The organism is Caballeronia sp. EK (genome assembly GCF_014384845.1).
GTDB classification, from domain to species: domain Bacteria; phylum Pseudomonadota; class Gammaproteobacteria; order Burkholderiales; family Burkholderiaceae; genus Caballeronia; species Caballeronia jiangsuensis.
Genome location: NZ_JACSUE010000011.1, coordinates 113,098 through 227,512, shown reverse-complemented (window position 1 = coordinate 227,512; position 114,415 = coordinate 113,098). Strand labels below are relative to the sequence as shown.

The 114,415-nt window shown below is 64.1% G+C and carries 104 protein-coding genes and 1 tRNA gene (2 of these 105 running past the window's edge); 52 read left to right on the top strand and 53 right to left on the bottom strand.

Translation table 11 applies throughout. From position 1 onward, the window contains the following. The 7 genes in view from IAG25_RS29890 to IAG25_RS29860 are tightly spaced (at most 45 nt apart) and all read left to right on the top strand, a layout consistent with a single transcriptional unit that may run on beyond the window. Positions 1 to 601: the 3' end of a methyl-accepting chemotaxis protein gene (locus IAG25_RS29890; protein WP_187608046.1), read on the top strand. Its footprint begins 1,025 nt before the window's first position; only the last 601 of its 1,626 coding nucleotides appear in the window; its start codon lies beyond the left edge, outside the window; the stop codon is at positions 599 to 601. 22 nt (positions 602 to 623) lie between these two features. After that, positions 624 to 1,094, top strand: coding sequence for a chemotaxis protein CheW (locus IAG25_RS29885; protein WP_187608045.1), 471 nt, complete (start codon positions 624 to 626; stop codon positions 1,092 to 1,094). After that, entirely contained in the window at positions 1,091 to 2,419 is a 1,329-nt protein-coding gene (locus IAG25_RS29880; protein ID WP_187608044.1) for a CheR family methyltransferase, read from the top strand. The genes IAG25_RS29885 and IAG25_RS29880 overlap by 4 nt, the downstream gene beginning before the upstream one ends. After that, on the top strand, positions 2,416 to 3,150 hold the full coding sequence (locus IAG25_RS29875) for a chemotaxis protein CheW (RefSeq protein WP_187608043.1): 735 nt from the start codon (positions 2,416 to 2,418) through the stop codon (positions 3,148 to 3,150). The genes IAG25_RS29880 and IAG25_RS29875 overlap by 4 nt, the downstream gene beginning before the upstream one ends. Then, entirely contained in the window at positions 3,147 to 5,411 is a 2,265-nt protein-coding gene (locus IAG25_RS29870) for a hybrid sensor histidine kinase/response regulator (RefSeq protein WP_187608042.1), read from the top strand. Before IAG25_RS29875 ends, IAG25_RS29870 begins: the two co-directional genes overlap by 4 nt. Continuing rightward, positions 5,408 to 6,406: a chemotaxis response regulator protein-glutamate methylesterase gene (locus IAG25_RS29865; RefSeq protein WP_187608041.1), complete on the top strand. Its 999-nt coding sequence runs from the start codon at positions 5,408 to 5,410 to the stop codon at positions 6,404 to 6,406. Before IAG25_RS29870 ends, IAG25_RS29865 begins: the two co-directional genes overlap by 4 nt. 45 nt (positions 6,407 to 6,451) lie before the next feature. Next, positions 6,452 to 7,570, top strand: coding sequence for a diguanylate cyclase (locus IAG25_RS29860; RefSeq protein WP_187608040.1), 1,119 nt, complete (start codon positions 6,452 to 6,454; stop codon positions 7,568 to 7,570). 89 nt (positions 7,571 to 7,659) lie between these two features. Here the strand turns inward: IAG25_RS29860 and IAG25_RS29855 are convergent, their stop codons facing one another. From IAG25_RS29855 to clcA, 5 genes are all read right to left on the bottom strand, one after another. Then, positions 7,660 to 7,821 (bottom strand): DUF1328 family protein, encoded by a 162-nt coding sequence (locus tag IAG25_RS29855; protein ID WP_035509367.1) that lies wholly within the window; start codon positions 7,819 to 7,821, stop codon positions 7,660 to 7,662. Positions 7,822 to 8,024: 203 nt separating this feature from the next. Beyond that, complete coding sequence (locus IAG25_RS29850; RefSeq protein ID WP_187608039.1) at positions 8,025 to 8,195, bottom strand: hypothetical protein; 171 nt, start codon at positions 8,193 to 8,195, stop codon at positions 8,025 to 8,027. A 289-nt stretch (positions 8,196 to 8,484) separates the two neighbouring features. Beyond that, complete coding sequence (locus tag IAG25_RS29845) at positions 8,485 to 9,099, bottom strand: LysE family translocator (RefSeq protein WP_035509314.1); 615 nt, start codon at positions 9,097 to 9,099, stop codon at positions 8,485 to 8,487. Between the two features lie 137 nt (positions 9,100 to 9,236). Beyond that, entirely contained in the window at positions 9,237 to 10,265 is a 1,029-nt protein-coding gene (locus IAG25_RS29840) for an aldo/keto reductase (protein WP_187608038.1), read from the bottom strand. Positions 10,266 to 10,380: 115 nt separating this feature from the next. Beyond that, on the bottom strand, positions 10,381 to 11,706 hold the full coding sequence (gene clcA / locus IAG25_RS29835; RefSeq protein WP_187608037.1) for a H(+)/Cl(-) exchange transporter ClcA: 1,326 nt from the start codon (positions 11,704 to 11,706) through the stop codon (positions 10,381 to 10,383). 114 nt (positions 11,707 to 11,820) lie between these two features. Between clcA and IAG25_RS29830 the strand changes: the two genes are divergently transcribed. The 3 genes from IAG25_RS29830 (at position 11,821) to IAG25_RS29820 (ending at position 15,523) form a co-directional block, all read left to right on the top strand. Then, a complete protein-coding gene (locus tag IAG25_RS29830; RefSeq protein WP_187608036.1) occupies positions 11,821 to 14,121 on the top strand; it encodes a VTT domain-containing protein in 2,301 nt (766 codons plus the stop codon). Next, a complete protein-coding gene (locus IAG25_RS29825; RefSeq protein WP_187608035.1) occupies positions 14,118 to 14,843 on the top strand; it encodes an endonuclease/exonuclease/phosphatase family protein in 726 nt (241 codons plus the stop codon). The genes IAG25_RS29830 and IAG25_RS29825 overlap by 4 nt, the downstream gene beginning before the upstream one ends. Before the next feature lie 221 nt (positions 14,844 to 15,064). Continuing rightward, a complete protein-coding gene (locus IAG25_RS29820; protein WP_187608034.1) occupies positions 15,065 to 15,523 on the top strand; it encodes an HU family DNA-binding protein in 459 nt (152 codons plus the stop codon). A 113-nt stretch (positions 15,524 to 15,636) separates the two neighbouring features. Here the strand turns inward: IAG25_RS29820 and IAG25_RS29815 are convergent, their stop codons facing one another. After that, a complete protein-coding gene (locus tag IAG25_RS29815) occupies positions 15,637 to 16,536 on the bottom strand; it encodes a LysR family transcriptional regulator (protein ID WP_187608033.1) in 900 nt (299 codons plus the stop codon). A gap of 115 nt (positions 16,537 to 16,651) precedes the next feature. Between IAG25_RS29815 and IAG25_RS29810 the strand changes: the two genes are divergently transcribed. Further along, complete coding sequence (locus tag IAG25_RS29810; protein ID WP_187608032.1) at positions 16,652 to 17,395, top strand: SDR family oxidoreductase; 744 nt, start codon at positions 16,652 to 16,654, stop codon at positions 17,393 to 17,395. 7 nt (positions 17,396 to 17,402) lie between these two features. Here IAG25_RS29810 and IAG25_RS29805 read toward each other — a convergent pair whose 3' ends face one another. Continuing rightward, a complete protein-coding gene (locus IAG25_RS29805; RefSeq protein ID WP_187608031.1) occupies positions 17,403 to 18,983 on the bottom strand; it encodes a 3'-5' exonuclease family protein in 1,581 nt (526 codons plus the stop codon). Positions 18,984 to 19,122: 139 nt separating this feature from the next. On the opposite strand from IAG25_RS29805, the gene IAG25_RS29800 reads away from it, so the two are divergent. The 4 genes from IAG25_RS29800 to IAG25_RS29785 all read left to right on the top strand — a co-directional run bounded on the left by IAG25_RS29800 (position 19,123) and on the right by IAG25_RS29785 (position 23,240). Then, positions 19,123 to 20,529: a circularly permuted type 2 ATP-grasp protein gene (locus tag IAG25_RS29800; RefSeq protein ID WP_035509358.1), complete on the top strand. Its 1,407-nt coding sequence runs from the start codon at positions 19,123 to 19,125 to the stop codon at positions 20,527 to 20,529. Positions 20,530 to 20,551: 22 nt separating this feature from the next. After that, positions 20,552 to 21,505, top strand: coding sequence for an alpha-E domain-containing protein (locus tag IAG25_RS29795; protein WP_187608030.1), 954 nt, complete (start codon positions 20,552 to 20,554; stop codon positions 21,503 to 21,505). A 3-nt stretch (positions 21,506 to 21,508) separates the two neighbouring features. Continuing rightward, a complete protein-coding gene (locus IAG25_RS29790; RefSeq protein WP_187608029.1) occupies positions 21,509 to 22,306 on the top strand; it encodes a transglutaminase family protein in 798 nt (265 codons plus the stop codon). A gap of 67 nt (positions 22,307 to 22,373) precedes the next feature. Beyond that, complete coding sequence (locus IAG25_RS29785) at positions 22,374 to 23,240, top strand: proteasome-type protease (protein WP_075583951.1); 867 nt, start codon at positions 22,374 to 22,376, stop codon at positions 23,238 to 23,240. 110 nt (positions 23,241 to 23,350) lie between these two features. On the opposite strand, the gene IAG25_RS29780 is transcribed toward IAG25_RS29785, so the two are convergent. Both IAG25_RS29780 and IAG25_RS29775 read right to left on the bottom strand, forming a co-directional pair. Continuing rightward, a complete protein-coding gene (locus IAG25_RS29780) occupies positions 23,351 to 24,505 on the bottom strand; it encodes a porin (RefSeq protein ID WP_187608028.1) in 1,155 nt (384 codons plus the stop codon). A 322-nt stretch (positions 24,506 to 24,827) separates the two neighbouring features. After that, on the bottom strand, positions 24,828 to 26,171 hold the full coding sequence (locus IAG25_RS29775) for a YihY/virulence factor BrkB family protein (protein ID WP_187608027.1): 1,344 nt from the start codon (positions 26,169 to 26,171) through the stop codon (positions 24,828 to 24,830). Between the two features lie 226 nt (positions 26,172 to 26,397). Here IAG25_RS29775 and fdnG point away from each other — a divergent pair, with 226 nt between their 5' ends. From fdnG to IAG25_RS29730, 9 genes are all read left to right on the top strand, one after another. Further along, entirely contained in the window at positions 26,398 to 29,466 is a 3,069-nt protein-coding gene (gene fdnG, locus IAG25_RS29770) for a formate dehydrogenase-N subunit alpha (protein WP_187608026.1), read from the top strand. 11 nt (positions 29,467 to 29,477) lie between these two features. Continuing rightward, the gene (fdxH, locus tag IAG25_RS29765) at positions 29,478 to 30,422 is read left to right on the top strand and encodes a formate dehydrogenase subunit beta (protein WP_035509277.1); all 945 of its coding nucleotides are present in this window, start codon (positions 29,478 to 29,480) and stop codon (positions 30,420 to 30,422) included. Then, positions 30,409 to 31,059, top strand: a complete 651-nt coding sequence (locus IAG25_RS29760) for a formate dehydrogenase subunit gamma (protein ID WP_035509275.1) — start codon at positions 30,409 to 30,411, stop codon at positions 31,057 to 31,059. Before fdxH ends, IAG25_RS29760 begins: the two co-directional genes overlap by 14 nt. A gap of 80 nt (positions 31,060 to 31,139) precedes the next feature. After that, entirely contained in the window at positions 31,140 to 32,114 is a 975-nt protein-coding gene (gene fdhE, locus IAG25_RS29755; protein WP_187608025.1) for a formate dehydrogenase accessory protein FdhE, read from the top strand. Further along, entirely contained in the window at positions 32,111 to 33,547 is a 1,437-nt protein-coding gene (gene selA / locus IAG25_RS29750; RefSeq protein WP_187608024.1) for an L-seryl-tRNA(Sec) selenium transferase, read from the top strand. Before fdhE ends, selA begins: the two co-directional genes overlap by 4 nt. Further along, positions 33,544 to 35,451, top strand: a complete 1,908-nt coding sequence (gene selB, locus IAG25_RS29745) for a selenocysteine-specific translation elongation factor (RefSeq protein WP_187608023.1) — start codon at positions 33,544 to 33,546, stop codon at positions 35,449 to 35,451. Before selA ends, selB begins: the two co-directional genes overlap by 4 nt. Before the next feature lie 35 nt (positions 35,452 to 35,486). Then, positions 35,487 to 37,490, top strand: a complete 2,004-nt coding sequence (locus IAG25_RS29740; protein WP_187608022.1) for a VTT domain-containing protein — start codon at positions 35,487 to 35,489, stop codon at positions 37,488 to 37,490. A gap of 40 nt (positions 37,491 to 37,530) precedes the next feature. Then, the gene (locus IAG25_RS29735) at positions 37,531 to 38,160 is read left to right on the top strand and encodes a DedA family protein (protein ID WP_035507231.1); all 630 of its coding nucleotides are present in this window, start codon (positions 37,531 to 37,533) and stop codon (positions 38,158 to 38,160) included. Between the two features lie 50 nt (positions 38,161 to 38,210). Beyond that, positions 38,211 to 38,306: transfer RNA gene (locus IAG25_RS29730), tRNA-Sec, on the top strand. A 23-nt stretch (positions 38,307 to 38,329) separates the two neighbouring features. Here IAG25_RS29730 and IAG25_RS29725 read toward each other — a convergent pair. From IAG25_RS29725 to IAG25_RS29715, 3 genes are read right to left on the bottom strand one after another with little or no spacing between them, the layout of a single operon-like run. Then, positions 38,330 to 39,073, bottom strand: coding sequence for an SDR family NAD(P)-dependent oxidoreductase (locus IAG25_RS29725; RefSeq protein ID WP_187608021.1), 744 nt, complete (start codon positions 39,071 to 39,073; stop codon positions 38,330 to 38,332). 9 nt (positions 39,074 to 39,082) lie between these two features. Beyond that, positions 39,083 to 39,481 carry a DUF427 domain-containing protein gene (locus IAG25_RS29720; protein ID WP_187608020.1) on the bottom strand — a complete coding sequence of 133 codons (399 nt, stop codon included), beginning with the start codon at positions 39,479 to 39,481 and terminating at the stop codon, positions 39,083 to 39,085. A 38-nt stretch (positions 39,482 to 39,519) separates the two neighbouring features. Then, the gene (locus IAG25_RS29715; protein WP_187608019.1) at positions 39,520 to 40,266 is read right to left on the bottom strand and encodes an SDR family NAD(P)-dependent oxidoreductase; all 747 of its coding nucleotides are present in this window, start codon (positions 40,264 to 40,266) and stop codon (positions 39,520 to 39,522) included. Positions 40,267 to 40,469: 203 nt separating this feature from the next. Between IAG25_RS29715 and IAG25_RS29710 the strand changes: the two genes are divergently transcribed. Continuing rightward, on the top strand, positions 40,470 to 41,354 hold the full coding sequence (locus tag IAG25_RS29710; RefSeq protein ID WP_187608018.1) for a LysR family transcriptional regulator: 885 nt from the start codon (positions 40,470 to 40,472) through the stop codon (positions 41,352 to 41,354). Between the two features lie 260 nt (positions 41,355 to 41,614). Next, on the top strand, positions 41,615 to 41,923 hold the full coding sequence (hfq, locus tag IAG25_RS42285) for an RNA chaperone Hfq (protein ID WP_051627102.1): 309 nt from the start codon (positions 41,615 to 41,617) through the stop codon (positions 41,921 to 41,923). Between the two features lie 9 nt (positions 41,924 to 41,932). Here hfq and IAG25_RS29700 read toward each other — a convergent pair whose 3' ends face one another. From IAG25_RS29700 to IAG25_RS29675, 6 genes are all read right to left on the bottom strand, one after another. Then, complete coding sequence (locus IAG25_RS29700; RefSeq protein WP_051627103.1) at positions 41,933 to 42,373, bottom strand: MarR family winged helix-turn-helix transcriptional regulator; 441 nt, start codon at positions 42,371 to 42,373, stop codon at positions 41,933 to 41,935. 20 nt (positions 42,374 to 42,393) lie between these two features. Next, the gene (locus IAG25_RS29695; protein WP_187608017.1) at positions 42,394 to 44,289 is read right to left on the bottom strand and encodes an FAD-binding monooxygenase; all 1,896 of its coding nucleotides are present in this window, start codon (positions 44,287 to 44,289) and stop codon (positions 42,394 to 42,396) included. A 124-nt stretch (positions 44,290 to 44,413) separates the two neighbouring features. Further along, entirely contained in the window at positions 44,414 to 45,385 is a 972-nt protein-coding gene (locus IAG25_RS29690) for a HEAT repeat domain-containing protein (protein WP_187608016.1), read from the bottom strand. A 13-nt stretch (positions 45,386 to 45,398) separates the two neighbouring features. Beyond that, positions 45,399 to 45,644, bottom strand: a complete 246-nt coding sequence (locus tag IAG25_RS29685; protein ID WP_187608015.1) for a 4Fe-4S dicluster domain-containing protein — start codon at positions 45,642 to 45,644, stop codon at positions 45,399 to 45,401. Between the two features lie 11 nt (positions 45,645 to 45,655). Further along, on the bottom strand, positions 45,656 to 47,392 hold the full coding sequence (locus IAG25_RS29680; RefSeq protein WP_187608014.1) for a fumarate reductase/succinate dehydrogenase flavoprotein subunit: 1,737 nt from the start codon (positions 47,390 to 47,392) through the stop codon (positions 45,656 to 45,658). A 68-nt stretch (positions 47,393 to 47,460) separates the two neighbouring features. Next, positions 47,461 to 48,267 carry a GntR family transcriptional regulator gene (locus IAG25_RS29675; RefSeq protein ID WP_187608013.1) on the bottom strand — a complete coding sequence of 269 codons (807 nt, stop codon included), beginning with the start codon at positions 48,265 to 48,267 and terminating at the stop codon, positions 47,461 to 47,463. Between the two features lie 157 nt (positions 48,268 to 48,424). Here IAG25_RS29675 and IAG25_RS29670 point away from each other — a divergent pair, with 157 nt between their 5' ends. From IAG25_RS29670 to IAG25_RS29660, 3 genes are all read left to right on the top strand, one after another. Further along, on the top strand, positions 48,425 to 49,039 hold the full coding sequence (locus IAG25_RS29670) for an RBBP9/YdeN family alpha/beta hydrolase (RefSeq protein ID WP_187608012.1): 615 nt from the start codon (positions 48,425 to 48,427) through the stop codon (positions 49,037 to 49,039). Positions 49,040 to 49,131: 92 nt separating this feature from the next. Then, on the top strand, positions 49,132 to 50,133 hold the full coding sequence (locus tag IAG25_RS29665) for a sulfate ABC transporter substrate-binding protein (RefSeq protein ID WP_187608011.1): 1,002 nt from the start codon (positions 49,132 to 49,134) through the stop codon (positions 50,131 to 50,133). 131 nt (positions 50,134 to 50,264) lie between these two features. After that, positions 50,265 to 51,560, top strand: a complete 1,296-nt coding sequence (locus IAG25_RS29660) for a chloride channel protein (protein ID WP_187608010.1) — start codon at positions 50,265 to 50,267, stop codon at positions 51,558 to 51,560. A 38-nt stretch (positions 51,561 to 51,598) separates the two neighbouring features. Here the strand turns inward: IAG25_RS29660 and arsH are convergent, their stop codons facing one another. The 6 genes from arsH to IAG25_RS29630 form a co-directional block, all read right to left on the bottom strand. After that, on the bottom strand, positions 51,599 to 52,360 hold the full coding sequence (gene arsH / locus IAG25_RS29655; protein ID WP_187608009.1) for an arsenical resistance protein ArsH: 762 nt from the start codon (positions 52,358 to 52,360) through the stop codon (positions 51,599 to 51,601). A 15-nt stretch (positions 52,361 to 52,375) separates the two neighbouring features. Beyond that, entirely contained in the window at positions 52,376 to 53,437 is a 1,062-nt protein-coding gene (gene arsB / locus IAG25_RS29650) for an ACR3 family arsenite efflux transporter (protein WP_187608008.1), read from the bottom strand. Next, positions 53,434 to 53,754, bottom strand: coding sequence for an ArsR/SmtB family transcription factor (locus IAG25_RS29645; RefSeq protein ID WP_187608007.1), 321 nt, complete (start codon positions 53,752 to 53,754; stop codon positions 53,434 to 53,436). Before IAG25_RS29645 ends, arsB begins: the two co-directional genes overlap by 4 nt. A gap of 76 nt (positions 53,755 to 53,830) precedes the next feature. Then, positions 53,831 to 55,297 (bottom strand): efflux transporter outer membrane subunit, encoded by a 1,467-nt coding sequence (locus IAG25_RS29640; RefSeq protein WP_187608006.1) that lies wholly within the window; start codon positions 55,295 to 55,297, stop codon positions 53,831 to 53,833. After that, on the bottom strand, positions 55,294 to 58,416 hold the full coding sequence (locus IAG25_RS29635) for an efflux RND transporter permease subunit (protein ID WP_187608005.1): 3,123 nt from the start codon (positions 58,414 to 58,416) through the stop codon (positions 55,294 to 55,296). Before IAG25_RS29635 ends, IAG25_RS29640 begins: the two co-directional genes overlap by 4 nt. Next, positions 58,413 to 59,513 carry an efflux RND transporter periplasmic adaptor subunit gene (locus tag IAG25_RS29630; protein ID WP_187608069.1) on the bottom strand — a complete coding sequence of 367 codons (1,101 nt, stop codon included), beginning with the start codon at positions 59,511 to 59,513 and terminating at the stop codon, positions 58,413 to 58,415. The genes IAG25_RS29635 and IAG25_RS29630 overlap by 4 nt, the downstream gene beginning before the upstream one ends. A 283-nt stretch (positions 59,514 to 59,796) precedes the next feature. Between IAG25_RS29630 and IAG25_RS29625 the strand changes: the two genes are divergently transcribed. Continuing rightward, a complete protein-coding gene (locus IAG25_RS29625) occupies positions 59,797 to 60,417 on the top strand; it encodes a TetR/AcrR family transcriptional regulator (protein ID WP_035507271.1) in 621 nt (206 codons plus the stop codon). 153 nt (positions 60,418 to 60,570) lie between these two features. Further along, positions 60,571 to 62,922 (top strand): mechanosensitive ion channel family protein, encoded by a 2,352-nt coding sequence (locus tag IAG25_RS29620; RefSeq protein ID WP_187608004.1) that lies wholly within the window; start codon positions 60,571 to 60,573, stop codon positions 62,920 to 62,922. On the opposite strand, the gene IAG25_RS29615 is transcribed toward IAG25_RS29620, so the two are convergent. Further along, on the bottom strand, positions 62,923 to 65,319 hold the full coding sequence (locus IAG25_RS29615; protein WP_187608003.1) for a phosphoketolase family protein: 2,397 nt from the start codon (positions 65,317 to 65,319) through the stop codon (positions 62,923 to 62,925). Positions 65,320 to 65,645: 326 nt separating this feature from the next. Between IAG25_RS29615 and IAG25_RS29610 the strand changes: the two genes are divergently transcribed. Together IAG25_RS29610 and IAG25_RS29605 are read left to right on the top strand one after the other, a co-directional pair. Beyond that, complete coding sequence (locus IAG25_RS29610; RefSeq protein ID WP_255504029.1) at positions 65,646 to 66,092, top strand: hypothetical protein; 447 nt, start codon at positions 65,646 to 65,648, stop codon at positions 66,090 to 66,092. Between the two features lie 118 nt (positions 66,093 to 66,210). Beyond that, entirely contained in the window at positions 66,211 to 67,389 is a 1,179-nt protein-coding gene (locus IAG25_RS29605; protein WP_187608002.1) for a porin, read from the top strand. A 36-nt stretch (positions 67,390 to 67,425) separates the two neighbouring features. Here the strand turns inward: IAG25_RS29605 and IAG25_RS29600 are convergent, their stop codons facing one another. From IAG25_RS29600 to IAG25_RS29590, 3 genes are all read right to left on the bottom strand, one after another. Next, positions 67,426 to 68,169, bottom strand: a complete 744-nt coding sequence (locus tag IAG25_RS29600; protein ID WP_187608001.1) for a hypothetical protein — start codon at positions 68,167 to 68,169, stop codon at positions 67,426 to 67,428. A gap of 71 nt (positions 68,170 to 68,240) precedes the next feature. After that, on the bottom strand, positions 68,241 to 68,867 hold the full coding sequence (locus IAG25_RS29595; RefSeq protein ID WP_187608000.1) for a superoxide dismutase: 627 nt from the start codon (positions 68,865 to 68,867) through the stop codon (positions 68,241 to 68,243). A 31-nt stretch (positions 68,868 to 68,898) separates the two neighbouring features. Continuing rightward, positions 68,899 to 69,390, bottom strand: a complete 492-nt coding sequence (locus tag IAG25_RS29590; RefSeq protein WP_187607999.1) for a hypothetical protein — start codon at positions 69,388 to 69,390, stop codon at positions 68,899 to 68,901. A 169-nt stretch (positions 69,391 to 69,559) separates the two neighbouring features. On the opposite strand from IAG25_RS29590, the gene IAG25_RS29585 reads away from it, so the two are divergent. Further along, complete coding sequence (locus tag IAG25_RS29585; RefSeq protein ID WP_187607998.1) at positions 69,560 to 71,137, top strand: MFS transporter; 1,578 nt, start codon at positions 69,560 to 69,562, stop codon at positions 71,135 to 71,137. A gap of 64 nt (positions 71,138 to 71,201) precedes the next feature. On the opposite strand, the gene IAG25_RS29580 is transcribed toward IAG25_RS29585, so the two are convergent. Beyond that, positions 71,202 to 72,125: a sterol desaturase family protein gene (locus IAG25_RS29580; protein WP_187607997.1), complete on the bottom strand. Its 924-nt coding sequence runs from the start codon at positions 72,123 to 72,125 to the stop codon at positions 71,202 to 71,204. A 360-nt stretch (positions 72,126 to 72,485) separates the two neighbouring features. Here IAG25_RS29580 and IAG25_RS29575 point away from each other — a divergent pair, with 360 nt between their 5' ends. Continuing rightward, entirely contained in the window at positions 72,486 to 73,709 is a 1,224-nt protein-coding gene (locus tag IAG25_RS29575; protein ID WP_187607996.1) for a PepSY-associated TM helix domain-containing protein, read from the top strand. Between the two features lie 254 nt (positions 73,710 to 73,963). Next, the gene (locus tag IAG25_RS29570; protein WP_187607995.1) at positions 73,964 to 76,174 is read left to right on the top strand and encodes a TonB-dependent receptor; all 2,211 of its coding nucleotides are present in this window, start codon (positions 73,964 to 73,966) and stop codon (positions 76,172 to 76,174) included. A gap of 77 nt (positions 76,175 to 76,251) precedes the next feature. Here the strand turns inward: IAG25_RS29570 and IAG25_RS29565 are convergent, their stop codons facing one another. The 3 genes from IAG25_RS29565 to IAG25_RS29555 form a co-directional block, all read right to left on the bottom strand. Beyond that, complete coding sequence (locus IAG25_RS29565) at positions 76,252 to 77,553, bottom strand: SUMF1/EgtB/PvdO family nonheme iron enzyme (protein ID WP_187607994.1); 1,302 nt, start codon at positions 77,551 to 77,553, stop codon at positions 76,252 to 76,254. Positions 77,554 to 77,721: 168 nt separating this feature from the next. After that, positions 77,722 to 78,441 (bottom strand): helix-turn-helix domain-containing protein, encoded by a 720-nt coding sequence (locus tag IAG25_RS29560; protein WP_187607993.1) that lies wholly within the window; start codon positions 78,439 to 78,441, stop codon positions 77,722 to 77,724. A gap of 106 nt (positions 78,442 to 78,547) precedes the next feature. Then, positions 78,548 to 79,021, bottom strand: a complete 474-nt coding sequence (locus tag IAG25_RS29555) for a universal stress protein (RefSeq protein WP_187607992.1) — start codon at positions 79,019 to 79,021, stop codon at positions 78,548 to 78,550. A gap of 270 nt (positions 79,022 to 79,291) precedes the next feature. Between IAG25_RS29555 and IAG25_RS29550 the strand changes: the two genes are divergently transcribed. The 5 genes from IAG25_RS29550 (at position 79,292) to IAG25_RS29530 (ending at position 85,279) form a co-directional block, all read left to right on the top strand. Next, positions 79,292 to 80,821 carry an MFS transporter gene (locus tag IAG25_RS29550; RefSeq protein ID WP_035507288.1) on the top strand — a complete coding sequence of 510 codons (1,530 nt, stop codon included), beginning with the start codon at positions 79,292 to 79,294 and terminating at the stop codon, positions 80,819 to 80,821. Between the two features lie 169 nt (positions 80,822 to 80,990). After that, positions 80,991 to 82,565: an aldehyde dehydrogenase (NADP(+)) gene (locus IAG25_RS29545; protein WP_187607991.1), complete on the top strand. Its 1,575-nt coding sequence runs from the start codon at positions 80,991 to 80,993 to the stop codon at positions 82,563 to 82,565. 114 nt (positions 82,566 to 82,679) lie between these two features. After that, a complete protein-coding gene (locus IAG25_RS29540; protein WP_187607990.1) occupies positions 82,680 to 82,934 on the top strand; it encodes a helix-turn-helix domain-containing protein in 255 nt (84 codons plus the stop codon). Continuing rightward, positions 82,934 to 84,286 carry a type II toxin-antitoxin system HipA family toxin gene (locus IAG25_RS29535; RefSeq protein WP_187608067.1) on the top strand — a complete coding sequence of 451 codons (1,353 nt, stop codon included), beginning with the start codon at positions 82,934 to 82,936 and terminating at the stop codon, positions 84,284 to 84,286. The genes IAG25_RS29540 and IAG25_RS29535 overlap by 1 nt, the downstream gene beginning before the upstream one ends. Positions 84,287 to 84,340: 54 nt before the next feature. Next, on the top strand, positions 84,341 to 85,279 hold the full coding sequence (locus IAG25_RS29530) for an SMP-30/gluconolactonase/LRE family protein (protein WP_187607989.1): 939 nt from the start codon (positions 84,341 to 84,343) through the stop codon (positions 85,277 to 85,279). Here IAG25_RS29530 and IAG25_RS29525 read toward each other — a convergent pair. The 3 genes from IAG25_RS29525 to IAG25_RS29515 all read right to left on the bottom strand — a co-directional run bounded on the left by IAG25_RS29525 (position 85,276) and on the right by IAG25_RS29515 (position 86,943). Further along, positions 85,276 to 85,701: a GNAT family N-acetyltransferase gene (locus tag IAG25_RS29525; protein ID WP_187607988.1), complete on the bottom strand. Its 426-nt coding sequence runs from the start codon at positions 85,699 to 85,701 to the stop codon at positions 85,276 to 85,278. The two genes, IAG25_RS29530 and IAG25_RS29525, sit on opposite strands and share 4 nt — an antisense overlap. Before the next feature lie 83 nt (positions 85,702 to 85,784). Continuing rightward, positions 85,785 to 86,387, bottom strand: a complete 603-nt coding sequence (locus tag IAG25_RS29520) for a short chain dehydrogenase (RefSeq protein ID WP_187608066.1) — start codon at positions 86,385 to 86,387, stop codon at positions 85,785 to 85,787. A gap of 100 nt (positions 86,388 to 86,487) precedes the next feature. Next, a complete protein-coding gene (locus IAG25_RS29515; RefSeq protein ID WP_187607987.1) occupies positions 86,488 to 86,943 on the bottom strand; it encodes a hypothetical protein in 456 nt (151 codons plus the stop codon). Between the two features lie 169 nt (positions 86,944 to 87,112). Here IAG25_RS29515 and IAG25_RS29510 point away from each other — a divergent pair, with 169 nt between their 5' ends. Then, positions 87,113 to 87,274, top strand: coding sequence for a hypothetical protein (locus tag IAG25_RS29510; protein ID WP_187607986.1), 162 nt, complete (start codon positions 87,113 to 87,115; stop codon positions 87,272 to 87,274). Positions 87,275 to 87,340: 66 nt separating this feature from the next. On the opposite strand, the gene IAG25_RS29505 is transcribed toward IAG25_RS29510, so the two are convergent. Next, positions 87,341 to 87,964 (bottom strand): DUF3005 domain-containing protein, encoded by a 624-nt coding sequence (locus IAG25_RS29505; protein WP_187607985.1) that lies wholly within the window; start codon positions 87,962 to 87,964, stop codon positions 87,341 to 87,343. 283 nt (positions 87,965 to 88,247) lie between these two features. Here IAG25_RS29505 and IAG25_RS29500 point away from each other — a divergent pair, with 283 nt between their 5' ends. After that, entirely contained in the window at positions 88,248 to 88,481 is a 234-nt protein-coding gene (locus tag IAG25_RS29500) for a hypothetical protein (protein ID WP_035507299.1), read from the top strand. A gap of 126 nt (positions 88,482 to 88,607) precedes the next feature. Further along, positions 88,608 to 89,609 carry a serine O-acetyltransferase EpsC gene (gene epsC, locus IAG25_RS29495; protein WP_371881896.1) on the top strand — a complete coding sequence of 334 codons (1,002 nt, stop codon included), beginning with the start codon at positions 88,608 to 88,610 and terminating at the stop codon, positions 89,607 to 89,609. 57 nt (positions 89,610 to 89,666) lie between these two features. Here the strand turns inward: epsC and folE are convergent, their stop codons facing one another. From folE to IAG25_RS29475, 4 genes are all read right to left on the bottom strand, one after another. Next, complete coding sequence (gene folE / locus IAG25_RS29490) at positions 89,667 to 90,317, bottom strand: GTP cyclohydrolase I FolE (RefSeq protein WP_035507302.1); 651 nt, start codon at positions 90,315 to 90,317, stop codon at positions 89,667 to 89,669. A gap of 82 nt (positions 90,318 to 90,399) precedes the next feature. Further along, positions 90,400 to 90,603 carry a hypothetical protein gene (locus IAG25_RS29485; RefSeq protein ID WP_035507304.1) on the bottom strand — a complete coding sequence of 68 codons (204 nt, stop codon included), beginning with the start codon at positions 90,601 to 90,603 and terminating at the stop codon, positions 90,400 to 90,402. A gap of 80 nt (positions 90,604 to 90,683) precedes the next feature. Next, positions 90,684 to 91,127: a VOC family protein gene (locus IAG25_RS29480; RefSeq protein ID WP_035507307.1), complete on the bottom strand. Its 444-nt coding sequence runs from the start codon at positions 91,125 to 91,127 to the stop codon at positions 90,684 to 90,686. A 15-nt stretch (positions 91,128 to 91,142) separates the two neighbouring features. Then, complete coding sequence (locus IAG25_RS29475; protein ID WP_187607984.1) at positions 91,143 to 91,574, bottom strand: YybH family protein; 432 nt, start codon at positions 91,572 to 91,574, stop codon at positions 91,143 to 91,145. 166 nt (positions 91,575 to 91,740) lie between these two features. Between IAG25_RS29475 and IAG25_RS29470 the strand changes: the two genes are divergently transcribed. Continuing rightward, positions 91,741 to 92,376, top strand: a complete 636-nt coding sequence (locus IAG25_RS29470; RefSeq protein ID WP_187607983.1) for a TetR/AcrR family transcriptional regulator — start codon at positions 91,741 to 91,743, stop codon at positions 92,374 to 92,376. A 25-nt stretch (positions 92,377 to 92,401) separates the two neighbouring features. Here IAG25_RS29470 and IAG25_RS29465 read toward each other — a convergent pair whose 3' ends face one another. Continuing rightward, positions 92,402 to 92,824 carry a YybH family protein gene (locus IAG25_RS29465; protein ID WP_187607982.1) on the bottom strand — a complete coding sequence of 141 codons (423 nt, stop codon included), beginning with the start codon at positions 92,822 to 92,824 and terminating at the stop codon, positions 92,402 to 92,404. Between the two features lie 134 nt (positions 92,825 to 92,958). Beyond that, positions 92,959 to 94,347 (bottom strand): MFS transporter, encoded by a 1,389-nt coding sequence (locus tag IAG25_RS29460; RefSeq protein ID WP_187607981.1) that lies wholly within the window; start codon positions 94,345 to 94,347, stop codon positions 92,959 to 92,961. A 307-nt stretch (positions 94,348 to 94,654) separates the two neighbouring features. Between IAG25_RS29460 and IAG25_RS29455 the strand changes: the two genes are divergently transcribed. Continuing rightward, positions 94,655 to 95,608, top strand: coding sequence for a 2-hydroxyacid dehydrogenase (locus IAG25_RS29455; RefSeq protein ID WP_187607980.1), 954 nt, complete (start codon positions 94,655 to 94,657; stop codon positions 95,606 to 95,608). A gap of 67 nt (positions 95,609 to 95,675) precedes the next feature. Next, entirely contained in the window at positions 95,676 to 96,572 is an 897-nt protein-coding gene (locus tag IAG25_RS29450) for a LysR family transcriptional regulator (RefSeq protein ID WP_187607979.1), read from the top strand. On the opposite strand, the gene IAG25_RS29445 is transcribed toward IAG25_RS29450, so the two are convergent. Together IAG25_RS29445 and IAG25_RS29440 are read right to left on the bottom strand one after the other, a co-directional pair. Next, positions 96,556 to 97,932: an aspartate aminotransferase family protein gene (locus tag IAG25_RS29445; protein ID WP_187607978.1), complete on the bottom strand. Its 1,377-nt coding sequence runs from the start codon at positions 97,930 to 97,932 to the stop codon at positions 96,556 to 96,558. The genes IAG25_RS29450 and IAG25_RS29445 overlap by 17 nt on opposite strands. A 14-nt stretch (positions 97,933 to 97,946) precedes the next feature. Further along, entirely contained in the window at positions 97,947 to 99,281 is a 1,335-nt protein-coding gene (locus IAG25_RS29440; RefSeq protein ID WP_035507325.1) for a glutamine synthetase family protein, read from the bottom strand. A gap of 538 nt (positions 99,282 to 99,819) precedes the next feature. On the opposite strand from IAG25_RS29440, the gene IAG25_RS29435 reads away from it, so the two are divergent. The 4 genes from IAG25_RS29435 to IAG25_RS29420 are packed head-to-tail and all read left to right on the top strand — an operon-like array spanning position 99,820 to position 104,399. Continuing rightward, positions 99,820 to 101,700 (top strand): ABC transporter permease, encoded by a 1,881-nt coding sequence (locus IAG25_RS29435; protein WP_187607977.1) that lies wholly within the window; start codon positions 99,820 to 99,822, stop codon positions 101,698 to 101,700. Further along, positions 101,697 to 102,470, top strand: coding sequence for an ABC transporter ATP-binding protein (locus tag IAG25_RS29430; RefSeq protein ID WP_187607976.1), 774 nt, complete (start codon positions 101,697 to 101,699; stop codon positions 102,468 to 102,470). The genes IAG25_RS29435 and IAG25_RS29430 overlap by 4 nt, the downstream gene beginning before the upstream one ends. Beyond that, positions 102,461 to 103,174 carry an ABC transporter ATP-binding protein gene (locus tag IAG25_RS29425; RefSeq protein WP_187608064.1) on the top strand — a complete coding sequence of 238 codons (714 nt, stop codon included), beginning with the start codon at positions 102,461 to 102,463 and terminating at the stop codon, positions 103,172 to 103,174. Before IAG25_RS29430 ends, IAG25_RS29425 begins: the two co-directional genes overlap by 10 nt. 34 nt (positions 103,175 to 103,208) lie before the next feature. Next, positions 103,209 to 104,399, top strand: a complete 1,191-nt coding sequence (locus tag IAG25_RS29420; RefSeq protein ID WP_187607975.1) for an ABC transporter substrate-binding protein — start codon at positions 103,209 to 103,211, stop codon at positions 104,397 to 104,399. Positions 104,400 to 104,403: 4 nt separating this feature from the next. Here the strand turns inward: IAG25_RS29420 and IAG25_RS29415 are convergent, their stop codons facing one another. Continuing rightward, entirely contained in the window at positions 104,404 to 104,976 is a 573-nt protein-coding gene (locus IAG25_RS29415) for a DNA-3-methyladenine glycosylase (protein ID WP_187608063.1), read from the bottom strand. A 662-nt stretch (positions 104,977 to 105,638) separates the two neighbouring features. Between IAG25_RS29415 and IAG25_RS29410 the strand changes: the two genes are divergently transcribed. Next, positions 105,639 to 106,786 (top strand): IS3 family transposase gene (locus IAG25_RS29410; protein ID WP_187607974.1). Its coding sequence is split into 2 segments (ribosomal slippage): positions 105,639 to 105,888 and positions 105,888 to 106,786, totalling 1,149 coding nucleotides; the frame shifts between segments, so codons are not numbered across the junction. 113 nt (positions 106,787 to 106,899) lie between these two features. Here IAG25_RS29410 and IAG25_RS29405 read toward each other — a convergent pair. The 8 genes in view from IAG25_RS29405 to IAG25_RS29370 are tightly spaced (at most 25 nt apart) and all read right to left on the bottom strand, a layout consistent with a single transcriptional unit that may run on beyond the window. Then, entirely contained in the window at positions 106,900 to 108,738 is a 1,839-nt protein-coding gene (locus IAG25_RS29405) for a TadE/TadG family type IV pilus assembly protein (RefSeq protein WP_255504028.1), read from the bottom strand. 25 nt (positions 108,739 to 108,763) lie between these two features. Then, positions 108,764 to 109,423, bottom strand: coding sequence for a TadE/TadG family type IV pilus assembly protein (locus IAG25_RS29400; protein WP_238213300.1), 660 nt, complete (start codon positions 109,421 to 109,423; stop codon positions 108,764 to 108,766). Then, the gene (locus IAG25_RS29395; protein WP_187607973.1) at positions 109,420 to 109,926 is read right to left on the bottom strand and encodes a TadE/TadG family type IV pilus assembly protein; all 507 of its coding nucleotides are present in this window, start codon (positions 109,924 to 109,926) and stop codon (positions 109,420 to 109,422) included. The genes IAG25_RS29400 and IAG25_RS29395 overlap by 4 nt, the downstream gene beginning before the upstream one ends. Then, the gene (locus IAG25_RS29390; RefSeq protein ID WP_187607972.1) at positions 109,923 to 110,822 is read right to left on the bottom strand and encodes a tetratricopeptide repeat protein; all 900 of its coding nucleotides are present in this window, start codon (positions 110,820 to 110,822) and stop codon (positions 109,923 to 109,925) included. Before IAG25_RS29390 ends, IAG25_RS29395 begins: the two co-directional genes overlap by 4 nt. Next, positions 110,819 to 111,778, bottom strand: a complete 960-nt coding sequence (locus IAG25_RS29385; RefSeq protein WP_187607971.1) for a type II secretion system F family protein — start codon at positions 111,776 to 111,778, stop codon at positions 110,819 to 110,821. The genes IAG25_RS29390 and IAG25_RS29385 overlap by 4 nt, the downstream gene beginning before the upstream one ends. After that, complete coding sequence (locus IAG25_RS29380) at positions 111,775 to 112,749, bottom strand: type II secretion system F family protein (RefSeq protein ID WP_187607970.1); 975 nt, start codon at positions 112,747 to 112,749, stop codon at positions 111,775 to 111,777. The genes IAG25_RS29385 and IAG25_RS29380 overlap by 4 nt, the downstream gene beginning before the upstream one ends. Continuing rightward, positions 112,746 to 114,143, bottom strand: a complete 1,398-nt coding sequence (locus tag IAG25_RS29375; protein WP_187607969.1) for a CpaF family protein — start codon at positions 114,141 to 114,143, stop codon at positions 112,746 to 112,748. Before IAG25_RS29375 ends, IAG25_RS29380 begins: the two co-directional genes overlap by 4 nt. Then, a protein-coding gene (locus IAG25_RS29370; RefSeq protein ID WP_187607968.1) for an AAA family ATPase crosses the window boundary here: on the bottom strand, positions 114,143 to 114,415 show its 3' portion. The gene runs 945 nt beyond the window's last position; the window shows 273 of its 1,218 coding nt (coding positions 946-1,218); the start codon falls outside the window, past its right edge — the gene reads right to left on this strand; the stop codon is at positions 114,143 to 114,145. Before IAG25_RS29370 ends, IAG25_RS29375 begins: the two co-directional genes overlap by 1 nt.

Genomic DNA, 114,415 nt, shown 5'->3' with positions numbered 1-114,415 from the left:
GGAAACGATGCGTCTCGTGATGGAAGCGGCGGGTTCGGTGAACGGCAAGCTCGCGATCCTCAACGAGAAGGCGGGCAACATCAACCAGGTCGTCGCGACCATCACGAAGGTGGCGGATCAAACCAATCTGCTCTCGCTGAACGCGGCGATCGAAGCGGAGAAGGCGGGCGAGTACGGGCGCGGCTTCGCGGTCGTCGCGACCGAAATTCGCCGTCTCGCGGATCAGACGGCCGTCGCCACGTTCGATATCGAGCAGATGGTGAAAGAGATCCAGTCCGCCGTCGCGGCGGGCGTGATGGGCATGGACAAGTTCTCCGAGGAAGTGCGCCGCGGCATGCTCGACGTGCAGCAAGTGGGCGGCCAGCTTTCGCAGATCATCCATCAGGTGCAGACGATGGCGCCGCGTTTCTCGATGATCAACGAAGGCATGCAGACGCAGGCGACGGGCGCGGACCAGATTTCGCAGGCGCTGTCGCAACTGTCCGAAGCCGCGCAGCAGACGGCCGAATCGCTGCGCCAGTCGACACAGGCGATCGACGACCTCACGCATGTCGCGAACGGCCTGCGCACGGGCGTGTCGCGGTTCAAGGTGGCCGCTTGACGTTCCATTGAGGCGCGCCGCGATGCTCTTCGTCCAGTTCACGCTCGGTTCCGACCGCTATCTGCTCGACAGCGCGCAGATCGAGCGCATGCTGCCGCTCGCGCCGCTGAAGGCGTTGCCGGGCGCGCCCGAATGGATCGCGGGCGTGCTCGATTACGAAGGCGCGAGCGTGCCCGTCATCGATATCGCGGCACTCGCGCTTTCGCGTGCGTCGCAGGAAAGGTTGTCGACGCGCCTCGCGCTCGTCGCGTATCCGCGTTGCGGCGCGGATGGCGTGATCACGCATCATCGGCTCGGCCTGCTGCTCGAACAGGCGACGCGCACCGTCACGTTCGACGCCGCTTCGTTCGGCGATGCGGGCATCGACACGCCGCACGCACGTTATCTCGGACCGCTCACGCGCGACGATGCCGGACTGCTGCAATGGGTGCGCATCGAGCATCTGTTGCCCGACGACGTGCAGGCGCTGCTCTTCGCGGAGACCGGCGCATGAGCGCGTTACCGACACCTTTCGCCGATGCCGGTCACGGCGAGCCATTCGGCATCGGCCGCTTCATCGAGCTGCTGCATCGCACGATCGGGCTCGATGCCGAATCGATCGGCGCGAACTCCGTGTCGCGCGCGGTGCGTGAGCGTTACAACCTGTGGCGCGACGAACAGAGCGGCACGCTGGACGACTACTATCGCGCGGTCACGCAGGATGCCGCGCGCATGCAGGAGTTGATCGAAGCGGTCGTCGTGCCGGAAACATGGTTCTTTCGCGATCCCGAAGCCTTCGCCGCGCTCGCGCGTCTTGCACGCGTGCGCCTGCACGAGCGGCCCGCGAAGCCGTTGCGCGTGCTGAGCGCGCCGTGCTCGACGGGCGAGGAAGCCTATACCGTCGCGATGGCGCTGATCGAAGCGGGCATTCCCGCCGAGCGCTTCACGATCGATGCCATCGACGTGAGCGAACGCGCGCTCGCCGTCGCGCGCCGTGCGCATTACGGGCGCAACGCGTTTCGCGGACGCGCGCTCGAGTTTCGCGAGCGTCATTTCCGCGCAGCCGATGGCGGCTGGCAACTCGATCCCGCCATTGCGCAAAGCGTGCGCTTCTCGCAAGCCAATCTACTGCAACTCGATACGCACGCGTTCGAGCGCTTCGATTTCATTCTGTGCCGCAACGTGCTGATCTACTTCGACCGCGACACACAATGCGCTGTCTTTCGCGTGCTCGATGGACTGCTCGCGCAAGGCGGCACGTTGTTCGTGGGTCCGGCGGAGACGGGTCTGCTGATGCGCGAGGGCATGAGTTCCGCGAACATCCCGCTCGCGTTCGCGTTCAATCGCGCCGAGCGTCAGAGTATGAGCGTCTTCGATGGCACATGGCCGGCTGTGCCCGCCGTGAAGACGCCGCCGCCGATGAAGACCGTGTTCGTGCTGCCCGCATGGGCCAGCGCGCCGCCCGTGGTGCGTGCAACGCCTGCGCCGGTTATCAAGCCGCGTGAAGAAACGCGCGTTCAGCCCGAGCCCGCTAACAGCCTCAAACATGCACGCGAACTCGCCGATGCCGGGCAGCTCGACGCCGCCGCGAACGCCGCGCATGCGTATCTGGGCGTGCATCCGTCGAACGCGGATGCGTACTACCTGCTCGGCGTGATCGCCGATGCGCGTGGCGAGCATCAGGCGTCGCGCGGTCACTATCGGCGCGCGCTGTATCTCGAACCTTCGCATCGCGAAGCGCTCACGCATCTTGCTGCATGCCTTTCGCTCGACGGCGATGAAAGCGGCGCACGTCGATTGCTCGCGCGCGCCGAGCGCGTCACCGGGAGCGCACGATGAACGCCCGCGACATCAACATCACGATCGATATCGACGATTGCTGGAACCGCATCGGCGTGCGCGGCGATGCATCGTGTCTGAAGCTCGAACGCCACGTGCATTGCCGCAATTGCCCGGTTCACGACGAAGCGGCATCGCGCGTGCTCGATCGCGTCGAAGCACGCACGTCGATCGAACAGACGAGCGCGGCGTCGTCGAACGAAACGCGTAGCGTCGGCCAGAAGGACACGCTTTCGTGCCTCGTGTTTCGTATCGGCGGCGAATGGCTCGGGCTGCCGACGACCGTGTGCGCGCAAGTCGCGCAATTGCGTCCGGTGCATTCGCTGCCGCATCGGCGCAATCGCGCGGTGCTGGGCCTCGTCAACGTGCGTGGGCGGTTGATCGTGTGCGCATCGCTTGCACGGCTCTTCGATATCGAAGAACGCGGCGTGAAAGATGCATCGCACAACCAGGCCCTCGATGCGCGCGAACTCGGCCGTCTGCTCGTGATTCAGCGCGCGCAAGGCCGCGATCATCGCGCGAACGGCGATCATGAAGGTCCGATCGCGTTTCCCGTCGATGCCGTCGACGGCGTGCACCGTTTCACGAGCGCAGAGCTTCAGCCCGTGCCCGCGACGCTCGCGCAGCGCCTGTCGTCGCATGCGCACGCGGTGGCTGCGTTCAAGGACTCGACCGTCGGCCTGCTCGACGCCGATCGTCTTATCGACAGCATGAACCGGAGCCTCACATGACGAGCATCGATCCGGGCCGGTCGTCGTTGCTCGAACTCTTTCAGGAAGAAGCGCGCGGGCAGGCGCAGATTCTTTCCGATGGCCTCATCGCGCTCGAACGCGCACCGCGCGATCCGGTCACGCTCGAAGCGTGCATGCGCGCCGCGCATTCGCTGAAGGGCGCGGCGCGTGTGGTCGGCGTGCCGGTCGGCGTGACGCTCGCGCATGTGATGGAAGATTGCTTCGTCGCCGCGCAGGACGGGCGCGTCGTGCTCGATGCAGGCCATATCGACATGTTGCTGCGTGGCGTCGATCTGATCGTGCAGATCGGCGAGGCGCGCGACATCGATGCGCAAACGGCGCTCGAACGCGACGTGGATGCATTCGTCGATGCGCTCAATGCGCGTCTTGAAGGCGCTGAAGTGGCCGAAGCGCCGCTTTCGAATTACGTCGTTCCGGATCTCTCGGAAGAACTCACGCTCGATGAGACGCCCGAGCCAGTTCTTGCACCCTCGCGCACGAACGAAGCCCGCATGTTGCGCATGCGCGCCGACACGCTCGATCGCCTGTTGAGCCACTCGGGGGAATCGCTCGTCGAATCGCGCTGGCTGAAGCCGTTTTCGCAATCGATGCTGCGCGTGAAGCGCATCCAGCACGATGCGAGCCGCGCGCTCGAACGTCTGAACGAAACCCTCACCGAAACGAACGCGACACAACTCGATGCCCGCGCACACGCCGCGCTCGACGAAGTGCGGCGCTTGACGGCCGAAGCGCATCGTCAGTTGAGCGAGCGTCTCGCGGAACTGGAAAACTTCGATCGCCGTTCGACGCATCTCGCGCAACAGATCTACGACGAAGCGCTCGCATGCCGCATGCGTCCTTTCGTCGACGCGACCGGCGGCTTCGCGCGCATGGTCCGCGATGTCGCGCGCGGGCTCGGCAAGGACGTGCGCCTCGTCATCGCCGGCGAAACGACGCAGGTGGATCGCGACATTCTCGATCTGCTCGACGCGCCGCTCGGTCATCTGTTGCGCAACGCGGTCGATCACGGCATCGAGGAAGCATCGTTGCGGCGCGCGCTCGGCAAGCCCGAAACCGGCACGATCACGCTCGAAGCGCGCCATAGCGCGGGTTCGCTTTTCATCAGCGTGTCGGATGACGGCGCGGGCGTCGATCTCGATGCACTGCGCCGCGCCGTCGTGCGCAAGAATCTGGCGAACGAGGACACCGCGCATCGTCTCACCGAAGCCGAACTGCTCGAATTCCTGTTCCTGCCCGGCTTCTCGATGCGCGATGCCGTCACCGATGTCTCCGGGCGCGGCGTCGGCCTCGATGCGGTGCAGGACGTCGTGCGGCAAGTGCGCGGCAGCGTGCGCGTGACGCAGGAAGCAGCCGCGGGCACGCGCTTCACGTTGCAATTGCCGCTCACGCTCTCGGTGATCCGCAGCCTGATCGTCGAGGTCGCGGGCGAGCCTTATGGACTGCCGCTCGCACATGTCGCGCGCACGCTGGTGCTGCCCGCGAGCGCCATCGACACGCTCGAAGGCCAGCAGCACTTCTCGTTCGATGGCAAGCGCGTCGGACTCGTCACCGCGCATCAGATTCTGCAGACCGCCGCATTCGAAGCGGCGAGCGATGCGCTCAATGTCGTCGTGATCGGGCAGGGCGCGGCGAGCTACGGCATCGTCATCGACCGCTTTCTCGGCGAGCGCATGCTGGTCGTGCAACCGCTCGACAAGCGGCTCGGCAAGGTGCGCAACATCGCGGCGGGCGCGCTGATGGAAAACGGCGACCCGCTGCTCATCGCCGATCTCGACGACTGGCTGCGCTCGGTCGAAAAGCTCGTCGGCAGCGGCGAGCTCGGGCGCGTGGGCGCGGGCGCGGCGCGCGCGGCCGTGATGAGCGCGAAGCGCGTGCTCGTCGTCGACGATTCGCTCACCGTGCGCGAGCTCGAACGCAAGCTGCTCGCGTCGCGCGGCTACGACGTATCCGTCGCGGTCGATGGCATGGACGGCTGGAACGCGGTGCGCGGCGAGCGCTTCGATCTCGTCATCACCGATATCGACATGCCGCGTCTCGACGGCATCGAGCTCGTCACGCTCATCAAGCGCGATGCGCAACTCTCCGGCCTGCCGGTGATGATCGTGTCGTACAAGGATCGCGCGGAAGACCGTCAGCGCGGCCTCGATGCCGGCGCGGACTATTACCTCGCGAAAGGCAGTTTCCACGATCAGGCGCTCATCGACGCCGTGCGCGATCTTATCGGCGAGGCGAAATCATGAAAATCGGCATCGTCAACGACGTTTCGCTCGCTGTGGAAGCGCTGCGGCGCGCGCTCGCGGCGCGGCCCGACTTCGAGATCGCGTGGGTCGCACACGATGGTCAGCAGGCGATCGACTATTGCGCGGCGCACACGCCCGATGTCGTGCTGATGGATCTCGTGATGCCGAACGTCGATGGCGTGCAGGCGTCGCGGACCATCATGGCGCGCTCGCCGTGCGCGATTCTCGTCGTCACCGTGGATGTCGGCGCGAACGCGTGGCGCGTGTATGAAGCGATGGGCGCGGGCGCGCTCGATGCCGTCGATACACCCGCGCTCGCCGGCGCCGATGCGCGTCGCGGCGCGGCGGCGCTGATCGCGAAGATCGACCAGATCGGCGCGCGGCTCGCGTCGTCCAGTGCATCGTCCGCTGGCGCGACGAGCCTGCCGAAAAGCAATGCGCGGCTCGTCGCGATTGGCGCATCGGCGGGCGGCCCGGCCGCGCTCGCGACGCTGCTCGGCGCTTTGCCGAAGGACTTCGCGGCGGCCACCGTCATCGTGCAGCACGTGGATCGCGCGTTCGCGGAAGGCATGGCGCAGTGGCTCGATGCGCAATCCGCGCTGCCCGTGCGTGTCGCGCGCGAAGGCGACAAACCCGTGCCGGGCGAAGTGCTGCTCGCCGCGACCAACGATCATCTCCATTTCGCCGATGCCACGCGTCTCGGCTACACCGCGCATCCCGAGCAACTGCCTTACCGGCCTTCCGTCGACGTGTTCTTTCAGAGCGTGACCGAGCGCTGGACCGGACGTGCGATCGGCGTGCTGCTGACGGGCATGGGACGCGATGGCGCGATCGGCCTGAAGGCGATGCGCGCGAAGGGCTATCACACGATCGCGCAGGACGAGGCGACGAGCGCGGTGTACGGGATGCCTAAGGCCGCGGCCGCGCTCAATGCGGCGGTGTCGATCCTGCCGCTGCCGCGCATCGCCGGCGCAATCGCCACGGCATTCGACTGATTTCGCAACGAACCAACCGATAAGCACTCAATAAAGGACACGTTCATGAAACTTCCTCATCCCGATCCGCTGGCCGAGCGCGCGAGACGGGCCGCGTCGGCAGCGGCGGCGAGCATCGAGCGCGCGGGCTCGCGTGCGATGGCGGACGAGCGCGCCGTGTCCGATCTGCTGGCGGCCGCATTGAACGCGCCGCCCGCGGCCGAGTTGCCGGTGATGGTCCTGCTCGTGGACGATCAGGCGATCATCGCGGAGGCGCTGCGCCGCGCGCTCGCGGAAGAGGCGAACGTCGATCTGCACTACTGTGCGAATCCGGAAGAGGCGCTGCGCACCGCGCAGGAAACGCGGCCGACCGTGATTCTGCAAGACCTCGTGATGCCCGGCGTCGATGGTCTGACGCTCGTGCGTCAGTACCGCGAGCATCCCGCGACGCGCGACATTCCGATCATCGTGCTCTCGACGAAGGAAGAGCCGCGCATCAAGAGCGCGGCGTTCGCGGCGGGCGCGAACGATTACCTCGTGAAGCTGCCCGATACGATCGAGCTCGTTGCGCGCGTGCGCTATCACTCGCGTTCGTATCAGAACCTGTTGCAGCGCGACGAGGCGTATCGTGCGCTGCGTCAGTCGCAGCAGAAGCTGCTCGAAACGAATCTGGAATTGCAGCGGCTGACGCATTCGGACGGACTGACGGGTTTGTCGAATCGCCGCCGTCTCGATGATTATCTGAATGCCGAATGGCGGCGTGCGGCGCGCGAGCATGCAGCCATCGGTTTCCTGATGATCGATGTCGATAACTTCAAGTCGTACAACGATACCTATGGGCACGTTGCAGGCGACGATGTGCTGAAGCTCGTCGCGCATACGATCGAGACGAGCCTCAATAGCCCCACCGATCTCGCCGCGCGTTTCGGCGGCGAAGAGTTCGCGGTGGTGCTGCTGTCGTCGTCGGCGCCGGGATTGCGGCTGCTCGGCGAGAAAATACGCATCGCGGTCGAGGCGCTCGATGTGCCGCATACCGGTTCGTCGAGCGGGCGTGTGACGATCAGCGTCGGCGGTGCGACGCAGATGGCTACATACGACGATGCGTCGAAGCAACTCGTCGAAGCGGCCGATCTCGCGCTCTATCGGGCGAAGCGGGATGGGAAGAACCGGGTGATCATTACTTGATTTGCGGCGGTTTTCAGGCGTGAAAAAAACGCGCGGCCTCGAACAGGGGCCGCGCGTTCTCGTTTGTCGAGCCTGCTACGTGAACAGCCTCATCGCCTGAACACGCCGAGCAGCAAGGTCGCCAGAAAGATCACGATGAAGATGAAGAACAGGATCTTGGCGATTTCCGCCGCGCCCGTGGCGATTCCGCCGAAGCCGAAGAAGGCCGCGATGATCGCGATGATGAAGAAGATGACAGCGTAACGGAGCATGAAGCCCTCCCGTGTTGATCGGTTGACCGGTTGATTCGCAGGCGGGCCGATGCCGCCGCTTTCGCTCATCGGATTTTGCCGCGCATCGTTCAAAGCAACGGGCGTGCCCAGCGCGCGCACGATGCAAAAACGCCGCAATGACCGAAGACATTGCGGCGTTGCGGATCGCGTCTTAATCGGCGCGACGGGCCCGGCTGTCGAGGCTAACGGCCTTGTGTGCGACCGGAGTCGGAATCATCGTCGAGATCGTCTTCGTCGTCGACGCTGTTGAGCGCATCCGGCAGGTTGTTCTCCAGTTCATCGCGTTCGATCTGATCGGCCAGGTCGAGGGATTTGCGCGTGGCGGGACCGGATGGGCGATTGGCTCCAGACATGGCGTACTCCTTGAACAGATTTCAAAGCCGCGCCGACGATTCGGCGCGAACCAACGGACTAGCAAGGCATGTACGCGCCGGGCTGAAAACGCCGCCTTAAAGGATCGCTTAAGGATCGTTCGAGCGGCCAAGTGGACAGACGATGCTGGCGAGAAAGAAACGCAGTCCCAAACTTGCAAGCGGGACGGCAGATTTTGCGTGCCGGCGCGTAAGGTCAGTATGCACCGGACCGGCGTTCGAGGCAAAGAGGGCGCGCGCTTTTGATGCAGCGCGCGTTTCGCCTCACGCATCAATCGAAGAAATGAGCGACGATCGGATACAGCGACAGCACGAGCAACACGGCCATCGTGATGTTGAAGATGCGCAGCCAGCGCGGATTCGCGAGAAAGCGCCGCAGCGACATGCCGAACGCCGCCCACATCGTGATGCACGGCAGCCCGATCACGACCAGCACCAGCGCCATCAGCGCCGCGTTCAGCGAGAGGCTCGCGTGCAAGTGGATGGTCGTCGCGGCGGTGAGCACCATCATCCACGCTTTGGGATTGATCCACTGGAACGCGATCGCTTCGTGAAAGCGCATCGGGCGCGCCTGGCCATCGCGCATCTGCACCGACGACGACGTGCCGATCTTCCACGCCAGATACAGCAGGTACGCGACGCTCGCCGCTTCCAGCACGGTATAGAGGAACGGCAGACGCTCGAACGCCTGCGCCAGCCCGAGCCCGACCGCGATCATGAGAATCGCCATGCCCGCGCTGATGCCGAGCACGTGTGGCACCGTGCGCTTCAGGCCGAAATTGACGCCCGAGGCGAGCAGCATCGTGTTGTTGGGGCCGGGCGTGATCGTCGTCACCAGCGCGAACAGCGCGGCGGCGGGCAGGGCATTCAGGAGTTCGGTGGGCATGGCGCGCTCCGGTAATTGCAGATTCGATGGCGCCAAGTGTACGGGAGCTAACCGGTACAGTACCGATACAGATTCGGAGAAGCCTCCCGGTACGGATGCCGACCGTGGCGGGCCGGCCCGCCACGTGTTCGTCACGCTTAAACCGGGAACGGATTGCGTTCCGCGAATCCTTGCTGATGCCAGTACGGATACGCCGGCTTGACGGTGCTCGCCTCATCGAGCTTCTGCACCTGCTCCGCGGTCAGATTCCACCCGACCGCGCCCAGGTTCTGCCGCAGTTGCTCCTCGTTGCGCGCGCCGATGAGCACCGTCGCCACCGTCGGACGCTGCAGCAGCCAGTTGAGCGCGATCTGCGGCACGGTCTTGCCGGTTTCCTCTGCGATGGCGTCGAGCGCATCGACGACGCGATACAGATACTCGTCCGGCACCGGCGGCCCCATGTCGGCGGTCTTGTGCAGGCGGCTCGTCTCGGGCAGCGGCTGGCCGCGGCGAATCTTGCCGGTGAGACGTCCCCAGCCGAGCGGGCTCCACACCACCGCGCCGACGCCCTGATCGATCCCGAGCGGCATCAGCTCCCATTCGTAATCGCGGCCGATGAGCGAGTAGTACGTCTGATTGGCGACATAGCGCGGATAGCCGTAGCGGTCCGCCACATCGAGCGATTTCTGCAGATGCCAGCCCGAGAAATTCGACACGCCCGTATAGCGGATCTTGCCCGCGCGCACGAGATCGTCGAGTGTGGAAAGCGTCTCTTCGACGGGCGTTTTCGCATCGAAGCCGTGCAACTGGAAGATGTCGATGTAATCCGTTTGCAGGCGCTTAAGCGCCGCGTTCACGGCCTGAATGAGATGAAAGCGCGACGATCCGACGGCGTTCGGGTCGTCCTCGTCGAAGCGGAATGTGGCCTTGGTCGAGATGATGACCTTGTCGCGCCGGCCCTTGAGCGCTTCGCCGAGTATCGATTCCGATGAACCGCGCGAGTAGATGTCGGCGGTGTCGAACATCGTGACGCCTGCATCGAGGCAGATGTCGACGAGCTTGCGCGCCTCGCTTACGTCGGTCTCGCCCCATGCCTGAAAGAATTCGCCCTTGCCGCCGAAAGTGCCGGTGCCGAAGCTCAATACGGGAACCCTGAAGCCCGAAGCACCGAGATGTCGATATTCCATTGCGTGTCCTCGTGGATGAAGCCGGTGGGCGCCGCGCTTCGTGCGTGAAGCGCGGCGCAACGAACGTCCATCGACGAGACTACCGCAACGGCTTCGCGCATGCAGGACGCAGGCGCTAGCGCCGGTTGGCCGCCCGGTCGCCGAGCGAATCGTAAATCGGCGGCACGCGCAGGAGCATCGGCACGACCATCGCGGTGAAGCAGGCGGTGAGCATCGGCAGGAGCAGGGTGAAGCTCGCCGTCATCTCGGTGACGAGCACGATGCCCGTGACCGGCGCACGCACCACCGCGACGAAGAACGCCGCCATGCCGACGACCGCGAACGTGCCCGTGTCGCCGGTTGCGGGCGCCATGCCGGGGAACCAGTCGAGACACACGCGGCCGAACAGGAGGCCCATCTGCGCACCGAGCGCGAGCATCGGCGCGAAGATGCCGCCGGGCGCGCCCGCCGCGTACGACACCGGTCCGAGCAAGAAGCGCAACGCGAACATCGCGGCGACGCCGGCGAGCGTGCCGCTGCCAAGGAGCGCGCGCTCGGTCAGCGCATCGCCGCCACCGGCGAGATCCGGCGCAAACCAGGCGAGCAGGCCGATCGCCGCGCCGACCATCGCTGCGCGCATCGTCGCGTGTTTCACCGATCCGGACGGCCCGAAAGAGTCGGCGATGTGGAGCGTCCAGACGATGAGGCGGCTATACGCCGCGCCGAGCAGACCCAGCAACGCGCCGAGCAACAGATGCGCGCCGGTCATCTCGAAGCCGGGAAACGGTTGCGCCGGGAGATGGAAGTCGGGGAAGTCGCCATGCAGCAGACGCGCCATTGCGATCGCGCTCGCCGATGCGCCGAGCGCCGCGACCGCCGTGCGCGCATCGAAGCGGCGCGTGAGTTCTTCGAGCACGAACACGGCGCCCGCGATCGGCGCATTGAACGCGGTCGCGAGCCCCGCGCCCGCGCCGGCCGCGAGCAGCACGCGGCAATCGACGACGTTGCGCCTGAAGAACGTGCCGATGGCATGCGCGATCGATGCGCCCATCTGCACTGTCGGCCCTTCGCGGCCGAGCGCGAGCCCCGCGCCGATGGCGAGCACGCCACCCACGAACTTGATCGGAATGAGCACGAGCGGCGCGGGCGGCAATCTGCCGTGCAGCACCGCTTCGACATGCGGAATGCCGCTGCCGCTCGCCATCGGCGCGAAGCGCGCGACGAGCCACGCGGCGAGCGCGGCGGCCGCCGTCGCCGCAAGCACGACGAGCACGATCGCCCAGTCGTGTCCTGCATGCGCCCACGCGACGAACGCGTTGCGCCATGCATCGGCGCGTTCGAGCGCGAAGCGAAAGAGCACGCCGATCGCGCCCGTCACCGCGCCCACGACGACCGACGCCGCCGCGAGCGCGACGAGTCCCGCGTGCTCGTCGTCCTGATTGTTGACTTCGTTGTCGTTCATCGGGCAGCTCGCTCCGGAATCGGCAAATGCAACGAAGCGTATCACCGCGCGGCGCGGCGGGCATGGTGCTTGCAAAACGAAAGTTATTTCGACGCGGAGTGCTGTCGAGAGCACATGAGTCAAGCCAATCACGACGAGCCGTTTTTCCAGCCAGGACGCAATTGCGCGAGCGTGCGGCATGCCGAGCGCTTCAGCTTGCTCATCGACGGCGCGGATTATTTCCGCGTGCTGCGCGAGGCGCTCACGCGCGCGGAACGCACCGTGTTCATCCTCGGCTGGGACATCGACAGCCGCATGAAGCTCACGCCCGAAGGCGCGGACGACGGTTATCCCGAAGCGCTCGGCGATTTTCTGCACGCGATCACCGGCGACAAGCGACGCCTGCGCATCTACATCCTCGCGTGGGATTTCGCGATGCTCTATGCATTCGAGCGCGAGTGGCTGCCGGTCTACAAGATGGGCTGGCGCACGAACCGGCGCATCGCGTTCCAGATGGACGGCAGGCATCCGCTCGGCGGCTCGCAGCATCAGAAGATCGTCGTGATCGACGATCGTCTCGCATTCGTCGGCGGTCTCGATCTCACGCGCTCGCGCTGGGATACGACCGCGCACGCGCCCGACGAGCCGTTGCGCCGCGATGCGAACGGCGCGGCCTATCAGCCGTTCCACGATGTCCACACCATGTTCGACGGCGACGCCGCACGCGAAATCGGCCTGCTCGCACGCGAACGATGGGCGCGCGCATGCGACAAACGTCTCGCGATCCGCGCGCATCGCGCGGCCTTTCAGCAAGACCCGTGGCCGCCTTCGCGACGCGTCGATCTCGATGATGTCGATATCGCCATCTCGCTCACCGAGCCCGACTATCTCGGCCGCGAACCAGTGCAGCAGATTCGCACGCAGTATCTCGACGCCATCGCGCGGGCGCGGCGCAGCATCTATATCGAGAACCAGTACTTCACGTCGGGCACGGTCGGCGCTGCGCTCGCCGATTCGCTCGCGCGCGAGGACGGCCCCGATCTCGCCATCGTCGTGCCGCGCAATCAGAGCGGCTGGCTGCAGGAAGTGACGATGGGCGTGCTGCGCGCGCGCCTGCACACGCTGCTCAAGCACGCCGATACGCATGGCCGCTACCGGCTCTTGTGCCCGAGCGTGCCGAATCTCGGCGACGAGATCGTCAACGTGCACAGCAAGCTGATGATCGTCGACGATGAATTGCTGATCGTCGGCTCGGCCAACCTGAACAATCGTTCGATGGTGCTCGACAGCGAGTGCAACGTGTCGATCGATGCGGGCGCCGATGCGCGCATCCGCCGCGCGATCGCATCGATGCGCGACACGCTGCTCGCGGAGCATCTCGGTTGCGAGGTCGCGGATGTCGTGCGCGAGCGCGACGCACGAGGCGGCATGAACGCCGCGATTCAGGCGCTGCTGCGCGATCGCGACGAGCATCGCACGCTGGTGCCGCTCGACCCGCAGGTGTCGACGGAACTCGATCAGCTGATTCCGCCCGAAGCGCTGATCGATCCCGAAACGCCGATCGCCGCCGACGAACTCGTCGATCAGTTCGTGCCCGCGGAGAAGACGCGGCCGCTCATCGGACGCTTCGCGCTGCTCGGCGTGTTCGCGCTGATGATCGTAGGCGTGGCGGCGCTGTGGCACTGGACGCCGCTCGGCGACTACGCGAACCTGAAGTCGCTCACGAGCGCAACGCGCCATATCGACTCGCTGCCGCTCGCGCCGTTGTGGATCGTCGTCTGTTACGTCGTCGCGGCGGTCATGTCGGTGCCGATCACGCTGCTGATCGCGGCGACGGGCCTCGTCTTCGGCGCGTCATGGGGCGGCGCTTACGCGTTCCTCGGTACGACGATCGCGGCGGCCATTTCCTATTCGCTCGGCAACTGGCTCGGCCGCGATGCGGTGCGCAAGCTCGCGGGCGCGCGCGTGAACCGGCTGTCCGAGCGCGTCGCGAAGCGCGGCATCGTCGCGGTGGTCGTGTTGCGGCTGCTGCCGGTCGCGCCGTTTGCGATCGTCAATCTGGTCGCGGGCGCATCGCATATCCGCATGCGCGACTTCATGATCGGCACGATGCTCGGCATGGGTCCGGGCATCTTTCTGACGGTCGCGTTCGCGCATCAGCTCGTCGCTTCGCTGCATCGGCCGACGATCGGCTCGTTCGCGGTGCTGATCGGCATCGGCGCGGTGTTGATTGGCGTGTCGCTGCTGCTGCAGCGCTTTCTCGGCCGCGCGGATCAGAAGGAAGCCCACGAAGGCGCGCCGGGCGATGCCGACAAGCCGCGCGCAAGCGACGAAGCCCGGCGCGCGAGCGAGCTGCGCGAGAACGGCACGATGCCGCGCGATGCGGCGGCGCGCGCATCGACGAGAAACGAGCGGCCCGACGAGGTCAACTCATGACGTTGACGCGTGGAGAGCTGCGTATCGCGACATACAACCTGCATGGCGCGATAGGCATCGACGGGAAGTTCTCGCCGGAGCGCATCGGCGCAGTGCTCGCGGAGATCGATGCCGACATCTTCGCGCTTCAGGAAGTGCCGCTCGGCGGCAGCGGTTCGCCCGATGTGCTCGATGTGCTGCAACGCATGACGAACCTTCACGCGGTCGCGGGCCCGACGCTCGATACGCCCGAGCGCCGTTACGGCAACGCGGTGCTCACGCGCTATCCGGTGCGCGCGGTGCGCACGCTCGATCTGTCGTTCAGGAGCCGCGAGCCGCGCGGCGCACTCGATGCCGACATCGATTGCGGCGGCGAACTGTGGCGCGTCGTCGCGACGCATCTCGGTCTTGCATCGAGCGAGCGGCGTGCACAAGTGGAGCGAGTGTTGCAAAACTTCGATACGCCCGCGCTGCCCGTGATCCTGCTCGGCGATCTCAACGAGTGGTTCGTCTATGGCCGCACGTTGCGGCGGCTCGTCACGCACTTTCATCGCGCGAGCGCGTTGCGCACCTTTCCGACGCGCTATCCGCTCTTCGCGCTCGATCGTATCTGGGTGCATCCCGGCGAGCGTCTCATGCGCGTCGACGTGCATCGCACACGGCTGTCGCGCATCGCTTCCGATCACTATCCGCTCATCGCTCACATCGCGCATCGCGCGTTTGCATCGTCCATGCAGGGTTAAAACGCATGACGTGTTCGATGTAAACGCAGCGAAGAACATCGCCAAGGATGCCTTCATGGCTCGCGTGTCAGCGCGACACCACGAAAAACCCCTATAAAAACGATATAAAAGCGCAAAAGACTCGCACGAACTCGCTTGGCCTATGTAGAATCCGGCGTGATACGAACGCATCGGTGCGAACGTATTCGAATATCACTGACCAAAAAACAGGTAGGAGAAACATGCCGACTTCCGCTAAAACCGCTGCAAAGAAGGCCCCGGCCAAGAAGGCCACGGCGAAGACCGCCGCCGCACCGGCGAAGAAAGCTGCAGCACCGAAGGTTGCCGCGAAGAAAGTAGCCGCGAAGAAGACCACGGGCGCTCCCTCGCCGATCAAGGATACGTTCACGAAGGCATCGCTCGCGACGCATCTCGCAGATCGCGCCGCTGTCGATCTGAAGGCTGTGAAGGCCGTGCTGGTCGCGCTGGAAGACACCATCCTCGGTTCGATCCACAAGAAGGGCGCTGGCGAATTCACGCTGTCGGGCCTGCTGAAGATCTCCGCGCAATCCGTGCCGGCGAAGAAGAAGCGCTTCGGCAAGGACCCGTTCACGGGCGCAGAGCGCTGGTTCCCGGCCAAGCCGGCAAGCGTTCGTATCAAGGCGCGCGCGTTGAAGAAGCTGAAGGACGCAGCGGCTTAAGTTTCTCTAGCCTGCGTTGCGGCTTTGGTTTCGTTGGCGAAATCGAAGCTCGATGAAAAAGAGGCCAGCTTCCCTTTAGTGGGATGCTGGCCTCTTTTGCTTGTGCGTTTCGATCAGCCGCGCACGTTGAATGGCGCGAAGACCTCGCTCAACCAGTCCGCGAAAACCCGTACGCGCGCGGAGAGCTGACGGTTCTGCGGATAGAGCACGGAGACGGGCATGGGCGGAGGCGGAAGGTCCGGAAGCACGACTTGCAGACGGCCATCGGCGAGCGCATCGTCGATGTGATAGCGCGGCACCTGCACGATGCCGAGCCCCGCGATCGCCGCTTGCGTATAGAGTTCGACGCCCGACACCGAAACCGCCGCACGCAGTTCGATGGTCTCGATACGCTCATCGACCGTGAACTCCAGCGGCAGCACGCGGCCCGTCGCGCTCGATACGAAGTTCACCGCGCGATGCGACGCCAGCGCTTCGAGATCATCCGGCACGCCTTCACGCGCGAGATACGCGGGACTCGCGACGGTCACCTGTTCGAGCAGCGCAACGCGCCGGCCGATCATCGACGAATCCTGCAACGTGCCCGCGCGCAGCACGCAATCCACACCTTCGCGCACGAGATCGACGAGCCTGTCGTCCTCGCCGATATGCAGTTCGATCAGCGCATGCCGTTCGAGAAACGCGGGCAGTCCCGGCATGACGAAGTGCCGCGCGAGCGCGCCTTGCAGGTTCACGCGCAACAGACCCTTCGGCGCCGTATGTCTGAACGAGCCTTCCGCTTCCTCAAGATCCGCGATCAGACGCACGCAACGCCGATAGTGTTCCTCGCCGTCATGCGTGAGACGCACGGTGCGCGTCGTGCGTTCGAGCAGGCGCGCGCCGAGCCGCTCTTCCATGCGCTTCATCAGATTGGTGACGGTGGCGCGCGGTATCTGCAGATCGTCGGCGGCCTGCGTGAAGCTGTGCCGCTCCGCGATGCGCACGAAGACCTGCATTTCCTGGAATCGATCCATGAGTTCGGGATTGTTGAAGCAACTGGAACGATGATACTAAGCCACACGCGATGATCGCGGAAACGGAATGATTCATCATGCTCTCCATCGAACAGCTTTCCTTGAGGAGCACATCATGAGTCAGATCAATACGAAGCGCGTGGCCGTCGTCACGGGTGCATCGCGCGGCATCGGCGCACAGATCGCGCGGCGTCTCGCGCGCGACGGCTTCGCGGTCGCGGTGAACTATGCGTCGAGCGCGAAGGAAGCGGATGCGCTCGTCGCCGAATTGCGCGAAGCGGGAAGCGCATCGATCGCGGTGAAGGCGGATGTCGCCAAAGCGGACGACGTGCGCCGCATGTTCGAGACCGTCGAAGCGGAACTCGGCAAGATCGATGCGCTGATCAACAACGCGGGCGTGCTCAAGACCGTGCCGCTCGCCGACACGAGCGACGCGCTCTACGAGCAGACCTTCGATATCAACGTGCGCGGCACCTTCAACACGCTCCGCGAAGCGGCGGCGCGCATGAACGGCGGCGGGCGCATCGTCAATTTCTCGAGCACGACGCTCGCGCTCAACATGCCTGGTTACGCGATCTACAACGCGACGAAGGCCGCGGTCGAATCGTTCACGCATGTATTCGCGAAGGAGTTGCGCGGACGCGGCATCACGGTGAATGCGGTTGCACCGGGGCCGGTAGCGACGTCGCTCTTTCTCGACGGCAAGACCGACGAACAGATCGCCACGTTCTCGAAGATGCCGCCGCTGGAAAGACTCGGTCAGCCGGACGATATCGCGTCGGTGGTCGCGTTTCTCGTCGGGCCGGATGCGGGCTGGGTCAACGGACAGGTGCTGCGCGCGAACGGCGGCATCGCGTGAGCCGCGCCTAGAACATCAGCGCGAACTGATCGATGGCGACGGCGCGGGGCTTCGTCGCGCGTTTCGTCTGCTGTGTGATGGTCGCGGCGACCGCGCGCACAGGCGCGTCCTGCACGACGAGATGAAACGCCGGCCGCGCATCGCAGGCGATCCACGTGAGCTGTCCGGACGCGAGACGTTTCGCGATCAGGCTGTACACGTCGGAATCGAAAGGACGCAGGTCGGGTGCATCGGCGAGCAGCGGCGCGATGTCGGCGCGCGTCGCGCACGTGCCGATATAGCTCCATCGATCGATCACGTGCCATGCCTCGCGGCCGGTTTGTTCGTCGCGCTCGGCGATGGCGATCGGCCCTTCGTGCGGCCATTTCACGAGGCGCGCATGATCGAGCGCGGCGAGCGCGCGCGCCGCGTGATCCGCGAGTGTTTCCGCTCCCGCACACGATCCGAGGCAGCGTTTCACCTGATAGCCGAAGCAGCCGCGCCCGCGCGACAGCGGCGCTTTTTCGAGTCCGAGCGTCGCGTGACAGAGCGTGTTCTCGTCGGCGACATGGCGCATGAACGCAAGCGCCTTCGCGCGCGATGCGAACACGCCGAAGAGATGATCCTCGCGCGACAGATCGCGCCGGTTCGCCTTCACGAGCGCCGGTGCGCTCGCGCCCGGCAGCCACTGCCATGCGCATGTTGCCGACGCACCCTTCAGCAGGCGATTGTGCGTCGGCTTCAATGCCTTCACGAGCTTCGCTTCGAGCAGCAGCGCGCCGAGTTCCCCGACCGTCTCCCGGCATTCGATGCGACGGATGGCCTGCGAGATCGACAAGTCCTTCTGAAGCCTGTGATCGCCCGAAAAATGGGCCGCGACGCGCTGTTTCACGTTGATGCTCTTGCCGACATAGAGCGGCACGTCGTCGTCGCCGTGAAAGAGATAGACGCCGGGCGTCGATGGCAACGCATCGAGCGCGCCTTCGGGCAGCGCGGCGGGCAGGCTCGCGCGCCGCACCAGCGTTTTGATGGCGGCATCGACGAGATCCTGCGAATAGAGCGCGTGAATCTTCTGCCAGAACTGCCATAGGAGATCGGCATCGGCGAGCGCGCGATGGCGTCCTTCGGGCGCGAGATTCAGCCGCGCGATGAGCGCATCGAGACCATGCCGCTCCACCGATGGAAAGAGCGCGCGCGAGAGCCGCACCGTGCACAGCGTATCCGCGCGAAACGCGATGCCCGCGCGCCGGAACTCGTTCTTCAGAAAGCCGTAATCGAAGCGCGCGTTGTGCGCGACGAAGAGCTTGCCATGAAGACGTTCGGCGAGCGCGGGCGCGAGCGATTCGAAGCTCGGCTGGCCGCGCAGCATCGAATCTTCGATGCCGGTCAGGCGCGAGATGAAAGGCGGCACCGGCACACCCGGATCGACGAGCACGCTCCAGCGCTCGATGCCCGCCGTGCTCGCTTCCACCACGCCGATCTCGGTGATGCGATCCTCGGTTGCGTTCGAGCCCGTGGTTTCCAGATCGACGAACACGATCGGGCGCGCGAGTCCCGCGAGCAGGGCATCGGCGAGGGAGTCGGTTTCTTCTTCGAGCGTGTCGGACATGGGTGAAACGGTGAGCATGAACGCCGAGTCTAGCGCAAACGGGCATGCACCATTGCGGCACGTTAAAAAATTCGCACGCGCGAAGTGCTTTCGTTCGATACTGCGAAAAAGCCGCTGAAACAACGCGAAGGACGCAATGATGCAGATCTACGATGAAATGCGTCAGGACGACTCCGTGCGCCGTCACTACGCACGGTTTTCGCGCTGGCTCGCAATGCAGAGCCCCGAGACGATCGCGCGCAAGCGGGCGGAGGCGGACGTGCTGTTCCGGCGCGTCGGCATCACGTTCGCGGTGAACGGCGACCTGTCCGGCACCGAGCGGCTGATTCCCTTCGACATGATTCCGCGCATCATTCCCGGCGACGAATGGCGCGTGCTCGAAGCCGGTCTGCGGCAGCGCGTGCAGGCGCTCAATCTCTTTCTGCACGACGTCTATCACAACGGCGATATCGTGCTCGCCGGGCGCATTCCCGCGGAGCAGGTCTATACGAACGCGCAGTATCGGCCGGAGATGCAGGGCGTGGACGTGCCGCTCGACGTGTACGCGCATATCGCGGGCGTCGATGTCGTGCGCGCGGGTGGCGCGGGCGAGTTCTACGTGCTCGAAGACAATCTGCGCGTGCCCTCGGGCGTCTCGTACATGCTCGAAAACCGCAAGATGATGATGCGGCTCTTCCCCGAACTGTTCGTGCAGAACCGCGTCGCGCCGGTCGCGCATTATCCGGATCTGCTGCTGGAGACGCTGCGTTCGATCGCGCCCGAGGGTGTCGACGACCCGGCCGTCGTCGTGCTGACGCCCGGCATGTACAACTCTGCTTATTTCGAGCACACGTTCCTCGCGCAGCAGATGGGCGTGGAGCTCGTCGAAGGCAAGGATCTCTTCGTCGACGACAACTACGTCTTCATGCGCACGACGCACGGGCCGCGCCGCGTCGACGTGATCTATCGCCGCGTGGACGACGACTTTCTCGATCCGCTCGCGTTCCGCGCGGATTCGGCCCTCGGCATTCCGGGCTTGCTGACGTCGTATCGCGCGGGCCGCGTGACGCTCGCGAACGCGATGGGCACCGGCATCGCCGACGACAAATCGATCTATCCGTTCGTGCCCGACATGATCGAGTTCTACCTCGGCGAGAAACCGATCCTCAACAATGTGCCCACCTATCAGTGCCGCAAGCCGGACGATCTCGCGTACACGCTCGCGCATCTGGCGGAGCTCGTCGTGAAGGAAGTGCACGGCGCGGGCGGCTACGGCATGCTCGTCGGACCGGCATCGACGAAGGACGAGATCGAAGCGTTCCGCGCGCTTCTGCTGGCGCGGCCCGAAGGCTATATCGCCCAGCCGACGCTCGCGCTCTCCGCGTGCCCGACCTTCGTGGATGCGGGCATCGCGCCGCGTCATATCGATTTGCGGCCGTTCGTGCTCTCCGGCCGCGAAGTGTCGATGTGCGCGGGCGGCCTCACGCGCGTCGCGCTGCGGGAAGGCTCGCTCGTCGTCAATTCGTCGCAAGGCGGCGGGACGAAAGATACCTGGATGGTCGATTGATTCACTTACCGCACATGACCTCATGCTGAGCCGCACTGCCGATCACCTGTTCTGGATGGCGCGCTACATGGAACGCGCGGAGAACACCGCGCGCATGCTCGACATCGACATGGAAGGCGCGCTCCTGCCGCAGACGCCCGAACAGGAGGCGCGCGGGCAACGCTCGGTGCTGAAGATATCCGAGCTTGAGGAGATGTTCGACGAGCGTCATCCGGGATCGTCCTCGCGCGACGACATGCTGCATTTCATGGTCGCCGATGCGCGCAATCCGTCGAGCATCCTCTCCTGCCTCCAGGCGACGCGCGAGAACGCGCGCGCGGTGCGCGGCACGCTCACGACGGAAGGCTGGGAGACGATCAACTTCACGTGGCTCGAATTCAATCAGCGGCTCGCGAACAGGGAACTCGAAACGGGCCCGGATGCGCTGTTCGAATGGGTCAAGTACCGCTCCAATCTGTGCCGCGGCGTGATGCAGGGCACCGCGCTGCGCGACGACGCGTTCTTCTTCATGCAGCTCGGCGCCTATCTCGAACGCGCGGACAACACGGCGCGCATTCTCGACGTGCGCTTCGCAGACGCGACGCCCAATTCGCGCGAGGCGGCGCGCCAGCTCGAAGACTTCTATTACTGGACGTCGATCCTCAGTTCGGTGTCGGCGCTGGAGATCTATCGCAAGGTGTATCGCGATGTCGTGACGCCGGCGCGCGTCGTCGAACTGCTGATTCTCAACGAGCAGATGCCGCGCTCGCTGCTCGCCTCGCTCGATGGCGTCTGCGATACGCTCGCGAAGCTGCGCACCGACGCGTCGAAGGATTGCGAGCGCTTCGCGGGCAAGCTGCGCGCGGACGTGCTGTACTCCGACATCCGGCTGATTCTGGAGACGGGCGTGCACGCGTGGCTCACGCAGTTCCTGAAGCGCGTCGATGAACTCGGCCTGCAAGTGATGCACACCTTCCTCATGTTGCAGATTGCGTGAATCATGCTGCTGACCATACGCCACGACATCCGCTATCACTACGCCACGCCGGTCACGTATTCGATCCGGCAGTTTCGCGTGAGTCCGGCAAGCGGGGCGTCGCAGATCGTGCGGCACTGGCATGTCGAAGCGCCGGGCAAGCTCGATGCGGCGCGCGACGCCTATGGCAACGCACTGCACACGCTCGTGCTGACGAAGCCGCACAGCGAGATTCACGTGAGCGTGACGGGCGAAGTCGCGACGGAAGCGCTGCCCGACGGCCGTCTCTTCGACGAAGCCGGGCCGATCCCGCTCGAGCATTTCACCTGCGCGACGCCGCTCACGATGCCCGATGCCGCGATCCGCGCGCTCGCGCACAGCGTGCCGTCGCTCGATACGCCCGCGTCGCTCGTCTCGCTGGCGGAGCGCATCGGCGAGCGCGTGCAGTATCGCAGCGAGCCGGCGTATGCCGCGGGCACGGCCGCGCTGGCGCTCGCGAGCGGCTTCGGCGACGCGCGCGATATCGCGCATCTGCTGCTCGCGTGCTGCCGTGCGCGAGGCGTGCCCGCGCGTTGCGTGAGCGGCTATTTCGACGCTGGCGCGGACGAGGCCGTGACGATGCACGCATGGACCGATGTCTGGGTGGAACACGGCTGGATATCGGTGGATGCGACACAGGGCGCGTTCGCGGGCGAGCGCCACTGCCGGCTCGCGGTGGCGCGGGACTACGAGGCGGCAGCGCCGGTGCGCGGCTCGCGCGTGGGCGGCAAGGAGGAGACGCTCTCGGTGCACGTCGGTATCGACACGCTGTGGGATCAGTAACGGGAGGGATGCGACACGCGTTCGCGCTCAGTACAATGAGGGTTTGCTTGTTTCAGGATCGATTGACATGACTTATTGCGTGGGCATGTGCGTGGACGAGGGACTCGTGTTCCTGTCCGACACGCGCACCAACGCCGGCGTGGACCACGTGAGCGCCGCGCGCAAGATGGTTGTTTTCGAACAACCGGGCGAGCGCGTGATCGTTTTGCTTGCGGCGGGCAATCTCGCGCTGACCCAGGCCGTGACGCATCTGCTCGCGGAACCGACCGACCCCGGCGCACCGACGCTCTACAGCGCGCCGACGATGGCGGAAGCGGCGCGTATCGTCGGCGATGCGGTGCGGGAGGTGCATCGGCGCGACGCGCTGTCGCTCGCGGAGTTCAGCGTCGACTTCAATTGCAGCTTTATCCTCGGCGGACAGATTTGCGGCCAGCCGCCGCGTCTTTTCATGATCTATGCGGCGGGTAATTTCATCGAATCGACGCGCGTGTCGCCGTATTTTCAGATCGGCGAATCGAAGTACGGCAAGCCGATCATCGATCGCGTCATCACGCCGGCATCGCCGCTCGACGAAGCCGCGAAATGCGCGCTCATTTCGATGGATTCGACACTGCGCTCGAATCTTTCGGTCGGTTTGCCGCTCGATCTGCTGGTCTATGAAAAGGACTCGCTGCGCGTCACGCGCTTCGCCACGCTCGACAACAACAGCGCCTATTACCAGATGATCAACAAGACGTGGGGCGAGCGTCTGAGGCAGCTTTTCGGCGAGATTCCGAACCCTTCCTGGACCGAGCTCGACAACGTCCCGCTGCGTCCGCGCGAAACGCGCAGCACGGTTCCGCGGCTCGTCATCGGCGACCTGCCGTGCCCGGGCGCGCCCGCGCAGACGCTCGCGGAAGACGTCGAAAAGAACGGCAACGCGCCGCAGCTCTGACGTAACAATCGCGAGCACGAAAAAAAACAGCCATCGGAAAACCGATGGCTGTTCGAGCGTACTGCGGTCCTCCCGGCGCGGCACTTGCGTGCCGCGCCAGTCGGTTGTTCTTAGAACTTGTGGCGCAGACCGATGAGCACCAGTTCCTGGTGGCTGCGGCCGCTGGCGAAACCGAAGTCGCTGATCGAGGCTTGCGCTTCTTGCGTCGTGCCGTCCGCGTTGCGCTGCGTGCCGCTCGCGTGCTGATAGGCGCCGACAGCGTAGACGTCGGTGCGCTTCGACAGCGAGTAGTCCGCGCCGATCGAGACCTGGTGGTAGTTCGCCGACGTATCGCCGCTTGCGTGCGTGTACGTGTAGCCCAGACCGAGCAGCGTTGCCGGGGTCAGCTGGAAGTTCACGTAACCGTTGGCCACGTTGAACTTCTCTTGTTCCGTGAACGTCGAGTTGCCGTCGTTCTTGTACTGCGCGAAGCTGTACGAAGCGCCGACCGTGAACGGACCGAACACGTACTGGCCTGCACCGCGCGCGATACCGATCGCGTGGGCCGTGTCGTAGCCGGCGTTGATGACCGTGTTGAACAGCGAGTCCGACGACGGGCTGTTCCAGCCGGCCGCGCGGTTCGCCGACGGGTTGTTCACGTACAGGTAGCTGGCCGCGATCGAGAACGGACCGTTGCCGTACGTTGCCGCACCGCCCCAGGTCTGGCCCTGGCCGGTCGTGCCCGCCAGGTTGCTGAAGCCGTAGATGCCTTCGAACTGGAAGCCACCGAACACCGGCGAAACGTACTTGACGGCGTTGTTCACGCGCAGGCTGTTGTCGTAGTTGTCGACGTCGCCCGGCGTAGCGAACGCTGCGCCCCAGTAGTTGTCGCCCGTGAGGCCCTGAACCATGTCGACCGACGGGTCATACTGACGACCCAACGTGACCGTACCCCACTGGTTGCCGCTCAAACCGACGAACGCTTGACGGCCGAACAGGCGACCGCCCTGGTTCGACTGGCCCGTGCCCGGATCGAAGCCGCTTTCCAACTGGAAGATTGCCTTCAGGCCGCCACCCAGGTCTTCCTGACCCTTCAAGCCCCAGCGCGGGCCGGAGAGCGTGCCGTTGACCATGCCGAACAGATGGTCGCCGTTTTCGTTGGCGTGGCTCACGTAAGCGAGACCGGTATCGATCACGCCATAGAGCGTGACGCTGCTTTGTGCTTGCGCCGCACCTGCTGCGCCGAGGAGCGCCAGCGAGAGGGACGTCAGTGCGATTCGTTTCATCGAATTCTCCACGCGAATGATTAAAATCGTTGTTGCCGGCGCAGAGAATAACGCAACGTTTCGTAACTTAAGAAACGAAAAAATATTGACTGTCTCGAAAAACACACACTCGGGCCTGACGCCCGCCTGTAAAGGTTTTCCGGCAGTCTAAAAACGAATTTTGGGAGACAGGCGTGTCTTGGAAAAGTTCCGCGCGCAATCGGACATTCGAATCGGGATTTTTAGCGCCGATATTCGATTACGCTCGATTCAAATAACAAACCGCTTTCTCGACGGCTGATTTTTCGGATTGGATGGACAGCCGTGTTGCAGCGCGTGAAAGTCAGTTTCGAAAGTCCGATGCGTCTTCGCGTGCGGAATCGCGCCGCGACAAAAGCGCAACCGCGATTCCCGCGCTCGCCGCGAAAAGCACCGCGCGCCACGGATGCCGCCGCACCGCCGCGTTGGCATTCGACGCCTTTCGGCCGGCGCCGACCATCGCGAGCGCGGTGACGCGAGTCGCGGTCGATTCCGCCCGCGCCAGCTTGCGCGACAACTCCAGCGCTCGTGCCACGGCGGACACCTTCTTGCGCGCCTGTCCTGTCAGTTGCTGCGCATGCTGCGCGCGGGCGCCGATCGCGCGTCGCGCGCTAGCCGGGACGGGCGCGTCCATGCGAGCGCTCGCCGGCGTGATGGGCGCGTCCGTCGACGCGCCAGCGGCCAGGGGCGTCGCGGAGCGCGTCGATGCGGCGAGCATCGAACCTATCTTCGCGCGGCTTCCGGGCGGCACATGGCCATTGTTCTGCTGTCCCCACGCGCCGCGCGGATCATGCAGACGCGCGCGCGCCGCCGAAAACTCCGCGCCGAGCAGGAGCACGGCGGCGGAGAAGTACAGCCACATCAGGAGCACCGCGAGCGATCCCGCCGCGCCGAACGCGCTCGCGGTGCCCGCGTGCGTCAGATACAGCGCGAACAGCTTCTTGCCCGCCGAGAACAGCAAAGCAGCGACGAGCCCGCCGACGAGCGCATCGCGCCATTCCACCGGCGCATCGGGCAAGAACTTGAGCAGCGCGCCGAACGCGACCGTGAGAATCGCGAGGCCGACGGCGAGTTGCACGACATCGCCGACGATCACGAACGGCGAATTCGCCCACAGCCACATGCCGACCGCCTGAATCGCGGTATCGAGCACGAGCGAAACGATCAGCAGAAACGCGACGCCGAGCACGAGCCCGAACGACACGAGCCGCACGCGCACCATCGCCATGACGCTGGAACGCTGATCGCCCGTCATCGGCCAGACGATATTGAGCGCCGTATTGAGCGATGAAAACGTCGCCGACGCGCCGACCGCCAGCAGCACGAACGAAATGATCGCGGCAATGCCGGTCCCGCCGCTGCGATGCGCGTTCTCCACGATGCTCTGCACGCCGGAGGCGGCCTGATCGCCCAGGAGTCCGTTCACCTGATGAAAGAGCTGCCCGCGCGCGGCTTCCGGCCCGAACACCCAGCCCGCGACGGCGATCACCATGACAAGTGTCGGCGCGAGCGAGAACGCCGAGTAGAAGGCGATGCTCGCGGCCATCGCGGCGCAGCGGTTTTCCGAGAACTGCTTGAGCGCACCGAGCACCCAGGAAGCATCTTTTTTCACGACCGCTTCGATCTTCTGCGTGGACACGGAACTCATGACGACCTCTCGATTCGATGATGGAGCGCGGATGCCCGGCGACGTTCATCCGTTCGAGCACGTTCCATTCCAGAACATGCGCAGGCGGGCCTGCGATTTGCTAAACGAGCGAAGTTTGTGTCGGCGAACGGGCGCATTGGTGCAAACACCGTGTCAACGCGTCTGCGAGATGTAATCGGTCACCATATACTTTAGAAACCCACTTTACGACGCGTCGAGGGCAATCATGCTCCAGATGTCACGGCGACAGTTCCTGAAGGTCTCCGCGAGCACGCTGGCCGGTTCGAGCCTGGTGGCAATGGGCTTCTCTCCGGCACCCGCGCTTGCCGAAGTCCGGCAGTACAAACTGTCGCGCACCACGGAAACGCGCAATACCTGCCCGTACTGCTCGGTCGGGTGCGGCATCCTGATGTACGGCCTCGGCGACAACGCCAAGAATGCAAAGGCCAGCATCATCCATATCGAAGGCGATCCGGATCATCCGGTCAATCGCGGCACGCTCTGCCCGAAAGGCGCCTCGCTCATCGACTTCATTCATAGCCCGAGCCGGCTGTCGTATCCCGAGCATCGCGCGCCGGGGTCGAACGAGTGGAAACGCATCTCGTGGGAAGAGGCGCTCGATCGCATCGCCGTGCTGCTCAAGGAAGATCGCGATGCGAACTTCGTCGAGACGACGCCCGACGGCAAGAAGGTCAATCGCTGGCTGACCTCGGGCTTTCTCGCGGCGTCGGCTGCGAGCAACGAGGTCGGCTATCTGACGCACAAGACCGTGCGCAGCTGGGGGATGCTCGCATTCGATAATCAGGCGCGTGTCTGACATGGCCCGACGGTGGCAGGTCTTGCCCCGACGTTTGGCCGTGGAGCGATGACGAACCATTGGGTCGACATCAAGAACACCGACCTGATTCTCGTGATGGGCGGCAATGCGGCCGAGGCGCACCCGTGTGGCTTCAAGTGGGTGACCGAGGCGAAGGCGCATCGGCGGGCGCGGCTCATCGTCGTGGATCCGCGCTTCACGCGCACGGCATCGGTCGCGGATTTCTACGCGCCGATCCGCACCGGCACGGACATCGCGTTCCTGGGCGGCGTCATCAACTATCTGCTCACGAACGACAAGATCCAGCACGAGTACGTGAAGAATTACACGGACATGTCGTTCATCGTGCGCGAGGACTTCGCGTTCAAGGACGGCCTGTTCTCCGGCTACGACGCTGAAAAACGCAAGTACGACAAATCGAGCTGGGACTACGAGCGCGGCGAGGACGGCTACGTCAAGACCGACCCGACGTTGCAGCATCCGCGCTGCGTCTACAACCTGCTCAAGCAGCACTACGCCGCCTACACGCCCGAGATGGTGACGAAAGTCTGCGGCACGCCGACCGACAAGTTCCTCAAGGTCTGCGAGATGCTCGCGACCACCGCCGCGCCGAATCGCGCGGGCACGATCCTCTATGCGCTCGGCTGGACGCATCACTCGGTCGGCGCGCAGATGATCCGCACGGGCGCGATGGTGCAGCTTCTGCTCGGCAATATCGGCATCGCGGGCGGCGGCATGAACGCGCTGCGCGGGCATTCGAACATTCAGGGCTTGACGGACCTCGGCCTGATGTCGAACCTGCTGCCCGGCTACATGACCTTGCCAATGGAAGGCGAACAGGACTACGAGGAGTTCATCAAGAAGCGCGCGGCGCAGCCGCTGCGGCCGAATCAACTGAGCTACTGGAAAAACTATCGCGCGTTCCACGTGAGCTTCATGAAATCGTGGTGGGGCGACAACGCGACGGCAGAAAACAACTTCGGCTTCGACTACCTGCCGAAGCTCGACAAGTCCTACGACATGCTGCAGGTCTTCGAGCTGATGGCCGCGGGCAAGATGAACGGCTATATCTGCCAGGGCTTCAATCCGCTCGCGGCGGCGCCGAACAAGGCGAAGATCGGGCTGGGCCTGTCGAAGCTGAAGTGGCTCGTCATCATGGACCCGCTCGCGACGGAAACGTCGGAGTTCTGGAAGAACCACGGCGAATTCAACGATGTCGATGCGTCGAAGATCCAGACCGAAGTCTTCCGTCTGCCGACGAGCTGTTTCGCGGAAGAGCGCGGCTCGCTCGTGAGTTCGTCGCGTGTGCTGCAATGGCACTGGCAGGGCACGACGCCTCCCGGCGAGGCGAAGAGCGACCTGGAGATCATGTCGGGCCTGTGGCTGCGCATGCGCAAGGCTTATCAGGAGAAAGGCGGCAAGTATCCCGATCCGATCCTGAAGATGACGTGGCCGTATGCGGACCCGGAGAGCCCGACGCCCGAAGAGATGGCGATGGAGTTCAACGGCCGCGCGCTCGCCGACGTCACCGATCCCGCCGATCAGACGAAAGTGCTCGCGAAACGCGGCGAGCAGTTGTCGAGCTTCGCGCAACTGCGCGACGACGGCTCGACCGCGAGCGGCTGCTGGATCTTCTGCGGCTCGTGGACCCAGGCGGGCAACCAGATGGGCCGGCGCGACAACTCGGACCCGACGGGCATCGGCCAGACGCTCGGCTGGGCGTGGGCATGGCCGGCGAACCGCCGCGTGCTGTACAACCGCGCATCGTGCGATGTGAACGGCAAGCCGTTCGATCCGTCGAGAAAGCTCGTCGCGTGGAACGGACGCGCGTGGACGGGACCGGACATCCCCGACTTCAAGGTCGACGAGCCGCCGGACAAGGGCATGAGCCCGTTCATCATGAACCCGGAAGGCGTCGCGCGTTTCTTCGCGCGCGACGGCATGAACGAAGGGCCGTTCCCCGCGCATTACGAACCGTTCGAAACGCCGCTCGGCTACAACCCGTTCTTCCCGGACAACAAGGCCGTGACGAGCAATCCGGCCGCGCGCGTATTCGCCGACGATCGCGCCGCGTTCGGCACCGCCGACAAGTTCCCGGACACCGCGACCACCTACCGGCTCACCGAGCACTTCCACTACTGGACCAAGCACGCGCGCCTGAACGCGATCGTGCAGCCGCAGCAGTTCGTGGAGATCGGCGAGGAGCATGCGAAGGAAGTGGGCGTCGTCGCGGGGGATCGCGTGAAGGTGTCGAGCAATCGCGGGCATATCGTCGCGGTGGCGCTCGTCACAAAGCGCATCAAGCCGCTGACCGTGGAGGGCAAGAAGGTGCACACCGTCGGCCTGCCGTTGCACTGGGGCTTCAAGGGCCTCGCGCAGCCGGGCTATCTCGTCAACACTCTCACGCCTTCCGTGGGCGACGGAAACTCGCAGACACCCGAGTTCAAGTCGTTTCTCGTGAAGGTCGAGAAGGCATAAGGGGGAACGAGATGGCTCTGCAATCGCTCGATATCAAGCGACTCTCGGCGACGACCGTGCCGCAGACGCAGGTGCGCGAGCCGGTCACGGGGACGGTGGCGAAGCTCATCGACGTGTCGAAGTGCATCGGCTGCAAGGCGTGTCAGACGGCCTGCATGGAGTGGAACGACCTGCGCGACGACATCGGTCACACGACCGGCGTGTACGACAACCCGCGCGACCTCACGGAGCATTCGTGGACGGTGATGCGCTTCACCGAATACGAGAATCCGAAGGGCGACCTCGAATGGCTGATCCGCAAGGACGGCTGCATGCATTGCGAGGACCCGGGGTGTCTGAAGGCGTGTCCATCGCCGGGCGCGATCGTGCAGTACACGAACGGCATCGTGGATTTTCACGAGGAGAACTGCATCGGTTGCGGGTATTGCATCACCGGCTGTCCGTTCAACATTCCGCGGCTCTCGAAGGAAGATCATCGCGTGTACAAGTGCACGCTGTGCTCGGACCGCGTCGCGGTCGGACAGGAGCCCGCATGCGTGAAGACGTGCCCGACCGGCGCGATCATGTTCGGCACCAAGGTGGACATGCAGGCGCAGGCGGCGGAGCGTATCGAAGACCTGAAGGAGCGCGGCTTCGCGAACGCGGGACTGTACGATCCGGCGGGCGTGGGCGGCACGCATGTGATGTACGTGCTCCATCACGCCGATCAGCCCGAGCTGTATCACGGGCTCGCGAAGGACCCGCACATCAGCCCGCTCGTGTCGATCTGGAAGGGCGTGACGAAGCCGCTCGCGATGGCGGGCATCGCGCTGGCGGCGCTCGCGGGCTTCTTCCATTACACGCGCATCGGCCCGAACGAAGTCAGCGAGGATGACGAACTGGAAGCGCATCGCGAAGCGGAAGAGGTGCGGCGTCGGCGGGAAGGCGGACAGGAGCGCGAAGATGAAACACGATAGCGAACTGCGTGACGTGAAGGGGCATCGTCTGATCGTGCGCTATACGCCGAACGAACGCACGAATCACTGGATCACCGCGATCACGTTCGTGCTGCTCGCGCTTTCCGGGCTCGCGATGTTCCATCCGTCGATGTCATGGCTCTATGCGATTTTCGGCGGCGGGCAGTGGACGCGCATTCTGCATCCGTTCGTCGGCTGCGTGATGTTCATCTCGTTCCTGATTCTCGCGCTGCGCTTCTGGCATCACAACTATCTGGACCGGAACGACATCCAGTGGATGAAGCAGATGAACGACGTGCTCACCAATCGCGAGGATCGTCTGCCGGAAATCGGCAAATACAACGCGGGACAGAAGCTGCTGTTCTTCGTGATGGTCGCGAGCCTCGTGCTGCTGCTGCTGAGCGGGATCGTGATATGGCGCGCGTACTTCGCGTTCTATTTTCCGATCACGGTGATTCGTATCGCGTCGGTCGTGCATGCGGCGACGGCGTTCGTGCTGATCGTGTCGATCATCGTGCATATCTACGCCGCGCTGTGGGTGAAAGGGTCGATCGGCGCGATGACGCGCGGCACGGTCACGTATGGATGGGCGAGGAAGCATCATCCGCGGTGGTTTAGGGATGTGATCGGGAAGTAAGTACGTGCGGGGTGCGGTCCATTTCATATCGATTTAGCTGATATGCTTGGTTGATCGCTCCCCCCGCGAGGAAACCTTCCGTGGTCCAACGCATAGTCGAAGCCGCGCGAATCGAATCGCTCGATCCATCGGCGATTCCGCGCTTGCGCATGCCGGAGCGCGCAACGATATTCGCCGCGCGCGCCGCGCGTCTTCTGCAACTCGCCGACGCGAGCAATCCCATCGCCGGTTATCTGCGCCTGATGGCCGCGCTCGCCGATGCCCAGCAGCGCGTGCTAACGAGCTTCAATGCGCCGATGCCCTCGCGCGCATCGATCGAACTGAATCAGCGTCATTCGATGCCGATCGTCCCCGCGCTTAGCGATGCGCGCGATCCCGCGTGGCGAGACGTGCTCTTCATGCTGCTCGACAGCATCGAGGCCGCGGGCGCGCTGACACCCGCGCTCACGCAACTCGTCGGCCGCCTGCGCGCGCTGGACGCCGCCTCGCTCGACAGCCACGCCGACGCGATCCTCGCGCTGCGCTTCGCCGAGATCGATCCGGCCGCGGCGCCCTTCATCGCGGCCGCGCTGCAAGTCGTGTGGACCGATCTCGCGAGCCGCATCGACATGAGCGACGTGCCGTATCTCGACACGCCCGGCGTATGTCCCGTCTGCGGTTCGGTGCCGGTGGCGAGCATCGTGCGCGTCGGCGGTGTGTACGACGGCTATCGCTACGCGCAATGCGGCCTCTGCGCGACGGAGCTTCACGTGGTCCGCGCCAAATGCACGAACTGCGATTCGACCAAGGGCATCGCCTATCACGTGATGGGCACCGGCGACGAACCCGAAAGCGAGAAATCCGCGAGGGCGAAAGGCGCGCCGCTCAAGGCGGAGTCGTGCGACGAATGCGGCACGTATCGCAAGATCGGCTATCAGGAGAAGGCCTATGATTTCGAGCCTTATGCCGACGATCTCGCGAGCCTCACGCTCGACCTGTTGATGGGCGAAGCCGGCTATCGGCGTGCGTCGCCGCATCCGTGGCTGTGGCCCGAACATTCGGAAGACGATCGATGAGCGACGTCAAAGGCGGCGAGGGCGGCGAACTGCGCGCATTGATGGCCCGCGTGCCATCGGTCGAGCGCGTGCTGGCGTCGGCGGAATTCGAGGCGGTGATCGCCGCATACGGGCGCACGCAGACGCTCGCCGCATTACGCGAAACGCTCGATGCATGGCGCGCCGATGCGCAGGCAGGCCGCGCATCCGTCGATGCCCTGAGCGATGCGCAACTCGCGCGCACGGTCGATGCGCGGCTCGCGAAGCGCGCGCGCAGCAGCGTGCGCAGCGTCTTCAATCTGACGGGCACGGTGCTGCATACGAATCTCGGCCGCGCGCTCCTGCCCGACGAAGCGGTGCGGGCGGTGGCCGAGATTCTCACGCGGCCCGCGAATCTCGAATTCGATCTCGACACGGGCGCGCGCGGCGATCGCGACGATCTCATCAACGGCCTGATCTGCGAGCTGACGGGCGCCGAAGCCGCGACGGTCGTGAACAACAACGCGGCGGCCGTGCTGCTCACGCTGTCCGCGCTCGCATCGCGCAAGGAAGTGATCGTGTCGCGCGGCGAGCTCGTCGAGATCGGCGGCGCGTTTCGCATCCCCGACATCATGAGCCGCGCGGGCGCGAAGCTGCGCGAGGTCGGCACGACGAATCGCACGCATCTGAAAGACTACGACGAAGCGATCAACGCGAAAACCGCGCTGCTGATGAAGGTCCATTGCAGCAACTACGCGGTGAGCGGCTTCACGAAGGAAGTGACGCTCGCGGAACTCGCGCCGCTCGCGAAAGCGCGCGGGCTGCCCGTCGCGATGGATCTCGGCAGCGGCACGCTCGTCGATCTCGCGCAATGGGGCTTGCCGCGCGAGGCGACGGTGCGCGAGACCGTCGCGGCGGGCGCGGATCTCGTCACCTTCAGCGGCGACAAGCTGCTGGGCGGGCCGCAGGCGGGGCTGATCGTCGGGCGGCGCGAGCTTATCGCGAAGATCAAGAAGCATCCGCTGAAGCGCGCATTGCGCGTCGGCAAGCTGACGCTCGCGGCGCTCGAAGCGGTGTTGCGCCTGTATCGCGCGCCCGAAACGCTGTCCCAACGTCTCACGACCTTGCGTCTTCTCACGCGTCCCGCCGATGCCATGAGGCTCGCGGCCGAGCGCATCGAGCCTGCGCTGCAGGCCTTTGTCGGCGGCGAATTCACGGTCGGCGCCGAACCGATGTTCAGCCAGATCGGCAGCGGCGCGTTGCCCGTCGATGTGTTGCCGAGCTACGGGCTCGCGGTGCGTCTCGCGAGCGGCAAGCGTCCGGGCGGCGCGCTCAACCGCATCGAGAAGCGGCTGCGCGACTTGCCGCGGCCGGTGCTCGGGCGCATCGCGGACGGCGCATTGCGGCTCGATCTGCGCTGTCTCGAAGAGGCCGATGAAGCCGCGTTCGTCGCGCAACTGGAAGCACGCGAATGATCGTCGGCACGGCGGGGCATATCGACCATGGCAAGACCACGCTCGTGCGCGCGTTGTCGGGCGTGGACACCGATCGGCTGAAGGAAGAGAAGGCGCGCGGCATATCCATCGAACTGGGTTATGCGTACGTGCCTTTGAACGACGGCGGCGTGCTCGGCTTCATCGACGTGCCCGGACACGAGAAGCTCGTGCACACGATGGCGGCGGGCGCGTGCGGCATCGACTTCGCCTTGCTCGTGATCGCCGCCGACGATGGCGTGATGCCGCAAACACGCGAGCATCTCGCGATACTCGAACTGCTCGGCGTGACGCGCGGCGCGGTCGCGGTGACCAAGTGCGATCGCGTGGAGGCATCGCGCGTGCGCGAGGTGCATGCGCAAATCGAAGCGCTGCTCGCGGACGGCCCGTTGCGCGGCGCACCGTTGTTCGACACCGATGCAACCAGCGCCGACGATGCAGGCGTCGCCGTACTGGACGCGCATCTTCGCGATGCCGCCGCGCACTGGCGCACGCGTCGCGACGACGGCTTTTTCCGGCTCGCGGTCGATCGCGTGTTCACGTTGACGGGACAAGGCACGATCGCGACGGGCACGGTCTTCGCGGGCCGCGCGAACGTCGGCGACATGCCGGCGCTCGCGCCGCGCGAACCGTCCGGTGCGCCCGTGCGCGTGCGCAGCATTCATGCGCAGAACCGCGCGGCGCAGACGGGGGGAGCGGGCGAGCGCTGCGCGCTCAATCTCGCGGGCATCGACAAGGATGCGCTCGCGCGTGGCGACTGGATCGTCGATACGCGGCTCGCGCGTGCATCCGAACGGCTCGATGTCGAACTGACCTTGCTCGCGGACGCGCAGCTCACGCTCACGCATTGGGCGCCCTTGCATGTGCATCTCGGCACGACGCATCGCGTCGCGCATGTCGCGCTGCTCGAAGCCGACACGCTGGCATCGGGGCATACCGCGCGCGCGCAGCTCGTCTTCGAACAACCCGTTTGCGCGCTGCCCGGCGACCGCTTCATCGTGCGCAATGCGCAGGCGAACCGGACGGTCGGCGGCGGCCGCGTGCTCGATCCGTTCGCGCCCGCCCGCAAACGCCGCACGCCACAACGCCGCGCATGGCTCGATGCGCTCGTCGCGATGCTGGACACGGGCCGCGTCGATGCGCTCTTCGAAGAAGCGCCGTACGGCTTGCCGCGCTCGCTGATCGAGCATCTGCATGGGCGATCGATATCGCCGGAAGGTCTGCGCGCCGTTTCCACGCACGACGACACGCTTTACATTGCAGCGCGTCATTGGGATGCCATGACAACACGTCTCATCGATGCGCTCGCCGCATTCCACGAACGCTTTCCCGATGAGCAGGGCCCCGACACCGCGCGCCTGCGCCGCATGGCCGCGCCGCTCGCGCCCGATGCGCTGTGGCGCGCACTCGTCGACAATGCGGTGGCGAGCGGATCGATCGCGAGAAGCGGGCCGTGGCTGCATCTGCCATCGCACTCGGTGACGCTCGACGAACGGGAAGAAACGCTGGCGCGCGCGGTGCTCGCATCGCTCGAAGAAGGGCGCTTCGAGCCGCCGTGGGTGCGCGATCTCGCCCGCGCGCACGGCATCGGCGAGGACGAGATGCGCAGGCTCCTCAAAAAGCTCGCACGGCGCGGCGACGTGTATCAAGTGGTGCGCGATCTGTTCTACTGCCGCGCGTCGATCGGCGCATTGGCGGAACTCGTCGCGCAGCAGGCGCAAACGCAGGGCGGCGCGATCGGCGCGGCCGCTTTCCGCGATGCGAGTGCGCTCGGCCGCAAACGCGCGATACAGATTTTGGAGTTCTTCGACCGGGTTGGGTACACTCGATTCCACCGCGACCTTCACCTGTTGCGCGGCGATAGCCGCTGGCACGGGTCCGTCTGACGATTGCGCGTTAGCGCTTTCGCCTGTCGAGCACGATGGAGCATTCCTACTTCAAGCTGTTGCACCTCTTGTCGGGCCACCCGGAGTGGGCGCTCGCGGTGGTGCTCCTCGCGTCGTTTCTCGAATCGGTCGCGTTCATCGGCACCTTCGTGCCGGGCAGCACCGCGATGTTCATTGCCGGCGCGCTCGTCGGCGCGGGCGCGCTGAATCTCGGCTGGGTATTCGTCTGCGCGATCGCGGGCGCCATCGCTGGCGACGCCGCGAGTTTCTGGTTCGGCCAGCACTATGCGGACAGGATCGCGCAGATGTGGCCGTTTCGCGCGCATCCGGGCGCGCTCGTCGCCGGCAAAAAATATTTCGATGCGCACGGCGCGAAGAGCGTCGTGCTCGCGCGCTTCGTCGCGCCGATGCGCGCCGTCGTGCCCGTCGTCGCGGGCGTGGCGGGCATGACGCCCGCGCGGTTCCTCGCCGTCAACATTCTGAGCGCGCTCATCTGGGCGCCGACGCATATCCTGCCGGGCGTCGTGTTCGGCGCGTCGATCGAATTGGCGGGCGCGGTGTCGATCCGGCTCGTCGTGATCCTCATCATCGTCACCGCGCTCTGCTGGATCGTGTTCAATCTCACGCGGCTGATCGTGTCGCACGCGATGCGCTGGACCATCGCGTCGCGCGAGGCGCTGCTCGCGTGGGCGCAGACGGGCGACAGCCTGCCGGCGCGGCTCGTGTCGCGCGCGCTCGATCCGGGCAATCCGGCGACCGGCCTCATCGTGACGATCTCGGTGCTGCTGCTCGCCTCCGCGATCCTCTTTTTCTCGGTGCTCGCGAATGTCGCGCGCGGCGCATCGATCGTGCAGGTCGATGTGTCGATCTATCGGCTGCTGCAATCGTTCCGCTCGACCTGGGCCGATTCGATCCTCGACGGCGCGGCGACTCTCGGCAGCACGCAAACGCTGCTCGCGCTCGGCGCGATGGTCATCGTGTGGATGAGCTTCGAGCGGCGCTGGCGCACAGTCGCATACTGGGTCGTGGCGGTGGCGTTTTCGCAGTTGCTCGTCGCGGCGATCCGCTTCACCGCGCACGAACCGGTGCCGGTCTCCTTCGCGCCGACGGAGCACAGCTTTCCGAGCAGCCATGTGGCGGCGACTGTCGTTATCTACGGCTTTCTCGCGTTCTTGCTGCTGCGGCGCGTGGGCCTGCTGACGGGCGTATTCATCGCGACGGCGACATCGGCCATCGTCACGGCGGTCGGCCTCGCGGGGCTGTATTTCGGCCGCTTCACGATCTCCGATGCGCTCGGCAGCGCGGCGCTCGCGGCCGCGTGGGTCTTTCTGATCGCGCTCACGGCCGTATGGCGCAACCCCGGCAAGCCGAAACCGCGGCCCCTGATGCCGATTGCCGTGCTGGCCGTGATCTGCGCGAGCGTCGCGCTGCAATTGAGCGACGACACGGAGGCGCACAGCGCGGCGCCTTCGACCGTCGTCATCACGCCGATACAGTGGACCGATACGGTCTGGCGCACGTTTTCGTGCTATCGGGCGAACATGGAGGGCGATCGTCGCGAGCCGATCACCGTGCAATGGGCGGCGACGCCCGAGCAGATTCGCGCGCAGTTGATGTCGCGCGGCTGGACGGAGGTATCGCATGTAAGCTTGAAGAGCGTGATGTCGGTGGTGTTGCCGAATGCGCCCGCGATCGAATTGCCCGCGTTGCCGCGCCTGAACAACGGCGAGCCGTCGAAGCTCGTGTTCGCGCGCTCGTCTCGTGGCGCGGACGAGCGCGACGTGCTGCGCTTCTGGCCGACGCATTACGAAGTGCGCCAGGGCACGGGCGCGCCGCCTGCGCCGATCTGGCTCGGTTCGGTCGTGCACGAGCGCCTGCGGCGTCCGTCGTGGCCGTTCAACGTGCTGAGACCGGACCGGCGCGTCGATCCGATGGCCTTCGATCAGGGCGAGGCATCGCCCTGGCGCGGCATCGAAATTGCGAGTAGTGCGGGATGTGGAAGCGTGCCGGTGATGCTCGTCGAGTCGAGGTCCGAATGAGGTTTCGATTGATGCGTCGCAGGCCATCGAGAGGTGCCGATTGATCCAAATTCCGCCGTCGGCGATCGTGCAATGGGGCAGCGCGGCCGTGTTCGCGAATGTCCTCTTGACGCGTCTTGGCGTGCCGCTGCCCTCCGCGCCGTTGCTCGTGTTCGCGGGCTCGGCCGTGGCGAGCGGACGATTGTCCTTCGCGCACGTTCTGTTCGCCGCGCTGTGCGGCGCATTGCTCGGCGACAGCGTGTGGTTCTCGGCAGGGCGCATCTACGGGCGTCGGCTCGTCGCGGCGCTGTCACGCCGATCGTATGCGGTCGATAGCGGCATGCGCACGACGGGCGAGTTGTTCGAACGGCACGGCGCGCCGATCGTCGCGGTATCGAAGTTTGTGCCTGGGCTCGGGCTCGTCACGCCGCCGCTGATGGGCACGACGCAGATCGCGGTGCTCGCGTTCTTCTTCTGGGATACGGCGGGAATCGTCGCGTGGGCGTCGTTCTGGCTGCTGGGCGGCGCGCTTTTCGAGCATCAATTGCATCTCGCCGTGCTCGCGCTCGAATCGCATGGCGCGACGGTCGTGGATGTGCTCGTCGCGGCGGCGTTGCTGTATTGCATTTATCGATTGATGCGGCGGAGGCAGCCGCGTGCGCATCCGCATCCCGACGATAGCGGCGGGTGACGACGCGCCGTTATAATCGGACGCCCGGACGGATTCTCGCCGTGGGTCAGGGAAGGCATCCGTATCCGGTGGTGCGGCCGGGCTTCAAACCCGGTAGGGGGTGTCAGACACTCTCTGGTCGGTTCGACTCCGGCTGCCTTCCGCCAGTTGGTCTTCTTGAGAAGCCGCGTCATGCCGCCGTTCGGCCACCGTTCACGCGCAGCACTTCCCCCGTCATGAAACTGGCCGACGCCACATACACGATCGCATCGGCGATTTCCTCCGGGGTGCCCGCGCGCCTGAGCGGCACCGTGTCGAGAAACGCGGCCTTGCGCTCCGGTGTCAGCGTGAGCCGGTCGAGCATCGGCGTTTGCACGGGTCCGGGCGCGACGGCGTTGACGCGCACGCCGAAAGCAGCGGCTTCCAGCGCTCCGGACTTCGTCAGCCCTTCGACTGCGTGCTTGCTCGCGACATAAAGCGATGCGCCCGCCGCGCCGCGCGCGCCCATCGTCGAGGACACGTTGACGATGCTGCCGCCGCGTTGCGCCGACATCACGCGCAACTCATGCTTCATCGCGAGCAAGGTGCCGAGCACGTTCGTGTCGAACACGGCTGCGTAGCGCGCGGCCGTCTGCTCGACTACGGGCATCGACTCGCCTTCGATGCCCGCCGCGTTCACCGCGATATCGAGCCTTCCGAAGCGCGCGACCGCATATTCGACGAGCGCCTGCACGTCCTCTTCGATACGCACATCGGCCTCGATGAACTCCGCTTGCGCGCCGAGCGAGCGCAGCGTGTCGGCGAGCGCGTGACCTTCGTCCACGCGCCGGCCTGTAATCACGACGTTGGCGTTCGAGCGCGCGAAGGCGAGCGCGCTCGCGCGGCCGATGCCGCTCAGCGCGCCGGTGACGAGTACCACTTTCTGGTCGTTCATGCCGGTTCCTTATGCATGTTCTTCGATCGAATCGACGCGATCGGTGTAGAACGCGAGATGCTCGCGGATCGGCTCGACCGCGGGATAGGGCGCTTCGTAAGTCCAGACCGCATTGACGGCGCGCTCGCCTCCCGAGGCGATCGAAAAGTACGCGGCATCGCCCTTGTACGGGCAGTACGTCGCGTGGTCGGTGCGTTCGAGCTGGGCCATATCGACATCCTTTCTCGGGATGTAGAACACAGGTGGGTAATGCGCTTCGCGCAGCGTCAGCGCATCGCGCGTATCGGCGACGATGCGCCCCGCGATGGTAACCACGACGCGCGAAGGATTGCGCTCGATCGTGATCGGATGATCGGGTCCGGGAATCTTCACGGTTCGCGCCGTGTTCGTGATGGTTGTGGTGGGCATGGTGATGCTCCTGAATTGATTCGGAGTACGAATAATACTTAGAGTTTCGATCCGCCGTCGACGCGCAGCGTATCGCCTGTGATCCAGCGCGCCTTGTCGGACGCGAGGAAGCTCACCGCGCCGGCGATGTCCTCAGGCTGCGCAATGCGCTTCAGCGCCTGAAGGCTCAGCGTGTAGTCGCGGCCTTCGTCGGTGCTTGCGAAGCTCGACATGTCGGTCGCGACGACGCCGGGCGCGACGGCGTTCACCCGCACGCCACGCTCGCCGAGCGCGGACGCGAAGTGCCGCACGAGCGTATCGACCGCGCCCTTCGTCGCTGCGTACGCGGCCAGCTCGCCGACCGACGCGCGCGCCGCCAGCGACGAAAGCAGCACGACGCTGCTGCCGTCGGTCAGCATCGGCAGAAGCTGCTGCACGAGAAAGAACGGCGCGCGCACGTTGACGGCGAAGAGCGCGTCGAAGTCCTCGACCGTCGTATCTTCGATGCTCGCGGCTTTCGCGATCCCCGCGTTCGCGACCAGCACGTCCAGCCGTCCGCCGACCACAGCGCGCACCTGGCTGGCGAGCGCATGCGGACCGTCGGCGCTGCGCAGATCGGCGGCGACTTTCTGCGCGTGTCCGCCGCTGGCGATGATTTCAGCGACGGTCGCATCGGCGGCCTCCTCGTTGCTGCTGTAATGCACGAGCACGCGTGCACCGGCGCGGCCCAGCGCGAGCGCGATGGCGCGGCCGATGCCACGGGATGCGCCCGTGACGAGCGCGGTTTTTCCATTGAGGTCATTCATGACGAGACTCCTTGCTTTGCATGAGGGATAGAGGGCGATAACTTCGGCGTATGGCTGAAGAACCGCCTTGCTGAAATCGACTGCGCCGAATGCGACTGCTGATGAGCAATCTAGCCCTCGCTTGCGCAAAGAAAAAAGACTTTGTAGGCTGGCGGGTATGCCTCGAAAGCATGGCCCGCGAATTGGACAGAACAGGAGGGACGATGGAGCTGCGCCATCTGCGTTATTTCGTTGCCGTCGCGGAAACGGGCAGCCTCACGGTCGCCGCCGAGCAGCGGTTGTTCACGTCGCAGCCATCGCTCAGCCGGCAAATTCGCGATCTGGAGGACGAAGTGCGGGCGGAGCTATTCAGCCGCAGTGCGCGCGGCGTCGAGCTGACGGCATCCGGCAAGGCGTTTCTCGACCATGCACGGCTCGCGCTGGCCCAGGTCGACGCGGCCGTCGAGGCGGCGCGCCGCGCAGCGAGCCCCGCCAAACAGGTGTTCGCACTCGGCTTTCTGACCGGGCAGGAAATGACGTGGCTGCCTCGCGCGATGCAGGTATTGCGCGACGAGTTGCCGAACATCGACGTGACGGTATCGAGCGGCTACTCGCCGGATCTCGCCGACGCGGTGGCGCGCGGCAAGCTCGACCTTGCGTTCGTGCGCAGGGAGCCGGGGCTGGACCTCGAATATCACGTGATCCATCGCGAGAAACTCGTCGTGCTGATGCCGAGCGATCACCGGCTGACGTCGAAAAGCGCCATAGGGCCATCGGATTTGCGGGGCGAGACCTTCGTCATGGCGTCGAACAAGGCGCGTGTCCTGCACGACGTGGTCGCGCAATATTTGCGGGAAAACGGCATCGATCCGAAGCCTGAGCATGGCGTCGACAATCTCGCGATGGCCATGTCGCTCGTCGCGTCGACGCGCGGGGTTTCGCTGATGCCCGAGTACGCGAACAATCTGCTGCCGTGGTCGGTAGTGAGCCGGCCGCTGGAAGGCGAAGCGCCGACCGTCGATCTTGCGCTCGGCTACAGCCGTTCGAATGCATCGCCGGTGCTGAAAATGTTTTTATCCAGAGCGGATGAACTGACCGCCGCAAACTGAGCGGCCGGCGCCGGAGCGCCGCGGCTTAAGGGAAAAGTGCGTATAAAATGGCTGATTGTGAGAATAAAATTTCCAGGCGGTCGGTGGTTCGCGTGGTTGAACACATCGTTGCACCACGGGACTTTTCTTTTTCGGTGACGGCCGCGCCGGAAAGGCGATAATGGCTCATCGAGCAAATACATACTGGACAGGGACGCAGGCTCCGCTGACGGAGAAATACGTCGGCCAACGGTCCTTGTACGGTTCAACATGGATCATCAATGTCCAATAGTCTTCCCGGTATTCAAGGCGATTTTCTGAACGCACTCAGGAAAGAGCGCAAACGCGTCGCGATCTTTCTGGTCAACGGAATCAAGCTGACCGGCCATATTCAGTCGTTCGATACCTACATGGTCTACCTCAACTCGACCAGTGGATCGCAGGTGCTTTTCAAACACGCGATCTCGACGATCTGCGAGGATCACGGTCCGGCCGGCCGGCCGAATTTTCACGACAAATCCGGCCCGCGTGACAATTCAACGCGTCCGGGCGCCGGCGGCAGACCGAATCGGACTCGCGGACCGCAGTAACTGCCCGCCTTATTCGTGCGGCGGCAGCAAGGCCGAGAGCAGTCGCCGCAACTCCGCGCTTTCCCGCGCGGTCAACCTCGTTGTGAGGATGCGCTCGACCTCTTCGACACGCGGGCGCAACGCGGCGAGTTGCTTCTTGCCGGCCGCGGTGAGAAAGAGCACATAACTGCGCTTGTCGACGGGATCGTCGGAACGCTCGACGAGGCCGTTGCGGACCATCCGCGCGACCAGATCGGCGATGGTCGAACGGTCCACGTCGAGTTCATCGCCGAGTTGCCGCTGGTTGACGCCGGGCGTCCTGTGCAGGATTTCGAGCGCCGCGTACTGCACGCTCGTGATCTCGGCGGAGACTTCGCTGAGCCACACCGCCACGTGGCGCTGCTGGGCGCGGCGCACGAGGCTGCCCGTGAATGTCGGGCGCACTTCGGGCTCGTTTTTATTGATCGGCAATTTCGCAGTGTCGGAGTGGGTTAGTGCGTGCGGAATATCGGCCGGAAGAACGCGGCCAGTTCCTCGTAGGCATCGAGCGGAAGAACGTGGGCGACGTATTGATCCGGACGGACCACCACGAGTGCGCCCCGTTCGCGATCGACGGCGCGCTCGCCGAAGATATCAGTCGCTGCGTCGTTCGTAAATGCCTTCTCGTAGTCAATGAGACCGTAGCGTCCCTTGCGCGGAAGCAGAAGCGCAGGCAGGTCTTCGACACGCACATCGCGATGAGGCTGCTGCAGCACTGCGCGGAAATCGAGCACGCTGTCGATGTCGGCATGCTCTGGCGTGACGCGCCGCAAGACGGAATCGGGCGACGTGGCGAGATGTTGGCAGAGCGCATCGAGCGCGGTGCCTTTCGCATCCGAGAACGCGTACAGACGCCAGCGGCCATCGGCGCGGGCCGCGTGTCCGAGATGAGCGGGCTTTGCATCGGCGATACGAACCACCGGCGACGAGTGAAAGCGCGTCCCGATCACGAAGCCTTCGGCGAGCGTCTGATGCGTCGTTTCGCCCGTCAGCACGCCGGGCCGGTAGTGCGTCGCGAGGCCAGCCGTGTATCGGCCCGCACGTACGAAGTACGCCTGAAGCTCCGCAGGATCGACGCCGCCCGCTTCCGGCCGATTCGGATCCTTCGGCGGCGCGGCCATCATCGCGGACCATTCCTTGTCGAAATCGATCAATGCTTTCGCGATGGGCTGACGTTCATCCGAATACGTGCGCAACAGGTCCGCGTCGCTGCGCCCCTGCAAAACCGCGCCGAGTTTCCAGCCGAGATTGAAGCCGTCCTGCATCGATACGTTCATGCCCTGGCCGGCTTTCGCGCTATGCGTGTGGCAGGCGTCGCCGGCGATGAACACACGCGGATCGCGAGAGCTTCCATCGGCCATGAGCGCATCGTCGAAGCGGTCGGTCAGACGCTGGCCCACTTCGTAGACCGAGAACCACGCGACTTCTTTCACGTCGAGCGAATACGGATGCAGGATGTGCTGCGCCGTTTCGATGATGCGATCGACGGAAATCTGCTTGATGCCGTCACGGTTCTCCGGCGTGACCTCGCCGAGATCGACATAGAAGCGAACCAGATAGCCGCCCTCGCGCGGAATGATGAGCAGATTGCCCTTGCTCGCGGACTGGATCGCCGCCTTCAGCCGGATGTCCGGGAAGTCGGTGACGGCGAGCGCATCCATGACGCCCCACGCATGGTTGGCCGCATCGCCGCGCAGCGTTTGTCCGATGGCCGTGCGCACGGCGCTGCGGGCGCCATCGCAACCGACGACATAACGCGCACGCACCGTCACCTGCTCGCCGAGCCGCGCTGCATCGGTGCGGCGCAACGTGACGCGCACCGGAAATTCGTGGGCATCGTCGCGTTGAATGTCGATGGCTTCGAGATCGTAGTCCGGCTCGATTCTCTCGGGCGAGCGACGCATCACATCGAGGAGATAGTCCTGGACGCGCGCCTGATTGACGATCACATGCGGAAACTCGGACATGCCTGTTTCGGTATCCTGAACACGACCGGTACGCTTGATTGCATCGCGATCATGCGCGTCGGGCCTCCAGAAGACTGTCTCGTTGACCCAATAGGCCTCGCGCAAAAGGCGATCGCTGAGTCCGAATGCATTGAACATCTCGACGGTGCGGCACGCGACGCCATCCGCCTGTCCCATCAGCAACGGACCGCCGCGACGTTCGACGATACGCGTTCTGATCGACGGAAATTGCGACAGTTGCGCCGCCAGCACGAGTCCCGCGGGGCCGCTTCCGACGATGAGCACGTCGACTGTCTCGGGCATCTCGACGCGCGGTGCGCCCTCGGCCGCCGGTTCGATCGTGGGATCGCCGACGCGGAAACCGTTCAGATGAAATTGCATGGTGTCTTCCTCCATTCCTCAGCACGTCTGTGTGTGATGAGAAATATACTCCGTACACCAACGATTTGAAAATGCTTTTGTGATGGATGTTTACCCTGATGCGGGGCCGTGCGTCCGTGGATGATCAGTCACTGATGCGATGCGAGGCGATCCGCTCGCCGATCTGCGCAATCGCGATACGCACGGCCTTGCGCACTTCCGGATCGCCGTCACCGAGCGCGGCTTCGAGGACGGCGAGCGCATCCGCATCGCCGAGTTCGCCGAGCGCGAGCGCGGCCTCCTTGCGCACGTTGCTGATCGGGAAAGTCAGCAACGCCGATACCGCGTGCGTGCTTGCGACATCGCGCAAACGTCCGAGCGTGCGCGCGGCTTGTAGCGTGACCTGCCAGTATTCATCGGCGAGCGCGCGTTCGAGCGCATCGCGGGCGGCGGCGAGACGCAGTTTGCCGAGCGTCGCGGCGGCTTCTTCCCGCACGCGCCATGCTTCATCCGACAGCGCATGCGTCAGCGTAGCGAGCACGCTATCGTCCGTGGCGAACCCGAGCGCGCCGACGGCGGCGTGCCGCACATCGGCGGACGTATCGTTGTGCGCGAGCTGCGTCAATCGCTCCAGCGCATGCGTATGACGCAGCCATCCGAGAACGCCGACAGCTTCACGCCTCACGAGCGGCGACGCATCCGATAACGCCTTCAATGCAGGCGCGGCCGCCTCCGGCAAGCGCAATTCGCGCAGCGCGCGCAGCAGCGCCGCGCGCTTGAACGCATCGGCATCGGTATCGGCGAGATGCGGCAGCAGGCGTTCGCCCACAGCGGGATCTTTCAGCGCAGTGAGGCTTTCGGCGGCGGCTTCGCGCGTGCCCGCGTCGCTATCGGTGAGCGCGGCGCACAGCGCATCGACGGCTTCGTTCGTATCCCACGCGCCGAGACGTTGCGCGGCCGTGCGACGCACATCGGCATTCGCATCGTGACGCAAGACATGGGCGAGAGAGGGCAGCCACGTTTCGTCTTCGAGATCGGCGGCTTCGATCACGGCGAGACGGCGCACGGCGGCGTCGTCATGCGCGAGGCGATCGAAGAGGGTGTTGGTAACCGTCATGAGGCAACTCTCGTCATCGAAGAAGATACGGAATGTCGACATGCACGGCATTGGTCGGACAATCGCGCTCGCAGGGCATGCAGTACCAGCATTCGTCGAACTTCATGAATGCCTTGCCCGTTTGGGGATCGATCGCGAGCAGGTCCATCGGACAGACGTCGATGCAGACCGTGCAGCCCTTGTCGGCGATGCACTTGTCTTCGTCGATCATCACGGGAAGGCTCGAGCGCATACGCGCTTCGCGGGGCACGAGGGCCATTTCTTTCTCTCCTATGCAGCGACCGGCTGCGACGTGCGAGCCACACGCAGACGCGAATACGCGCCGCGCTCGGACTCGTCGACGGGAACCACATACGGTTCCACGGGTTTCTTGAACGACGTCATGCGTCCCGTTGCATCCTTCTTCAGATGCGCGTGGCAGAACCATTCGGCATCGTTGCGCTCGGGATAGTCGAGGCGATGGTGATAAAGACCCCAGCGGCTCTCGGTGCGAAAGAGCGATGCGCGCGCGGCCATTTCGGCGCAATCGAGAATCGCGGCGACTTCGGCGGCGCGCATCAGTTCATGCGGATCGGCGGCGGCGAGCTGCTCCACGTCCTCGCGAATTTCGGCGAAACGTTGCAGGCCGATTTCCATGCGCCGCGTGACCTTCGGCGGCTGCAGATAGTCGTTGACGAACCGGCGCAGCTTGTACTCGACCTGCGATGGCGGCAGGCCATGCGTGCGCGACAGCGGCGCGAATATGCGATCGCGTTCGCGCTCGATCTGCGATGCATCGAGCGCCGGCGATGCGCGGCCCGCGACATGCGCGGCCGCGTCTTCGCCCGCGAACCAGCCGTAGGTGAACGCGCCGAGCATGTAGTTGTGCGGCACGGCGGCCATGTCGCCCGCGGCGTAAAGTCCTTGCACGGAGGTGCGCGCATGCTCGTCGACCCATACGCCCGATGCGCTGTGCCCGCTGCAAAGGCCGATCTCCGAGATATGCATCTCGATCATGCGCGTGCGATAGTCGTTGCCGCGTCGCGCGTGAAAGCGTCCGCGGCTCGGGCGCTCGTTGGTGTGCAGGATCGTCTCGATCGTCTGAATCGTTTCTTCCGCGAGATGATCGAGCTTCAGGAACACCGGCCCGTTGCCGCTCTGGAGTTCCTGATAGAACTCCCACATCATCTGCCCGCTCCAGTAATCGCATTCGATGAAGCGCTCGCCCTTGCCATTCGCCGTATAGCCGCCGAGCGGGCCGGTCACATACGCGCACGCCGGGCCGTTGTAATCCTTGATGAGCGGATTGATCTGGAAGCATTCGAGGTTTGCGAGTTCCGCGCCCGCGTGATACGCCATCGCGTAGCCGTCGCCGGCATTGGTCGGGTTCTCGTAGGTGCCCATCAGGTAGCCCGATGCGGGCAAGCCGAGCCGTCCGGCCGCGCCGCAGCAGAGAATCACGGCTTTCGCGCGAATCACGTAGAAATCGGCGCTGCGGCAATCGAAGCCCATCACGCCCGCGATCTCGCCGTTCGGGCCGTTCAGCAGGCGCGTCGCCACGATACGATTCGTGATCTCCACACGCGCACGTTTCAACTGGCGGTAGAGCACCTTCTTGACGTCGTGACCTTCGGGCATCGGCAGCACGTAAGCGCCCATGTGATGCACCTTGCGCACGGCATAGTCGCCGGTGTGATCCTTTTCGAACTTCACGCCCCAGCGGTCGAGTTCCTCGATCGTCGTGAAGCTGTGGCGCGCATAGGCGTAGATCGTGGCCTGATTGACGATGCCGTCGTTCGCCACGGTGATTTCCTTCGTGTACTGCTCGGGCGTCGCGTGGCCGGGAATGATGGCGTTATTCAGACCGTCCATGCCCATCGAGATCGCGCCGCTGCGCTTCACGTGCGCCTTGTCGATGAGCAGCACGCGCAGGCTCGGGTCGCGCTGCTTCGCCTTGATGGCGGCCATCGGGCCGGCTGTGCCGCCGCCAACGACGACGATGTCGTATTCGAGTTCGTGGGTTTGCATGATCTGGAATCGTTACTTGTTATGACAAGTTAGGACCAGATTCTAGAAGCCCGCGAAGCGCGAGGGAATCAATTGTTTTTGCTTTGCTTCTGCCTGTTTCGAATAACGCGCGGCGCGCTTGCGGCCGACCGTTCGCGATCGATGCGCAGCCGGTATTGAAACGTGTCGCCGCGGAAATAGAGGTATTCGAAGTCGATGGGCTTGCCGTCGGCATCGTGCGTGAGGCGCTCGATACGCAGAAGCGGCGCGCCTTTCTTCACGTCGAGCGCATCCGCGATATCCGGCGCGGCTGCGATCGCATCGATTGCGAGATCGGCGTGACCGAGCGGCACGGCGCAGTCGTTCTCCAGCATCAGGAAGATATCGCGCGTCGCGAGTTCCGCGCGTTTCAGGCGTTTGCCGAGGGCTTCGGGCAGAAACGTCACTTCGTACGAAACGGGCGAGCGATTGAGCAGACGCACGCGATGAATCTCCGCGACGCCGCTGCCTTCGGCGAGACCGAGTTGCGCCGCGACCTCCGCGGGCGCGGGCACGAAACGCAGTTGCACGACGCGGTTGATGATCTCGTGTCCGCTCTCCGACATCGCTTCCGCGAAGCCCTGCAACGACGTCACGTTCTGGAACGTCTTCGGCTGCGACACGAACGAGCCTTTGCCGTGCACCTTGAAGATCAGCCCTTCTTTTTGCAGATCCCCGAGCGCCTGACGGATCGTGATGCGGCTCACGTCGAACATCGTCATCAGCTCGCTTTCCGAGGGCATGCGGCTCATCGGCGGATATCGGCCATCGAGAATGCCGGTGCGCAGCACGTCCTTGATCTGCGTGTAGAGCGGAACGTGCGATTCGGGCGAGATGGACGGGCGACGGGTGGACATGAGCGATGGAAGGGCAGGAGGCGGCTGCTGCGAGTTGCGATTATAGCGGCGGGTTCCGGCTGCATCGCCATAAACAAATGACGAAATATTGGTTAGCCGCATCCGCGCGCTGCCAGAGAATGGAGCCTGACTAGTTCGAGTCGAGCGAGGACCGAAGATGAATGAGCGCAGCGCGCGGGACGCAGGAACGTCGAGCTTGCCGGTCACGCTCGTGACCGTGCCCGGATTGCACGGCAGCGAGGATGCGCACTGGCAGAGCTGGCTCGAGCGCGAGACGCCCGGGGCGCGGCGCGTCGAGCAGCGCGACTGGAACACGCCGAATCTCGCCATCTGGAGCGACGCCGTTCGCGACGTGCTCGCGAGCATCGACGGTCCTGTCGTCATCGCGGCGCATAGCTTCGGATGTCTCGCGACGGCCCACGCGCTGTCGCACGCGGGTGCGTTTCAGGCGCATGCCGCAAACGTGAAGGGCGTGCTGTTCGTCGCGCCCGCGAGCCCGGCGAAGTTCCGTTTCGCGGGCGCGTTCACCGCTCGCCGTCTCGATACGCTGTCGCTCGTCGTCGGCAGCGAGACCGATCCGTGGATGCCGCTCGACGATGCGCGTGCGCTCGCGCAGCGCTGGAACAGCGCGTTCGTGAATCTCGGCGATGCGGGGCATATCAATACATCGGCGGGATTCGGGCCGTGGCCGCTCGCGAAGCATTTCGTCGAAACGCTCGCGCGGCGTGCATCGCCCGAATACGAAGAAGAGGAAGCGCGCGCGTACGGCTGATACCGCGGCGCGAGGATGTGTGTAGGATGCATGGCCGCCTTCGGGCGGCCTTTGTTCGTTGGCGTGGTTCGAACCCTGTCTCTGGAGAAAAAATGGCGGTCTATAACAAGCTGGTCATCACCGTTGCACTCGGCATCGCGGCAAGCGTCGCGCAGGCGGACACGACGCTGCTCAACGTGTCCTACGACGTGACGCGCGAGCTCTACAAGGACATCGACGCCGCCTTCGTCGCGGACTACAAGAAGAAGACCGGCGAGACGGTATCGGTGCGGCAGTCGCATGGCGCATCGAGCGCGCAGGCGTTGTCGGTGACGCAGGGACTGCAGGCCGATGTCGTGACGATGAATCAGCCCAACGACATCGACCTGCTCGCCGAGCGCGGCCAGCTCGTGCCCGCCAACTGGCGCAACCGTCTGCCCGATGCCAGCGCGCCCTACACGACGACGATGGTCTTTCTCGTCCACAAGGGCAATCCGAAGAACATCAGGGACTGGAACGATCTCGCGCGGCCCGGCGTGCAGGCGGTGATCGCGAATCCGAAGACATCGGGCAACGGGCGCTACGCGTATCTCGCGGCGTGGGGCTACAAGAAGCAGCAGGGCGCATCCGACGCGCAGGTGCAAGACTTCGAGAAAGCCATCTTCAAAAACGTGCCCGTGCTCGATACGGGCGGTCGCGGCGCGACGACGACGTTCACGCAGCGCGGCATCGGCGATGTGCTCGTCACGTTCGAGAACGAAGTCGGCCTGATGAGCGCAGGGCCGGGCGCGAAGGATTTCGAGGCGGTGTACCCGTCGGTGAGTCTGCTCGCGGAGCCGCCGGTATCGATCGTCGACAAGGTGGTGGACAAGCGCGGCACGCGCAAGGAAGCCCAGGCGTATCTCGACTTCCTGTACACGCCCGCGGCGCAGGAGATCATCGCGCAGCATCATCTGCGGCCGCGCAACGCGGACGTGCTCGCGAAGCATGCGGGCGAGTTCAGGACGCTGAAGACCTTCACGGTCGAGCAGATGTTCGGAAGCTGGCAAAAGGCGCAGCAGACGCATTTCGCCGATGGCGGCACGTTCGATCAGGTCGTGGCGGACAAGAACTGACGCGGGCTTCGGTCTGACCATAGCGGCGGGATGCGAAACACATCCGTGCGTATCTATAATTCGATCCATCCCGCGAAGATGCGCGCGTTTGCCCCGCGCTACGCTATGCCTTTACCGTCAAGGTGAGCGCGATGCCGTCATCGACACCAGCCGTAAAGCTCATCGTCGTCACCGCGCTCGTCGGCCTGGGCGCGGGGCTCGGCGGCATGTCGCTGGCGCTCCTGCTTCACGCGATCCAGCACGTCGCGTTCGGCTATAGCCTCGACGAACTGACCGGCGGCGAGAGCTTTCTCATCGGCATCTCGGCCGCGCCGCCGGAACGCCGCTTCATCGTGCTGGCGCTGTGCGGCGTGATCGCGGGCGCCGGCTGGTGGTGCGTGTATCGTTTCGGCAAACCGCTCGTCAGCATCCGCCAGGCCATCGACGCCGACGATCCCCGCATGCCGCCCGCCACCACGCTCGCGCATACGCTCCTGCAGATCGTCACCGTGGCGATGGGTTCGCCGCTCGGACGCGAAGTCGCGCCGCGCGAGATCGGTTCGTTGTGGGCGGGATGGCTCGCGCACTATGCGGGCCTCACGCCGGCGCAATCGCGCGTCATGGTCGCGTGCGGCGCGGGCGCGGGGCTTGCCGCGGTCTATAACGTGCCGCTCGGCGGCGCGGTTTTCGTGCTCGAAGTGCTGCTGTGCACGTTCGATGCGACGATCATCGCGGCGGCCTTCGCCACCTCGGCGATCGGCGCGATCGTCGCGTGGATCGGACTCGGCGACGCGCAGCAGTATCGCCTGCCCGCCTTCACGCTCAACGCGCAACTCATCGTATGGGCCGTGATCATGGGGCCTGTCTTCGGCGCGGCCGCGCGGCTCTTCGTGAAGCTCACGAGCGCCGCGCGCAAGAAAGCGCCGCGCGGGCGCATGCTGCCGCTCTTGTCGATCCTGAACTTCGCGATGATCGGCGTGCTCGTCATCTATTTCCCGCAACTCGCGGGCAACGGCAAAGGCCCCGCAGGTCTTTCGTTCGACGATTCCGTGAACTTCGCGCTCGCCGGCGTGCTGCTGGCGCTGAGAGTGACGATCGTCGTGACTTCGTTGCGCGCCGGCGCGCAGGGCGGCCTGCTTACGCCGGGCCTCGCGAACGGCGCATTGCTCGGCGTCGTGCTCGGCAGCGTATGGAACGGCTTCTGGCCTGGCACGCCGCCGGGTGCATTCGCGGTCGTCGGCGCGGCGGCGTTTCTGGGCGCGTCGATGCAGATGCCGCTGACCGCGCTGGTGCTGATGATCGAGTTCACGCGCTTCAATCACGACTTCCTGATTCCAACCGCGCTGGCGATGACGGGCGCGACGCTCACCTATCGCGTGCTCGCGCAGGCCCGCGTCGCGGAGCCGTCAACCGCGCCCGAGCAAACGCTGCAGCGTCTTCCCGACTGAGCGGCCGAACATCGCGATGGCCGCGACCGGTCATTCGATCACTGTGCCTCGCTCTCGTCGGTGTCCTCATCGGCGCTGGCTTCGTGATTCATGGCGGCCGTGGCAAGCACAGTCGCCCGTTCCGGCCGCGCTTCCTTGCGTTCGCTGTAGCGGCTCGTGAGGTAGTCGGACCGATCGCGCACGAGCAGCGTGAATTTGACGAGTTCCTCCATCACATCGACGACCCGATCGTAATAGGGCGAGGGTTTCATCCGGCCGTTCTCGTCGAACTCCTGCCAGGCTTTGGCGACGGACGACTGGTTGGGGATCGTCACCATGCGCATCCAGCGGCCGAGCAGGCGAAGCGCATTCACGGCGTTGAAGGACTGCGATCCGCCGCATACCTGCATGACCGCGAGCGTGCGGCCCTGCGTCGGCCGGACACCGGCGGATTCGAGCGGCAGCCAGTCGATCTGGTTCTTGAACACGGACGTGAGCGTGCCGTGACGCTCGGGGCTGCACCAGACCTGTCCCTCCGACCACTCCGAGAGCGCGCGTAGTTCGGCCACCTTCGGATGGTCGGCGGGCACGCTGTCGACCACGGGCAGGCCGTGAGGATCGAACACGCGTGTTTCGGCGCCGAACAATTGCAGCAGCCGCTCGGCCTCCAGCGTCAGAAAGCGGCTATAGGAAGTCGGGCGCAACGAGCCGTATAACAACAGGATTCGCGGGGCATGCGCGCAAAGCGAACGCGGCTGGAGCTTCTCGCTGCCGGGAATGTCGATGTGCCCGGCGCTCAAGTTTGGGAGATTCGGAAGCATGTGTGTAGTGAACGGTCAGGCGGATTGATACCAGCGTTGCGAGCGATTGACGACGCCGACCACCAGCAGCATGACCGGCACTTCGATGAGCACGCCGACGACCGTCGCGAGCGCCGCGCCCGAATGAAAGCCGAACAGGCTGATCGCGGTGGCGACGGCAAGCTCGAAGAAATTGCTCGCGCCGATCAGGCTCGACGGACCGGCGATGCAGTGCGCGACGCCCAGACGGCGATTCAGCAAGTACGCAAGGCCCGAATTGAAGAACACCTGGATCAGGATCGGCACCGCGAGCATCGCAATGACGAGCGGCTCTCGCACGATCGCTTCGCCCTGAAAGCCGAACAGCAGCACGAGCGTCGCGAGCAGCGCGGCGATCGACCACGGACCCAGACGGGCGAGCGTGTGTTTGAAGAAGGCTTCGCCGCGCGCCATCAGTCGCCTGCGCAGCCATTGGGCGAGCATGACGGGAACGATGATGTATAGCCCGACCGACACGAGCAGCGTCGCCCACGGCACCGAGATCGACGATAGCCCGAGTAACAACGCCACCAGCGGAGCGAATGCAACGATCATGATCGCGTCATTGAGCGCGACCTGCGAGAGCGTGAAGTACGGATCGCCCTTGCACAGTTGCGACCACACGAAGACCATCGCCGTGCAGGGCGCGGCCGCGAGCAGAATCAGACCGGCGATATAGCTGTCGAGCTGATCGGCAGGCAGCCAGCCGGCGAATACGTGACGCACGAAAATCCAGCCGAGCAGGGCCATCGAAAACGGCTTGACGAGCCAGTTCACGAACAAGGTCACGCCGATGCCGCGCCAATGACGACCGACCTGCGCGAGCGCGGAGAAATCGATCCTGATGAGCATCGGAATGATCATCACCCAGATCAGCGCGCCCACGGGCAGGTTGACGTGCGCGATCTCCATGCGGCCGATCGCGTGAAAGAGCGGGGCAAAGACCTGGCCCAGACCGATGCCCGTCACGATGCACAGCATCACCCAGACCGTCAGGTAACGCTCGAAGAAACCGATGGCCGGCGTGGCTTCGCTGCGCTTGGCGTTCGTCGTGCTCATTTGCAGTCAGACCGGCTGCTCGCCGCGCACGGCGCGCCCGCGCAGCAGTTTTCCGTCAGAAAGCCGATGAGATCGGTCATGGCGTCGAAGTCGGCCGAGTAGAAGACGAAGCGGCCGTCTTGCCGCGAACTCACGAGCCCGGCGTGCGAGAGGTCCTTGAGATGAAACGACAGGCTCGACGGCGCGAGGCCGACTTGCTGCGCGATTTCGCCGGCGGCGATGCCGTCGGGTCCGGCGACCACCAGGGTTCTGAAGATCGCGAGGCGCGATTCATGAGCGAGCGCGCCGAGCGCGCGTACGACGAGGTTCGAGTCCATGCCCGCAACCATAACCGATGAATTTCGACATTTCAACAAATATCGAAATAACCCTGGGTTGCGAATGGGCGTGGCGTTACTTGTGCGTCCCGCTATCGGCTCGCGCGACGCTCGAACCCGACGCGATTGGTGAGCCCATCGCCTGAAACAGCGCGGCGGTGTCGCTCAGGCGCGCGCTGCTCGCGTGGATCGTCGTGAGGCGCGCGTTGAGGTACTGCTGTTCGCTGCCGCGGGCGGCGCGCGGCGGGATCGCGCCGAGCCGCACGCGCGCCGCCGCATCCGCCGATGCATCGCGTGCGGCGTTGCTCGCGCTGTCGGCGAAGGCGAGCGCTTCGCTATCGGTTTCGAGCGACGCCAGCGTGTTCGCGACGTTCTGAAACGCCGAGAGCACGGTCTGCTTGTACTGCGCGACGGCGGCGTCATACGTGGCGATGGCCGCGCGGCGTTGCGCGAGCAGCGCGCCGCCATGAAAGATCGGCTGCGACAACGATGCGCCCACGCTCCACAACGCGCCCGCGCCCGACAGCGCGGTCGGCCAGTCGAAGCCGCCTTTGCCCATCGAAGCGGATATCGACAGGCTCGGAAACAACTGCGCGGTCGCGACGCCGACCTGCGCGGCGGCCGCCTTCAATGCGGCATCGGCGGCCTGAATGTCGGGACGTGTCTGCAACAACGCCGATGGCAGGACGACCGGCACATCGGAGGGCACGACGAGACTCGCGAGATCGAGATCGTCGGGCGCCTGATCGGGCGTGCGTCCGAGTAGCACCGCGAGCGCATGACGCGTCGCGAGCCATTGCGCGCGCAAGCCCGGCAATTGCGCAGCGAGCGACGCGGCGTTCTGCTGCGCGTTGAGCATGTCGGCGCGCGACAGGGAGCCGAGCGCATAGCGGCGCTGTGCGTCGTGCGCGTCGTCGTTGGCGAGCGCGACGAGGCGTTCGGTCACGTCGATCTGCGCATGCAGTGCCGCCGCGCCGATCGCGCCCGTCACGATGTTGGCCGCGAGCGCGCGCCTTGCGGCATCGAGCTGAAAGGCCTGTTGATCGACCTGCGCGGCGAGCGCTGCATTCGCGAAACGCGCCGCGCCGAAGAGATCGAACGTGTATTGCGCCTGAATCTGGCCGACGAAAAGGTTGTAGAGCACGGTCGGCGGGCCGCCCTGGGGAATGCCTAAGCCGCGTTGCCGCGTCGCCTGGCCGCCCGCGTCGATCTGCGGGAACAGCGACGAACCGACCTGCGCGCGCAACTGTTCGCGCGCGGCGACGAGGCTCTTGTCCGCCGCCGCGAGATTCGGGCTCGCGCGCAAGCCTTCATCGACGAGCGCATTCAACGTATCCGAGCGATACAGCTTCCACCATTCGGGCACGGGCGCCGCGTCCGCGACGAAGCGCTGCGACGCGCCTTCGGCCGTGACGCTCGCTTCCACCTGCGGCTGCGCGCCGTAGTGCGCGGGCTGCGGCATCGCGGGCGGCTTGCCATCGGGACCGAACGCGCATGCACCGAGCGCGAGGCACGCCACGGTCATCAAAAGCCGGCGATTCATGACGATGCTCCTTCGCGTTCGTCGAGCTTCACGCGAAACCACGCGGCATAGAGCGCGGGCAGATAGAAGAGGGTGAGCACGGTCGCGCTCGTGATGCCGCCCATCAGCGCGGTCGCCATCGGGCCGAAGAAGTTGCTGCGCAGAAGCGGAATCAGCGCGAGCACGGCGGCCGCGGCCGTCAGCGTGATCGGCCGGAAACGCCGCACCGTCGCGCCGATGATCGCATCGAAACGCTTGTGTCCGGATGCGATGTCCTGCTCGATCTGATCGACGAGAATCACCGAGTTGCGCATGATGATGCCGAACATCGCGATCACGCCGAGCATCGCGACGAAGCCGAACGGCTTGCCGAACGCGAGCAGCGTCACGACCACGCCGATCAACCCGAGCGGCGCGGTGAGCACGACCATCATCACGCGCGAGAAGCTCTGCAACTGGATCATCAGAAGCGTCAGCACGACGATCACCATCACCGGAATCTGTGCATTGATCGACGCCTGGCCCTTGCCGCTTTCCTCAACCGGGCCGCCCACTTCGATGCGATAGCCGACCGGCAACGCACGGCGAATCTCGTCGAGCTTCTTGTCGATGACCTGCGTCACGTCGATGCCTTGCGCGTCGCCCTTCACGTCCGACTGCACGGTGATGGTCGGCTGGCGGTCGCGTTCCCAGATCACGCCGTATTCGAGCGTATCGACGACGCGTCCCAGCGCGGAGAGCGGCACCGGTCCGTGCGGCGTCGGCATCGCGAGCGTCGCGAGCCGCGCGGGATCGACGCGCTCCGCACGCGGCGCACGCAAATCGACGCTGATGAGCTTGTCGCGCTCGCGATACTGCGTGACCGTGGTACCGGTCAGCGTCATCGCGAGAAAGCTCGCGATATCCTGCGACGAGACGCCCGCATCGCGCGCCTTCTGCTGATCGATCTCGAAGCGCACCGAACGCTCGGAAGGCTCGTCCCAGTCGAACTGCACGTTGGTCGTGCGCGAGTCGGCGCGCATGTCGGCGGCGACCTGCTCGGCGACGTGACGCACCGTGCCGATATCGTCGCCGCTCACGCGGAACTGCACCGGATAACCGACAGGCGGCCCGTTCTCCAGACGCGACAAACGCGTGCGTATGGCAGGGAAGCGCTCGCGCAGCATCGGATCGAGCCAGCGCGCCAGCGCTTCGCGCGCTTCGACCGACTTCGCGGTGACGACGAACTGCGCGAAGTTCGGCGTCGGCAACTGCTGATCGAGCGGCAGATAGAAACGCGGCGCGCCGGTGCCGACGAAGCTCACGACATGATCGATTTCCTCGCGGCCCTTCAGCGCTTCTTCGAGCCGCTTCGCTTCGCGCAAGGTCGCTTCGAACGATGCGCCTTCCTGCAATCTCACGTCGATCAGCAGTTCGGGGCGGTCCGAGCTCGGGAAGAACTGTTGCGGCACGAGCGTGAAGCCGGCCATCGCGATGACGAAGAGCACGACCGTGATCGCGAGCACGACGAAGCGCCGCTTCACGCACCAGCCGACCCAGCGGCGCAGGCGTCCGTAGAACTTCGTGTCGTAGATATCGTGTTCGTGATCGTCGGGCAGATGCGCTTCTTTTTTCCGCTCGGGCAGGAGCTTGTAGCCGAGCAACGGAATCAACACGACCGCCGCGAGCCACGATGCGATCAGCGCGATCGCCGATACTTCGAAGATCGAGCGCGTGTATTCGCCGGTGCTCGATTTCGCGAGCGCGATCGGCAGAAAACCCGCGACGGTGACGAGCGTGCCGGTCAGCATCGGGAACGCGGTGCTCGTGTAGGCGAACGCGGCGGCGCGCGCGCGGCTCCAGCCCTGTTCGAGCTTCACGGCCATCATTTCGACGGCGATGATCGCGTCGTCGACGAGAAGCCCCAGCGCGAGAATCAGCGTGCCGAGCGATACCTTGTGCAGGCCGATATCGAACAGATACATGAAGAGCGCGGTGACGGCGAGCACGATGGGAATCGAGATCACGACCACCATGCCGGTGCGCACGCCCAGCGACACGAGACTCACGATCAGCACGATGACGACCGCTTCGGCGACTGCTTCGAGAAAGTCGTCCACCGAATGCGAGACCGCATGCGGCATGCTGGAGACTTCGGTGAGCTTCAGTCCCGCAGGCAGTTGCGCGCGCAGCTTGATCATCGATTCGTCGAGCGCCTTGCCGAGACGCACGACGTCTTCGCCCGGCTGCATCGTGACGCCGATGCCGAGCACGGGCGTGCCCGCCGAGCGCATCTGCGTGGCGGGCGGATCGATGTAGCCGCGCTTGATCGTCGCGATGTCGCCGAGACGGAACGAGCGGCCGTTCACGGTGACGAGCGTATCGGCGAGCGCGTCCACGCTCGTGAATTGCCCGCTCGGGCGCACGAACACGCGATCGTTGGGCGTCGTCAAAACGCCCGCGGTCGAGACGGCGTTCTGTCCGTCGATGGCCTGCGCGATCTGCTGCGGCGAGATGTTCAGGCGCGTGAGCGTCGTATTGGGAATCTCGACATAGATGCGCTCTTCCTGGTCGCCGAAGTAATCGACCTTCGCGACGCCCGGCACGCGCAACAGAACCGTGCGCAAGGCATCGGCGTAATCGTGCAGTTGCGCGGGCGAGAAACCGTCGCCCTCGAGCGCGTAGATGTTGGTGTAGACGTCGCCGAATTCATCGTTGAAGAACGGGCCTTGCGCGCCGGGCGGCAAGGTCGCGGCGATATCGCCCACTTTCTTGCGGATCTGATACCACTCCTCCGGCACGTCCTTCGCGGGCGCGGAGTCCTTCATCTGAAAGAAGATGAGCGACTCGCCGGGGCGCGAATAGCTGCGCATGAAATCCGTGTACGGCGTTTCCTGGAGCTTGCGCGCGATGCGGTCCGTCACTTCCTCCTGCACCTGACGCGCGGTCGCGCCCGGCCAGAACGTGCGAATGACCATCACGCGGAAGGTGAAGGGCGGATCTTCCGATTGCGCGAGCCGCGTGTAGGCGAGGATGCCGAAGATGGTCGACATCGCGATGAGAAACACGACGAGCGCGCGATGCCGCAGCGCCCATGCCGAGAGATTGAAGCGGCCTTCTTCGTGGCGATGCGCGTTGTCGTCTTCGCGAATGTCGCTCATGACGCGAAGTCCTCGGGATGCAGCGGCGCGACGACGCGCACTTTCTCGCCCGCGGACACCGTATGCACGCCTTGCCACACGATGCGCTCGCCCGCTTCGATGCCGCTCGCGAGCGTCACCGTGCGCTCGCCGTAGCGCGCGACTTCGACGCGTCTCAGTTCGAGCGCATCGCCCGGCTGCTTGACGATCCACACGGCGGGATGGCCGTTGTCGTGGAACAGCGCCGTCGATGGAATGGTGAACGCGCCCTTCGCGCCATTCGGCGCGGCGAACGCGATGTCCGCCGTCATGCCGAGGCGCACGTCGGGCGTCGGCGCTTCGAGCGTGAGCTTCGCGCGCCAGGTGCGGCTCTGGGTATCGGCGGCGGGCGAGAGCTCGCGCACGCGCGCCTTGAAGGTCCGCCCCGGCAATGCCGCGAGCTTCACGCTCGCTTCCTTGCCCACGGCGAACGCGCCGAGCGCGGCTTCGGGCACGTCGCAGATCACGTCGATATCGCCGCTCCAGGCGAGCGTATAGACGGCCTGACCCGAAGTCACGTTCTGGCCGGTGTCGGCCTGCTCGGCGGTGATGACGCCCGCGTGATCGGCGGCGAGTGTCGCGTAGCGCAACTGATCGGCGGAAAGTCCCGCCTGCTGCTGCGCCTGATCGCGCTGCGCGAGCCCGGACGCGTAAGCGTTCTGCGTCTGTTCGAGTTGCGCGGGCGCGATGAGATTTTCCGCGGCCTGCGCGCGATCGCGGTCGAGCTGCTGCTTCGCATAGACGAGCTGATGCTCGGCGGCGTCGAGCTGCGCACGGGCGCTCGCGTTGTTCTTCTCGGCATCGGCGGGATCGAGCCGGGCGACGACTTGCCCTGCCTTCACGCTGTCGCCGAGGCGCACGCGCCGCTCGAGAATCTTGCCGTTGATGCGAAAGGAAAGCGGCGTCGAATAGCGCGACTGAATCTGTCCGGGCAGGCTGGATGCGCTCGCGTGTCCGTCCGCTTGCGCCGCGACGGCGACGACCGGACGCGGCGCGGGTGCGGGCGCCTCATGCCGCTTGCAGGCGACGAGCGTTACACAGACGATCGGAACGAATGCCGCGCGCGCCACGACCGACATGGCTGAGTGGAAGAGCTTCACAAGAACCTCGGCGCCCGCAAGGGCATGGTGCCGCGCACCTCGCAACGACTGCGCGCGGCTCATGGGCGAAGCAAGGAAAAAGGTGACCCGGCGGGCAATTTCGAGAAACGAGCGAAAGCGGGGCAGATCAATGCGTCGACCTGACAACCCCGTCCGGCAAGGGTTTCGACGACCCGGACGCGAATACGAAATGAATTCTAATACACACTTGTATCTGAATGCAAAGGCGGATTTGTAAGCCGCGCGATGCTACACTTTGCGCATGAAACCTGTACGTCTCACCCGCGAGCAGAGCCGTGACCAGACGCGTCAGCGCCTGCTCGACGCTGCCCAGGCGGTTTTCACCCAGAAGGGATTCGGCGCATCGAGCGTCGAGGATGTGGCCGCCGACGCGGGCTACACGCGCGGCGCGTTCTATTCGAATTTTTCGAGCAAGGCCGAGTTGCTGCTCGAAGTGCTCAAGCGCGATCACGACACCATCATGCAGCGCCTCTCCACGCTCTTCGAAGATGGCCAGGCCTCGCGTGCCGACATGGAAGCGCGCGTGCTGCAGTATTACAGCGAGTGCTACCAGAACAACGCGTGCTTTCTGCTGTGGGTCGAAGCGAAGCTGCACGCGAGCCGCGACGCGAAATTCCGCGCGAGCTTCAATGCGCTGATGCGCGAGCTGCGGCAGACCACGACCGACTACATCAGGGCATTCTCCGAGCGCGTGGGCACGCCGCTCACGATGCCGCCGGAACAGATGGCGCTCGGCCTCATCGCGCTATGCGACGGCGTGCAGTTCTTCTATTCGTCCGACCCGCAATCGGTGCCGGCGCAATTCGCCGAGGACGTGCTCGCGCAGTTCTTCAGGCGTGTCGTGCTGAGCGCCGCCGACTAAGCGGCGTTTCATCGCCGGCGATCCGCATTGCCGGTGGCACGCATCTGGCCGATAAGCTACTCTTTGCGCGAGAGCCGGCGAGGCCGCGCTCGTGGTGTTTCGAGTTCGTTTGCAATCTCGCGAAACGGGGATGTCACGCTGGAGGGAATCTCCATGGGCGCATTCAGGCGACGCATCGAAGTGGGGCACGTCCTGACTGACGCTCGCGCGTGGATGATCGCGCTCGGCATCTTCATCGGATGTGCGGCGTGGGTGTCATGCGTGATAGCCGCGCCTTTTCCCGCCGCGATGCAAAAGTTCATCTCGCCTCCGGCCTCCGAAGCGCCTGCCGCTTCCGCGCCGTCGCCCGCGAGTCAGGCGGAAATGGTGCGTTCGCTGAACAGTCTCATCGGCACGCTCGACAACGATGCGCAACGCAGCGCGTTCGTCGCCCAACTGAAAGTGCTGCGCGACGCGACGCAGAAAGCCGTTCCGGCCACGCCCACACCCAAGCCCGCCAATGCCGATCTGCTCGGCGCGATCGCATCGGGCATCGCATCGGTCGAAACGAATCTGGGCGATAGCCTCACGCCGGTGCGTGTCTGGAGCGCGCGCTCGGCCGCTGCCGCAAGCGAGTTGCAGGCCGTCGTCACGGGCGAAAGGGGCGAGTCGTCCGGGCGCATCGTCGCCGGCATGGGTGCGACGCTCGCGGTCTGGGGGCTGTGCGCGTTCGTGCTGATCCGCGTTCAGCGGCATATTTTCGCGCGCTATGGCAAGGCGGTCACGCTCGCGCCGAATCCGTCATCGGTCCAACTGCTCGCCTTCGCCGTGCGGCAGACCGGGCCCTGGCTCGTCGCATTCATCGCGGTGCTGGTCTTCGTGCGCACGATGCCCGATATGCTCGGCCGCACACTCGGGCTCGTCATCGCTTATGCGATCGTCGCGGGTTCGATCTTCTCGGCAATCTGCCTGATCGTGTTCTCGGTGTTCAGCACGGCGCATCGCCGCGTCGCCGTGCAGCAACTGCTCGCGCGCACGCCCTGGCCGCTCTTCGCGATCGGCGCATGCGGCGCGCTCGGCGATGCCACCGCCAACGCCGATGTCACGCGCCAGCTCGGTCCGAATCTCGCGGGCATCGTGTCGATCTTCGCCAGTCTCGCCGCGGCGTTGCTCTCCGGCTATTTCGCGCTGGCTTACCGGCGGCCCATCACGCATCTGATTCGCAATCGTCCGTATGCGCGCAGGCGCGATCATCAGTTCGCGACGGAAGCGCTCGATATCCTCGCGTCGCTATGGCATATCCCGATACTGCTGATCGCGGTGGCGTCGGTCGTCGCGATCATCGACGGGCGCGGCGCGGAAGGGGACGTGCTGCGGCCCTCGCTGCTGAGCGCTGCGTTGCTCGTGCTCACGCTGTTCGCTTCCGCGCTGCTGCTGCATCTGACACGCCGGCGCGACACGCGTGCGCGCCGCCGCGCGCCGCATCTGACGCGGCTTCTGCACTTCGGCTGCACGCTCGTCGTGCTGCTGATCTGGCTCGCCTATCTGCGTTTCGAACTGGAACTCTGGAGCGGACCGATCGCGCGGCTCATCAAGCACAGCGCGATGACACCCGGCTTCAGGCACGCGCTGATCGCGGTGGTCGCGACGGTGTTCGGCGCGTGGTTCATCTGGATCGTCATCGACACCATCATTCTCGAAGCGCTCGGCCCGAACAGCTCGCGCAACAAGGCGCTCAGTCCCGGCGTGCGCGCACGCACGATGCTGCCGCTCGTGCGCAACGCGATCTTCGTGACGGTCGCGAGCCTCGCGGCCATCGTCGCGGCTGCGAGTCTCGGCATCAATCTGACGCCGCTGCTCGCCGGCGCGGGCGTGATCGGTCTCGCGGTCGGTTTCGGCGCGAAGTCGCTCGTCACCGATCTGATCACGGGACTCTTCATCATCGTCGAGGAGACGATCTCGGTCGGCGACTGGATCGATATCGACGGACACGCCGGCACCGTGATGGATCTCACGATCCGCACCGTCCGTCTGCGCGATGGACAGGGCGCGGTTCACACCATTCCGTTCTCGCAGATCAAGATCGTGAAGAACCTGTCGCGCGATTTCGCCAACGCGGTGTTCGAAGTGCGCGTGCCGTTCTCCTCGAAACTGGACGACATCACGCGCATGATCGTGGAAGTCAGCGCCGATCTGAGCAGTGACTTTCGCTTTCGCAACGAGATACTCGCGCCTGTCGAAGTGTTCGGCCTCGATCGCTTCGAAGCGAACTGCATCGTGGTGAAAGGGCAGATCAAGACGCGCCCGTTACAGCAATGGAGCGTGGCGCGCGCGTTCAACGCGAGGCTCAAGCTCAAGATGGACGAAGCCGGCATCGAGATGATGTTGCCGCAGATGCAGCTTCATGCGTCGCCGATGGATCGCGACGCACGCGCACGCCCCGACGAGCGCGCGCAGACGGAGGCCCGGCATGCGGCGGACGGCGCCGCGCAGCCGGAACTCCGTGTGCTCAAAGAGTCGCCCTGATCAGAACGGCCATACCCATTCCGCGATTTCCGGTTTGTCGGTGCCGTGCGTATGCGCGTATTCGAGGTGACGGATGATCGCGTTCTTCATGTCTTCCCTTAAATGCGCGGTCCTTGCCTGCAATCGGGGCACGCGGTCGAGCACGTCGATCACGAGATTGAAGCGATCGACCTGATTGAGAATCGCGAGTTCGAGCGGCGTGTTGATGTTGCCTTTTTCCTTATAGCCGCGCACGTGCAGATTCTCGTGATTGTGGAAGCGATACGCGAGCTTGTGAATCAGCCACGGATAACCGTGAAAGTTGAAGATCACGGGCTTGTCGAGCGTGAAGAGGCTATCGAATTCACGCGGGCTCGATCCGTGCGGATGCTCGGTGTCGGGCTGCATCTTGAAGAGATCGACCACGTTCACGAAGCGCAGCTTCAGTTCGGGCAGACGCTCGCGCAGAATCGCGGCTGCGGCCAGTGCTTCCTGCGTCGCGACATCGCCGCAGGAAGCGAGGACGACGTCGGGCTCTTCGCCTTCATCGGTGCTCGCGCGCCGCCACACGCCAATGCCTTTGGCGCAATGCACGATCGCTTCGTCGATGGTCGCGAACTGCAAATGCTTCTGCTTGTCCGCGACGATGATGTTGATGCAATCGGTCGAGCGCAGGCATTGATCGGCCACCACGAGCAGCGTGTTCGCATCGGGCGGGAGATACACGCGCGTGACGGAAGGACTCTTGTTCGTGACGAGATCGATGAAGCCCGGGTCCTGATGCGAGAAGCCGTTGTGGTCCTGCCGCCATACGGTGGATGACAGCAAGATGGTTTCCGACGAAACCGATGCACGCCACGGCACATGGTTCTTGCAGATATCGAGCCATTTCGCATGCTGGTTGAACATCGAATCGATGACATGCGCGAAGGCTTCGTACGTGTGGAAGAAGCCGTGCCGCCCTGAAAGCAGATAACCTTCGAGCCAGCCGAGCAGCGTGTGCTCCGAAAGCATTTCCATCACGCGGCCGTCGCGCGACAGCTCGCCGCCGTCCTCGTCTTCGGGAAGAAGATCGGCCATCCAGACTTTCTTGCTGACTTCATAGATTGCCTGAAGGCGGTTCGATGCCGTTTCGTCGGGGCCGAACACGCGGAACGTGTGCATGTTGCAACGCATGACGTCGCGCAGAAAAGCGCCGAGCGGACGCGTGTTCTCATAGAGAATCTTCCCGGCCTGTCCGACATCGACGGCATAGTCGCGGAAATCGGGCAGCTTGAGTTCCTTGCGCAGCACGCCGCCGTTCGCATGCGGATTCGCGCTCATGCGCCGCGTGCCCTTGGGTGCGATCGCCCTGATTTCTTCGCGCAAGCGGCCGGTTTCGTCGAACAGTTCTTCGGGCTTGTAGCTCTGCATCCAGCGTTCGAGCACCGCGAGATTCGCGGGGTTGCTATGCACGTCCGAGAACGGCACCTGATGCGCGCGCCACGAGCCTTCGACCTTATGGCCGTTGATCTCCTTGGGACCGGTCCAGCCCTTCGGCGTGCGCAGGACGATCATCGGCCAGCGCGGCCGCTCGACGTGCTTATCCTTGCGCGCTTTCTCGCGGATCGCGTGGATATCGGCGATGGCGGCATCGAGCGTTTCCGCCATCTTCTTGTGCATCTCCGCATGGTCCGATCCTTCCACGAAATACGGCCGGTACCCGTAGCCGACGAACAGCGCCTCCAGTTCCTGATGGCTGATGCGCGCGAGGATCGTCGGATTGGCGATCTTGTAGCCGTTCAGGTTCAGGATCGGCAGCACGGCGCCGTCGCGCGCGGGGTTGATGAACTTGTTCGAATGCCACGCCGTCGCGAGCGGGCCGGTTTCCGCTTCACCGTCGCCGACGACGCACGCGACGATCAGGTCGGGGTTGTCGAGCGCGGCGCCATACGCATGAGACAGGCTATAGCCCAGTTCGCCGCCTTCATGGATCGATCCCGGCGTTTCGGGCGTCACATGCGAGCCGATGTGTCCGGGAAAGGAAAACTGCTTGAAGAACTTCTGCATGCCCTCGGCGTCTTCGCTCTTGTCCGGATAGACCTCGGCGTACGTGCCTTCGAGATAGGCGGGGCCGAGCACGCCCGGCGCGCCGTGACCGGGCCCGGCCATGGAGATCACGTCGATGTCTTCGCGCCTGATGACGCGATTCAGATGCGCCCACACGAACGAGAGCGCCGGGCTCGCGCCCCAGTGTCCGAGCAGGCGGTGCTTCACGTGCTCGGATTTCAGCGGCTCGCGCAGCAGCGGATTCTCCGTGAGAAAGATCATGCCCGCCGAGAGATAGTTACACGCGCGCCACCATGCATCGACGAGGCGAAGTTCGTCGCCTTCGAGCGCGGAAGATTGCGACGTGCCATTCCTGGAGTGCTTGCTCATTACAAAGGCTCCTTTCGGTGAAGGTTCATCGGCAATCGCTCATGCGCGCGAGCGATGTGATTTTGGGAAAACGCGTACGCGGATCGCGGGACGCTCTTCAAGATAGTTGCTGCGCGAGCACTTGTGAAACGAGTCGTGCGAATCGGACGAAGTTATTTCGATTCGCTGCATGATCCGGCGCGATTCGCGAAAGCTTCGTTTCCGTGTCATCCGCGAGACATTATTTCTTCGATGGCGTCATTGACAGACAATGCGCCGTCAAATGAATTAAAATGATTTAAGAACGCGGGGGCTTTCTTATCACCGTAGCGTTTCGCGGGCATTCGATGACACGCCATATCCGAAGATATTGGGTCGCCGGCATCGTGGCTTTTCTAGTCGGCAACTTTGCGTCAGCCAGTGAGCAAACTCGTTTGAATCCCATTCAGCGAGTGGCGGCGAGCGTTCTCTTCTTTCCCTATCCGGCTATCATTTCGACCGCGGACGCACGTGCGTCCGCCGGGCCTCGCCATCCGCGATATCTTTTCAAAGGCACGCTGGACGCGCTCGACGCCGTTACGTTGTCGAAATACGACAGAAACGTGCATCCTGATCTGAGTCAACTCGCCCGGGTTTCGCCGCTGCCGCCTTCGCCGACTTCGGTCCCCGTTCCGGTGCGTCCACGCGACGACATCACGCCTGACGACGACTGGCATTTCTCCGCCAATCCGCAACTCGGCGTGAATCACGAGCACGAAAAAGCCATGACTTTTTCCGTGCGCCACGATTTCTGAGCGTCAGCGTGGCTTTACGATCACGAGCAAAAATTTGAGGTTGCAGGTTGCCGATTCGGTCGCTTAAAGTTGGTGAAGCGGAGCGTGTATTTTCCCGACATCGATGGAGCCCAGGCAAATGAACAAGTTGCTTATAACCGGCGCGACGACGATGCTCACGCTTGCCGGCACGGCCCAGGCGCAAAGCAGCGTCACGCTCTACGGTCTCATCGACGCCGGCATCACCTATTCGAACAGCCAGATCAACACGACCGGCAGCGGACACAGCAACTGGGAACTGAAGAGCGGCCCGGTCCAGTACAGCCGATGGGGCTTGCGCGGCGCGGAAGATCTGGGCGCCGGATTGAAAGCCATCTTCAATCTGGAAAGCGGCTTTAATCTGAACGACGGCCAGTACACATCGAGCAACCGTATCTTCAATCGCCAGGCGTATGTCGGGTTGTCGAGCCGCGATTACGGCGTGCTCACGTTCGGCCGTCAGACCGACGACATGGTGGATTTCGTCGCGCCGCTTTCATTGACGGGCACGCAATATGGCGGCACGCACTTCGCGCATCCATTCGATATCGATAACCTCAACGATTCATTCCAGATCAATAACGCCGTGAAGTATCAGAGCCCGGATTTCGCGGGATTCAAGCTCGGCGCGTTATATGGTTTCTCCAATCAGGCTGCCGGTTTTTCGAACAATCGCGCTTACAGCCTCGGCATTTCGTATCTGTGGGGACCGCTCAACTTCGGCGCCGGATTCCTGCAGCTCAACAGCGACGCCGCGACGCCGGGACAACTCAACGCGAACGGCGCCGTCACCGATACCACGGGTTCCTCGCTGCTCGGCGTGCTCACGACGCAGCCGGTCCCGCTTGGCGCGCTGTCGAGCCGTCAGCAGACCTGGGGCGCGGGCGTGAACTATGCGTTCGGGCCGGCCGTGGCGGGCATCGTTTACACGCAAACCAATCTGACGCAGTTGTTCCAGACCGGTTTGAGCACGCACGTTCAGAACTTCGAAGGAAATCTGCGGTATGCGTTGACGCCGGCGGTCGAACTCTCCGCGGCGTACACGTATTCGCGCGCGGGCGGCCTCGCGGGTGCGGGCAATCCGCACTGGAACCAGGTCAGTGCGATGGCCGGCTATAGCTTCTCGCGGCGCACCGATGTCTATGTTCAGGGCGTGTGGCAAGGCGTGAGCGCGGGCAGCAATTCGCCATTGGGCGTCGCGTGGATCAACGGGCTCACGGCGCCTTCGTCCACGAGCAACCAGGTCGAAGCGACGGTCGGCTTGCGGCATCGCTTCTGAGCGTCGCGCCCGGCTGCGCGGCATCGTCGAGCTTCTTCAGGCCGCGCGAGTCGTAGCCTGAGGGCGCGTGAGCAGACGATCCGGAGTGGGCCGAACGCCTGTGTCGATCGCGTATGGGAGCGGAATCGTCGGCGGTGCGTGTTCGGCTTGAGCATCGTGCCGATGCCGGTATTTGCGTCCCCATCCGGTCACGGGCACAGCGCGTTCGTCGGTGCAGAAGTTTTCGAATTCGCGCCACGCTTCTTCGTAGTCGCCTTCGCGTGCGAGCTCGAACTGATTCCCGCCCGTCGCGCACGATGCGACGTTCATGAACCGCTTCAAGATGGGCCGGCATGCGTGACTGATGTACGGGTCAGCTTCCTCTCGCGGCCATTCGGTCGCGGCGATGAGCATCTGACGCCATGCCAGAATGGTTTCGTTGCAGGCATTGCATTGCGCGTCGCCCTGAATGAGCGCGCTCGCTTCGAGAACGGCGGTCGCGTGCTCTTCGAATTTCGACAGCTTGATCCAGGCCGCGCGGGCGAGGGCATCCGGTTTGTCTTCGTCGAAATCGAGAAGCGCGCCGTTGCTATCCGACGGCGGCTCTAACTTCATAACAATGCCTTCTTCGTGCAGCATGACGCGCACGCCGAAATCGGCGACGAGCATCGCGAGACGGCATCCCCAGCGCATGCTCATGTCGTGGAGCCACGTTTCGTCGGAAGTTCGAAGCGCCGCGGCGATTTCCTCGCGCGCGTCGGCGAGCCATCGGCTTTGCGCAACTCCGTCTGCTGACTTCATGGCGTCATCTCGATGCGAGCGGAAGTGCCTAGCTTAACTCGCTCGACCGAAGTGCGCGTGACTTCAGCCGCCTACTCGCCGCGCGCCTCGGCGTAGCGTCGCGACACTTCGGCCCAGTCGATCACGTTGTAGAACGCCGCGATGTACTCCGGCCTGCGGTTCTCGTACTTCAGGTAATACGCGTGTTCCCAGACATCGAGGCCGAGAATCGGGGTATTGCCCGACGCGATACCTTTCATCAGCGGACTGTCCTGATTGCCGGTGCTTTCGATCGCGAGTTTGCCCTGCTTATCGACGTTGAGCCACGCCCAGCCGCTGCCGAAGCGCGTGAGCGCGGCTTTCGTGAAGGCTTCCTTGAAGGCGTCGAAGCCGCCGAGATCCTTGTCGATCGCATCGGCCAGTTCGCCTTCCGGCTTGCCGCCGCCGTCGGGCGACATGATCGTCCAGAAGAGGCTGTGGTTCGCGTGCCCGCCGCCGTTGTTGCGCACGGGCAGGCGCAGCGCTTCGGGCAGCGCGTCGATTTGCGCGATGAGCGTCTCGACGGCCACATCCCGATGATCCGATTTCTCCAGCGCCGCATTCAGGTTGTTCACGTAAGTCTGATGATGCTTCGTGTGATGAACTTCCATCGTGCGGGCATCGATGTGCGGTTCCAGCGCGTCGAAAGCATAGGGCAGGGGAGGCAGGGTGTAAGGCATCGTGATTCTCCTTTCGGATCGGTGGACGGGATCAGTGCCGCGCCGGGCTCGCGCCATGAAGCGCGGCGTCGGCATCGGCGATTGCGCGGGTAATGAGCGGATGCGGCCCGTGCCGCGAGATGTGGCGGATCAGCGCGACATACGTTTCGCGGCTGTGGCGTAACGCGGCCTGCCGCAGCGACGCGGGCCGCGCGGCGTCGAGAGACAGCGCGATCAACGCTTGATGTGCGCGGCAGAGAACCGGGGCGGCCGCGTTCGGATCGCCCTGAGCGACGCGGATATCGGCGAGATTGAGATGCGAGACGACGAGCGCGGCGAGGCAATCGTCGGCGCGTCCGGCGGGCGGCGCGTCGATCAGGCATTGCGCGATCGCGAGCGCCCGTTCGTAATCGCCGAGCGCCAGCGCGGTTTGCCCGTCACGTTCGGCTTGCACGGCTTGCCGCATCACGGCTTCCCATAACGGCAGGCTCGGCGTGTCCGAAACCGGCTTGTCCGCGACAAAGTCCGCAATCTGCTGATGCATGGCGAGGGCTCCTGTTCCTTCGCCCTTTGCGTCGACCGGATGCCTGCGTACTCGGGTTGCTTAATGATAACCATTATCATTTGAGCTTGCCAACCACGTCGTCGGCGTGGACATGCGGACGTGATTGGCCTCTACTTAGGCATTTCGTCGATGAGAGAGGGAAGCGACATTGGCCAGCCGACATCTCGATAGCCAGCAACGCGCGCACGCCGTCGCCGCGCAGGCGAGTCCCTGCGACGAACTCGTCATCCGCGCGCAGCCCGTCGCGCTTGCCGAGCCGTGCCGGCGCAAGCGCCTCGCCCTGGCGGCGACGATCCTCGGTTCGAGCATGGCGTTCATCGACGGCTCGGTGGTCAACGTTGCGCTGCCGTCGATTCAGAGCGAACTCGGCGCGAGCATCGCGGCGATGCAATGGGTCGTCGACGCGTATCTGCTGTTTCTCGGCGCGCTCGTGCTGGTCGGCGGTTCGATGGGCGACAAGCTCGGACGGCGCAAGGTGTTCATCGCGGGCATTGCGCTGTTCACGGTGGCGTCGGCGGCGTGCGGCTTCGCGCCGAGTACGAGCTGGCTGATCGCGGCGCGCGCGTGGCAGGGCGTCGGCGCGGCGCTGCTGGTGCCGGGCAGCCTCGCGATCATCGGCGCGGTGTTCGAGGGCGAGGAACGCGGACGCGCGATCGGCACGTGGGCCGGTGTCGGCGCGATCACGTCGTCGGTCGGGCCGGCGGCGGGCGGCTGGCTCGTCGATGCATTTTCCTGGCGCGCGATCTTCTTCCTCAATCTGCCGCTCGCCGCCGCGACGATCGCGCTGGCCGTCGCGTCCGTACCCGACAGCCACAACGCCGACGCGCCGCAGACGCTCGACTGGCCGGGCGCCGCGAGCACGGCGGCGGGACTCGCGGCCCTGACCTACGGTCTCACCGAAGCGCCGTCGCGCGGTTTCGCCGATCCGCTCGTGCTCGGCATGATCGTCACGGGCGCGGCGCTGCTCGCCGCATTCGTCGCGATCGAAGCGAAATCCCACGATCCGATGGTCCCGCTCGATATCTTCCGCTCGCGCGATTTCAGCGGCGCGAATCTCGTCACGTTGCTGCTGTACTTCGGGCTCGGCGGTGTGCTGTTCTTCCTGCCGTTCACGTTGATACGCGCGTATGGTTTCAGCGCGACCGAAGCGGGCGCGGCGGTGCTGCCGATGCCGCTCATCATCGGCTTGCTGTCGCGTTTCACGGGCGGTTTGACGAGCCGCTTCGGCGCGCGCGCGTTGCTGATCGTCGGGCCGTGCGTCGCCGGTCTCGGCTTTGCGATGCTCGCGCTGCCGTTCGTCGCGGGCAGCTATTGGGCGGGCTTTCTGCCCGCGCTCGTCGTGCTCGGGCTCGGCATGACGATCACCGTCGCGCCGCTAACGACGACCGTGATGGCGTCGGTGGGAAGCGATCGCGCGGGCATCGCGTCCGGCATCAACAACGCGGTCGCGCGCGTGGCGAGCCTGCTGGCGATCGCGGTGCTGGGCATCGTGTTCGTGTGGTCGCACGACGCGGCTTTGTCGGCGCGGCTCGATCGATTGCACTTGCCGCATCAGAACATGCGCGTGCTCGATGCCGATGCAACCGCCATCGCGCCATCGACGCCGCTCGCCCGTGCACAAGCCGATTCGATTGCCGATGCCCTGCGCGCGGTCGCCGCGCTGTCCGCCGCGTGCGCCCTTGCTGCGGCGGGCATTGCGGCGGCGACCATCCGTCGCAAGAAATAAAAAAATCCCGATGCCGGCGTGAGCCAGTCATCGGGATTCGAAGCTACGTCTTTCGCTGCGCTTTTTAGTGGCCGACGTGGGCCGGTTGTTGTTCGATCGACTTGGCGCGCTTTTGCAACGCTTCGGTCGTCTGACCTTCGCCGTCCGGCAGCCAGCCCGGAGGACGCAGCAGGAAGCTGATCGCATCCGACACGCTCTTCGCGTTGAACATGTCCTTCCCGAGACTGACCCAGTGCTGCATTTCGACGACGATCGGGTTATGCGAGGTCACCGGCGTCGTCAGACCGTAGACACAGGGCTCATCGGCGCGCTCTTCCACGTAGGTGCCGAACAGGCGATCGAAGATGACCAGCACGCCGCCGAAGTTCGCATCGAGATAGGTCGCGTTCGATGCATGGTGCACACGATGCGCCGACGGCGTGTTGAACACATATTCGAGCCAGCCGAGCTTCGGAATCCACGTTGCGTGCAGCCAGAACTGGTAGAGCAGGTTGATCGACACGACCGCGAGCACCACATCAGGCTTCACGCCGAACCATACGAGCGGAGTGAAGAAGATGGCCGATCCGGCGATCTTGGTCAGCCAGCCGAGACGGAACGCGGACGACAGCGTCAACTGGTTCGGCGAGTGATGGACCGCGTGATTCGCCCAGAAGAAGCGGATCGTGTGCGACGCGCGGTGATACCAGTAGTAGCAGAACTCCTGTCCGATGAAGAGCAGGAAGAGCGTGAGCGCGGTGTTCGTCGTGACCGTGTGGATGCGATGCTCCCACGCGAAGTTGAAAACAGGCGTCGCGAGCGAGATCGGCACGAACGTAAGCAGCTTGCGGCCGATGAGGTCGGCGAGCGAGATCCAGGTCTCGTGCCAGTCGAAGGCACGGTCGGTGCCCTTGTGCTTGAAGTGCAGGACGATGGCTTCGATCAGCGACGCGGTGAGAACGATGCCCATCGCGTACAGCGAGATTTTCCCGAGCAGTTCCAGTTCCATGATGGTTCGCCTTGGTGGGTGGTTGCGAATGAACCCATTGTGGCGATCGGCCCGGTTAAAAACCACGCACAAACTATTTCATGGAATGTCATGGGCCGCCCGCAAAGCCTTGTGGCGTAAGGGGCGGGGGTTTTGTGCGAGTTGTTTCAGTGTGTCGGCTAGCCCGGCCATCTTGAGCCATGCCTGTCTTTGTTCAGAGTTATTGAGCGTCGCATCGCGAGCGCTTGCCGTCGTAAGCAGCTTACGAGAACCTTGTGCACCCGATCGAGCATCGATATAATTGCGAACAATTCCTATTTACATCGCATCATAAGAAATGATTGCCGTCGCGCCCGAACGCCGCTCCGAGTACTCGCGGGCATGAGACCGATTCTGGTTCGCCTGCATCGCTGGCTCGGCGTCGCGACCGCGCTCTTTCTGTTCGTCTCGGGTCTTACCGGCGCGATCATCGCGTGGGATCACGAAATCGATGCGCTCCTCAATCCGGCTTTCTTCCACGCCCGCACCGATGGTCCCGCGCTGCCGCCGCTCGAACTCGCGCGACGCGTCGAGGCCGCCGATCCGCGCGTCGAAGTGACGTATATGCCGCTCGGTTTCGAGCCGGGACACACTGCGCAGATGATGGTGATGCCGCGCACGAACCCGGCGACCAACGCGCCGTACGACGTGGCGTACAACCAGATCGCGGTCGATCCGGCGACCGGCCAGGTGCAGGCGCAGCGCATGTGGGGCGCGGTGTCGCTCGCGCGCATCGACCTGATGCCGTTCCTCTACAAGCTGCACTACACGCTGCATCTGCCGATCGTCGGCGGCTTCGATATCGGCACATGGCTGATCGGCATCGTCGGGATCCTGTGGTTCTTGGACAGCGGTATCGCGCTGATCCTGTCGTTCCCGAGCGTGAAGGCATGGCGCAAGTCCTTCGCGTTTCGCGTGAAGCGCGGCGGCTACGCGCTCACCTTCGATCTGCATCGCTCCGGTGGCGTGTGGATCTGGGGCTTGCTGCTCGTGATGGCGCTCACATCGATTTCGATGAACCTCGCCGAGCCCGTGATGCGCCCGGTCGTGTCGATATTCTCGAAGCTCTCGCCGTCGTTCCTCGATAACGCGGAACTCGTGCGCGCCGGTCCGCCGGGCAAGGCGCCCGCCACGCGCGAACAGATTCTGGCGATGGCCACGCGCGATGCGAAGCGCGAAAACCTGACCGAGCCGATGGGCGCGCTCTACTACGCGCCGATGTTCAAGGCCTACGGCGTCGGCTTTTTCGCGCCCGGCCGCGATCACGGCGACGTGGGTCTCGGCAACGCCTGGCTCTACTACAACGCGCAGACGGGCGCGCTCGCGGGCTCGTCGATTCCCGGCCGCGGCTCGGCCGGCGATATCTTCATGCAGGCTCAGTTTCCGTTGCACTCCGGGCGGATCATCGGGCTTGGCGGGCGCATTCTCGTGAGCGCGGTGGGCGTCGCGGTCGCGATGCTCAGCGCGACGGGCCTCATCATCTGGTTCAGGAAGCGATCCGCGCGCCGTCATTCGGCGGCCGTTGCGAGTACGCGCGCAGCGCGCGGAAGCTCGTTATCCTCCTGACGATTCCGCGGACATCCGCGTCGCTATCTGGAATAAAACTCGACAAAATTCGTCGCGACGGGCCGGATGTTGCGTTCACACAAATTTCGCATTTGTTGAATGATAACGACTATTATTTACACTATAATCCGCGCATAAAAAGTCTCGCCCGTCACGCGTTCTCTCGCGACCGGTCTTCGACTCAGAACAACGCCGCCCGGATTCCCTTCGCGCCCCGGGACGGAAGACCGATCAACATCGTCGTTTCCGAATCCATGTCCGTTTCTCGTATTCAAATCTCGCGGGCCGCGCCTGCGAAGACTCTGACGCATCGCGCCGCCATCGTCGCGGCCGTCGCGATGGTCTTTTCCCTGTCGGCTCACGCGCAATCGGCCAACACCGGCAACGACAACGCCGCTGCCGCGCCGCAGGACAGCGCGCTGCCGGCCGTCAAGGTGCAGGCGTCGAAAGAGCCGTTGCCGGGCGATCTCGCGCCGACCTTCGCGGGCGGCCAGGTCGCGCGCGGCGCCGATTTCGGCGTGCTCGGCCAGCAGAAAATGCTCGACGTGCCGTTCAGCATGACGACCTACACGTCGAAGCTGATCGAAGACCAGCAGGCGCGCACCATCGCCGATGTGCTCGCGAACGATCCATCCGTTCGGACTGCTTACGCTTTCGGCAACTTCGCGGAGACCTACATCATCCGCGGCTTCCAGTTGCAGGGCGACGACGTCTCGCTGAACGGCCTGTACGGCATCACGCCGCGCCAGCTCGTCGCGACGGACGCGATCGAGCGCGTCGATCTGTTCAAGGGCGCGAATGCGTTTCTGAATGGCGCGTCGCCGAACGGCTCGGCGGTGGGCGGGGGCCTCAACCTGCAACTGAAACGCGCGGACGACAAGCCACTCACGCGCGTGACGCTGGAAGGCACGGCGTCGGGCGAGATCGGCGCGCATATCGATATCGGCCGGCGTTTCGGCAGCGAAGGGCAGTTCGGCATCCGCGTGAATCAGGCGAATCACGACGGCGAAACGAGCGTCGATGGCGAACATCGCCGCGACAACACGACGGCCGTCTCGCTCGACTGGCGCGGCGACAAGCTGCGTCTCTACGGCGATTTCCTGTATCAGCGTCAGCGCATCAACGGCGGCCGCCCGACCGTCAACGACTTCGCGAGCTTCATTCCGGAGCCGCCGTCGGCGACCTACAACTATGCGCAGACGTGGAGCTTCAGTTCGATCGAGGACACGGTCGGCATCCTGCGCGCCGAGTACGATTTCCTGCCGGGCTGGACGGCCTACATCACCGGCGGCGCGCGCCACACCGACGAGCACGGCGAATATTCGTCGCCGAGCATTCAGGCGAACGGCACGACCACCGCGACGCGCCTCGGCGTGCCGCACAAGGAAGACGGCACTTCCGCCGAAGCGGGCGTGCGCGGCCACTTCAACACCGGGCCGGTATCGCATTTCGTGACGGCGGGCGCGTCGATCGTGCGCGTCGATTCGAAGTCGGCGTTCACGTTCAGCAGTTCGTTCCCGACGAGCATCTACGACACGCCGCAAGTACCTTTCCCGGCGACGGTCCTGACGGGCGGCAACTTGTCCGATCCGCAGACGGTGACGCTCAACCTGATGCGCAGCGTATCGATCTCGGACACGCTCGGCTTCCTGAACGATCGCGTGCTGTTCACGATCGGCGCGCGTCATCAGGAACTGCTGACGAACGGCTACAGCTACGCCGGCGTGCAGACGCAGGCGTACAACGATTCGATCACGACGCCGGTTTTCGGTCTCGTCGTCAAGCCGATGCAGGACGTCGCGCTCTTCGCGAATCACAGCGAGGCGCTGACCATCGGCGATTCGGCGCCCAACACGGCGGCGAACTTCGGCTCGCAGCTTCCGCCCGCGAAGTCGAAGCAATGGGAAGTCGGCGCGAAGTATGACAACGGCCAGTACGGCGCGTCGTTCGCGGCGTTCCAGATCGAGAAGCCGCTGACCTTCGTGAACAGCTCGAATACTTTCGTCGCGGACGGCACGCAGCGGCATCGCGGGCTGGAAGCGTCGATCTACGGCGAGCCGGTGCACGGCGTGCGCCTGATCGCGGGCGCGACTTACATTCACGCGACGCAGTACGACACGGGCACGGCGTCGACCGACGGCAACAAACCGATCGGCGTGCCTACGATGATGTTCAACGTCAACGCCGAATACGACGTGCCGGTGCTGAACGGCCTCACGCTGACCGCGCGCTGGATCCACACGGGCTCGCAGTATCTGAACGTGACGAACACGCTGTCGATTCCCGCATGGGACCGCTTCGATCTCGGCGCACGCTATGCGACCGTGCTGTTCGGCAAGCCGACGACGTTCCGCGCGAGCGTGCTCAACGTGGCGAACAAGTCGTACTGGGCATCGACGATCGGCGGTTATCTGACGCAGGGCGCGCCGCGCACGGTGCTGCTGTCGATGACGACGGACTTCTGACCGTTTCCGTCAACGCGATGAAAAACGCCGCGCTTTCGTGAGAACGCGCGGCGTTTCTTTTTGGGGCGACCGGTCGCTCAGTTCTTCACGCAACGGAAGCCGGCATAAACATACTGATAGTGCGCCTGAAACCAGTTGCGGAAACTGGGACGCAACATGCACGCGGCGGTGCGCGGCGAGCCGCCTTTGATCACGAAGTGCTTGCCGTCGAAGAAATTCGCCGAGTAGCCGAGATAGAACGGAAACGGCTCAAAGCCTTGCAGCGGCCCGAACTCGGTCGATGTCCATTCCCATCCGTTGCCGAATTGTCCTTCGACGCCGAACTCGCTTCGATTCTCCGGATGCGCCTGCACCGGCGACGGGTCCCATCGGCGGAAATCGAAATTGCCCTTGACCACGGGAGGCGTGCCGAGCGCCGCGCGCTGCCACTGCGCTTCTGTCGGCAGCGACTTGCCGGACCAGCGCGCATACGCCTTCGCTTCGGCGTGGCTCACGTAGACGGGCCAGTCGGGCGGCAGCGCGATTTCATCGAACATCATGCGCAGCTTCCATGCGTCCTGCGCATCGTCGGTATCGGCGGGAATCCAGAAGGCCGGATGCGCGATGCGCTGCTCCTCCTTCCACGCCCAGTCGGCGGCATCCCAGTAATCGCGATTCCAGTAGCCGCCCGCATCGATGAAACGCAGATAGTCGCCGTTGGTCACCATATGGCGGTCGATCTCGAACGCGGGCACGTCGATGCGTTCTTCGCCGAACTCGTTGTCCCAGCCAAACCGGCCGCTTTCGCGCGTCAGACCGAGCGTCACGCTGCCGGCCGGTACGCTCACGGTTTCGTGCGCAAGTTCGCGATCGGAGGTCCGCTCCGAACGTGCGTTGGATGGTGCAATTTTTCTATCGACCGGCAATTGATGCAGCATGTACGCGAGCGTTTCGGCATGCATCAGCCGATGTTCGATCGCGACTTCGAGCAATTGCGTCGGCGATTCGCCGGCGGAAATAGGCTCGGCGGCGATCTTGATCGGATCGAATTGAGCGTCGATCTCGGCGCGGACCGTATCCCGATACGCGCGCACTTGGTCGAGCGTCGGCCAGTCGGACGGCTGATCGGTCGGCAATCCGCCGTCCACCGGATCGATGCCGAAGGCGAAAAGCTGGTCGTAGGCGGGATTCGGGCTCGGCAGGTCGAAGAGCCGCTGATCGAGCAGATTGCGATCGAAGGCTTCGAGATGCCCGACATAGAAGACGATGCGATGGCGCTCGGCGATCGGCCTGTCGTAGAGATGCTCGGGCCTGACGACGTCGAAGAGTTCGTCGGTCACGCGGCGCGCCTCGGCGAGGCGCTCGAGCAGCGGATGACGCAGGGAAGGTTCGCGGTTCATGTCGCCCAATCTCCGTGGCTGGCCAGTTGGCTTCGCATTCGATCGAAACCGGCGCCGGAGCGCCGCATTTCGCCGAACAAAAGAGACTAAACCGTAGCGAACCGCGTGCCAACCGAAATATGAGTGGCGATAATTTCCGCACGCGCAATAATGCCGGGCGATGTTCCGTCAGACGGCGCGCAGGGCGTCGAAGTCGCGAATTCGGATGAACTTGCCGTGCGTCTCGATGAAGCCCGCCTTGTCGAAACGCGACAGCGTGCGGCTGACCGTTTCGAGCGTCATGCCGAGATAGCTGCCCATGTCGTCGCGCGTCATGCGCAGCGTGAATTCCGATGACGCATACCCGCGCTTGGCCAGCCGCGACGACAGGTCGAGCAGGAGCCGCGCGACACGCTCGTCCGCCCGCAACATGCCGAGCCTCACGACGTGATTCGCCTCGCGGTTCACCGCGTGGCTCATCATGCGATGCAGGCGCCGTTGCAGCGCGTCGGTTTCGCGGCACATGCGCTCGAAGAGCGAATAGGGCACGACGCAGACCGAACTGTCTTCCAGCGCGATCGCGGCGCACGTGTGCTCGCCTTCCTCGATGCCTTCGAAGCCGAGCGCGTCGCCCGCGAGCAGCAATCCCGTAACCTGTTCGCGGCCGCCGTCGTGCGTGATGACTGTCTTGATCGACCCGGAACGCACGGCGAACAGGGAATCGAAGCGGTCGCCAGCGCGAAAGAGCGCGTCGCCGCGCCTGACCTTGCGCGTCACGGAGATGATGTTCTCCAGCTTGGCGATGTCGTTGGCGCAGAGGCCTTCGGGCATGCAGAGATGCCGCATCGCACAGGTCGAGCAATGCGCCGAATTGCGCCGCGCGCGGGAAGTGTCGGACAAGGCGGTCATTTGGGCTTCGTTTTGTTGATGAATGACAAAACGATTGTCCCATAGGCCTCCAGCCCGGCTACGTGAAAAATTGACGCGGCCGGGATATCCGTCAAACTTTTTTACCTTATGTGGTTGCTTTTTCGTGTAGCTCGCTCGCTGCCGACGGAATCAGCAATACCGGCAATGTGGCCTGACGAAGACACCGCTCCGCGACGCTGCCGAGAATCAGGCGCTGAAAGCCTTTGCGGCCATGCGTGCCCATGATCAGCAGATCGGCATTGAAGGCGTTTGCCGCCTGGGTGATGAGCGTCGCGACGTCGTCGCTTGCGGTCGCCTCGACCGTCACGACTTCGCCGGTCACGCCGCGCGCCTTCATCTGATCGGCGGCTTCGCGCGCGAGCGACGCGCCTTGCTCCATCAGACTCGTATGCAGCGAGGACGGATCGTAGCCGGGCACGTCGAAATACATCGGTCCGGCTTCGACGACGTAATACGGCTGCACGACCGCCTGATGCGTGACAGCGAGATCGAGCGCGGCCGTGAAGGCGCGCTCGGAAGTCCGGCTGCCGTCGATGGCGACGAAAATGCGTTTGAACATGACGGTTTTCCCCATGGAACGATCGATTGGCGCATGGCACGCGCTGACTTTCATGCCTTTGCATCATAGAGCGCGGGCTTCGAACCGCCGCGCCGCTTTTTTGCGATAAGTCGATATCGCGCAAGGCAGGCCGTACAATTCGTGGTTCTTCGACATCAGCGCCTGCTTAAAAATCCGCAGGCGCGGTCTCTTTTCAGCACTTCGCAAGCCGCCCGCCCGACCGTGACTCAAACGCCATCCGCATTACCGTTCAGAACCGCGCTCTACGCGATGCTTGGCATCGGCCTCGTCAACATGCTCGTCGCACTCGATCAGACGGTGGTCAGCACGGCGCTGCCGTCGATCGTCGCGGAACTGCACGGCTTCGAGTTCTACGCGTGGATCGCGAGCGCGTATCTGCTCGCGTCGGTCGTCACGGTGCCGGTGTTCGGGCGGCTCGGCGATTACTTCGGGCGCAAGCGCTTCGTGCTCGCGGCGGTGATCACGTTCACGATCGCGTCGGTGCTGTGCGGGCTCGCGCCCAGCATGTTGTTCCTCGTGCTCGCGCGCGGGCTGCAAGGCATCGGTGGCGGGATGATGGTCGGCACCGCGTTCGCGTCGATTCCCGATCTGTTCCCCGATCCGCGCACCCGCGTGCGCTGGCAGGTGGTGCTCGCAGCGGCCTATGGCATCGGTACGGCGGCGGGGCCGTCGCTCGGCGGCTGGATGAGCCAGCACTGGGGCTGGCGCTCGACCTTTCTCGTGAATCTGCCGGTCGGCGCGGCGGCGCTGTATTTCATCTGGGCGCATCTGCCGAATCTGCACCGGCCGCGCGCGGGCGACGTGAAGATCGACTGGACGGGCGCGGCGCTCGTCGCGCTGGTGCTCGGCGGCTTTCAGGCGCTGATCGAGGCGTTGCCGAAGGACGGCCTCACGACGGCCAATATCGCGCTCGGCGCCGGCGTGGCGGTGTGCGCCGTCGCGCTCCTGATCTGCGAGCGGCGCGCGACGCACCCGATCATCCCGCTCGACATCTTCCGCGACGCGCAACTCAACACGCTGTTCACGCTGTCGTTCCTGGCGGGCTTCGTGATGTTCTCGCTGATCTTCTTCGCGCCGCTCCTGCTGCAAGGCGGCTTCGGCCTGTCGCCGCAGGTCGCGGGTCTGCTCGCGACGCCGATCGCCGCGTGCATCGCGCTCGGCAGCTTCATCAATACGCGCATCGTCATTCATATGCGCAAGCCGGTGAATATTCTCTCGATCGGTTTCACGCTGCTGCTGTTCGCGTCGGTCGCGCTGGCGTTCGCGCGCGAATCGACGCCGCATCTGTGGATCGAGCTGCCGATGGCCGCAACCGGCATCGGCCTGGGCTTCATTCTGAACAACATGAACATCTTCGGGCAGGAGATCGCGGGCCGCGAGCGCTTCGGCATCACGACGGCGCTGCTGCAATCGACGCGCATGGTCGGCGGGATGATGGGCACGAGCATCGTCGGGACGATCGTCGCGCATCACTACGCGAGCGTCGTGGAGCGCACGGTCAGCGTGCTGGGCGCGTCGGCGTCGGAGCAATGGCTGCCGCGCCTCGCCGATCCGCGCATTCTCGTCGACGAAGCGTTGCGCGAGCGCATCCTCGCCGGACTGAGCGCCGCTGGCCTCGATGCGCCCGCGCTCCTCGACGCCGCCCGCGACGCGCTCGTGCAGTCGATCCACATCGGCGTGATGCTGACGGCGGTCGCCGCGCTCGTGGCGGCGCTTCTGGTACGGCGCATCGCGCACATCACGTTCAAAAAGCACGCGACGCCGGTGCCGAAGTCCTGAAGCGCAATCTTTGATATGTGGTTGGTCGCGCCTATAGTTTCTGCGTCGCCGGACGGACCGGTTTTCAATGCCTCGCGCGGAACGCTTGCGCGGGCCGCGGGTCACTCGCTTTAGCGGGCGGCCGCGCGACGCGTCTGCCGCCCACCGCCAACAGAGATGAGGAGCTGACATGAAGATCACCGGAGAGATGCTGATCGGCGCATCGGCCGTGCGGGGCACCGACGCCACGCTCCGCGCGTTCGACCCCGCGCGCAATGCCGATCTCGAGCCCGCGTTCGGCGGCGGCGGCGCGGCGGAAGTCGCGCGCGCGTGCGAGCTTGCCGAGGCCGCTTTCGACGACTATCGCCACGCGCCGCTCGAAACGCGCGCGCAGTTTCTCGAAGCGATCGCGGACAACATCATCGCGCTCGGCGACACGCTGATCGAGCGCGCGATGGCCGAATCCGCGCTGCCGAAGGCGCGTCTCGAAGGCGAGCGCGCACGCACGGTCGGGCAATTGCGCCTGTTCGCGTCGCTCGTGCGCGAGGGCCGATGGCTCGCGGCCACGCTCGATTCCGCGCAGCCGGACAGAAAGCCGCTGCCGCGTTCCGATCTGCGTTTGCAAAAGATTCCCGTCGGGCCGGTCGCGGTGTTCGGCGCGAGCAACTTTCCGCTGGCGTTTTCGGTGGCGGGCGGCGATGCCGCATCGGCGTTCGCGGCGGGCTGTCCCGTCGTCGTGAAATCGCACCCGGCGCATCTGGGCACCTCCGAGCTTGTCGGACGCGCGGTGCAGAAGGCGGTCGCGGACAGCGGCCTGCCCGAGGGCACGTTTTCGCTCGTCGTCGGCGCGGGCAATGCGATCGGCGAGGCGCTCGTCGCGCATCCGGCGATCCAGGCGGTCGGCTTCACCGGCTCGCGGCGCGGCGGGCTGGCGCTCGTCGATATCGCGGCGAAGCGGCTCGTGCCGATTCCGGTTTTCGCCGAGATGAGCAGCATCAATCCGGTGTTCGCGCTGCCGGGCGCGCTGGCGGCGCGCGGCGACACGCTGGCGGCGGCGTATATCGATTCGGTCACGCTGGGCGTCGGCCAGTTCTGCACGAATCCGGGCCTCGTGATCGGGCTCGCGGATTCGGATCTCGATGACTTCATCGACAACGCCGCGGCGGCGCTCGAAAAGAAGGGCACGCAGACGATGCTGACGGCGGGCATCGCGGCGGCGTATCAGGACGGCGTCAAGCATCGCGATGCGGCCGCGAAGCGCATCGCGACGGGCGAAAAGAGCGAGGCGTCGAGCGGCGCGCTGCCGGCGCTGTATCGCGTGAGCGCGGAGGAATTTCTCGCGAAGCCGCAACTGGCGGAAGAGATTTTCGGGCCGACTTCGGTGATCGTCGTGTGCGGCGACGAGGACGAGATGATTCTCGTCGCGCGCAGTCTGGAAGGCCAGTTGACCGCGACGCTCCTGATGGAGAAGGACGACGTCGAACTCGCGCGGCGGCTCTTGCCGGTGCTCGAACGAAAGGCCGGGCGGATTCTCGCGAACGGTTTTCCGACGGGCGTCGAGGTTGCTTACGCGATGGTGCACGGCGGGCCTTACCCGGCGACCTCCGACAGCCGCTCGACGTCGGTCGGCGCGATGGCGATCGAACGTTTCCTGCGGCCGGTGTGTTATCAGGATCTGCCGGCGGCGCTGTTGCCGCAGGCGCTCGCGGATGACAATCCGCTGTTGCTCTGGCGATTGCGGGATGGGCAACTTGGGCCGAATTGAGGCTGCGCATTATCTCTGTGGCGAATAAAAGCGTTTTATTCGTTACGGAGATATCTTGACGGATATCTGTTTGATGAATAAAGTGCATTTATTCGCCAAACAGATATAGCCGTCATGCACCAAGTCATCGCAACGATCGGACAGATGGGGCACGTGCTTGCGGCCGGCCGCAAACGTGCCGGCCTGACCCAGGCGCAAGCGGCGGCGCGAATGGGCATCAGCCAGAGCCGCATATCGACGCTCGAGCGCGATTCCGGCGCGCTGACGCTGGATCAACTGCTCGCGTTGTTCGGCGTCTACGGCCTTCAGTTGCTGGTGCAGGATCGGCCGGACAGTGCCCGAAGCGAAGCGAACGAGGCGCAATGGTAATGGCCGGACGCCGGCCTCATTCCCGGGCATTATCCGTCTGGGCCAACGGACAGCGCGTGGCGACGTGGAGGCTGCCTGCGCGCGGGCTGGCCGAACTCGTCTACGACGATGCGTGGCTTCGCTCGGACGAAGTGCGTCCGCTCTCACTGTCGCTGCCGATCCGGCTCGACGGCGCGCCGCTCAAAGGCGAGGCGGTAATCAATTACTTCGACAATCTGCTTCCCGACAGCGAGGCGATCCGGCGGCGCATCGCGCAGCGTTTCCAGACCGAAAGCCTCGATGCCTTCGACTTGCTGCAGGCAATCGGTCGCGACTGCGTGGGCGCCGTGCAATTGCTTGCGGACGACGAATCGCCCACGGACGTCCAAACGATAGAAAGCACGCCGCTGACCGACGATGACATCGCGAACCTGCTGGATCAAGTCGCCGGCGGCATGCCCTTCGGCTCGGACGATGACGACGATTTCCGCGTTTCGCTCGCCGGTGCGCAAGAAAAGACCGCGCTGCTGCGGCACGAAGGAAGATGGCTCAGGCCGCACGGCGCGACGCCGACGACGCACATCCTCAAGCTGCCGCTCGGCCTCGTCGGCAATCGCCGCGCCGATCTCACCACGTCCGTCGAAAACGAGTGGCTTTGCCTGCGGCTTCTGCAAGCGTTCGACTTGCCGGTCGCGAACGCGGACATCACGACGTTCGGTGAGCGACGCGTACTTGTCGTCGAGCGTTTCGACCGGCGTTTGCATCCGGCAGGAAACTGGATTCTCCGTTTGCCGCAGGAAGATTTCTGTCAGGTGAACGCATTGCCGCCGCACAGGAAGTACGAACAGGACGGCGGCCCGGGCGTGCTCGATCTCGCGCGCGTGCTGCAGCAATCCAGCGATGCGCGCCGCGACATCGAGACATTGCTGACGGCGCAGATTTTGTTCTGGCTGCTTGCCGCGCCGGACGGCCACGCGAAGAACTTCAGCATTCATCTGCTCAGAGGCGGACAATACCGCCTCACGCCGCTGTACGACGTCATGTCGATCTGGCCGGTCGAAGGCGATGGCGCGAATCAATGGTCCTGGTACAAGGCCAAGCTCGCGATGGCGATATCCGGCAAGACCCGGCACTATGCGTTTCGGGAGATTCAGCGGCAGCACTTCAACGCGATGGCGCTGAAATGTGGATTCGGAGAAAGCGCGGAACCGATCATCGAGCGCATCATCGGTCGAACGCCCGCGGTCATCGATGAAGTTGCCGCGCAATTGCCGGCCGATTTCCCGCCTCGCGTGGCCCAGCGTATTTTCGACGGCATGCGCAAGTCGCTTGCCGCGCTCGAAGCGATGCCATCCGCCGGGGCTTCGACGTAGTCACAACGCACCCTGGACGCCCACGCGTGGGCTCTTCCTTGGAGACAGAAAAGCATGACGAACAACGAGCGCCGTTACCCCGACCCCGCCGTGCGCGTGCTGGACCCGCGTTTCAACGCATTGCGCATCGCATCGGCGTCGGTGGAATGTCTTTATCAGGGCGCGCGCTGGTCCGAAGGGCCGGTCTGGTTCGGCGACGGCCGCTATCTGCTCTGGAGCGACATCCCGAACAACCGCATCCTGCGATGGGACGAGGAGAGCGGTCAGGTCGGCGTGTTTCGCAAGCCGTCGAACAACGCGAACGGCAACACGCGCGACCGCGAAGGGCGGCTCGTCACCTGCGAGCATCTGGCGCGGCGCGTGACGCGCACCGAATACGACGGCTCCATCACCGTGATCGCGGACAGCTACGACGGCAAGCCGTTCAATTCGCCGAACGATGTCGTCGTGAAGTCGGACGGCTCGATCTGGTTCACCGATCCGACCTTCGGTATCGACGGCTTCTACGAAGGCGAGAAGAACGAAGCGCAGCTCAAGCCGTGCGTGTATCGCGTCGATGGCCAAAGCGGCAAAATCACGATGATGATCGATGCCTTCATCGGCCCGAACGGCCTCGCGTTCTCGCCGGACGAATCGGTGCTGTACGTGGTCGAATCGCGTGCGATACCACGCAAGATCTACGCGTTCGACGTGCTCGACGGCGGCCGCAGACTCGGCGAGCCGCGTGCCCTGATCGATGCGGGAGAAGGCACGCCCGATGGCTTTCGCGTCGACATTCACGGCAACCTGTGGTGCGGCTGGGGCATGGGCGACGCCGAACTCGACGGCGTGCGCGTGTTCACCGCGCAAGGCGAGGCGATCGGTCATATCGATTTGCCGGAGCGCTGCGCGAACGTGTGCTTCGGCGGGCGGCATCGGAATCGCCTGTTCATGGCGGCGAGCCACGGGCTTTATTCGCTCTACGTCAACACGCAGGGCGTGAAGGGCGGTTAGGCCTTCGCGATCTTTTCCATGATGCGCTCGGGATGCCTGCTCGCGGCGAAACCGTGGCGCGCGTAGAGTCCGTGCGCGTCGGATGTGACGAGCATCATGCGGCGCAACCCTTGCAGGTCGGGATGCGCCATCACGCATTGCATCATCCATTTGCCGAGGCCCGCGCCCTGATGCTCGGGCAGCACGAATACATCGGCGAGATAGGCGAAGGTCGTGGTGTCGGTGATCATGCGCGCATAGCCGATCTGCACGCTGCCGCGAAAAAGACCGAACGCGAGCGAATGGCGCGCGGCGCGCTCGACCTTCTCGCGCGCGATGCCCGGCGACCAATACGCCGCTTCGCTCAGATAGCGGTGCACGACATCGAAGTCGAATTCATCGATGTCCGTGCTGAGCCGATAGTCGTCCCGGGTCCACTGCATCGCATCGCTCCATGATCTTCATGAAGCGCCGAGCATAAGCGATCGACGCGCCGTGCTCCATGCACACTTCGCGCCTGTCAGTGTCAGTGCACGTTGTAGATGCGTCCGGTCTCCGCGCCCTCGACGCTGCGGCTGTACGCCAGCGCCACGCGCGCGCCGCTCGCCGCCTCGAAGCCACGGAAGTACGGACCGAAGCTTTCGCGGGCTTCTTCGAGCATCGTCGGGCTCACGACGTTGATGCGCAGGCCGCGCGGCAGTTCGATCGCCGCGCCGCGCACGAAGCCTTCGATCGCGCCGTTGACGGCCGCCGCACTCGCGCCTTCACGGATCGGCGCCGCGCCGACGATGCCGCTCGTCAGCGTGAACGAGCCGCCGTCGTTCAGATAATCGCGCGCGGTGAGCACGAGATTGACCTGGCCCATCAGCTTGTCGTTGAGGCCGAGGCGGAACTGCTCGGGCGTCATCTTCACCAGCGGGCCGAAATGCACGTGACCGGCTGCCGCGACGATTGCATCGACACGGCCGATTTCATCGAAGAGCCGTTTGATGCTGGCGACATCGAGCAGATCGACGCGATGCGCACCGCGCGTCGCACCGATTTCGAAGACTTCGTGACGGGCTTTGAGTTCGGCGGCGACCGCCCGGCCGACCGTGCCGGTTGCACCGATGACAGCGATTTTCATGATTGGGCTCGCAACGGTTGATGAACTTTGCATTGTGCGAGCGAGCGGACGCGCGAAAAAGGTGCGTCCGCTTCAAGGATTGCAAAGCTGCGGTTTCGAATGGCTATCGAGTAGCGAGGCGCGCGGGCATCGGCGAAAGAAGATAGAGCGATGCCGCGAACTTGCAGACGAGTCCCGCGCCGCTCACGAACGCGGCCGCCGGGAAGACGTGCCATTGCAGCGCGAGCGTGGGCGCGACAAGCGCGACAGAAGCGAAACCGAGCGCGACGGCGAGCCAGCGCGCCCATTGCAGCCGCGACGCGACGCACACGTACAGCAAGCCGACCAGCACGCGCGAAGCGACCGATGCCGCGAGCGGATGGCTCGACGCATCGCCCGGAAGGCCGATCGCGAGCGTCAGCGCGAACTCCGCCCAGGAGAGCGCATAGGCCGCGCCGAGACACGCGATCGCGGACGTGAAGCGCTGCTCGGGCGTAACGGTGTGGCGGGTCGTCGTCTGAAGCTGCGCCGGTTCCTCGGATTCCGGCGGACAGGCGTCGTAGGCGTGGATCGTCGTCATCTGGTCTTTCCCCTTTGTCGATTCCGGGCGGTCGTCTTGTCGGCCGGGATCGCAATTGCTGCGATGCGGCGCTTCGTTGGCCGTCTCACTGCGCATACGCCGTGCCTGCTCCGGGGAACACGTATTGCTTCCCCTCATATTGACGACTTAACGACCACAGGAGAGCGCGATGAACAACGTAAAGGAACAACGTCCTCATTCGGAACGTGACGAAGACGATCTGGACAAGGCTGTCGAAGACACTTTTCCCGCAAGCGATCCGCCCGCGACGGGCGGCGTGACGCGCATCGAATCCGATGATGAAGAGAAAAACAAAAAGCAGGAGCGCTGAACGCAACTGAAGGCAGAAAGAGCCGCATATTCCATGCGGCTCTTTGCTTATGAAGGAACTGCGTCTTCAGCCACGCTCGAGTTCGAACAGCCGCGAAGGCCGCATGTGATTGAGCGCATAGTGCTTGCGTCCGCGCAAGGTGTGGCCATGCGGATCGCGGCCTTCGAAGCGGAACTTGTCTTCGACCTCGGGCACAGTCGGCGCGACCATGCCGCGATCGATCAGTCGATAGCCGCGTTCGAGCGCAAGCAGGACGCCATTGCGTCCAGGACGGCTGTCGAAGCCACCGAGGCCGTCGCCCGGTTCGGGCACGTAGTTCACCGGCGTCGCATTCGAGTTGATGACCGAGTCCGGCTCGCGTGCGAGCATCTCCACCTCGCGCCGCGCGTGAATGCTCTTCGCATCGGCATCGACGGTGTCATCGGGTCCGTCGTCGTTCGCGACATCGACACCGCGCGGCGGCTTTTCATAAAGACCCTGCGGGCCGACATGCATACCTTCCTTCGTGGTTTCCGCTTTCACGGCCGCGCCTGCGCCCGCATGCGCTTCGCCACCCGATGCGGCCTTCATCGCGTCGCTCATCTTCACGTGAGCCGTTTCCGCGGCGGGCGTCTTGATCGGGCTATCGGCGATCTGATCCTTCTGCTTGTCCTGCGTCTGCTGCGTCTGGTTCGATTCATCGTTGCTCATCGCATTGCTCCGTTGGACCTGAATTGACCAAGCCCGCACGCAAGACTCGTTCCGGCTATTTGGCGACGGAACCGCGAGCCTTGCCGGAGGGCGCCTTATCGGATACCCAAAATTTCAGGCTTTTTTTTCGACCCCAAGCCGATTTCCTGCAAGTATTATTTGGAACCTGTCGGCGGCAAAGCGCAACAGAAAGAGATGCGAGCAATCAGGAGGGCGCGTCTCGTTGCCGTCGAAGAAGAGCAATGCGATTCGAACGAGCAGGGCACTTTCACACAGGTGACTCATGCAACACGATGCAGCCTTCTCACATCGAGGCTACCTTCTAAACTGCGCGCCCGCCCGGGCCGGAGATGGCAGCTATCAGCCGTATGTGGTGATCTCGCGATCGAGCGATGGCGAACTCGTCGCGAACCGCTTCTTCCCATCGGACTTGCGATTTCGCAGCGAGGGCGATGCCATCGCGCACGCGCGCGACTGGGCCGTGCGCTGGATCGACGCAAGCAACGTGACAGTGTGAGCGATGTCCGGATGAAACAGCGGGACCACCGGCGCGCGAGCCGCCGGGCGGCAGGCTTCTCCAAAACGGGTTACCCTTGACGTTTCATCCGTCGTGCACGAGCGCGGCGGCCGTTTCTCTTGCTTCATGGCCGACATGCAGAACACGCCCACGCCCGGCACCCTACCGCCCATCGAAACATCCCGCGACACCGCACGCGACACACCTCACGAGTGGGGCCTCGCGCAGATCGTCGCGGACTTGCGCCAGTCGCGCGAAGAACTGCATCGCACACGGCATCCGCTCGGCATACGCGAACTGCCTTCACGCGACGCGATCGTCAAAATCGTCAACGGCTTGCGCTCGGCGCTGTTTCCCACGCATTACGGCGCGCCCGATCTGACCGACGAAAGCGTCGATTATTACGTCGGCCAGACGCTCGAAAGCAACTTGCGTCTGCTGCACGAGCAGATTCGACGCGCGCTGCGCTTCCTGCCCGAGCATCGCGATACGAGCGATGCCGAGCTTTCCGCGCATGCCTTCGCGATCGCGCGTGAATTCGGCTCGCAGTTGCCGCAGATTCGCGCGTTGCTGGTCAGCGATATCCAGGCCGCGTTCACGGGCGATCCGGCCGCGCAGCACATCACCGAGATTCTGCTGTGCTATCCGGGCATCTGGGCGATGACGCATCATCGTCTCGCGCACGCATTGCACAAGCTCGGCGTGCCGCTGCTCGCGCGCTTCATCAACGAGATCGCGCATTCATTGACGGGCATCGACATTCATCCGGGCGCGACCATCGGGCCGAGTTTCTTCATCGATCACGGCACGGGCGTGGTGATCGGCGAGACCGCGGTGATCGGCCAGCATGTGCGCGTCTATCAGGCCGTGACGCTCGGCGCGAAGAGCTTCCCTTCGATGAGCGATGGCTCTCTCGTCAAAGGCAACGCGCGGCATCCGGTCGTCGAGGACGATGTCGTGATTTACGCGGGCGCGACGATTCTCGGCCGCGTGACCATCGGCAAAGGTTCGGTCATCGGCGGCAATGTGTGGCTCACGCACAGCGTGCCGCCGGGCAGCAACGTGTCGCAGGGCAAGATACGCGAGGGCAGCGGGCCCGATGCGCCGGGCAACGGATTCGGCGCATGAAACGACGAAAGGGCCGCGAGGCCCTTTCTTTTTACGTGCGCGTGTTGGCGATAGCCGTTACGTGTTCGACACGCTGAACGCGTTCTGATCGCTGACGATGGAAAGAAATTCGCGGCGCGTCGATGGATCGTCGCGGAACGAACCGAGCATCCGCGATGTGACCATCGAGACGCCCGCCTTGTGCACGCCGCGCGTCGACATGCATTGATGCGCGGCTTCGAGAATGACGCCGACGCCGAGCGGCTGCAGCACCTCGTTCAACGTATCCGCGATCTGCGCGGTCATCTTCTCCTGAATCTGCAGACGCTTGGCGAAAGCATCGACGAGACGCGCGAGCTTCGAAATGCCGACGACGCGCTTGTTCGGAAGATACGCGACATGCGCGCGGCCGATGATCGGCACCATATGATGTTCGCAGTAACTTTCGAAACGAATGTCCTTGAGGACGATCATCTCGTCATAGCCTTGCACTTCAGAGAACGTGCGCGCGAGAATTTCGTGCGGATTTTGCGTATAGCCCGCAAAGAACTCTTCATATGCACGCACGACACGGCCCGGTGTATCGAGCAGACCTTCGCGCTTCGGGTCGTCGCCGGCCCAGCGCAGCAAAACACGCACGGCGGCTTCGGCTTCCTCGCGGGTCGGACGATCGGCTGTGTCAGCGGGCATGTCCGAGCCTGAAAGATGGTTTTTGCGCGGGGCGCTCATCGAAAGCTCCTGTCAGTCAAGATGCAATTAGTGCATATGGCACCCCGCCATTGTTCCACGTTTCCGAAGATCGATATGCGTGTCAGGTTTTTCCGCCGCCATCGATGCCCGAGCCCGTGCGCCATGCCTGCTTGCCTTCCTCTGACAACTGGCCGCTGCTGTGATCCTTGTCGGGTTGCGTGCCGGGCTCGGCCATCGGCCCGCCCGGCTGTTCCTGCGAGGTTTGCTGCTTGCCCTTGCGCTGCGCGATGCGGTCTTCCTGAGAACGTCCGGCGTAATTGCTCATGTCGCGGCTCCTTTCGAATTGATGCGATGAAAGGCGCGCAAGACGCGTTCCAGGCGGCGGCTACTGAACCTACTAAACCATCACGCCGGCTTGCCTTCGACGCCGCCGAGCACCATCCACGAAATGCCGAACTTGTCGGCCACCATGCCGAAGCGCTTGGCGAAGAACGTTTGCGTCAGCGGCATCTGCACCTGCCCGCCGTTGGCGAGCGCGTTGAAGTATTTTTCCGCCTGCTGTTCGTCGTCGACCGTGAGCGAGAGCGATACGCCCTTGAACTCCGGCTTGCCGCTGCACATGCCGTCGGAACCCATCAGCATGGAATCGCCGACGGTGAAGGCCGAGTGCATGATCTTGTTTTCCGATCCCGGCGGAATGCCGCAGCCGCTGGCCGTTTCAGCCTTGCCGGCTTCCGGGTTTTCGCTGTAGCGCATCATCATGACGACTTGCGCGCCCAGGTTCTCGCGATAGAACGTAATCGCTTCTTCGCAGCGGCCTTCGAAAAACAAATAGGGTTGCACTTGCATGTCTGCTCCTTGGGTTTATGACTTCTCGTCAGGGTCCATGTCCATCACGAGCGGCACCGATGCGTGTTCATGCACGACACGCCAGTCGCCGTCGATCTTCCTGAAGCACACGGTGGCGCGCACGATGTCTTCCTGCTCGCCCACGGCGACGCGGTTGACGGTGTGCGCATAAGCCAGATCGCCGCTCGCGGCGACTTCCACTTCCCGCATCTCGAACGCGAGCGGGCCTTTCATGCTGTCGAACCAGCGCCGCCAGTTCTCGCGATAGTGCTCGACGCCTCGAATAGACGCGGGCGGCACGACATCGAACACGACGACATCCGGCGCGTAATGGCTGACGAGCGCATCGACGTCTTTCGCGAGCACGGCCTGCCGCCACGCTTCGATCAGTTCGCGAATACGCGCGACATCTTCATCCGCATGCGTACGATCGTTCTGGTTTGTCATGGCTGCTCCTTCGTATGACGGTCCGCATTGCACACGATGCCGCCGCGTCGTGACAAAGCAACGGCAAGCATCGACATGGAATTATTTTTTGCGTTGTGGACACCGTCCACAAAAAGTAGCAGAGATAATGGACAGTGTCCACATATGGAAAGCCCGACGAATCAAAATGACAAATGGCAAGCCGCGCGGCACCTACCGGCATGGGGATTTGCGACGCGCGCTGATCGATGCGGGCATCGAGCTGGCGCGCGAAGGCGGCCCGGATGCGATCGTGCTGCGCGAGGCGACACGTCGCGCGGGCGTGGTTCCGAACGCGGCCTATCGTCACTTCGAGAGCCGTCAGGAATTGCTATCGGCGGTGCGCTCTGCGGCGCTGTCGTTCGTCGCGCAGGCGATGGAAGAGGAACTGGCGGCGCGCCCAAAAAAGCGTCGCCGCGCCGATGCGGCACGCGCGGGATTGCGGGCTATCGGAGCGGGTTATCTGCGCTTTGCGCAGACGGAAACGGGGCTTTTCCGCACGGCCTTCGTGGCGCCGCAAGCGGAATGGGCAGAGCATGACGGGACGTATGGCGCGGGGCCGAGCGGACTCGATCCGTTTGAGTTGCTCAGTCGCGCCCTGGACGAGATGGTGGACGCGGGCGCGCTCGATGCAAAGCGCAGGCCCGAAGCGGAATATCTCGCATGGAGCGCCGTGCATGGCTTCGCGCTTCTCGTGATCGAAGGCCCGTTGCAGGGGTTGAAACGCACGCAGATCGAGCCGCTTGCCGGGCGCCTGCTCGATATGGTCGAAAGCGGGCTTTGAAGCATGTGTCGCGCGGGACGTGGCTTCAGTGCGTTACCGGAGGCACCAGTTCCACGGGAAGCGGCACCGAAGTATGTACGTGACTGATCAGCCAGTCTTCGTCGGTCTTCGACAGGACCAGCGTGGTTCTGACGAGATCGTGCGTTTGCCCGGTATTGATCCGGGTGATGCAGAACACCGTGCCGAGATCGCCGTTCACCTGCATGACGGCGTTCTCGAGTTCGAACGAAATCGGTCCATCGAGCTTGTCGAACCAGCCTTGCCAGACGGCGCAATGCCCCTCGGCGCCCTGGTGAGCGAGCGGTGGAAAGATATCGAACACGACGACGTCGTCCGCGTAGAACGGCCTCATGTTGCGCGCGTCTTTCGTTGCCGCGGCTTTGGCCCATGCCTTCAGCACGGCTTCGATCTGTTGTGCCGACTGTACGGCTTCGTTTAATCTGGTCACGCTGACCTCCCGGTTTCGATGAAGCTGTCACTATGCCGGGGTCGCGCGCGAATGAGGAGAGGCTTTCGTGAAACGATGAATTTTGCGTTCGCTGAAAAAGGAGCGCGCCGCATCGGACGACGCGATTCACCTGCTTATTTCGACTTCGCTGGCCGGGTCTCATCGGCTATCGGTTCGACCACGCTGAAGAGCAACAACAGGCACAGCGCCGCCGTTCCGACCATGTACAGGAAGACCGCGGTCCAGCTATAGCTGTCGAGCAGCATGCCGACCGCCAGCGGCGCGCACGCGCCACCGATCTGACCCAGCGAGTTCACGATGCCGAAGGCCGTCGGATACGTGGCTTTGGTCGCGAGGCCCATCGGATATGCGGAGTAACCCGCGAAGCCGATGCCGAGCATGAGGCCCGCCAGCATCAGCGCTGCGCCGAGGTACGCGACGCTGTCGGGTGCATCGATGAGCAGGAAGGTCATGATCATCGTGCCGAGTGCGCCGAGCATCATCATCGGCTTGCGGCGGCCGCCGAGCAGGCGGTCCGAGATGATGCCGCCGAGCATGTTGCCCGTCACCGCGCCGATGAACGGCGCCGAGGCGAGGAAGCCCATCTTCACCGAAGCAAAGCCCTTCACCGTGACGAGATAAGTGGGAATCCACGAGATGAAGATATTGCTGATGCCGATCATGCAGCCATAACCGAGCGCGATGCCGAAGATATTCCAAGAGCCGAACACCTGACGAATCGTTTCGAGCTGCGGCACGCGCTTCGTGCGATTGATCGCGTCGAGCCGGGGCATCGGCGTCATGTGCGCGCGGGACAGCGACTTGCCGTCGTTGCCGCCGACGGTCGTTTCATCGGCGATATAGCGGCGTTCGGCGGGCGAGCAAAAGCGATTCTCGCCCGGCGAGTTGGTGACGAAGAACATCCACACCACCGCGAGCAGAATGCCCGGCACCGCGAACACATAGAAGATCTCGCGCCATCCCCACAACTGAATCACGATGATGCATACCGAAGGCACGATCAGCGGCCCGAGTTTCGATGCCGCGATCCACAAGCCCGTGGCCGTGCCTTTTTCCTTCGCGGGAAACCAGCGATTGATGACGTTCGTGCAGCCGATGCCGAGCGGCCCTTCCGATAAACCGAGCCCTACGCGATACGTCATCAGCAGAATGACCGACGACGTGGTGCCCATCAATCCCGTGAACACGGAAGTGAGAATCATGAAGACCGAGAACAGCAAGCCGGTGGTCCTGTCGCTGAGCCGCTTATACAGCAGTCCGACGGGAATCTGCACGAAGCCATACGCGAACGAGAACAGGCTCACGATCAGACCGGCCTGCGTGTTGGTGATGTGATATTCCTTCTTCAGATACGGCAACGCGATGCCGAAGTTGGCGCGATCCGCACACGCGATCGCCCAGATGCAGAAGATCAGTCCCATCACGACCCAGCGGTGCTTCGTGCGCTTCTCCGCGACAGGTTCGGCCTTCGAAGGAGCAATGATGCCGTCGGCGTTATTCATCACGATGCCTCCCTTCCTGCTTGCGCTGCGACTTGAAGGAGGCGAATCGATGCAATGCGGGTAGGGCGCAGGCTCACGCTGTTGTCTCCGATTTCATTTTCAAGGCTTTATTGTCGATATGCCTTCTGATGCTTCGAATTGTGGATAGGGTGCGCAATAGCGTCCAATCTTTTATTGCTATTACCTGATTCCCGGATTGAATCGATCGATTCGTGGATCAATTGATAGCCTTTTGGGATTGGACGCCTTCGGCAAAAGCAGACATCATCCGCTCCACATCGGAAACGAACACCACGGAGCACGCGAATTGAAGCCGAGCATTCTGCAACTGAACCCGATCCTCGTACCGGCCATCAACGACAAGCTGGATGCGCTCTACACGATGCATCGCCTCTTCGAGCAAGAGGATAAGGACGCGTATATCCGCGAGCACGGCGCATCGATTCGCGGCGCGATCACCGGCGGGCATACAGGCATCTCGAACGATCTCATCGAGCGCCTGCCCGCGTTGCAGGTGATCGCTGTGAACGGCGTCGGCACCGATGCGGTCGATCTCGAATTCGCGCGCTCGCGCGGCCTTCCGGTGACGGGCACGTTCGGCGCGTTGACCGAGGATGTCGCCGATCTCGCGATCGGTTTGATCCTGACCGCGCTACGCGAGATTTGCCCCGGCAACGATTTCGTGAAGACGGGCCAATGGGTGAAGAACCCGAGCCCGAGCGCGATTCCGCTGTCGCGCAGGTTCAGCGGCAAGCGCGTGGGGATCGTGGGTCTCGGCAAGGTGGGCCGCGCGATCGCGCAGCGCGCAGCCGCGTTCAACTGCCCGATTGCTTATACCGATATGCGCCAGATGAACGATGTCGAATATCGCTTCGTACCCGATCTGCTTTCGCTCGCGCGCGAAAGCGACATTCTCGTGCTCGCCGCCGCGGCCGACAAGGCCAAAGGCATCGTGAATGCCGCCGTCCTCGATGCATTGGGCAAGGACGGTTATCTCATCAACATCGCGCGCGGCAAGCTCGTGGTGGAAAGCGATCTCGTCGAAGCGCTGTCGCGTGGCGCGATCGCGGGCGCGGGACTCGATGTCTTCGTCGATGAACCGAACGTGCCGGTCGAATTGTTCGATATGGATCGCGTCGTGCTGCAGGCGCATCGCGCGAGCGCGACGGTGGAATCGCGTACGGCGATGGGCGAGATGGTGCTCGCAAGTCTCGCGCAGGGTCTCGCAGGTCAGCGTCCGGAAGGCAGTCTCACGACCTGATGCACGCGCATGAATCCGTCCGGGGCGAACATATAATGATCGGCTATCACTTCAACGTCGATTACGAATGCTCGATCTCGGACAAGTGCGTTGCTTCGTTGCGGCCGCGACGGAGCTGAACTTCAGGCGCGCAGCCGCCTTGCTCAACATGACGCAGCCGCCGCTTTCCAGGCAGATTCATCTGCTCGAAGAGAATCTGGGCGTGAAGCTGTTCGAGCGCGTCGGCCGCACGGTCAGGCTGACCACCGAAGGGCGCGTGTTTCTCGCGGATGCGGCGCGCCTGCTCAATCTGGCCGAGCAGGCCGAAAGCACGGTGCGGCGCGCGAACAAGGGCAAGACCGGGCGCGTGCGCATCGGCTTCACGGGCGCCGCGGGTTATGAGTTGATACCCGAATTGCTCGTCGCGGCGAAGCGCGATCTGCCGGATATCGATGTCGTACTGCTCGAAATGATTTCCGTCGCGCAGATCGAAGCTTTCGAGGCGAACGCAATCGATCTCGGCTTCATGCGGCCGCTACCGTCGCGGCAGAAAGTGGAGTTCCTTCTCGTCGATCGCGAGCCGATGATCGTCGCGCTGCCGGCAGGGCACGCGCTGTGCCGCTTCGATCGACTCGAACTTGCGCAGTTGCACGAGCAGGCGTTCATCATGCACTCGCCGACGCACGGCAAATACTTCCACGATCGCATCGTGAGCATGCTTGTCGCCGATGAAGTGAAGCCGCATTTCACGCAATACATCGATCAGACGCCGACCATTCTGTCGCTCGTTCGCGCGGGGCTCGGTGTTTCGATCCTGCCGGCGTCATCGCGGCGATTTCATTACGACAATGTCGAGTTCAGGGATATCGCCGGCAATACCGTGCAGGCCGAAATGAGCATGGCATGGCGTTCCGATCAGGACAATCCCGCCGTCACGGCTTTCAGGCACATGGCGGCGGAATACTTCGCTAAACGGCGTTCCTGATCTGATGCGCAGTTGCGTCTATGGCGGCTTTGGCCTTGTCGACGATCTCGTCTATCTCGTCATGCGTGACGACGAGCGGCGGCGACAACAACATGCGATCGTGACTCGCGCGCATCACGAGATTGCCTGCGAAACAAAAGTCGCGGCATATCGTGCCGATATCGTCGCCGTTCGAAAAGCGCTTCCTCGTCGCGTGATCTTCGGCAAGCTGAATGCCTGCGACGAGTCCCGCGCCCGCAATTTCGCCGACGATAGGATGATCGCCCAGCGCATCACGCAAACGCTTCTGGAAATACGGACCTGCATCGTGCTTGACGCGCGCGACGATGCCTTCGTCCCTCAACAGCTTCAGATTGGCCACCGCAACCGCGGCCGCTACCGGATGCCCCGAATACGTGAATCCGTGATTGAACTCGCCGCTATTCACGATCGCATCCGCGATGCGATCCGACAACGCGACCGCGCCCATAGGCACATAGCCGCTTGTCAGGCCTTTGGCCATCGTGATGAGGTCGGGCTCGAAACCGAAGTGCTCGTGCGCGAACCATTCGCCCGTGCGCCCGAATCCGCCGATCACTTCATCGGCGATCAGCAGCACATCATGCTTGCGGCAGATGCGTTCGATTTCCGGCCAATAGCTCGATGGCGGAAAGATGACGCCGCCCGCGCCCTGGAACGGCTCGCCGATGAACGCCGCGACGTTTTCAGCGCCTAGCTCGACAATCTTTTCTTCGAGCTGACGCGCACATGCGACCCCGAATGCTTCTGCATCCATCGCACCGCCTTCGCCGAACCAATACGGCTGATCGATATGCGCGACATGCTCCATCTTCGATGGCATCTGCTCGTGCATGTAGCTCATGCCGCCGAGCGTCGCGCCCGCGATGGTCGAGCCGTGATACGCGTTCGTGCGGGCGATGACATAGCGCTTCGCCGGCCGGCCTTGCACGGCCCAATAACGATGCACCGCGCGTAGCGCCGTATCGTTAGCTTCCGAGCCGCTGTTGCAATAGAGAAAGCGATTGAACTTCGCGGGCGCGATCTCCGCGAGCAGCGCGGACAACTCGATCACCGGCGGATGCGTCGTCTTGAAGAAGGTGTTGTAGAAGGGCAGTTCGTGCATCTGTTTGAGCGCGGCATCGGCGAGTTCGCGGCGTCCATAACCGACATTCACACACCACAATCCCGCCATGCCATCGATGATGCGATTACCTTCCGAGTCCTGGAGATACACGCCCTCGGCCTTCACGATCACGCGGCTGCCCGCGCGATTGAGCTCGCCCATATCGGAGAAAGGATGCAGATGATGCGCGGCATCGAGCGCGCGGTAATGCGCCGTCGAATCGAATCGATCGTTCATGTCGTCGTCTCCCTTTAAACGTGCAGCAGAAGATGTTTGCGTTCCCACGAGCTGATCACGCGGAAGAACGCCTCGTATTCGGTTTCCTTCAGCGCGAGATAGGCGCGCACGAACTTCTCGCCGAACATGTCGGCAAGCGGCTCGCAGGCACCCATCAGCGTGAGACCTTCATCGAGATTGCGCGGCAACTGATACGGCTGGCGATAGCCATCGCTCGCGAGCGGCTCGGTCGGCTCCAGATGCTGCGTCATGCCGAGATAACCCGCGGCCAGCGTCGCCGCGATCGCGAGATAGGGATTGCAGTCCACGCCCGGTATGCGATTCTCGATGCGCCGCGCCTGCGGCGACGCATGCGGCACGCGAAAGCCCACGGTGCGGTTGTCGTAACCCCATTGCACGTTGATCGGCGCAGCCATGAAGCGCGATAGCCTGCGATACGAATTGATGTACGGCGCGAAGATCGGCATCAACGCGGGCGTATATTTCTGCAGGCCCGCAATGTAGCTATGGAACAGGCCCGTAGGTTCGCCGTCGCGATTCGTGAAGAGATTGCGGCCGGTCTCTTCATCGATGACGCTCTGATGAACGTGCATCGCCGAGCCCGGCTCGTTCTCCATCGGCTTCGCCATGAAGGTCGCGTACATCTTGTGACGCAGCGCCGCTTCGCGCACCGTGCGCTTGAAGAGAAACACGCGATCCGCGAGATTGAGCGCGTCGCCGTGCATGAAGTTGATTTCCATCTGCGCAGCGCCGACTTCGTGAATCAGCGTGTCCACTTCGAGCTCCTGCACCTCGCAATACTCGTAGATGTCTTCGAAGAGCGGATCGAACTCGTTCACTGCATCGATCGAATACGCCTGTCGTCCCGTTTCCGCGCGGCCGGTTCTGCCGACGGGCGGCTGCAAGGGCAGATCGGGATCGCGATTCATATCGACGAGAAAGAACTCCAGCTCGGGCCCGACGACAGGACGCCAGCCTTTCGCGGCGAACTTCTGCAGGACCTGTCTCAACACGCGTCGCGGTGAAATCGCGACGGGCGTGCCGTCGAAATGCACGCAATCGTGGATGACCTGCGCCGTGGGATCGGTGGCCCACGGAATCAGGCGGATCGTCGCGGGATCGGGGACGCACACCATGTCGGGATCGGTGACGCCGGTGAAGCTGCCATCGACGGGATAGTCGCCCGTGACCGTCTGGATCATCACGGCTTGCGGCAGGCGCATCGATTCGCCCGACTCGAACTTGCTGCGCGGAATGATCTTGCCGCGCGCGGTGCCCGCCATGTCGGGAATGATTGCTTCAACTTCGGTGATGTGATGTTTGCGAAGGAATTCGTCGATGCGTTCCATTTTCGTTCTCGTGTTTTAAAGGCGCGCATGCTTCCACGGCCTTCGCGATGCATCGAAGGCGCAAAGAAGAAAGGCGCGCGCATTCACGCGTGCGGACGCACGCGCGCGGACCAGTCAGTCAGGAAAGGGAAAACGGAAGAGGCGCTACGGCAGCAGCGAAGCCGCACCGACGCAATGCACGGCGATGAAAGCGCGCGCGGAAATGGCGTTGCGACGCCGCACGCAGCGGCGGGAGAGGACGGTCAGAACCGAATGGAAGCGGCGATCGGGAAGCTTGCCGCAGCGATCGGCGCAGGAGCCGCGGCTCCGACGTGCCAGAGGGCTTTGGACTCTCACGATAAGACTCGTTTGGCGAGTGGATTGGCAGAGCGATTGCGGATACCGACAATTGCCCTTCAATGAGCATATACAAGCCATAAACGCCGTCAATACGTTTTTTCCAGCGGCCGCGCGCCGTGGTCATTTCGGCGGGCAGGGAGCATGTTGCTCAATTCATCGATAATGTCGGCTCTTTCAGCCGATACCTTCACTGAGCCCGATGCTCGCCAACCTGCTCGTCCAACTCGTCAACGGCCTCGCCGACGCCTGCGCGCTCTTTCTCGTCGCGTCGGGTCTGTCGCTGATCTTCGGCGTCACGCGCATCGTGAACTTCGCGCATGGCTCGCTCTATATGCTCGGCGTGTATGTCGCGTATAGCCTCACGAGCCGCTTCGGCGAGAGCGTCGCGGGCTTCTGGGCGTCGATGATCGGCGCGGCGCTCGTCGTCGGCGCAATCGGTGCGGCGATCGAAGTGAGCGTGCTGAGGCGCATCTATCGCGCGCCCGAGCTGTTCCATCTGCTGGCGACGTTCGCGCTGGTCCTGATCATTCGCGATGCCGCGCTCTATGTGTGGGGACCGGAGGACTTGTTCGGCCCGCGTGCGCCGCATCTGGAAGGCGCCGTGCAGTTGCTCGGCCATGCGTTGCCCGCTTACGATCTCGCGTTGATCGTCATCGGGCCGCTCGTGCTGCTCGCGCTCTGGTATGCGCTCACGCGCACGCGCTGGGGCACGCTCGTGCGCGCGGCCAGCGCGGATCGTGAAATGCTCGGCGCGCTCGGCGTCAATCAGGCGTGGCTCTTCACCGGCGTGTTCTTCGTGGGTGCATTGCTCGCGGGGCTCGGCGGCGCGCTTCAGGTGCCGCGCATGTCGGCGAATCTGTCGCTGGATATCGAAACCATCGGCAATGCATTCGTTGTCGTCGTGGTGGGCGGCATGGGTTCGATTCCGGGCGCGTTCGTCGCGGCGCTGTTGATCGCGGAGATCAAGGCGATGTGCATCGGCATTGGGCATGTGTCGATCGCGGGGATCGACTTTTCCTTGTCGAAGTTCACGCTCGTCGCGGAGTTCGTCGTGATGGCCGTCGTGCTCGTGCTGCGTCCGTGGGGACTCTTCGGCCGCGCGCAGACGATCGCACGTTCCGCCGCGCCCGCCGACCGTCCTCTGCGGCCCGTCACGCGCAACATGAAGATCGCCGCGGCTGTCGCGGGAATCGCGCTTGCGCTCGCGCCGCTTGCCGCCGATGCGTTCCCGTACATGCCCGTGCTGTTCGTCGAGATCATGATCGCGGTGCTGTTCGCGGCAAGCCTGCACTTCATCATGGGGCCGGGCGGCATGCATTCGTTCGGCCACGCGGCTTACTTCGGGCTCGGCGCATACGGCGCGGCGTTGTTCCTCAAAGTATTCGCGCTGCCGATGGAAGCCGCGCTCGTGCTCGGTCCGCTCATCGCGGGCATCGGCGCGATCGTGTTCGGCTGGTTCTGCGTGCGCCTGTCGGGCGTCTATCTGGCGATGCTCACGCTCGCGTTCGCGCAGATCGTCTGGTCCGTCGTCTTTCAATGGGATGCCGTGACGGGCGGAAGCAACGGCATACTGGGTATCTGGCCGTCGCCGTGGCTTGCATCGCCTGTCGCGTTCTACTACCTCACGCTCGTGTTCGCGGTGATCGGCGTCTGGCTGCTGCGTCGCATGATCTTCTCGCCTCTGGGCCTCGCGATGCGCGCGGGTCGCGATTCGCCCTTGCGCGCCGAAGCGATCGGCATCGATGTCGCGCGCGTGCAATGGGCCGCGTTCGTCGTCGCCGCACTCGTATGCGGACTCGCGGGCTCGCTGTACGCGTTCTCGAAGGGCAACATATCGCCCGAAGCGATCAGCGTGGGCCGTTCCGTCGATGGCCTCGTGATGGTCCTGCTCGGCGGTATCCAGACGCTCGCCGGTCCTATCGTCGGCGCGAGCGTGTTCACGTGGTTGCAGGATACCGTCGCGCGTCAGACCGACTATTGGCAAGCGCTGCTCGGCGCCGCGATCCTCGTGCTCGTCATCGCGTTTCCGCAAGGCATCGCGGGCTTCGTGCGCGATCGCTTCTTCCGGGAGGCGCAATGACGCTGCTTTCGATCGCGCATCTGTCGAAATCATTCGATGGTGTGCAAGCCGTCGACGACGTGTCCTTCGACCTCGAACGAGGGCAGTTGCTCGCGCTAATCGGCCCGAACGGCGCGGGCAAATCGACGTGCTTCAACATGATCAACGGCCAGCTCAAACCGGGCGCGGGCGCGATCCGCTTTGACGGCCACGACATCGCGGGCATGCGTCCACGCGATATCTGGCGTCGCGGCGTGGGCCGCACGTTCCAGATCGCCGCGACCTTCAATTCGATGACCGTGCTCGAAAACGTGCAGATGGCGTTGCTCTCGCGCGAACGACGCATCTACAGTCTTTTCGGGCGCGCCGCGTCGTTCAGGGAAGATGAAGCGATGGCCTTGCTCGATCTCGTCGGCATGACGGCGCATGCGCGGCGCAGTTGCGCGGTACTCGCATACGGCGACGTGAAGCGTGTCGAACTGGCTATCGCGCTGGCGAATCATCCAAAGCTTTTATTGATGGACGAACCGACCGCGGGCATGGCGCCGCAGGAACGCAATGACCTGATGGCGCTCACCGCGCGTCTCGCGAAAGAGCGCAACATCGGCGTGCTGTTCACGGAGCACAGCATGGACGTGGTGTTCTCGCACGCGGACAAGCTCATCGTGCTTGCACGAGGACGCCTCATCGCACAGGGCGACGCCGAAGCCATCCGCAACGATGCACGCGTGCGCGAGGTCTATCTCGGCACGGGCGCATCGTTCGCGCCGCGCGCGGGAGCATCGACATGACGCTTCTTCAAGTCGAAGCGCTGAATGCGTTCTACGGCCGCGCGCAGATCCTGTTCGACGTTAGCTTCGAAGTCGGCCGCGGTGAAGTGGTCGCGTTGATGGGCCGCAACGGCGCGGGTAAATCCACGACGATGAAAGCGGTGATGGGACTCTTGCCGCGAACATCGGGCACTGTGTCGTTCATGGGCGAGAACATCGCGGGCATGGCGCCGTATCGCATCGCGCGCAGGGGTTTGGGTTACGTGCCGGAAGATCGCCGCGTGTTCGGCGATCTCACCGTGATGGAGAATCTCGACACGGGCCGCCAGCCGCCGCGCGAGAACGCGCCGTTATGGACGCCCGACAAGCTCTTTCGCGTATTCCCGAATCTCGGCGAAATGCGCGAGCGCCGCGCGAGCCGCATGAGTGGCGGCGAGCAGCAGATGCTCACCGTATCGCGCACATTGATGGGCAATCCGCGCCTCGTGCTGCTCGACGAGCCATCGGAAGGCGTCGCGCCGGTGATCGTCGAACAGATGGCCGATATGATTCTCGAACTGAAGCGCGAAGGACTCGCGATTCTTCTGTCGGAACAGAACCTGCACTTCGCGGAACTCGTCAGCGACCGCGTGTATGTGCTGGAGAAAGGCCAGATACGCCATGAAGGCGCGATGAACGCATTCGCACGCGACGATGCCGCGCGCCGCGAATTCCTTGGCGTATGAACGAATCGAATCCAAACAGAGAGGACAAAACCCGATGACGCCACTGCGCTTTACCATCGCCGCCATTGCGGCGGGTCTCGCATTCGCCGCGCACGCCGATACCATCAAGATCGGCGAGATCAATAGCTATAAGGCACAACCTGCATTTCTTCTGCCGTACAAGAACGGCTGGAATCTCGCGCTCGACGAGATCAACGCGGCGGGCGGCATCGATGGCCACAAGCTCGAAGTCGTCTCGCGCGACGACAACGGCAATCCCGGCGATACCGTTCGCGTCGCGCAGGAACTCGTCGCGCGCGAGCAGGTGAAGCTGTTGTTCGGCGGCTATCTGTCGAACACGGGCCTGGCGCTTGCGGACTATGCGAAGCAAAGGCGCATCTTCTTCCTGGCTGCCGAGCCGCTCACCGACAAGATAGTCTGGCAGGACGGCAACAAGTACACGTATCGTCTGCGGCCATCGACATACATGCAGGTCGCGATGCTCGTGCCCGAGGCCGCGAAGCTCAAGAAGAAGCGCTGGGCGCTCGTCTATCCGAACTACGAATATGGCCAGTCGGCGGTGGCCACGTTCAAGCGCTTGCTGAAGGCGGCGCAACCGGATGTCGAATTCGTCGCGGAGCAGGCGACGCCGCTCGGCAACGTCGATGCGGGCGCGGTGACGCAGGCGCTCGCCGATGCAAAGCCCGACGCCATCTTCAACGTGCTGTTCAGTGCCGACCTTGGCAAGTTCGTGCGCGAGGGCAACACGCGTGGCCTCTTCAAGGATCGGGCGGTCGTGTCGCTTCTGACGGGCGAGCCGGATTATCTCGATCCGCTCGGCAAGGAAGCGCCGGTCGGCTGGATCGTCACGGGTTATCCGTGGTATTCGATCGATACGCCGGCGAACAGGAAATTCGTCGCCGCCTATGAGGCGAAGTATCACGACTATCCGCGCCTGGGCTCGGTCGTCGGCTATACGGCGATGATGTCGATCGCCAACGGCCTGAAGAAAGCCGGTTCACCCGATGCCGACAAGCTCGCCGCCGCATTCAAGGGCTTGCCCGTCGATACGCCGTTCGGCCCGATCATCTACCGCAAGCAGGACAACCAATCGACGATGGGCGCGTATGTCGGCGTGACGGGCCAGAAGGACGGCAAGGGCGTGATGACGTCGTTCCGTTATGTCGATGGCGCGAGCGTGCAGCCATCGGATGAAGAAGTGAAGAAGCTGCGTCCGGCGGAATGACGCGTCACGCTTTGGGGAAGGGCTTGCTGACGAACTTCGAACCGGCAAGCCCGAAGCGCCAGGGCACGTCGATCGCCTTGGTGATGCCGATGCGCGGCCCGTGCACGATAGGGAAGTCTTCCTCGGGCGGCTCGATATGAAACGGCGCTTCGAGCAGCGACATGCCGTTGTTTCTGTGCGTGATGCCGAGCGCCTGGGCGGCGCGGCCCGGTCCGGAGCATAGGAGTCTGATCGGCTCCAGTCCACGACGCTCGCGCATCACGTCGATGCCGACGAGCGGTTCGATCGCGCGAATCAGCACACCGGCGCCGTGGCCGGCCTCGCGGCACACGAAGTTCAGGCACCAGTGGATGCCATAGGAGCGGTAGACATAGGCGTAGGCGGGCGGCCCGAACATGACCGCGTTGCGCGGCGTTGGTCCGGAGAAGCTATGCGAGGCGGGGTCCACGCGGTCATAGGCCTCCGTTTCGACGATACGGCCGCCGACACCGTCGACGGTCACGATCGCGCCGATGAGGCGTTGCGCGACGATCTCGGACGAGGCTTTGAAGTCGATGGGTTTGGGCTTCTTGTTCACAAGCGGTATTTTAGCTGCGGGTGAGGGTGGATTTGTTGTTGTTGCCGGATCCCGATTTCTTATTGGTTTATTAGCACTGCCCCTGTGCGGGGCGGCAGTTACTTTCTTTGCTGCTGCAAAGAAAGTAACCAAAGAAAGCAGCTTCTCACCGCCCGCGGTCACACGCAGTTTAGCCATGCTTGCCAGCCGCCGGTGGCCCTCGCCTAAGTATCGCCCTCACAGGCCCAGCCGGGCTTGGCTCGCGCACGGTCTGTCGCCTCGCACCACACAACAAACTGGTTCAGCACGAAATGGCTCCGGCCCGCTTCGCAGCCGATGGGTCAATCGAGTTCGCGTACGCTTCTTCTCCGACGGTTTCCCTCGCATACCCAACGGCAGCGCGTAGCGCTGTGCCGAAGCTCTTTCGTGCTGCACCAGCGCCCTAAAACAACTAGCTTGTCAGACCGTGCGCGGTCCAAGCCCCGCGAGACCTACGAGGGCACTCGCTACTGCCGGGCCATTAGGCCAATCGCCTGTGCCGCGGCCGGTGTGAAGTGCTTAGGCTGGGGAAAGCTGCTTTCTTTGGTTACTTTCTTTGCAGCAGCAAAGAAAGTGACTGTGTAGTGGTCTAGCAATCTTGGACACTTCGAAAGGTAGACTTTGATCGACCAGCGAGGTGTCAAATGGGCAGAAGAGAATTTTCAGAGGAATTCAAGCGCGAGGCAGTGGCGCTTGTGCTGGAGCAGGGCTACACGGTGACGAAGGCGGCGAAGGCGTTGGGCATTGGAGAGACGGCGTTGCGGCGCTGGATTGGCAATCGCCGGCCGGTTGCGGGTGCACCGGTGAGCGCAGCCGAGGGCGGCAGCGCTGAACAGCTAAGGATTCGAGCACTTGAGAAACGAGTGGCGGAGCTCGAACGGGAGCGCGACATTCTAAAAAAATCCACGGCCTTCTTTGTCAAGGAACTGGACCGCGATTCGAAGTGATCCGGCAGGCAGAGAAGGCATATCCGACAGCGACGCTGTGTCGTGTAGTCGGCGTGGCGCGCAGCACTTACTACGCATGGAAGGCACGGCAGGGCAAGGCACGTCCGGTACGTACGGGGCTGGTGCGCGAGGTGCAGGCGATTCATGCGCAGATGCGGCAAAGCTATGGCAGTCGGCGCATATCGCAGGAAATGAAGCGTCGGGGCCATGCGGTGGGACGCGAGCGTGCGCGTCGCCTCATGCGCGAAGGCGGTGTGCAGGCGCGGGTACGTCGCACGCATCGTTATGTGAAGCGCACGCAAGCATCGGCGATTGCGCAAAACCGGCTCGATCGGGCATTCACCGTGACGGTTCCAAACCGGTTCTGGGCGGGCGACGTGACGTATATCTGGACGCAGCAGGGCTGGATGTATCTGGCTGTGGTGATCGATCTGTACTCCCGGCGTGTAGTCGGCTGGGCGACCTCGGGTTCCTGTGACACGTTCTTGGTGATTGGCGCGTTACAGGTCGCACTTCAAACGCGGCGTACCGAACCGGGATTGATGTTCCACTCGGACCAAGGAAGCAACTATGCGAGTTTGACGTTCCAGCAGTTTCTTAAGGAGCACGAGATCGTGCAGAGCATGAGCCGCAGAGGAAACTGTTGGGACAACGCCGTCGTCGAGCGCTTCTTCTGTACGCTCAAAGGAGAATGCATCGGCGAGCACGCATACCGTGATCACGCCGAGGCTCGCGCCGATGTGCTGACTTACATCTTGATGTACTACAACCAGGAACGCTTGCACTCGGCCGCGCGTCACATGCCGCCGGCCGAGTTCGAGGATTTAAAGGTGGAAACTGCGTAATCGGTGTCCAAGAATACTGAACCACTACACTGCCGCCCCGCACAGGGGCAGTGCAAATAGACCGACACGAAACCGGGATCCGGCGAAAAGAAGAAGCCCCAAGCGCCAGCGTGTCACTTAGTAAGCCGCAACACCCCCAAATTCCCAGCGATCTGCTGAAAGATATTATCGAGCGTGGTGTTATCGGGCGCGTGATAATAGTTACCCGGACTCGCGCAGTTCTGCATGGTGGTCTGCGCAGTCGAGCTCGATGCCGATGCGCCGAACGTGATCGAATAGATCGTGATACCCGCCGCCTTGATCGCCGAGCAGATCGCCAACTGGTAGGTGTTGGCATCGTCCGGGTAGCCCGCATTGTTGCCGCTCGAAGTGTCGATGGGACTGCCGCCATGCAGCTCCGACGAGTCCGTGAGCCCGTCCGTCATCTTGTTGCCATTGGCCCGGATCACCGTCGGCGCCGACAGGCTGTTGTTCCCCACGCCCGACAGGCCGTTGAAATACAGCGTGTTGGGAATGGAGCCCGCCGCGCCGATCTGATTCAGGCCATCGGTGAGCACGATCATCACGCGTTGCAGGTTCTGCACGGAGCCATCGGTGGGCTTGGGCAGGCTCGGGTCGGTTGAAGGCCAGCCGTTCTTCGTGCCCGCGAGGTTCTGCGACCACGTCGGCTCCAGCATGCGCCAGCCCCACAGGAGACCGACCGGAATGATCGTCGAGCCCGATGGCGTCATCTTGTTGACGGCCGTGGTGAGCGTGGTGGCGTTCTGCGAGAGGAAGGTCATCGAAGTGGCGAGGCAGCCCGAATTCTGCGTCAGGTTCTGCCCCGTCGTGTTGGTCTCGTCGAACTGGGTGCCGATGCCGGTGCCCGTGCCGCCGCTCGGGCTATTGCACTTGTTCGCCGAGCCCGACGAGCCGATGGTGAACGGCACGTTCGACACGGTCGACGACGAACTGCCCGACGTATTGCACGAGTTATACCGGCTCGACGAGCTATACGTGACCACCTTCAGCTTGCTCGGCGGCACGTTGTAGTAGTAGCGCTGGAACTTGCGCGGGTCGCCCGGCGAGTAGGCTTCGGGCGAGAGATTGTTGTTGGTGCGCGGCTCGATCACGCAGCCGCTCCACGCGCCCGTCGTCACGTTGCTGGTGTTGTAGGTCGGCAGCGTCGCGCTGAGCCAGCTTCCGCCGGATGGCAGCGCGCCCGTCGTGTTGACGGTGCTCGCGAACGGCACCAGCCCGATGAAGTTCTTGCTCGCGGAGGTGCTTCCGCTCGGCAGCAGATCGCCGATCAGCGAGTTGGCCGCGGCCTGCAGGCCGCTCATCTTGGTCGGACCGGACACGCCGTTCGCGGGGTCTTTCATCGAACCCGTATTGTCGAGCACCATCACGAGTTCGAGCGTGCTCTGCGGCAGCCGCAGGGCGGTGTTGTTCGCCGATACCGTCGACGTATCCGGCGATGTCCCGCCGCCGCCAGAGCCCGTGCCGGAGCCGCTACCCGATGTGTTGCTGAAAACCTTCGGCGCGAGCAGGGGCAGCGATCCCGACGCCGACAGATGAATGGTCTGCCCGGTGGCGGGTGCGCCCGATACGCTCGCACTGAAGCTCGCGTCAGGCATGGCGAAGCCCAGCACGCCGGAAGGACTGTTGGCGTCGTAGTACGCGCGCGCGTCCTTCTGCCAGTTCGCGAGGCTGGTGCCGGTCGGCGTGTTGCCGTAGCGCTGGAGATCGACGCCCGCCGACAAAGTGGCGGCATCGAGCGCCATCTGCATGCGGCCCTGCGTCATCACATAGTCGATCGAGTCCAGCGACACGCACATGGACCCGATCATGATGCTCGCGCACATCGCGAACATCATCGCGACGCTGCCCTCTGCGCTTTTCGGCAGCCGGCTGCATGAGCGGAGCGTCGACGAAATCGTCATGAATCTGAACCCTTTCCGTTTGATTTCCATGTGGGCGTCCGTGATCCCGCGAGCGTCAGTAGAACGCTCTCGGCGCACGCGGCCGCACATACACGCGGCGGTACACGGTCTGCTGACCCGGCAGCCCCGAGATCAAATTGGAGGTCATGGTGAACGGGTTGTACGACAGAAATACTTCCACGATGATCGCCGAATCCCCCGTGCGAAAAGGCCACGAAGCGGGCAACGGACTCGTGCTCGAAATCTTCGACGCCATGCCGGTACTCTTGCTGTTGGTCCATGAAGTCGGAGACGCCGTCCAGCGAATCTTCGGGGTGACCGCCGTCATGGAGTTATCCATGTCCTTGCATTTGCTGCTGGAATCCGGATCGCACAGGAAGGTCACGTACACCATGCCGTTCGCCTGCAACTGATACGGTGCGGCGAGCAGCGCGGCGTCCCGCCACAGCGACGCATAGCTGTTCGCATCGGTGGTGTCGTTGTTGTCGGCGATGATCGAAGTCATCTGACCGATGGTATTGGCGAGCGTGAAGGCCGTGCGATCGACGGCGCTGACCGCGCGCATGTACATGTAGACCTCGGTGAAGCCGAGCAGCACGATCATCATCATCGGCACGATGAGGACGAACTCGATGGACACGCTGCCGCGATCCGAGCGCAGCATGCGGTTGAGCTTTGCGCAGATCGATCGCACCGTTTCGCTGTTCGTCATCATTTTTCGTTCTGCACGATGAAATTACGCTCGAAGGTCAGCTCGTTGACGCCGAACAGCTTCGGGATGCCGGTGATGCCGGGCATCTTGAGCTGGATGTTGTAGGCGACGACATCGCCGTATCCGCCCATGTCCTGTGTCGGCGTGTAGGTCGAGCTGGCCACATTGCCGTAGCCGTAGTTGCCGTAGTTCAGTTCGGTGACCGTGATGGTCCCGCTGACGTTTTTCCATCCGCCGAGGATCGACTGGACGATCGTCTGCGCCTCCTGCACCCGGCTGCCCGTGCTCGGCGCGGTCGTCGTCAGGCCCACGCGCGACGCCGCCTGCGCAGCGGCCTGCACCGATGCATCGGCGATCATCTCCAGCGCGATCTCGACCGTGCCGAGGAAGAGGATGATCGCGAAGACCGCGACGAACGCGAATTCGATCGACGCGATGCCGCGCTCGTCGCGCAGGATTCGCGTGGCGACGGCTGGCAGTCGGAGGCGGCGCGCGGAGGCTTTCATTTGAGGCGCGTCGTCTGCACCAGGGCGGTCGGAATCGCGGACGGCGCAGCGGGCTGCGCGGACGAAACGGCCGCTGCCGGTGTCGTGCGCCGGGACATCAGCTCGCGCTGAATGTCGTAGTAACGGAGATTGTCTTCGACCGATGCCTTCGGCAGATCGCGCGACAGGATTTCGGCGGCCGCCTCGCGGTTGCCGAGCAGTCCGTAGGCGAGGGCGAGATCCTGGCGCGCCTGCGGCGGCGCGGCGGGAAAGCGCGTCACGTCGAGCAGCACGTTCGCGCCTTCGCGCGGATCGCCGGAGAGCGTCAGCGACAATCCGAGATTCACGGAGAGCAGCGGATCGCCAACATTCTTCCTGAGCGCCTGGCGTAGCACGGCCTGCGCGCCCTTGTGATCGCCGTTCATGTCGAGCGCGGCGCCGAGTCCGGCCGAGGCGAGCGGATCGTCGGGTATCAGCGCGAGCAGACGCCGGTAGGTTGCGATGGCGTCATCGAAGCGGCGCTGGCGCATCGCGACGCGCGCGAGTCCGATGAGCGGCGCGGTCGCGCTCGCGTCGGTCTTGCTGGCGCGCGCGTAGTAGACGCCCGCGCGCGTGAAGTCGCCGACGGCGTAGAGCGTGTTGCCGAGTCCCGTCAGGCCCGCGACCGAGTGCGGGTCGGCCTGCACGGCTTTTTCGTAGAGCGAGGTGGCGAGTTCGACATTGCCCGAATCGAGCGCCGTGTCGGCGATGCGCAGCTCGCTCATGGTGCTCGGCGCGGAATTGCGCATGACAGGGCGGCTGTCGACGCTCTGGCGGGTGGTCGTCGTGCATGCGCCGAGTGCGACCACGAGCGTCGCACAACAGGCCGCGAGGCCGAGACGGCGCATGCCGGGAAGTGGGATCTGTGTGGTCTTCATTTTTTTGCAAAGACGCTGATGAGTTGAATGACGGCCGGCCCGGCGGCGATCAGCATCACCGCGGGAAGAATGAAAAGCATCATCGGCACGGCCATCTTGGGTGCGAGCTTGGCCGCCTTTTCTTCGAGCGACACGATGTGCGCAAGCCGTTCGGTGTGCGACAGCGTGCGCAGCGCCTGCGTGATCGGCGTGCCGTAGCGCATCGATTGCGTGAGCGTGGCGATCAGCGCGCGGATCGACGGCAGGTCAATGCGCTCGGCGAGCGCCTGTAGCGCGCGCGTGCTGTCGCCGGACAGCTTCAGTTCGTCGGCGGTCAGCGAGAACTCGCCGGAAAGCGGCGGGCAGATGGTCTTCAGTTCGTCGGCCACGCGCCGGATCGACACGCCGAGGCTGTTGCCCGCGTTCGTGCAGATGACGAGCAGATCGAGCGCATCGGGCAGGCACGACGCCATGGCCTTGCGCCGCCGCGCCGCGAAGAACGCGAGCACGTATTCCGGCAGGATCATGCCGACCACGAAGACCAGCAGCATCATGGCGCCGCGCACCGCCGGGTAGCCGCCGACCATGGGAATGTGCGAGCCGAGCATCACCGCGAACGCGGCGCAGATGAGGCCGACGACGAACTTGATCGCGAGCAGCACGGATACCGCCGACTGGCTGCGATAACCACTGCGGACCATCTGTGTGCGCAGCTTCGCGCGGTATTTGGCATCGAAGAGCGGCAACCGGTCGCCCAGGCGCGCGAGACGGTGCGTGAAGCGCGCCATGGAGCCTTCGTCGTCGTCTTCTTCGGCGAGCGCGCTTTCATTGCGCTGCACGACGGCGGCCTGCCGGGTGCGCTCGGCGATGCGTCCGCGGACCCCGCCGTGTTTGGTCGCCCACCAGATGAAGATCGCGACGACGAGCGCAAGCAGCATCAGCAGGTTGATGAGTGTTTCGATGTTGTCCTGACTCATCGCGCGGTATCCAGTTTCGACATCTTGTGAACGATGAACAGTCCCATCGCGAGCGAAACCGCGGCGCAGGTCAGCACTTTCTGTCCGCCCGACGTGTTGAACAGCACCATCAGATACGCGCGGTTGAGCATGAACATGCTGCCCAGAATGAAGAAGGGCACCGACGCGAGAATCTTGGTCGTGATGCGCGCCTCGCCCGTGAGGGCCTTGGTTTTCTGACGGATCTCGCGGCGCCTGCGCACGATGCCCGCGAGATTTTCCAGCGTCTCGCCGAGCTGCCCGCCGGTCTCGCGCTGCAGCAGCAGGCACACGCAGAAGAAGGAGAAATCCGCGATGCCGATGCGCGTGACCGCGGTGGCGAGCACCTCTTCCAGATCGAGACCCACCTTGAGCCCGTCGCCCATCAACTGGAATTCGCTCTTGAGCGGCTCGGCGCATTCGGCTGACGCGACGCCCATCACGTGCGTCACCGGGACGCCTGCGCGCACGGCGCGCACGATCAGGTCGATGAGATCGGGAAAGCCATCCAGAAAGCGGCGCTTGAAACGTTCGACGAGAAACCGGTACGCCTGCATGGCGCCGAGCACCGGCAGGCCGACGAGGAGCGCCGGCGTCGCGAACGCGGGCAGCGGCAGCAGCTTCGACATCGCGAGCGCGAGGACTTCGGCGAGCACCGCCGTGATGATCACCGCGCGCAGCCCGCTTGCGCCGGCCACCGTCTTGAGGCGGGCGATCTTCGGCGCGAACCAGCGGCTGAAGATGTTGTCGTTGCGGCTGAAGGTGAAGAGGTCGGAGTCTTCATGACGCGTCTCGCGCCCAACCGAACCGGCCGCGGGAAAGGCGGCCTGCACGCGCGCCTGGATGCGCGCGTCGGGGCGCTGGCGGCGCATGTCCTGCACCACGAGCAGCATGACGCCGAGCAGCAGGGCGACTGCGAAGGTGCCGAACGTGATGAGGTCGACGTTGCTCATGGCCGCATCGCCTCCAGCAGCGCATCTTCGAGACCGTAATACGCGGCGCGCGCGGCGAAGGCCGGCCGCACGGCGCCCGTCTCGAACACGCCTTTCACTTCCTCGCTATAGGCGCTCGCGTCGTAGCGGAACGTGAACAGATCCTGCGTGATGATGACTTCGCCTTCCATGCCCACCAGTTCGGTGATGCGCGTGACGCGCCGCATGCCGTCGCGCATGCGCTCGATCTGCACGATCATGTGCACCGCGCTCGCGATCTGCCGGCGGATCGACAGGAGCGGCAGATTGCCGTTCGCCATCATCACCATCGACTCCAGACGCGTGATGCCGTCGCGCGGCGTGTTCGCGTGGATGGTGGTCATCGAGCCGTCGTGGCCCGTGTTCATCGCCTGCAGCACGTCGAAGGCTTCGGAGCCGCGCGTTTCGCCGAGAATGATGCGGTCCGGGCGCATCCGCAGCGCGTTGCGCACGAGATCGCGCTGCGTGACGGCGCCGAGCCCTTCGGCATTCTCGGGGCGCGTTTCCAGGCTGACGACGTGCGGCTGCACGAGCTGCAACTCGGCCGCATCCTCGATCGTCACGGTGCGCTCGCCGTGCCCGATGAAGTGCGACAGCGCATTGAGCAGCGTCGTCTTGCCCGAGCCCGTGCCGCCCGAGACGATCACGTTCAGCCGGCACGTGCTCGCGAGCTTGAGCACGGTGGCCATCGCGCCCGACATGTTGCCCTGCTGCGACATGCGATGCAGCGTGATGTTGCGCTTCGAGAATTTACGAATCGAGATCGATGCGCCGTGAATCGCGAGCGGCGGCAGCACGACGTTCACGCGGCTGCCGTCGGCGAGACGCGCATCGACCATCGGACTGCTTTCGTCGACACGCCGCCCGACGCCCGCCGCGATACGCTGCGCGACGTTGGTCACGTGCGTGTTGTCGCGGAACTTGCAGTTGGTGAGCTCGAGCCGGCCGTGGCGCTCGACCCATACCTGATCGGGTCCGTTGACGAGCACGTCGGTGATGGTGTCGTCGGCGAGGAGCGGTTCGATCGGACCGAGCCCGAACATGTCGTTCAGCAACTCGCCGACGATCTGCCCCTGCTCCGCGAGCGTGATGTTCAGCCGCTCGCGCTCCGCCACGTCGAGCACGAGCTGCTCGACGCCCGGCTTCATCTGCTCGCGTGTCTTGCCGACGGCGGCCGAGGCGTTCATCGCCGCGAACACGCCGTTGCGGATCACCCGGAAGAGGTCCGAGCGTACCAGCACTTCACCGCCTTCCGACGCGTGCGGGCGCGCGAGCGGCGCGACCGGAGGCGGCGCCTCGGCGACCTGCGCGGCTTCGGCGCTGGGCGGCGCGTCCGGATCGGGCTCGGGGCGGGGAACCTGCTTCTGTCCGAACATCAGCCTCTCCTGAGCCGGAGCTTCTGGAAGAACGAGCGCTCGGCGTTCATCTGCTGACCGGTGAGGTCACCGCCGATGCGCGTGATCATCTGATTGAAGCCGTTCGCCCCTTTTTCCCGGGGCGCTTCGCCGAGGTTCTCGGCGGTCGCGAGCGACTTCGCCTCGAACGGAATTTCGTACAGCACGTTGCGGCCGATCGCCGTCATGAAGTCGTTCGCCTGCACCTTGCCGCTCGTCACGGCGTTCGGGTTGTTCAGCAGCAGCGAGGTCGG

Coding starts and splice junctions, on each gene's coding strand:
- IAG25_RS29570 (WP_187607995.1), top strand. CDS start 73,964: ATGTCCGTTTCTCGTATTCAAATCTCGCGGGCCGCGCCTGCGAAGACT.
- IAG25_RS29575 (WP_187607996.1), top strand. CDS start 72,486: ATGAGACCGATTCTGGTTCGCCTGCATCGCTGGCTCGGCGTCGCGACC.
- IAG25_RS29530 (WP_187607989.1), top strand. CDS start 84,341: ATGACGAACAACGAGCGCCGTTACCCCGACCCCGCCGTGCGCGTGCTG.
- epsC (WP_371881896.1), top strand. CDS start 88,608: ATGGCCGACATGCAGAACACGCCCACGCCCGGCACCCTACCGCCCATC.
- IAG25_RS29390 (WP_187607972.1), bottom strand. CDS start 110,822: ATGAAGACCACACAGATCCCACTTCCCGGCATGCGCCGTCTCGGCCTC.
- IAG25_RS29405 (WP_255504028.1), bottom strand. CDS start 108,738: ATGGAAATCAAACGGAAAGGGTTCAGATTCATGACGATTTCGTCGACG.
- IAG25_RS29420 (WP_187607975.1), top strand. CDS start 103,209: ATGACGCCACTGCGCTTTACCATCGCCGCCATTGCGGCGGGTCTCGCA.
- IAG25_RS29710 (WP_187608018.1), top strand. CDS start 40,470: ATGGAGCTGCGCCATCTGCGTTATTTCGTTGCCGTCGCGGAAACGGGC.
- IAG25_RS29690 (WP_187608016.1), bottom strand. CDS start 45,385: ATGACGGTTACCAACACCCTCTTCGATCGCCTCGCGCATGACGACGCC.
- IAG25_RS29625 (WP_035507271.1), top strand. CDS start 59,797: ATGAAACCTGTACGTCTCACCCGCGAGCAGAGCCGTGACCAGACGCGT.
- IAG25_RS29635 (WP_187608005.1), bottom strand. CDS start 58,416: ATGAGCGACATTCGCGAAGACGACAACGCGCATCGCCACGAAGAAGGC.
- IAG25_RS29615 (WP_187608003.1), bottom strand. CDS start 65,319: ATGAGCAAGCACTCCAGGAATGGCACGTCGCAATCTTCCGCGCTCGAA.
- IAG25_RS29380 (WP_187607970.1), bottom strand. CDS start 112,749: ATGAGCAACGTCGACCTCATCACGTTCGGCACCTTCGCAGTCGCCCTG.
- IAG25_RS29775 (WP_187608027.1), bottom strand. CDS start 26,171: ATGAGTTCCGTGTCCACGCAGAAGATCGAAGCGGTCGTGAAAAAAGAT.
- IAG25_RS29805 (WP_187608031.1), bottom strand. CDS start 18,983: ATGTCCGACACGCTCGAAGAAGAAACCGACTCCCTCGCCGATGCCCTG.
- IAG25_RS29460 (WP_187607981.1), bottom strand. CDS start 94,347: ATGAATAACGCCGACGGCATCATTGCTCCTTCGAAGGCCGAACCTGTC.
- IAG25_RS29375 (WP_187607969.1), bottom strand. CDS start 114,143: ATGTTCGGACAGAAGCAGGTTCCCCGCCCCGAGCCCGATCCGGACGCG.
- IAG25_RS29825 (WP_187608035.1), top strand. CDS start 14,118: ATGACGTTGACGCGTGGAGAGCTGCGTATCGCGACATACAACCTGCAT.
- IAG25_RS29430 (WP_187607976.1), top strand. CDS start 101,697: ATGACGCTGCTTTCGATCGCGCATCTGTCGAAATCATTCGATGGTGTG.
- IAG25_RS29540 (WP_187607990.1), top strand. CDS start 82,680: ATGCACCAAGTCATCGCAACGATCGGACAGATGGGGCACGTGCTTGCG.
- IAG25_RS29720 (WP_187608020.1), bottom strand. CDS start 39,481: ATGCCCACCACAACCATCACGAACACGGCGCGAACCGTGAAGATTCCC.
- IAG25_RS29555 (WP_187607992.1), bottom strand. CDS start 79,021: ATGTTCAAACGCATTTTCGTCGCCATCGACGGCAGCCGGACTTCCGAG.
- IAG25_RS29600 (WP_187608001.1), bottom strand. CDS start 68,169: ATGAAGTCAGCAGACGGAGTTGCGCAAAGCCGATGGCTCGCCGACGCG.
- IAG25_RS29450 (WP_187607979.1), top strand. CDS start 95,676: ATGCTCGATCTCGGACAAGTGCGTTGCTTCGTTGCGGCCGCGACGGAG.
- IAG25_RS29620 (WP_187608004.1), top strand. CDS start 60,571: ATGGGCGCATTCAGGCGACGCATCGAAGTGGGGCACGTCCTGACTGAC.
- selA (WP_187608024.1), top strand. CDS start 32,111: ATGAGCGACGTCAAAGGCGGCGAGGGCGGCGAACTGCGCGCATTGATG.
- IAG25_RS29845 (WP_035509314.1), bottom strand. CDS start 9,099: ATGCCCACCGAACTCCTGAATGCCCTGCCCGCCGCCGCGCTGTTCGCG.
- folE (WP_035507302.1), bottom strand. CDS start 90,317: ATGAGCGCCCCGCGCAAAAACCATCTTTCAGGCTCGGACATGCCCGCT.
- IAG25_RS29810 (WP_187608032.1), top strand. CDS start 16,652: ATGAGTCAGATCAATACGAAGCGCGTGGCCGTCGTCACGGGTGCATCG.
- arsB (WP_187608008.1), bottom strand. CDS start 53,437: ATGAGCACGACGAACGCCAAGCGCAGCGAAGCCACGCCGGCCATCGGT.
- IAG25_RS29715 (WP_187608019.1), bottom strand. CDS start 40,266: ATGAATGACCTCAATGGAAAAACCGCGCTCGTCACGGGCGCATCCCGT.
- IAG25_RS29865 (WP_187608041.1), top strand. CDS start 5,408: ATGAAAATCGGCATCGTCAACGACGTTTCGCTCGCTGTGGAAGCGCTG.
- IAG25_RS29740 (WP_187608022.1), top strand. CDS start 35,487: ATGGAGCATTCCTACTTCAAGCTGTTGCACCTCTTGTCGGGCCACCCG.
- IAG25_RS29515 (WP_187607987.1), bottom strand. CDS start 86,943: ATGACGACGATCCACGCCTACGACGCCTGTCCGCCGGAATCCGAGGAA.
- IAG25_RS29480 (WP_035507307.1), bottom strand. CDS start 91,127: ATGCAAGTGCAACCCTATTTGTTTTTCGAAGGCCGCTGCGAAGAAGCG.
- IAG25_RS29525 (WP_187607988.1), bottom strand. CDS start 85,701: ATGCAGTGGACCCGGGACGACTATCGGCTCAGCACGGACATCGATGAA.
- IAG25_RS29870 (WP_187608042.1), top strand. CDS start 3,147: ATGACGAGCATCGATCCGGGCCGGTCGTCGTTGCTCGAACTCTTTCAG.
- IAG25_RS29475 (WP_187607984.1), bottom strand. CDS start 91,574: ATGACAAACCAGAACGATCGTACGCATGCGGATGAAGATGTCGCGCGT.
- IAG25_RS29640 (WP_187608006.1), bottom strand. CDS start 55,297: ATGAATCGCCGGCTTTTGATGACCGTGGCGTGCCTCGCGCTCGGTGCA.
- IAG25_RS29790 (WP_187608029.1), top strand. CDS start 21,509: ATGCTGCTGACCATACGCCACGACATCCGCTATCACTACGCCACGCCG.
- IAG25_RS29440 (WP_035507325.1), bottom strand. CDS start 99,281: ATGGAACGCATCGACGAATTCCTTCGCAAACATCACATCACCGAAGTT.
- IAG25_RS29780 (WP_187608028.1), bottom strand. CDS start 24,505: ATGAAACGAATCGCACTGACGTCCCTCTCGCTGGCGCTCCTCGGCGCA.
- fdxH (WP_035509277.1), top strand. CDS start 29,478: ATGGCTCTGCAATCGCTCGATATCAAGCGACTCTCGGCGACGACCGTG.
- IAG25_RS29800 (WP_035509358.1), top strand. CDS start 19,123: ATGCAGATCTACGATGAAATGCGTCAGGACGACTCCGTGCGCCGTCAC.
- IAG25_RS29395 (WP_187607973.1), bottom strand. CDS start 109,926: ATGAAAGCCTCCGCGCGCCGCCTCCGACTGCCAGCCGTCGCCACGCGA.
- IAG25_RS29505 (WP_187607985.1), bottom strand. CDS start 87,964: ATGAGCAACGATGAATCGAACCAGACGCAGCAGACGCAGGACAAGCAG.
- IAG25_RS29680 (WP_187608014.1), bottom strand. CDS start 47,392: ATGCAAACCCACGAACTCGAATACGACATCGTCGTCGTTGGCGGCGGC.
- selB (WP_187608023.1), top strand. CDS start 33,544: ATGATCGTCGGCACGGCGGGGCATATCGACCATGGCAAGACCACGCTC.
- IAG25_RS29795 (WP_187608030.1), top strand. CDS start 20,552: ATGCTGAGCCGCACTGCCGATCACCTGTTCTGGATGGCGCGCTACATG.
- IAG25_RS29535 (WP_187608067.1), top strand. CDS start 82,934: ATGGCCGGACGCCGGCCTCATTCCCGGGCATTATCCGTCTGGGCCAAC.
- IAG25_RS29385 (WP_187607971.1), bottom strand. CDS start 111,778: ATGAGTCAGGACAACATCGAAACACTCATCAACCTGCTGATGCTGCTT.
- IAG25_RS29470 (WP_187607983.1), top strand. CDS start 91,741: ATGACAAATGGCAAGCCGCGCGGCACCTACCGGCATGGGGATTTGCGA.
- IAG25_RS29560 (WP_187607993.1), bottom strand. CDS start 78,441: ATGACCGCCTTGTCCGACACTTCCCGCGCGCGGCGCAATTCGGCGCAT.
- IAG25_RS29435 (WP_187607977.1), top strand. CDS start 99,820: ATGCTCGCCAACCTGCTCGTCCAACTCGTCAACGGCCTCGCCGACGCC.
- IAG25_RS29855 (WP_035509367.1), bottom strand. CDS start 7,821: ATGCTCCGTTACGCTGTCATCTTCTTCATCATCGCGATCATCGCGGCC.
- IAG25_RS29590 (WP_187607999.1), bottom strand. CDS start 69,390: ATGCATCAGCAGATTGCGGACTTTGTCGCGGACAAGCCGGTTTCGGAC.
- IAG25_RS29645 (WP_187608007.1), bottom strand. CDS start 53,754: ATGGACTCGAACCTCGTCGTACGCGCGCTCGGCGCGCTCGCTCATGAA.
- IAG25_RS29885 (WP_187608045.1), top strand. CDS start 624: ATGCTCTTCGTCCAGTTCACGCTCGGTTCCGACCGCTATCTGCTCGAC.
- IAG25_RS29840 (WP_187608038.1), bottom strand. CDS start 10,265: ATGGAATATCGACATCTCGGTGCTTCGGGCTTCAGGGTTCCCGTATTG.
- IAG25_RS29820 (WP_187608034.1), top strand. CDS start 15,065: ATGCCGACTTCCGCTAAAACCGCTGCAAAGAAGGCCCCGGCCAAGAAG.
- IAG25_RS29605 (WP_187608002.1), top strand. CDS start 66,211: ATGAACAAGTTGCTTATAACCGGCGCGACGACGATGCTCACGCTTGCC.
- IAG25_RS29610 (WP_255504029.1), top strand. CDS start 65,646: ATGACACGCCATATCCGAAGATATTGGGTCGCCGGCATCGTGGCTTTT.
- IAG25_RS29675 (WP_187608013.1), bottom strand. CDS start 48,267: ATGTCCACCCGTCGCCCGTCCATCTCGCCCGAATCGCACGTTCCGCTC.
- IAG25_RS29545 (WP_187607991.1), top strand. CDS start 80,991: ATGAAGATCACCGGAGAGATGCTGATCGGCGCATCGGCCGTGCGGGGC.
- IAG25_RS29695 (WP_187608017.1), bottom strand. CDS start 44,289: ATGCAATTTCATCTGAACGGTTTCCGCGTCGGCGATCCCACGATCGAA.
- IAG25_RS29760 (WP_035509275.1), top strand. CDS start 30,409: ATGAAACACGATAGCGAACTGCGTGACGTGAAGGGGCATCGTCTGATC.
- arsH (WP_187608009.1), bottom strand. CDS start 52,360: ATGCTTCCGAATCTCCCAAACTTGAGCGCCGGGCACATCGACATTCCC.
- IAG25_RS29400 (WP_238213300.1), bottom strand. CDS start 109,423: ATGATGACGAACAGCGAAACGGTGCGATCGATCTGCGCAAAGCTCAAC.
- IAG25_RS29550 (WP_035507288.1), top strand. CDS start 79,292: ATGCTTGGCATCGGCCTCGTCAACATGCTCGTCGCACTCGATCAGACG.
- IAG25_RS29510 (WP_187607986.1), top strand. CDS start 87,113: ATGAACAACGTAAAGGAACAACGTCCTCATTCGGAACGTGACGAAGAC.
- IAG25_RS29665 (WP_187608011.1), top strand. CDS start 49,132: ATGGCGGTCTATAACAAGCTGGTCATCACCGTTGCACTCGGCATCGCG.
- IAG25_RS29670 (WP_187608012.1), top strand. CDS start 48,425: ATGAATGAGCGCAGCGCGCGGGACGCAGGAACGTCGAGCTTGCCGGTC.
- IAG25_RS29595 (WP_187608000.1), bottom strand. CDS start 68,867: ATGCCTTACACCCTGCCTCCCCTGCCCTATGCTTTCGACGCGCTGGAA.
- hfq (WP_051627102.1), top strand. CDS start 41,615: ATGTCCAATAGTCTTCCCGGTATTCAAGGCGATTTTCTGAACGCACTC.
- IAG25_RS29565 (WP_187607994.1), bottom strand. CDS start 77,553: ATGAACCGCGAACCTTCCCTGCGTCATCCGCTGCTCGAGCGCCTCGCC.
- IAG25_RS29875 (WP_187608043.1), top strand. CDS start 2,416: ATGAACGCCCGCGACATCAACATCACGATCGATATCGACGATTGCTGG.
- IAG25_RS29445 (WP_187607978.1), bottom strand. CDS start 97,932: ATGAACGATCGATTCGATTCGACGGCGCATTACCGCGCGCTCGATGCC.
- IAG25_RS29500 (WP_035507299.1), top strand. CDS start 88,248: ATGCAACACGATGCAGCCTTCTCACATCGAGGCTACCTTCTAAACTGC.
- IAG25_RS29815 (WP_187608033.1), bottom strand. CDS start 16,536: ATGGATCGATTCCAGGAAATGCAGGTCTTCGTGCGCATCGCGGAGCGG.
- IAG25_RS29785 (WP_075583951.1), top strand. CDS start 22,374: ATGACTTATTGCGTGGGCATGTGCGTGGACGAGGGACTCGTGTTCCTG.
- IAG25_RS29860 (WP_187608040.1), top strand. CDS start 6,452: ATGAAACTTCCTCATCCCGATCCGCTGGCCGAGCGCGCGAGACGGGCC.
- IAG25_RS29485 (WP_035507304.1), bottom strand. CDS start 90,603: ATGAGCAATTACGCCGGACGTTCTCAGGAAGACCGCATCGCGCAGCGC.
- IAG25_RS29850 (WP_187608039.1), bottom strand. CDS start 8,195: ATGTCTGGAGCCAATCGCCCATCCGGTCCCGCCACGCGCAAATCCCTC.
- clcA (WP_187608037.1), bottom strand. CDS start 11,706: ATGAACGACAACGAAGTCAACAATCAGGACGACGAGCACGCGGGACTC.
- IAG25_RS29660 (WP_187608010.1), top strand. CDS start 50,265: ATGCCGTCATCGACACCAGCCGTAAAGCTCATCGTCGTCACCGCGCTC.
- IAG25_RS29725 (WP_187608021.1), bottom strand. CDS start 39,073: ATGAACGACCAGAAAGTGGTACTCGTCACCGGCGCGCTGAGCGGCATC.
- IAG25_RS29580 (WP_187607997.1), bottom strand. CDS start 72,125: ATGGAACTGGAACTGCTCGGGAAAATCTCGCTGTACGCGATGGGCATC.
- IAG25_RS29830 (WP_187608036.1), top strand. CDS start 11,821: ATGAGTCAAGCCAATCACGACGAGCCGTTTTTCCAGCCAGGACGCAAT.
- IAG25_RS29685 (WP_187608015.1), bottom strand. CDS start 45,644: ATGGCCCTCGTGCCCCGCGAAGCGCGTATGCGCTCGAGCCTTCCCGTG.
- IAG25_RS29630 (WP_187608069.1), bottom strand. CDS start 59,513: ATGTCGGTCGTGGCGCGCGCGGCATTCGTTCCGATCGTCTGTGTAACG.
- IAG25_RS29880 (WP_187608044.1), top strand. CDS start 1,091: ATGAGCGCGTTACCGACACCTTTCGCCGATGCCGGTCACGGCGAGCCA.